General features: G+C 30.6%; 97 protein-coding genes, 1 other RNA gene and 7 pseudogenes. 64 read left to right on the top strand and 41 right to left on the bottom strand.

Annotated elements, in window-relative coordinates; genetic code table 11:
* Positions 1-1,361 (top strand): hypothetical protein (locus ELQ04_RS06960; protein WP_208359025.1); only part of this gene is annotated, 1,361 nt, incomplete at its 5' end.
* Between the two features lie 29 nt (positions 1,362-1,390).
* Here ELQ04_RS06960 and ELQ04_RS06955 read toward each other — a convergent pair.
* Positions 1,391-2,092, bottom strand: a complete 702-nt coding sequence (locus ELQ04_RS06955) for an SIMPL domain-containing protein (RefSeq protein ID WP_002857680.1) — start codon at positions 2,090-2,092, stop codon at positions 1,391-1,393.
* On the bottom strand, positions 2,089-3,291 hold the full coding sequence (locus ELQ04_RS06950; RefSeq protein WP_002938535.1) for a multidrug effflux MFS transporter: 1,203 nt from the start codon (positions 3,289-3,291) through the stop codon (positions 2,089-2,091). Before ELQ04_RS06950 ends, ELQ04_RS06955 begins: the two co-directional genes overlap by 4 nt.
* Positions 3,292-3,393: 102 nt before the next feature.
* Here ELQ04_RS06950 and ELQ04_RS06945 point away from each other — a divergent pair, with 102 nt between their 5' ends.
* Positions 3,394-4,743: a DUF2130 domain-containing protein gene (locus ELQ04_RS06945; protein ID WP_002938534.1), complete on the top strand. Its 1,350-nt coding sequence runs from the start codon at positions 3,394-3,396 to the stop codon at positions 4,741-4,743.
* A 23-nt stretch (positions 4,744-4,766) separates the two neighbouring features.
* Here the strand turns inward: ELQ04_RS06945 and ELQ04_RS06940 are convergent, their stop codons facing one another.
* The 3 genes from ELQ04_RS06940 to typA all read right to left on the bottom strand — a co-directional run bounded on the left by ELQ04_RS06940 (position 4,767) and on the right by typA (position 8,443).
* Positions 4,767-5,810, bottom strand: coding sequence for a c-type cytochrome (locus ELQ04_RS06940; protein ID WP_002860887.1), 1,044 nt, complete (start codon positions 5,808-5,810; stop codon positions 4,767-4,769).
* Between the two features lie 177 nt (positions 5,811-5,987).
* Positions 5,988-6,635, bottom strand: coding sequence for a hypothetical protein (locus tag ELQ04_RS06935; RefSeq protein ID WP_002938724.1), 648 nt, complete (start codon positions 6,633-6,635; stop codon positions 5,988-5,990).
* A complete protein-coding gene (typA, locus tag ELQ04_RS06930) occupies positions 6,635-8,443 on the bottom strand; it encodes a translational GTPase TypA (protein WP_002938725.1) in 1,809 nt (602 codons plus the stop codon). Before typA ends, ELQ04_RS06935 begins: the two co-directional genes overlap by 1 nt.
* A gap of 134 nt (positions 8,444-8,577) precedes the next feature.
* Between typA and ELQ04_RS06925 the strand changes: the two genes are divergently transcribed.
* From ELQ04_RS06925 to ELQ04_RS06910, 4 genes are read left to right on the top strand one after another with little or no spacing between them, the layout of a single operon-like run.
* Positions 8,578-8,901: a hypothetical protein gene (locus ELQ04_RS06925; protein ID WP_002881198.1), complete on the top strand. Its 324-nt coding sequence runs from the start codon at positions 8,578-8,580 to the stop codon at positions 8,899-8,901.
* Between the two features lie 15 nt (positions 8,902-8,916).
* Positions 8,917-10,839 carry a flagellar hook-length control protein FliK gene (locus tag ELQ04_RS06920; RefSeq protein WP_079264688.1) on the top strand — a complete coding sequence of 641 codons (1,923 nt, stop codon included), beginning with the start codon at positions 8,917-8,919 and terminating at the stop codon, positions 10,837-10,839.
* 53 nt (positions 10,840-10,892) lie between these two features.
* Positions 10,893-11,774 carry a flagellar basal body rod modification protein gene (locus ELQ04_RS06915; RefSeq protein ID WP_032595251.1) on the top strand — a complete coding sequence of 294 codons (882 nt, stop codon included), beginning with the start codon at positions 10,893-10,895 and terminating at the stop codon, positions 11,772-11,774.
* A gap of 3 nt (positions 11,775-11,777) precedes the next feature.
* Positions 11,778-13,415: a flagellar hook protein FlgE gene (locus ELQ04_RS06910; protein WP_044778222.1), complete on the top strand. Its 1,638-nt coding sequence runs from the start codon at positions 11,778-11,780 to the stop codon at positions 13,413-13,415.
* Between the two features lie 3 nt (positions 13,416-13,418).
* Here ELQ04_RS06910 and ELQ04_RS06905 read toward each other — a convergent pair.
* A pseudogene (locus ELQ04_RS06905) lies at positions 13,419-15,291 on the bottom strand (flagellar assembly protein A).
* Between the two features lie 2 nt (positions 15,292-15,293).
* Positions 15,294-15,933, bottom strand: a pseudogene (locus ELQ04_RS06900) (bacteriohemerythrin).
* 229 nt (positions 15,934-16,162) lie between these two features.
* On the opposite strand from ELQ04_RS06900, the gene ffs reads away from it, so the two are divergent.
* Positions 16,163-16,260: signal recognition particle sRNA small type (gene ffs / locus ELQ04_RS06895), an RNA gene on the top strand.
* 184 nt (positions 16,261-16,444) lie between these two features.
* A pseudogene (locus ELQ04_RS06890) lies at positions 16,445-18,253 on the top strand (DASS family sodium-coupled anion symporter).
* A gap of 27 nt (positions 18,254-18,280) precedes the next feature.
* Here ELQ04_RS06890 and mnmA read toward each other — a convergent pair.
* The 4 genes from mnmA to ELQ04_RS06870 all read right to left on the bottom strand — a co-directional run bounded on the left by mnmA (position 18,281) and on the right by ELQ04_RS06870 (position 21,408).
* Positions 18,281-19,297, bottom strand: a complete 1,017-nt coding sequence (gene mnmA, locus ELQ04_RS06885; RefSeq protein ID WP_002938465.1) for a tRNA 2-thiouridine(34) synthase MnmA — start codon at positions 19,295-19,297, stop codon at positions 18,281-18,283.
* Positions 19,297-19,902: a TIGR00730 family Rossman fold protein gene (locus ELQ04_RS06880; protein WP_126212014.1), complete on the bottom strand. Its 606-nt coding sequence runs from the start codon at positions 19,900-19,902 to the stop codon at positions 19,297-19,299. The genes mnmA and ELQ04_RS06880 overlap by 1 nt, the downstream gene beginning before the upstream one ends.
* 121 nt (positions 19,903-20,023) lie before the next feature.
* On the bottom strand, positions 20,024-20,800 hold the full coding sequence (locus ELQ04_RS06875; RefSeq protein ID WP_134224481.1) for a hypothetical protein: 777 nt from the start codon (positions 20,798-20,800) through the stop codon (positions 20,024-20,026).
* Positions 20,801-20,820: 20 nt separating this feature from the next.
* On the bottom strand, positions 20,821-21,408 hold the full coding sequence (locus ELQ04_RS06870; protein ID WP_070298899.1) for a hypothetical protein: 588 nt from the start codon (positions 21,406-21,408) through the stop codon (positions 20,821-20,823).
* A gap of 127 nt (positions 21,409-21,535) precedes the next feature.
* Between ELQ04_RS06870 and ELQ04_RS06865 the strand changes: the two genes are divergently transcribed.
* Together ELQ04_RS06865 and ELQ04_RS06860 are read left to right on the top strand one after the other, a co-directional pair.
* The gene (locus ELQ04_RS06865; protein WP_134224480.1) at positions 21,536-22,390 is read left to right on the top strand and encodes a hypothetical protein; all 855 of its coding nucleotides are present in this window, start codon (positions 21,536-21,538) and stop codon (positions 22,388-22,390) included.
* Positions 22,375-22,974, top strand: a complete 600-nt coding sequence (locus tag ELQ04_RS06860; RefSeq protein WP_134224479.1) for a C39 family peptidase — start codon at positions 22,375-22,377, stop codon at positions 22,972-22,974. Before ELQ04_RS06865 ends, ELQ04_RS06860 begins: the two co-directional genes overlap by 16 nt.
* A 42-nt stretch (positions 22,975-23,016) precedes the next feature.
* On the opposite strand, the gene fliY is transcribed toward ELQ04_RS06860, so the two are convergent.
* The 8 genes from fliY to aroQ are packed head-to-tail and all read right to left on the bottom strand — an operon-like array spanning position 23,017 to position 29,261.
* Entirely contained in the window at positions 23,017-23,859 is an 843-nt protein-coding gene (fliY, locus tag ELQ04_RS06855) for a flagellar motor switch protein FliY (protein ID WP_002938454.1), read from the bottom strand.
* Entirely contained in the window at positions 23,856-24,935 is a 1,080-nt protein-coding gene (gene fliM / locus ELQ04_RS06850; RefSeq protein ID WP_002851710.1) for a flagellar motor switch protein FliM, read from the bottom strand. Before fliM ends, fliY begins: the two co-directional genes overlap by 4 nt.
* Positions 24,935-25,627, bottom strand: coding sequence for an RNA polymerase sigma factor FliA (locus ELQ04_RS06845; protein WP_002883199.1), 693 nt, complete (start codon positions 25,625-25,627; stop codon positions 24,935-24,937). Before ELQ04_RS06845 ends, fliM begins: the two co-directional genes overlap by 1 nt.
* Positions 25,608-25,964 carry a hypothetical protein gene (locus ELQ04_RS06840; protein ID WP_002854547.1) on the bottom strand — a complete coding sequence of 119 codons (357 nt, stop codon included), beginning with the start codon at positions 25,962-25,964 and terminating at the stop codon, positions 25,608-25,610. Before ELQ04_RS06840 ends, ELQ04_RS06845 begins: the two co-directional genes overlap by 20 nt.
* Positions 25,965-25,982: 18 nt before the next feature.
* A complete protein-coding gene (gene flhG / locus ELQ04_RS06835) occupies positions 25,983-26,849 on the bottom strand; it encodes a flagella biosynthesis ATPase FlhG (RefSeq protein WP_002854691.1) in 867 nt (288 codons plus the stop codon).
* Positions 26,842-28,296, bottom strand: coding sequence for a flagellar biosynthesis protein FlhF (gene flhF, locus ELQ04_RS06830; protein WP_002854264.1), 1,455 nt, complete (start codon positions 28,294-28,296; stop codon positions 26,842-26,844). The genes flhG and flhF overlap by 8 nt, the downstream gene beginning before the upstream one ends.
* A 9-nt stretch (positions 28,297-28,305) precedes the next feature.
* Positions 28,306-28,779: a 2-amino-4-hydroxy-6-hydroxymethyldihydropteridine diphosphokinase gene (folK, locus tag ELQ04_RS06825; protein WP_002851803.1), complete on the bottom strand. Its 474-nt coding sequence runs from the start codon at positions 28,777-28,779 to the stop codon at positions 28,306-28,308.
* Positions 28,780-28,781: 2 nt separating this feature from the next.
* The gene (gene aroQ / locus ELQ04_RS06820; protein WP_002852001.1) at positions 28,782-29,261 is read right to left on the bottom strand and encodes a type II 3-dehydroquinate dehydratase; all 480 of its coding nucleotides are present in this window, start codon (positions 29,259-29,261) and stop codon (positions 28,782-28,784) included.
* 91 nt (positions 29,262-29,352) lie between these two features.
* Between aroQ and ELQ04_RS06815 the strand changes: the two genes are divergently transcribed.
* The 3 genes from ELQ04_RS06815 (at position 29,353) to ELQ04_RS06805 (ending at position 32,576) form a co-directional block, all read left to right on the top strand.
* The gene (locus tag ELQ04_RS06815; protein ID WP_002938451.1) at positions 29,353-30,582 is read left to right on the top strand and encodes a metal-dependent hydrolase; all 1,230 of its coding nucleotides are present in this window, start codon (positions 29,353-29,355) and stop codon (positions 30,580-30,582) included.
* Complete coding sequence (sppA, locus tag ELQ04_RS06810) at positions 30,570-31,466, top strand: signal peptide peptidase SppA (protein ID WP_002854721.1); 897 nt, start codon at positions 30,570-30,572, stop codon at positions 31,464-31,466. Before ELQ04_RS06815 ends, sppA begins: the two co-directional genes overlap by 13 nt.
* A gap of 78 nt (positions 31,467-31,544) precedes the next feature.
* Entirely contained in the window at positions 31,545-32,576 is a 1,032-nt protein-coding gene (locus ELQ04_RS06805; protein ID WP_002851763.1) for a Cj0069 family protein, read from the top strand.
* Here the strand turns inward: ELQ04_RS06805 and ELQ04_RS06800 are convergent.
* The 10 genes and pseudogenes from ELQ04_RS06800 to cdtA form a co-directional block, all read right to left on the bottom strand.
* Entirely contained in the window at positions 32,573-32,758 is a 186-nt protein-coding gene (locus ELQ04_RS06800) for a hypothetical protein (RefSeq protein WP_002867099.1), read from the bottom strand. The genes ELQ04_RS06805 and ELQ04_RS06800 overlap by 4 nt on opposite strands.
* A 60-nt stretch (positions 32,759-32,818) precedes the next feature.
* Positions 32,819-33,427, bottom strand: coding sequence for a bacteriohemerythrin (locus ELQ04_RS06795; protein WP_002854639.1), 609 nt, complete (start codon positions 33,425-33,427; stop codon positions 32,819-32,821).
* A 2-nt stretch (positions 33,428-33,429) separates the two neighbouring features.
* Positions 33,430-34,077 (bottom strand): annotated as a pseudogene (locus ELQ04_RS08970) (bacteriohemerythrin).
* 178 nt (positions 34,078-34,255) lie between these two features.
* Positions 34,256-34,912 carry a lactate utilization protein C gene (locus ELQ04_RS06780; RefSeq protein ID WP_002865968.1) on the bottom strand — a complete coding sequence of 219 codons (657 nt, stop codon included), beginning with the start codon at positions 34,910-34,912 and terminating at the stop codon, positions 34,256-34,258.
* Positions 34,905-36,344 carry a LutB/LldF family L-lactate oxidation iron-sulfur protein gene (locus ELQ04_RS06775; protein ID WP_002937074.1) on the bottom strand — a complete coding sequence of 480 codons (1,440 nt, stop codon included), beginning with the start codon at positions 36,342-36,344 and terminating at the stop codon, positions 34,905-34,907. Before ELQ04_RS06775 ends, ELQ04_RS06780 begins: the two co-directional genes overlap by 8 nt.
* Complete coding sequence (locus ELQ04_RS06770; protein ID WP_002859761.1) at positions 36,341-37,081, bottom strand: (Fe-S)-binding protein; 741 nt, start codon at positions 37,079-37,081, stop codon at positions 36,341-36,343. Before ELQ04_RS06770 ends, ELQ04_RS06775 begins: the two co-directional genes overlap by 4 nt.
* Positions 37,082-37,200: 119 nt before the next feature.
* Entirely contained in the window at positions 37,201-38,883 is a 1,683-nt protein-coding gene (locus ELQ04_RS06765) for an L-lactate permease (RefSeq protein ID WP_044778225.1), read from the bottom strand.
* Positions 38,884-39,055: 172 nt separating this feature from the next.
* Complete coding sequence (gene cdtC / locus ELQ04_RS06760; RefSeq protein ID WP_002865971.1) at positions 39,056-39,625, bottom strand: cytolethal distending toxin subunit Cj-CdtC; 570 nt, start codon at positions 39,623-39,625, stop codon at positions 39,056-39,058.
* A 10-nt stretch (positions 39,626-39,635) separates the two neighbouring features.
* On the bottom strand, positions 39,636-40,433 hold the full coding sequence (cdtB, locus tag ELQ04_RS06755; protein WP_002937080.1) for a cytolethal distending toxin nuclease subunit Cj-CdtB: 798 nt from the start codon (positions 40,431-40,433) through the stop codon (positions 39,636-39,638).
* Positions 40,430-41,235: pseudogene (gene cdtA, locus ELQ04_RS06750) on the bottom strand (cytolethal distending toxin subunit Cj-CdtA). The gene cdtB and the pseudogene cdtA overlap by 4 nt, the downstream one beginning before the upstream one ends.
* Before the next feature lie 112 nt (positions 41,236-41,347).
* On the opposite strand from cdtA, the gene ELQ04_RS06745 reads away from it, so the two are divergent.
* The 3 genes from ELQ04_RS06745 to cydB are packed head-to-tail and all read left to right on the top strand — an operon-like array spanning position 41,348 to position 44,268.
* Positions 41,348-41,581 (top strand): DUF4492 domain-containing protein, encoded by a 234-nt coding sequence (locus ELQ04_RS06745; protein ID WP_002851632.1) that lies wholly within the window; start codon positions 41,348-41,350, stop codon positions 41,579-41,581.
* Positions 41,582-43,144 (top strand): cytochrome ubiquinol oxidase subunit I, encoded by a 1,563-nt coding sequence (locus ELQ04_RS06740; RefSeq protein WP_002937082.1) that lies wholly within the window; start codon positions 41,582-41,584, stop codon positions 43,142-43,144.
* Entirely contained in the window at positions 43,144-44,268 is a 1,125-nt protein-coding gene (cydB, locus tag ELQ04_RS06735) for a cytochrome d ubiquinol oxidase subunit II (RefSeq protein WP_002937083.1), read from the top strand. Before ELQ04_RS06740 ends, cydB begins: the two co-directional genes overlap by 1 nt.
* A 193-nt stretch (positions 44,269-44,461) precedes the next feature.
* Here the strand turns inward: cydB and ELQ04_RS06730 are convergent, their stop codons facing one another.
* Both ELQ04_RS06730 and ung read right to left on the bottom strand, forming a co-directional pair.
* Positions 44,462-45,157, bottom strand: a complete 696-nt coding sequence (locus ELQ04_RS06730; protein ID WP_002895094.1) for an aspartate/glutamate racemase family protein — start codon at positions 45,155-45,157, stop codon at positions 44,462-44,464.
* Between the two features lie 119 nt (positions 45,158-45,276).
* Complete coding sequence (ung, locus tag ELQ04_RS06725) at positions 45,277-45,972, bottom strand: uracil-DNA glycosylase (protein WP_002907982.1); 696 nt, start codon at positions 45,970-45,972, stop codon at positions 45,277-45,279.
* A gap of 270 nt (positions 45,973-46,242) precedes the next feature.
* Between ung and aspA the strand changes: the two genes are divergently transcribed.
* The 36 genes and pseudogenes from aspA (at position 46,243) to ELQ04_RS06545 (ending at position 75,662) form a co-directional block, all read left to right on the top strand.
* Complete coding sequence (gene aspA / locus ELQ04_RS06720) at positions 46,243-47,649, top strand: aspartate ammonia-lyase (RefSeq protein ID WP_002854440.1); 1,407 nt, start codon at positions 46,243-46,245, stop codon at positions 47,647-47,649.
* A 16-nt stretch (positions 47,650-47,665) separates the two neighbouring features.
* Complete coding sequence (locus tag ELQ04_RS06715; RefSeq protein WP_002857725.1) at positions 47,666-49,003, top strand: anaerobic C4-dicarboxylate transporter; 1,338 nt, start codon at positions 47,666-47,668, stop codon at positions 49,001-49,003.
* 107 nt (positions 49,004-49,110) lie between these two features.
* Positions 49,111-50,472, top strand: coding sequence for a hypothetical protein (locus ELQ04_RS06710; protein WP_044778226.1), 1,362 nt, complete (start codon positions 49,111-49,113; stop codon positions 50,470-50,472).
* A gap of 9 nt (positions 50,473-50,481) precedes the next feature.
* A complete protein-coding gene (locus tag ELQ04_RS06705; protein WP_002894245.1) occupies positions 50,482-50,850 on the top strand; it encodes a YcfL family protein in 369 nt (122 codons plus the stop codon).
* Between the two features lie 23 nt (positions 50,851-50,873).
* On the top strand, positions 50,874-51,497 hold the full coding sequence (gene lpoB / locus ELQ04_RS06700; protein WP_002851945.1) for a penicillin-binding protein activator LpoB: 624 nt from the start codon (positions 50,874-50,876) through the stop codon (positions 51,495-51,497).
* 81 nt (positions 51,498-51,578) lie between these two features.
* Positions 51,579-52,915, top strand: a pseudogene (locus ELQ04_RS06695) (DUF6844 domain-containing protein).
* 9 nt (positions 52,916-52,924) lie between these two features.
* On the top strand, positions 52,925-54,127 hold the full coding sequence (locus ELQ04_RS06690; RefSeq protein WP_002937103.1) for a CsgG/HfaB family protein: 1,203 nt from the start codon (positions 52,925-52,927) through the stop codon (positions 54,125-54,127).
* Positions 54,128-54,285: 158 nt separating this feature from the next.
* Positions 54,286-54,594, top strand: a complete 309-nt coding sequence (gene rplU / locus ELQ04_RS06685; RefSeq protein WP_002778820.1) for a 50S ribosomal protein L21 — start codon at positions 54,286-54,288, stop codon at positions 54,592-54,594.
* A gap of 10 nt (positions 54,595-54,604) precedes the next feature.
* Positions 54,605-54,859 carry a 50S ribosomal protein L27 gene (rpmA, locus tag ELQ04_RS06680; RefSeq protein ID WP_002800974.1) on the top strand — a complete coding sequence of 85 codons (255 nt, stop codon included), beginning with the start codon at positions 54,605-54,607 and terminating at the stop codon, positions 54,857-54,859.
* 106 nt (positions 54,860-54,965) lie between these two features.
* On the top strand, positions 54,966-56,003 hold the full coding sequence (obgE, locus tag ELQ04_RS06675) for a GTPase ObgE (RefSeq protein ID WP_002937106.1): 1,038 nt from the start codon (positions 54,966-54,968) through the stop codon (positions 56,001-56,003).
* A gap of 135 nt (positions 56,004-56,138) precedes the next feature.
* Entirely contained in the window at positions 56,139-56,894 is a 756-nt protein-coding gene (proB, locus tag ELQ04_RS06670) for a glutamate 5-kinase (RefSeq protein ID WP_002937108.1), read from the top strand.
* Positions 56,895-56,967: 73 nt separating this feature from the next.
* Complete coding sequence (fmt, locus tag ELQ04_RS06665) at positions 56,968-57,885, top strand: methionyl-tRNA formyltransferase (RefSeq protein ID WP_002937110.1); 918 nt, start codon at positions 56,968-56,970, stop codon at positions 57,883-57,885.
* A complete protein-coding gene (locus ELQ04_RS06660) occupies positions 57,848-58,501 on the top strand; it encodes a biotin--[acetyl-CoA-carboxylase] ligase (protein WP_002937112.1) in 654 nt (217 codons plus the stop codon). Before fmt ends, ELQ04_RS06660 begins: the two co-directional genes overlap by 38 nt.
* Positions 58,498-59,283, top strand: a complete 786-nt coding sequence (locus tag ELQ04_RS06655) for an AAA family ATPase (protein WP_002851697.1) — start codon at positions 58,498-58,500, stop codon at positions 59,281-59,283. The genes ELQ04_RS06660 and ELQ04_RS06655 overlap by 4 nt, the downstream gene beginning before the upstream one ends.
* 5 nt (positions 59,284-59,288) lie before the next feature.
* Positions 59,289-60,125 (top strand): ParB/RepB/Spo0J family partition protein, encoded by an 837-nt coding sequence (locus tag ELQ04_RS06650; RefSeq protein WP_002937116.1) that lies wholly within the window; start codon positions 59,289-59,291, stop codon positions 60,123-60,125.
* A 60-nt stretch (positions 60,126-60,185) separates the two neighbouring features.
* Positions 60,186-60,611, top strand: coding sequence for a FoF1 ATP synthase subunit B' (locus ELQ04_RS06645; protein ID WP_004316583.1), 426 nt, complete (start codon positions 60,186-60,188; stop codon positions 60,609-60,611).
* Between the two features lie 10 nt (positions 60,612-60,621).
* Entirely contained in the window at positions 60,622-61,134 is a 513-nt protein-coding gene (locus ELQ04_RS06640) for a F0F1 ATP synthase subunit B (protein ID WP_044778228.1), read from the top strand.
* Between the two features lie 2 nt (positions 61,135-61,136).
* Positions 61,137-61,658 carry a F0F1 ATP synthase subunit delta gene (locus ELQ04_RS06635; RefSeq protein ID WP_004316587.1) on the top strand — a complete coding sequence of 174 codons (522 nt, stop codon included), beginning with the start codon at positions 61,137-61,139 and terminating at the stop codon, positions 61,656-61,658.
* Between the two features lie 13 nt (positions 61,659-61,671).
* Positions 61,672-63,177, top strand: a complete 1,506-nt coding sequence (gene atpA, locus ELQ04_RS06630; RefSeq protein WP_002851836.1) for a F0F1 ATP synthase subunit alpha — start codon at positions 61,672-61,674, stop codon at positions 63,175-63,177.
* Between the two features lie 8 nt (positions 63,178-63,185).
* On the top strand, positions 63,186-64,070 hold the full coding sequence (gene atpG, locus ELQ04_RS06625) for an ATP synthase F1 subunit gamma (protein WP_002866727.1): 885 nt from the start codon (positions 63,186-63,188) through the stop codon (positions 64,068-64,070).
* 24 nt (positions 64,071-64,094) lie between these two features.
* Positions 64,095-65,492 (top strand): F0F1 ATP synthase subunit beta, encoded by a 1,398-nt coding sequence (gene atpD, locus ELQ04_RS06620; protein ID WP_002852005.1) that lies wholly within the window; start codon positions 64,095-64,097, stop codon positions 65,490-65,492.
* Between the two features lie 3 nt (positions 65,493-65,495).
* Entirely contained in the window at positions 65,496-65,885 is a 390-nt protein-coding gene (atpC, locus tag ELQ04_RS06615; RefSeq protein WP_002851752.1) for an ATP synthase F1 subunit epsilon, read from the top strand.
* On the top strand, positions 65,885-66,439 hold the full coding sequence (locus ELQ04_RS06610) for a MotA/TolQ/ExbB proton channel family protein (protein ID WP_004316599.1): 555 nt from the start codon (positions 65,885-65,887) through the stop codon (positions 66,437-66,439). Before atpC ends, ELQ04_RS06610 begins: the two co-directional genes overlap by 1 nt.
* Before the next feature lie 8 nt (positions 66,440-66,447).
* Complete coding sequence (locus ELQ04_RS06605; RefSeq protein ID WP_002866730.1) at positions 66,448-66,837, top strand: ExbD/TolR family protein; 390 nt, start codon at positions 66,448-66,450, stop codon at positions 66,835-66,837.
* Positions 66,838-66,839: 2 nt separating this feature from the next.
* Positions 66,840-67,619 (top strand): TonB C-terminal domain-containing protein, encoded by a 780-nt coding sequence (locus tag ELQ04_RS06600; protein ID WP_004316603.1) that lies wholly within the window; start codon positions 66,840-66,842, stop codon positions 67,617-67,619.
* A gap of 9 nt (positions 67,620-67,628) precedes the next feature.
* Positions 67,629-68,837: a Tol-Pal system protein TolB gene (gene tolB, locus ELQ04_RS06595; protein WP_002860943.1), complete on the top strand. Its 1,209-nt coding sequence runs from the start codon at positions 67,629-67,631 to the stop codon at positions 68,835-68,837.
* A gap of 76 nt (positions 68,838-68,913) precedes the next feature.
* Positions 68,914-69,411, top strand: coding sequence for a peptidoglycan-associated lipoprotein Pal (gene pal / locus ELQ04_RS06590; RefSeq protein WP_002851617.1), 498 nt, complete (start codon positions 68,914-68,916; stop codon positions 69,409-69,411).
* A 3-nt stretch (positions 69,412-69,414) separates the two neighbouring features.
* The gene (locus tag ELQ04_RS06585; protein ID WP_002851738.1) at positions 69,415-70,362 is read left to right on the top strand and encodes a tetratricopeptide repeat protein; all 948 of its coding nucleotides are present in this window, start codon (positions 69,415-69,417) and stop codon (positions 70,360-70,362) included.
* Between the two features lie 14 nt (positions 70,363-70,376).
* A complete protein-coding gene (locus tag ELQ04_RS06580) occupies positions 70,377-70,949 on the top strand; it encodes a peptidylprolyl isomerase (RefSeq protein ID WP_002934149.1) in 573 nt (190 codons plus the stop codon).
* A gap of 47 nt (positions 70,950-70,996) precedes the next feature.
* On the top strand, positions 70,997-71,869 hold the full coding sequence (locus ELQ04_RS06575; RefSeq protein ID WP_243832549.1) for an ACP S-malonyltransferase: 873 nt from the start codon (positions 70,997-70,999) through the stop codon (positions 71,867-71,869).
* On the top strand, positions 71,866-72,555 hold the full coding sequence (pfs, locus tag ELQ04_RS06570) for an aminodeoxyfutalosine nucleosidase (RefSeq protein WP_002859787.1): 690 nt from the start codon (positions 71,866-71,868) through the stop codon (positions 72,553-72,555). Before ELQ04_RS06575 ends, pfs begins: the two co-directional genes overlap by 4 nt.
* Positions 72,552-73,313, top strand: a complete 762-nt coding sequence (locus tag ELQ04_RS06565) for an ATP-binding protein (RefSeq protein WP_002873452.1) — start codon at positions 72,552-72,554, stop codon at positions 73,311-73,313. The genes pfs and ELQ04_RS06565 overlap by 4 nt, the downstream gene beginning before the upstream one ends.
* Positions 73,310-73,831 carry a cysteine hydrolase family protein gene (locus ELQ04_RS06560; protein ID WP_044778229.1) on the top strand — a complete coding sequence of 174 codons (522 nt, stop codon included), beginning with the start codon at positions 73,310-73,312 and terminating at the stop codon, positions 73,829-73,831. The genes ELQ04_RS06565 and ELQ04_RS06560 overlap by 4 nt, the downstream gene beginning before the upstream one ends.
* Positions 73,831-74,445, top strand: coding sequence for a recombination protein RecO (recO, locus tag ELQ04_RS06555; protein ID WP_004316610.1), 615 nt, complete (start codon positions 73,831-73,833; stop codon positions 74,443-74,445). The genes ELQ04_RS06560 and recO overlap by 1 nt, the downstream gene beginning before the upstream one ends.
* Complete coding sequence (gene ybeY / locus ELQ04_RS06550) at positions 74,442-74,849, top strand: rRNA maturation RNase YbeY (protein WP_004316612.1); 408 nt, start codon at positions 74,442-74,444, stop codon at positions 74,847-74,849. The genes recO and ybeY overlap by 4 nt, the downstream gene beginning before the upstream one ends.
* A 123-nt stretch (positions 74,850-74,972) precedes the next feature.
* Positions 74,973-75,662, top strand: a complete 690-nt coding sequence (locus ELQ04_RS06545; RefSeq protein WP_002851870.1) for a hypothetical protein — start codon at positions 74,973-74,975, stop codon at positions 75,660-75,662.
* A gap of 24 nt (positions 75,663-75,686) precedes the next feature.
* Here ELQ04_RS06545 and ELQ04_RS06540 read toward each other — a convergent pair whose 3' ends face one another.
* The 7 genes and pseudogenes from ELQ04_RS06540 to bamA form a co-directional block, all read right to left on the bottom strand.
* Positions 75,687-76,613, bottom strand: a complete 927-nt coding sequence (locus ELQ04_RS06540; RefSeq protein WP_004316616.1) for a tRNA-dihydrouridine synthase — start codon at positions 76,611-76,613, stop codon at positions 75,687-75,689.
* Complete coding sequence (locus tag ELQ04_RS06535) at positions 76,610-77,596, bottom strand: hypothetical protein (RefSeq protein ID WP_134224477.1); 987 nt, start codon at positions 77,594-77,596, stop codon at positions 76,610-76,612. The genes ELQ04_RS06540 and ELQ04_RS06535 overlap by 4 nt, the downstream gene beginning before the upstream one ends.
* Positions 77,586-77,948: a molecular chaperone DnaK suppressor DksA gene (dksA, locus tag ELQ04_RS06530; protein ID WP_002851949.1), complete on the bottom strand. Its 363-nt coding sequence runs from the start codon at positions 77,946-77,948 to the stop codon at positions 77,586-77,588. Before dksA ends, ELQ04_RS06535 begins: the two co-directional genes overlap by 11 nt.
* A gap of 11 nt (positions 77,949-77,959) precedes the next feature.
* Positions 77,960-78,409: a 23S rRNA (pseudouridine(1915)-N(3))-methyltransferase RlmH gene (locus ELQ04_RS06525; protein ID WP_002857335.1), complete on the bottom strand. Its 450-nt coding sequence runs from the start codon at positions 78,407-78,409 to the stop codon at positions 77,960-77,962.
* 1 nt (position 78,410) lies between these two features.
* Positions 78,411-79,253 carry an acetyl-CoA carboxylase, carboxyltransferase subunit beta gene (gene accD, locus ELQ04_RS06520; RefSeq protein WP_002857277.1) on the bottom strand — a complete coding sequence of 281 codons (843 nt, stop codon included), beginning with the start codon at positions 79,251-79,253 and terminating at the stop codon, positions 78,411-78,413.
* A gap of 8 nt (positions 79,254-79,261) precedes the next feature.
* Positions 79,262-79,985, bottom strand: a pseudogene (locus ELQ04_RS06515) (inositol monophosphatase family protein).
* Positions 79,985-82,204, bottom strand: coding sequence for an outer membrane protein assembly factor BamA (gene bamA, locus ELQ04_RS06510; RefSeq protein WP_004316622.1), 2,220 nt, complete (start codon positions 82,202-82,204; stop codon positions 79,985-79,987). Before bamA ends, ELQ04_RS06515 begins: the two are co-directional and overlap by 1 nt.
* A gap of 76 nt (positions 82,205-82,280) precedes the next feature.
* Here bamA and ELQ04_RS06505 point away from each other — a divergent pair, with 76 nt between their 5' ends.
* The 11 genes from ELQ04_RS06505 (at position 82,281) to ELQ04_RS06455 (ending at position 93,579) form a co-directional block, all read left to right on the top strand.
* Positions 82,281-83,108 (top strand): prephenate dehydrogenase, encoded by an 828-nt coding sequence (locus tag ELQ04_RS06505; protein ID WP_002860956.1) that lies wholly within the window; start codon positions 82,281-82,283, stop codon positions 83,106-83,108.
* A 79-nt stretch (positions 83,109-83,187) separates the two neighbouring features.
* Complete coding sequence (locus tag ELQ04_RS06500; RefSeq protein ID WP_004316623.1) at positions 83,188-84,561, top strand: M23 family metallopeptidase; 1,374 nt, start codon at positions 83,188-83,190, stop codon at positions 84,559-84,561.
* On the top strand, positions 84,561-85,445 hold the full coding sequence (gene lpxC / locus ELQ04_RS06495) for a UDP-3-O-acyl-N-acetylglucosamine deacetylase (RefSeq protein ID WP_002859351.1): 885 nt from the start codon (positions 84,561-84,563) through the stop codon (positions 85,443-85,445). Before ELQ04_RS06500 ends, lpxC begins: the two co-directional genes overlap by 1 nt.
* A gap of 38 nt (positions 85,446-85,483) precedes the next feature.
* The gene (locus ELQ04_RS06490) at positions 85,484-85,885 is read left to right on the top strand and encodes a tRNA (adenosine(37)-N6)-threonylcarbamoyltransferase complex dimerization subunit type 1 TsaB (RefSeq protein ID WP_002851789.1); all 402 of its coding nucleotides are present in this window, start codon (positions 85,484-85,486) and stop codon (positions 85,883-85,885) included.
* A gap of 8 nt (positions 85,886-85,893) precedes the next feature.
* Positions 85,894-86,772, top strand: a complete 879-nt coding sequence (gene thrB / locus ELQ04_RS06485; RefSeq protein ID WP_002857455.1) for a homoserine kinase — start codon at positions 85,894-85,896, stop codon at positions 86,770-86,772.
* Between the two features lie 24 nt (positions 86,773-86,796).
* A complete protein-coding gene (locus ELQ04_RS06480; protein WP_002882996.1) occupies positions 86,797-87,054 on the top strand; it encodes a YlxR family protein in 258 nt (85 codons plus the stop codon).
* The gene (infB, locus tag ELQ04_RS06475) at positions 87,041-89,656 is read left to right on the top strand and encodes a translation initiation factor IF-2 (RefSeq protein WP_004316627.1); all 2,616 of its coding nucleotides are present in this window, start codon (positions 87,041-87,043) and stop codon (positions 89,654-89,656) included. Before ELQ04_RS06480 ends, infB begins: the two co-directional genes overlap by 14 nt.
* The gene (gene rbfA / locus ELQ04_RS06470; RefSeq protein WP_002778650.1) at positions 89,653-90,015 is read left to right on the top strand and encodes a 30S ribosome-binding factor RbfA; all 363 of its coding nucleotides are present in this window, start codon (positions 89,653-89,655) and stop codon (positions 90,013-90,015) included. The genes infB and rbfA overlap by 4 nt, the downstream gene beginning before the upstream one ends.
* The gene (gene rimP / locus ELQ04_RS06465; RefSeq protein WP_004316629.1) at positions 90,005-90,427 is read left to right on the top strand and encodes a ribosome maturation factor RimP; all 423 of its coding nucleotides are present in this window, start codon (positions 90,005-90,007) and stop codon (positions 90,425-90,427) included. Before rbfA ends, rimP begins: the two co-directional genes overlap by 11 nt.
* Positions 90,428-90,430: 3 nt before the next feature.
* Positions 90,431-92,242, top strand: coding sequence for an AAA family ATPase (locus ELQ04_RS06460; protein WP_004316630.1), 1,812 nt, complete (start codon positions 90,431-90,433; stop codon positions 92,240-92,242).
* A complete protein-coding gene (locus tag ELQ04_RS06455; protein ID WP_044778230.1) occupies positions 92,242-93,579 on the top strand; it encodes an McrC family protein in 1,338 nt (445 codons plus the stop codon). Before ELQ04_RS06460 ends, ELQ04_RS06455 begins: the two co-directional genes overlap by 1 nt.
* Here ELQ04_RS06455 and ELQ04_RS06450 read toward each other — a convergent pair.
* The 3 genes from ELQ04_RS06450 to ELQ04_RS06440 are packed head-to-tail and all read right to left on the bottom strand — an operon-like array spanning position 93,568 to position 96,115.
* Complete coding sequence (locus ELQ04_RS06450) at positions 93,568-94,371, bottom strand: metal ABC transporter permease (protein WP_004316635.1); 804 nt, start codon at positions 94,369-94,371, stop codon at positions 93,568-93,570. The genes ELQ04_RS06455 and ELQ04_RS06450 overlap by 12 nt on opposite strands.
* Complete coding sequence (locus ELQ04_RS06445) at positions 94,364-95,218, bottom strand: metal ABC transporter ATP-binding protein (RefSeq protein WP_004316637.1); 855 nt, start codon at positions 95,216-95,218, stop codon at positions 94,364-94,366. Before ELQ04_RS06445 ends, ELQ04_RS06450 begins: the two co-directional genes overlap by 8 nt.
* Before the next feature lie 12 nt (positions 95,219-95,230).
* Positions 95,231-96,115 (bottom strand): zinc ABC transporter substrate-binding protein, encoded by an 885-nt coding sequence (locus tag ELQ04_RS06440; RefSeq protein ID WP_004316639.1) that lies wholly within the window; start codon positions 96,113-96,115, stop codon positions 95,231-95,233.
* A gap of 182 nt (positions 96,116-96,297) precedes the next feature.
* Here ELQ04_RS06440 and ELQ04_RS06435 point away from each other — a divergent pair.
* Positions 96,298-97,312 (top strand): cache domain-containing protein (locus ELQ04_RS06435; protein ID WP_208359024.1); only part of this gene is annotated, 1,015 nt, incomplete at its 3' end.

Genomic DNA, 97,312 nt, shown 5'->3' with positions numbered 1-97,312 from the left:
AATCAAAAGTCAGTTTTACAATTTCAATTTTTAAAGAAAATGCTAGATTTATAAAAACTGAATTTTTAGCAAAATGTAATAATCATAAAATTATTGAAAATAATTTTAAAGAAGTAAAATTTTGTAATAATGTTACTTTTAGAAGAGCAAAATTTGAATCAAAAGTCAGTTTTACAATTTCAATTTTTAAAGAAAATGCTAGATTTATAAAAACTGAATTTTTAGCAAAATGTAATAATCATAAAATTATTGAAAATAATTTTAGTGAAACTATTTTTTATAATAAAACTAATTTTTATAAAGCAAAAATTGTTTCAAAAATAGATTTTAAGATTTCTCGTTTTAAAGGTGAGATTAGATTTGCTGAAACTAAGTTTTTATCAAAATTAGATAATGAAATTGCAAATAATTTTAGAGAAGTTGTATTTGAAGATAAGGTTTATTTTAATAAAACAAAAATTAATACTCAAATAAATTTTAAAATGGCAAAATTTAAAAATAATGTTGAATTCGTAAATTTACACAACAATGTTAGTTTTAATAATGTTAATTTTAAAGGCATTGTAAATTTTGAAAATTTAAATATTAATACTTTAAATTTTAAAAATGTTATATTTAACAATATAGTTAGTTTTGATAATATTAGTTTTGATAATAATTGTAAGCCAAATTTTGAAAACTGTACTTTTTCTGATCAATTTAATATAGAACATAAATATATAGAATATAAATTTGATGAGATTGAAAAAACACAAGAATATGATAAATTATTAAATTATAGAGATTTATTTAGAAAATTAAAAAGCAATCGTATAGCTCATCATAATCTAATTGACGCTTCAGAATTAAGAGCTCAAGAGCTTTATGCCAGAGAATTAGAATTAAAACATAAAGAAAACAAAAGTTTAAAAGAAAAAATAGAACGATGGCAACTTGTCTTTTATCGCAAGCTTTGTGATCATCATACAGATTTGCTTTTAAATTTAAAATGGTTGGTTGTAGTGATAGGCTTGTTCGCTTTACTGTATTTTGCTTCACGAATGATTCAGGATATTAGCTTGTTAAAAGCTTTAAATCAATACGGAGTATGTTTAAGTATAGTTGGTGTTTTTAATTTGCTTTGTTTGTATTGGTTTGGATGTATAAAAAAATTTGATTTTTTTGTGTATCTTAATTTGATTGTAGTTTTATGGGTGATATGTTATATGCCGAAAATAATTTTTGGAATAGTAAATATTATAGGTGATAAGAGTTATAATGGCTTTGAAAATGCTTTGATTACGATTTATACCATACTTTTAGCTTTAGTCCTTTTCTCGCTCCAAAAAACCGCACGAAAAAATTCCATAGTCCCAAGCTAGGCCTTAAAGCTTAGCTTGAAATTTCATCATCAGTCTTTTAAGTAGTATTCTATAGTAGAAACCACTCTTATGGTTTTGATGTAAGGGGTGTTTTTGTCCCTGTTGCTGATGCTAAATTGTCCTTGAGAAGCCTTTTTTATCTTGCCTAGATGGCTGTTTGAATCTTGTGCGAATTTTATCGCTGCATTTCTAGCATTGAGCGTTGCTTCTTCTATCATTTGTGGTTTTATCTCATTTAGCTTCGTGTAAAGGTATTCTATATCATAATCATCGATTTTTGTTACTATACCAAATTTTGCAAGACTTGAAATTTTTTCTAGTATGCTTTTTCCAAGCTTTACATTTTGAGTATAGATGAGTAAATTCGCAGTGCCTATGTATCGGTATGCAGCTTGAGTGTCGTTACTATAAGGATCGCTTAAACGATCTATGATATTTGGCGAGTTGTAGTTGATCTCATCCTCTTTTACGCCTTGTTCTTTTAAAAATTTGATGATATTTTCTTTATCTTGCTCTAGTTCTTCGTATAAATTTGTAAGATTGTTATTTGATCTTGTGAATTTTATAGGAAGTATCAAAGTATCCGCTTCGACTTCTTTTTGACTTAAACCCTTTACGCTTACACTTCTTTCAAGTGTTTTAAAATCACTTAAAGCCTTGTTAAATCCAAAAGCTAGAATCAAACTTGCCAAAACTATGGCTAAAGCCATAAAGATATTATTTGTTTTCATTTTTTCTCCTTTATTTTGATTAGAAAATATATCATATTTGCAACCAATACGCAAGCACACATTACAAAAGCAAGGATTATCGGTGTATTTGCGTTAATAGCTCCAACCACAAAAGAAATAAGCCCTGCAAAACCAAATTGCACCGTTCCAAGCACCGCAGAAGCAGTTCCGCTATGTTCTTTAAACCTTGCCATAGCCAAAGTCGTGGTATTGGGTGCGATGAAACCAAGCATAGCGATACTTGTAAAAATACTAAGCTCAAAAAGCAAGAAATTTGGGTGAAAAAAAGCATTTACAAGTAAAATCACGGTCGATATAAACATTATCATCAAAGCTTTTGCTAAGATTTTTTCGCTTTCGTATTTTAAAACCAATCTTGCATTGATATTTGCACAGATGACAAAACCTAAAGCATTTGTCCCAAAAAGCAGGGCAAATTTTTGCTCACTTAAGCTAAAAAACTGCGTAAAAACAAAGCTTGATCCTGTGATATAAGCAAACATCGCCGCCAAAGCAAAAGAAGCACATAGTATATAAACTAAAAAGCGTTTATCGCTTAAAACAAATTTGTAGCTTTTCATCGCTTCATGATGGGAAAATTTTTTGTTTTTAAGATGAGGTGCGGATTCTTTTAAACCAAAAAGTATCATCAAAAAAAGCAAAATTCCCAAAGCAAACAAAGTCGCAAAAATACTATGCCATGAAAAATACTCTAGTAAAATTCCCCCAAAAGTTGGCGAAAGCATGGGAGCAAGAGAACTAAAAACCATCATCAAAGCAAAAATCCCTGCAGCTTCTTTGATCTCAAACAAGTCATTGACAATAGCCCTTGCGATAACCACACCTGCACAACCCCCAAGTGCTTCAAAAAATCTCAAAGCGATAAAAGCATAAATATCATCGATAATCACACAAAACAAACTCGAAACGATGAAGAAAAATATCCCTACCAAAGCTGGAATTTTACGCCCAAAAATATCACTTAAAGGCCCATATATAAGCTGTCCTAAAGCAAAAGCGATAAAAAAACTTGCGATACTAAGTTGGGTTAAAAAAGAATTAGTTTGAAAGCTTTGTTTTACATGAGAAAGTGCGGGTAAATACATATCTGTAGAAAGTGGCGCTATGCTTGACATCAAAGCAAGGATAATGATAAGTTTAAATTTGGCAAAGCCGTGAATTTTGGTGTGTTTTTGCATTTGTAATCCTAATTATTCTAAAAGAATGATTTTAACAAGTCAATCTTAGAATAATCTTTGTTTTTCTATGTTAAATTTAGGGAAAAATTCTAAGGAAATTTTATGCAAAATTTAAACCAAAATGAACAAATCAAATGCCCAAGTTGTGGAAGTTTTATCGATATCAGTACTGCTTTATATGCTCAAATTTTAGATAAAGCTAAGCAAGAAATGCTAAAACACAAAAAAGAATTTGATGATGAGGTAAATGCTAAAAGAGCTGAATACACCAAAGCTTTAAATGATTTAAAAACTCAAAAGATAGAACAAGAAAAACTCATAAGCGAGCAAGTAAGCCAAAAGCTTCTTTTGGAAAAGCAAAAATTTGAACAAGAACTTCTTATACAAAAGCAAAATTTCCAAAAAGAATTCAGCGAGAAATTTAACAAAGAGCATGAAAATGAAATGAAAATCATGCAAGAAGAACTCGAGAAAAAAAGCAAAGAGCTTAGCGAGTTTTTAAGCATAAAGGCTGAAAATGAAAGACTCAAAAGAGAGCAAAAAGAAAATGAAGAAAGATTGAAATTTCAAGCCAAAGAAGAGGCTTTTAAAGAATTTAAAGAACAAGAAAACAAAAATTTGGAATTTGAAAGAGAAAAAATGCGTCTTGAATTTCAAAAAAGTACTCAAGAGCAAGATCTTAAATACAAAGAACTAGAAACGAATTTTAAAAGCGTAGCCCAAAAGCTAGAAGACGCACAACGCAGGATAGAACAAGGTTCACAGCAACTCCAAGGCGAAGCAGCTGAACTACTCATAGAAGAATACATACAAAGTGAGTATTTAAGTGATGAAGCAAAAGAAGTGCCAAAGGGCGTAAATGGAGCTGATTGTCTGCATATAGTAAAGGATAATTTTGGAAATATTTGCGGAAGTATTTTGTATGAGAGTAAACGCACTAAAGAATTTAATAAAGAATGGCTTGATAAACTTAAACTAGACAGTATAGCCGCAAAAAGTGATATAGCGGTTTTGATCACAAAAACTATGCCAAAAGATAAAGAAAAAACGCATTTTAAAGAAGGAATTTTGATCTGTACTTTTAATGAATTCAAAGGTGTTTTAGCAGTGCTTAGAGAAAGCATTATAAACGCTTATAAACTCAAAAATGCCCTACAAAACAAAGATGAAAAAAATCACATTTTATACGAATACTTAAATTCTAAGGAATTTAACACGCAAATCACTTTTATACTCAAAACTTACCAAAATATGAAAGAAGAGTTAGAAGCTGAAAAAAGGGCTTTGCAAAATATATGGAAAAAAAGAGAAAGAGCTATAGAAAATCTAAGTTTTAATTCCACTGCCATAGTGAGTTCTTTAAATGCGATATTTAGCGACTTACAAGGTGGAAATTTGATAGGCGAAGAAGGGATTAAAAGTCTTGAAAATTTAGCCAAAGATGAGGATTAATTTTGGGCTTAGCCCAAAATTAATCATTCTCCTGGGAAGTGATTTGGATTTTTCCAAGGTCCGTATTTTACTTTTATGTATTCTTTAGGGTCTAAATTTTGTTGTGGTGAGGCAAAATACTCAGGTTTTAATGATGGGGATTTGCTATAAGCTGTATCAAGTCCTGCACGATTTTCTGTAGTGGTTATAGGCATTCTTACAAAACCTGTATTGACATAAGCTGCTATATCTAGTGCATCTTCATCGCTTAATATAGGATTATCTGCACTCGCACCAAAAGGCATGGCTGATTTTAAAAATCTTGCTAAAAATGGTATCATAGCCATGTGTCCACCATCAGGATAGATAAGTAAAGATGGATATAAATGTCCGCTACCTTGTTCATAATTATCATTTTTTACCCCAAGTCCTCTTTCGCCATGGCAAGCAACGCAATTTTCTTCAAAGAGTTTTTTTCCACGCACAGGGTCAGCTGGGCGATTTGGAAAATTCATCTTAGCGAAAAAATCTCCTTCAAGCTTTACGCCGTCTTTGATGCCATAAGCTTCTTTTAGCCATTTAAAATAAGCTAAAATTGCTTTCATTTCTTTAGAATCATTAGGAAATCTATGAGAGTCAGTTCCGCCCATTCCGCGAATTCTATCTTCAACAGAGATGATTTTCATCGTTTCTATGTCAAGTCTTGGATAATTGTTTAGGACATTTAAAAATGGAATAACATATTTTTTTGTCCCTGGCAAACCATTGCCGTCATTGTCCATGTGACAGGAAATACAATTTACTTCGTTGCTTGTCTTTTTTAGTTTGCTATAGGGCCCTAGAGTGCTTTCTGTCTTGCTTAAAAGCTCTATGCCATAACGGATTAAATCCCCTTGCTTGCCTTTTGGAACATCATTGATGCTTAAATTTTTATTTGGCCATTCTTGCACAGGTCTTTTGGAAAGCTCCTTAAAATACTCTACTCCTTCCTTGTCGCTTAATTCTTCTCCTACTTTGTAATCACTCACGCTTTTAGCACTAAGACTTAAACTAAGACATAAGCCAAGCAATAAAATGTGTTTTTTCATGATTTTCCTCCTTTTTATTTGCAGTTCAAATTGATTTTAATGTATTTTTTCTTAAATATTAAGCATAATAAGAATAATTTAAATAAAATTAAATTTTAAAGTGTTACTAAAAGTAATATATATTTAAAGTATATAATTAATATTAATTAAAATTTTATAATATTAACTTTATATTAATTATTTAAATAATTTATTTTTTATAGAATTTAGATTTTTTTCTAAATCTTTGAAATTGCTTTCTAAATCTTTTTTTATATCTATAAAGAAAGGATTGCTTAAAGTAGCAATAAGATAATGATTTTCTTTAGAAAAGATATGATTTAAAGTGAAATTTTTATCTTGAAGTTTGATATAAATTTGCTCTTCATTTTCAAAGCTAGGATTTTTGTTTGCACTTAAAATTTCGAGCAAAATTCCGCAAAAAAAGCGTTTATTTTCGTCCAAAAACTGAATATCATAAATTTTAAAATCCTTAAATTCAAAACAGTTTTGACTTTTAAATTCTTTCAAATCCTTTGTAAGTTCTAATTTTAAAAAGTCTTTTTGGCTTAAACTTTGCTTTTTAAATTTTGCCCCAAAACGACGCAAAAATAAATTTAAAGCATTAATTTGTAATTCTTTTTGTGCGAGTTTTAGTTTTTTAGCTGTAAAACGAAAGAAAAAAACACCTACAAAAACAGCTAAAATTACTGCGATTAAGGCATCTCTTATAAAAACAAAGGCTAAAAAACCTACAAGTAAGGCTTCGATAATGCTTAGGAATTTTAAGATTCCTAAGCGTTTAAGTATATAAAGTCTATTATTTTCTAAGCTTTTTAAATCCATTAAGATTTTGCTTTTTCCATTCTTTTTCTTTGAGTTGGATCTAAATATCTTTTTCTAACTCTAATATTTTGCGGAGTAACTTCTACTAACTCATCTTCTTCTATCCACTCTAGTGCTCTTTCAAGACTTAATTTTCTAGGTGGAACAAGCTTGATTGCATCATCGCTTCCACTTGCTCTTACATTGGTAAGATTCTTTCCTTTAATAGGATTAACATCTAAATCATTTGGACGAGAGTGCTCACCTATAATCATACCGGTATAAACTTTAGTTTGAGGCTCTATGAAAAGCACTCCACGCTCTTGAAGGTTAAACAAAGAATACCCTAAAGCCACTCCATTTTCCATAGAAATTAACGCTCCATTATTACGCTTTTCAACAGCACCGCTAAAAGGACGGAATTCTAAAAAGCTATGATTCATCACGCCTTCGCCTTTGGTATCAGTTAAAAACTGACTTCTAAAACCTATAAGTCCACGTGCTGGAATTTCAAACTCAAGTCTTGTTTGTCCATCGCCTGTTGGTGCCATGGTTTTCATTTCAGCTTTTCTTTTGCCAAGTTTTTCTATTACCGCACCGCTAAATTCTTCAGGCACATCGATAACTAAATGTTCAAAAGGTTCTGTTTTAACTCCATCTTCAACTTTTACAATAACTTCTGGTCTTCCCATGCAAAACTCAAAACCTTCACGACGCATATTTTCAGCTAAAATAGTGATTTGAAGTTCACCCCTACCACTTACTTTAAATTTACCTTCGCCTGTGCTTTCGTATTTCATAGCAATATTAGTTTTCATTTCAGCTTCTAAACGTTCAGCAATTTTATTTGAAGTTACATGTTTTCCCTCAGTTCCTGCTAATGGTCCATCATTTACAGAAAATACTATGCTTAAAGTCGGCTCTTCAATGTGCAAAGGATCAAGTGGCATAGGATTGTTTGGATCTACAACGCTATCGCCCACATCTAAAGCTTCAAAACCTGCTATAGCTACAATATCTCCACTTCCTGCTTCTTCAATATCCATTTTTTCTAAGCCCATAAAACCAATGAGTTTTGAAATTCTACCATTTACTTTGGTGCCATCAGCTTTTGCAAGCATTACGCTTTGGTTTTTCTTCACAACCCCATTGAAAATTCTAGCAATACCTATTTTACCTACGAAATTATCATACCCTAAAGTGAAAACTTGAAGTTGCAAAGGATTGTCATTTGTACCACTTGGTGCTGGAACGCGTTCAAGTATGGTTTTAAAAAGTGGCTCCATATTATCACTTTCATCGTTTAGATCAAGCTTAGCATAACCATTTTTTGCTGCAGCATAAACTATAGCAAAGTCAAGTTGCTCATCATTTGCATCTAGGGCTACAAAAAGATCAAAAATTTCATTGATCACTCTTTCAGGATCAGCAGCTGGTTTGTCGATTTTGTTGATTACAACTATAGGTTTAAGCCCTAAAGATAAAGCTTTTTTAACTACGAATTTAGTTTGTGGCATAACGCCTTCTTGAGCATCTACTAAAAGCAAAACTCCATCAATCATTTTTAAAACGCGTTCTACTTCTCCGCCAAAATCAGCATGCCCTGGAGTATCTATGATGTTGATTTTTGTACCTTTGTAATTGATCGCTGTGTTTTTTGAAAGTATGGTAATGCCGCGTTCTTTTTCTATATCATTGCTATCCATAACGCGTTCTGAAATTTGTTCTCTTTCACTAAAGGTGCCTGATTGTTTTAACAATTCATCTACCATAGTGGTTTTACCATGGTCAACGTGAGCTATAACTGCTATATTTCTAATATTTTCCAAATTTTCTTCTCCAAAGCTAAATTTTTAAAAGCTTAGATTATACAAAAATTTAACTTAAACTACAAAGTATCAAAACTTGGAACACTTCTTGCTTCAAAAACTTTTGAAATTAAAATTTTAAAAAGGAAGTTAAAATGTCAAAACCATTAAATGAAGAGATTTTTGTTGAATTTAAAAGCGATCTAGCTGAAAGAAAAAATGAAGTTTTGCTTCAAGTTTTAGAACTTTTAGAAACTTTTAGATCAGGTGAAAATGAAAAAATGGTAAGAATTTCAAGTGAGCTTACAGAAATTTTAGAAAATGAAGAAAATTTAGAGAAAATTTTAAATGCTAAAAATTTAGAAGAGCTTTTAAATATCTTAACTGCTTTAAATGAAGATAAGATGATTAAAGTATATGAAGATTCTTATTTGAAAGAAAAATTTCCTAATGTAATGGTAGGTAAATTTTTAAAATAATTTTTTGAAGGAAAAGTGATGTCAAATTTAGCTCCGCAAAATGATGTTTTAAATCTTACGCCGAGTAAAGCTTCTACCACTAGCAGTTCTTTTAGTAAAACAAGTAAAAATAAAGAACATGAAAGTAGTGATAGTAAAAATTCAACTCAAGATGATACAGAGAGTTTTTTAAATTCTTTGCTTAATTCTATCGATGAAACTAATGAATTTTTACCTGATCATATGAAGATCAGTCAAAAAGAAGTTGTTAATGAAGCGATGGATAGACTTCAAAAAGGAGCTTTTGATGAGAGTGATAAGATAAGCATTTTCGAATCTGCTTCTTTTATGCAAATTCTTTCTTTGTTGGATAAACTAAAAACAGATACAGCAGATGTTAAACTAGCAAATCTTTCTACTCAGCTTTCTAGTCTTATTAAAACAGAGGCTAATTTTAATGCTTTAAAAGGTGCATCAAATCTTAGTGAGCTTTTGGACATAGCTAAAGATTTGGGCTTAAATGTAAAAAATATTAAAGTAGATCGTCTTCTTGATCTTAAAGCAACTTTTCCAAATTTAGATAAGGCTGATTTTTTTAAAGGTGCTGTGGATAATGTTTTTAAAGAAATTATCAATAGTAAAATTTCTAATGTAAGTAAAAATTTAAATCACAATTTACAAAATACAACTCATACTACAAGTACTCATTCTACGCAAAAAACAAATTCTAAAGATAGCGGTTCTTTACTTTCTCAAACTTTAAAAAATTTAGATTCTATACTTTCATCTAAAGAGAATAAACATGAAAAAAATAATAAAGTTAAATCAAAAATAGAAGAAGATACCGTAGATGTTAAAAATACTTTAAAAAATATCAAAAATGATGAGCTTGTAAAAAATTTAACAGAAGAGTTAAATATAAAAGATAAAAAAAACCAAGATAATTTAAATAAAGATAACAATCTTAAAGATTTGATTAAAGATGGTACAAAACAAGATAAAAATTCAAATAAAGAGCTAAAAGACAATGCAAGTACTCAGGAGCTTACAAATCTTAAAGATTTAAATAAAGAAAGCAAAGATTTAAACAAAGATTTTAATAAAGATTTTAATAAAGAGTTAAATAAAAATCAAGAAAAAAACAATTTAAATCAAGAAAATATACAAGATCAAAATAAAAATTTAAAGAACAATAATCAAAATTTAAATTTTGATAAAAATTCAAATAAAGAAATTGTCAAAGATACTCAGAATTTAGTTTCAAATTTAACGCAAAAAGATTTTAGTTTAAATAAAGAGCCTAAAAACAACAACAAAGAAAATAAAGATATAAAACAAAATTTCTTTGATCAAAAATTAAATTTTGAAAATTTAAATAAAACTCAAGTAGTTCAAAACAAAGAGAATAATGCAAATTTTAATAACAATACTAATAAAGAAACTTTTACTCAAGAACAAACAAAAATAACGCATAGTGAAAATGTAGATAAAAATAGTTTGGATGAGCTAAATTCTTTAGTCAAAGATTTAAATAAAGTAACGCAAAATAATGCTCGCAATATCACTCCTAAAGAGACTTTGCAGCATTTTTCACAAGATTTGAAAGAGGCTGTAGATCAATATAAAGCACCTATTACTAAGCTCAGTATCACTTTAAATCCTAATAATCTTGGAGAAGTTGAAGTAACTTTGATACAAAGAGGTAATAACCTTCATATTAATTTCAACTCTAATACCAATGCAATGAATTTATTTATCCAAAATCAAACCGAGTTTAAAAATTCTCTTGTAAATATGGGATTTACTGGACTTGAAATGAATTTTAGCGATCAAGGAAAAAGAGAGCAAAATCAAAATCAAGGAAAAAATCGTAGTGGATATGGTTTTAAAGATGCTCTAGATGGAAAAAATGAAAGTGAAAAAGTTAATCTAGAACTTGTTTTAGCGAAGTATTTCTAATATGGAACACTTATTGCTTTTAATTAAAAAAGACTTAATATAAAAAGGATTTTATAATGGCAACAACAAATTGGAATAGTAATCTTAACTGGACTAACACTGCTAACACTACTAACAATAGTACAACTAAAACAGACAATTCATCTAATTCTAATAATAATTCAGGAGTGGTTAGTAACCCTAATGCAACTCTTGATAAAGATGCATTTTTAAAACTTCTTTTGATTGAGCTTCAGCATCAAGATCCAACCGATCCTATGGATAGTGATAAAATGCTTACTCAAACTTCACAGCTTAGCGCACTTGAAATGCAGCAAAATACCAATACAACTATGCAAAAAATGGTTGAAACTATGCAAAAACTTTCTGATTCTTTTAGTACGAGTATGAGTACTTCAGCTTTGGGGGCTATTGGTAAAATGGCAACTGTTTCAGATAATAAAATCAAACTTACAGGCGCAGATGAGCTTATTGCTCTTAAAATGTATTTACCTGAAGATTCTGATGAAAATGGTGTTACGCTAGAAATTTATGATAGTAATAATAAACTTGTTTTCAGTGAAAAAAGCGATGCTAAATCCATTTCTCAAGGTCTATTTACTATGGAGTGGCCAGGAAGAAATAATGATGGGGTTTATGCAGGCGATGGTGAGTACACTGTTAAAATGGTTTATAACAATAAAAATGGCGAAAAAATCACTGCAAATTATGGTACATATCCTATAGAGGGTATTGTATTTAAAGATGGACAAGCTATAGCTAAAATGGCCGGACAAGAAGTGCCTTTTGATGCAATACAAGAAATAACAGATTATAAGCTTAGCTCATCTTCATCTACTGGAGAAAGTGGTTCAAGCGGAGACTCAAATAGTGGTTCAAGTGATGGAGATTCTTCTGGATCTACAGAAGATGGTGATAAAGAGGAAAAGGCATAAACCATGATGAATTCATTTTATAATGGAGTTTCTGGAGTTAAAACTAATAGTTTTGGTATTGATATTTATGCAAATAATATTGCTAATGTTAATACCACTGGTTTTAAATATTCTGATGCTCAGTTTAAGGATATTTTTTATACTACCATAACAACTCAATCAACCAACCCTGCTCAAGGTGGATATGGTGCTGGAGCCGCTTCTTCTAATATTGTTTTCGAGCAAGGTTCTCCTGTTGCAAGTGATGGGGAATTTGATGTAGCGTTGCAAGGAAAAGGATTTTTCGGAGTTTTGGGGGCTGATGGCAATGCTTACTATACTAGAAATGGTTCATTTAGAAGAGATGCTAATGGATATTTAGTGGATTCTTATGGAAATTTTGTTTTAGGAACAATGAATCCTGCTTTTACCGGTATCAACTATAGCGATAGAGTTGCTGGGCTTATGGGGGATTATCTTAACACAGGAACTCCGGTAAATAATGGTTTTACTGTAAATTCAAATAATTCTTTCAGTATAGGCACAACCGCTTCTCAAGGGGCTATTAAAGTACCTGTGAATATGTATTTACCTCCTCAAGTAACTCAAAATGTAAAATGGAGTGGAAGTTTAAATACTAACACAACAACAGAAGTAGTTAAAGTAGATCTTGATCCTAGTAAATTTAACATTACAAAAACTGAAGATGGAAAATATGTAGTTAGCGGTAGTGTTAGCAAAGAAGATGTGTTTAGTGCTAAAGCAGGTGATAGGATTATTTTAAATTTTACTGATGATAATGGGGTAAAAAAAAGTTTTGAGGCAACTTTGGATGAAAATTTTAATTTTAAAAGCAATGAGCTTGATTTAAAAGGCTTGGATGAAAATAGTATCAAGCTTGATACAGCTCAAATTTCAACAGAACAACAAAAGGCTAATAAAGATATTTTAGAGTCCCCTATTTATAATGCAGATGGAAGCAAAAGTACTTTAAGGGTTACACTTGAAAGAGTTTTACCGCAAGAAGGCGATAATATACAATATAAAGCCATTGCACAAATTTATGATTCTAATGGCAATGCCGTAGGCAATCCAACTGAAGGAAATATGGTTTTTGATAAAAATGGTGCTTTGCTTCAAAACAATATTACAAGCATTGCAAATCCAAATGGTGGAACAATTAATATTGATTTAGGCTCTCCTTATGATGCTAACAAACCTGGTTCAGGTTATAGCGGGATTTATATTAAAGAAGGCGTTGAAAAAAATGTAGTTACACAGCAAGATGGTGTAGCTGAAGGATTTTTTGAACAATACAATATATCCGATGATGGAAGTATTGTTGCGCAATTTAGCAATGGTAAAAACGCCATAGTTGGAAAGCTTGCTTTATATAATTTTATCAATGAGCAAGGATTGGCTGCTATGGGAGATAATATTTTTGCAGCAACGGCAAATAGCGGTGATGCAAGTTTTATTATGAAAGATGGTCAAGTTGTTAATACAGCCAAATTTAAAGGCGGATTCTTAGAACAATCAAATGTTGATTTAAGCACAGAGCTTTCAAACCTTATCGTAACTCAAAAAGCCTTTGATGCAAGCTCAAAAAGTATCACTACAAGTGATCAGATGATACAAAAAGCCATTAATATGAAAAGATAATTTTTAGGAATTATCTTTTTCTAATTTTTCAAAAATAATTTTAATTTCTTCTATGTCATTTTCGTTATAATTATGGCTTGATTTAATATAACTTACTTGCTGTCCTTTTTCAAGATATAAAACCTTTTCATAGTCTTTTAAATTTATATGATGTTTTAATTCAAGGTCGGTGTTTGTTTTAGGATAAAATTTTAAAAAATTATCCTCTCCGATATTTTCGGCTTTTATGTATATTTTTACATTGTAAACCATTTCATTTAAGAAATTTAATTTCGCATCAATTTGATATTTTAATTTTATAAGTTTTTTATACGAAATGCTAAGATGATTGTATTTTTTTATGATATCGTGATAAAGATTTGAAAATTTCATTTCTATGGCACTAGGATTTTTAGTCTTTTGAAGTTTGATGATTTTGATTTGATTTTTGATTAGATAATCATAATAATTTTGCATTTTGCTTATGGTGTCATCAAGCTTACTTTTTATTTTAAGGCTTAGATTTTTAAGATTTTCGCATTCTGTATCTGAGTTGTTTTCAATAGAAACTAGTGGCGAAACTACGATATTGTTTTTAAATTTTATATTGTTTGTTATGATTAGATTTTTTCTTGGATATAAAGTATTATCTGTTAGTAAATTGCAAATATAAATATTTTCTGCTTCTATTTTTCCACCCATGCAGTTTTCAACAAATACATTTTTAGCTATAATTGTCCCATTTTCTAAATTTTTTATATATACAGTGTCAGCTTGCAAAGTTCCTTTGTGTGTTGTAATAAAAATATCTTGTGCAAAAATTTCGCTTTTTGCATGAGTTAAGCCTTTGATGCTGATATTTTTTCCATAAAGTTTTGTTGCTCCAATACTCCCATTTACTTTTATATTTGAAGCTTGAACATTTACAATACCTGATTTAATAGCATCATCACTTATATCAAAATTAGTGATTTCTAAGTTTATATTTTCATCGGTATTTGTTTTGATTGAACCAGTTGTTTTAAGCCCTATTTGTGATAATTTTAAATTATTTGCAATACAATATCCTGTATGTTCTTTGTTTAAAAATCCATAATTGGCGCTAAAATATTTAATTCTATCTTCTAATTCTTCTGTATAAATGCTTTCATCTTTTATGATAAAAGGATTATCAAGAAAGGCTATTGGATTTAAATGAAGTATCTCTCCTCTTAAATTTCGTCCTTCTTTTCCAAGAATTCTATAAATGTATTCAAAAAGTAGTTCATTTTTTTCAATAGGTTTGCAGTAACTTCCTTCATCATAGTTAATATTTTCGTCAAAACATTCTTCGTTAACATCTCTATGATAAATAATTTCATCACTTTTATGTTCAATCTTATCTACACCTTTGGCAATTTCAACCTCTATTTCTTTAATAGATGGATTTTTTTGTATTGATAAGATAAAATCATCAATCTTGTCAAATAAATTTTTATCAAGTCTTAAGATTAAAAATTTTTGCTTGATCATTATTTTGTAGATATTTTGCAAAATATCAAATTTTAAATTAGGGTAATATTTAAAATTTTCTGTAAGGTTGATACTGGCTTTTAGATGGGTTAGGTTGGAGTTGGATCTAAGTTTGATTGTAAAAGGAAAATTTTGGGTTTTTGGATAAATTTCTATAAGAAATTTTTGTATTATGGTATTGTAGTTTTTTACAAAAAAATCATCCGCATAAAATAAGTCAAAATCCTTTCTTTCATAAGCTTTTGTTTTCGCTGGTTTTACACTAGAACACAGAAGTTTAAAATCTATAACCCTAAAATCAAGAATTTGTTCTGTGTTTGCTTGTTCGTGATTTAAACTTTCAAAAGGATTGAAAGTTTCTTAAAGTTTTTATTTCATAGCTCATTGTTACACTCCTATACTTTCAAGGATATGGTTTAATTTTTCATAATTTTGATTTAGATCAAAATGATCCAAATGTACTAAAATTTGTCCACATTTTTCACATTTTAAAGTATTTTCTTTGTTAGCAAGCTCTTGATGTATAGTCTGTGGAACTGCATGGATACGTAAAGAACAATTGTAAATATAATCATGAGTTTTTTCAGCTCTTAGGTCTTGTTTAATTGATTTTAGTTTTATATATTGTTCTAAGGTATAATGGATTTCTTGAAGGTGTAGGGCTTTTTTTGTAAAATTAGCTATCCATAATATCTTCATTAGCAAAATGATCTAAAATCCAATCTTTGGTTAATATGGAAAGTTCTTGAGACATTTTTACAATATTATCTGAATACTCTAAAAGCTCTTTAGTTTTTTCTATTAATATTTGATGAGATTTTTTATGTTCTTCAATCAAAGGAAAATCGATACTTTCCATAAATTTTTCTTCATCTTTAAAATGAATTTTGATGTATTGAAATAGTTTTGCAAGAATTTGTTTTAGATCATCTTTATACTGTGTATTGTTTTCTTGAATTTTGAGAGCTAAATCATTTGCAAGATTGGTAATTTCAAAAATTAGTTCGTGTTGTTTGTCTAATTGCATATTTTTAATGCTAAAATCTCTACTTCATTTAACTTCCATATTTTTTTCCTTTATTGTAATAATAATTACCCTTTATAATTGTCTTTTTTGGAAAATAAAAAAATAATTTTACAAATGAATTTTAAAAATTTATATAAAATATAGCTAATTTGTTACTTATTTATACATGTGTGTTTTAGTTTTTAACTCAAGGCTTTTTAAGGCTAGTATGTTATAATATGATTGCCTTTTCTTAGACCTGTGCAATGCTATTTTTAAGCACCGCTTCAGGGTGGGAACACAGCAGAGCACTTGATTTTAGTGTGTGCCGCAGTTATCTGGGGAAAGGTTTTCTTCGTTTAAAATTTTCCTCCATTTTTTAGACTGTTGTTTTTATAAAGTAAAAATTATGTATATTTGTAATAATAAATTAAAAATTTATTTAAAAATTATAATTTTAAGATTTATTAAAATATTAGTTAACTAGAATTTAAGTATTATAAATTACATTACCAATATCAAAGGATAAACAATGGATAGAAAGAAAATTTCCTTGTTGGTGCTGTGCATTTTAATTGCAGCTGTATTTTGGCTTATACCTACTCCTGTAGGTTTGGAAAATAATTCTTGGCATTTTCTTGGGCTTTTTATTGCTGTGATTATGGCAGTGATTTTACAAGTAATGCCTTTGGGGGCTGTTTGTATGATAGCTATTGCCATAGTAGCTCTTAGTGGCATTACCACTACTCAAAGTTCTGTGCGTGCTACGCATATAAAAACTCTTGAGGGAATTGTTTTAAGAGATAATTCTAATATTTATAAAACAACTATGGATGAGGCAGTTGAAGCCGCTACTTTGCAGGCTTTAATCAATGCTAATATAAGTAGAAATTTAAAAGCAAAAGTTGATGAAATTTTAAAATCAAGCACAGATGTAAATTATCAAATTGAAAATCTAAGTAAAATTTACACCAAAGCTACTTCAAAAACTTCTACGCAACAACTTATTGATGAGACCAAAATTTCAGCTTTAAATACTTTAGCACTTGATTTTTTATCTCAAAACAGTATAGATGAAAAGGTAAATACTGCTATATCAAATTTAAAATCTAAAACGGGTATAAAAGACGCTTTAAGTGGTTTTTAAAATTCTCTTATTTGGCTTATAGTTATTTCTATTATCGTGGCTCGTGGAGTTATTAAAACAGGACTTGGAGAGCGTTTGGCTTATCATTTTATCAGTATTTTTGGTAAAAAAACATTAGGTATTGCTTATTCTATAGCTTTTTGTGAAACCATTTTAGCTCCAGTTACTCCTTCAAATACTGCAAGAGCAGGGGCTATCATAAATCCTATAGTTCAAGCTATTGCAAGAAGTTTTAAATCCACTCCTGAAGATGGAACGCAAAATAAAATAGGCACTTATCTTTCTTTGGTAAATTATCAAGCTAATCCTATTTCATCAGCTATGTTTATTACAGCTACAGCTCCAAATCCTTTGGTGGTTGATCTTATAGCACAAGCTACAAATTTAGAAGTGCATTTAACTTGGGGACAATGGGCTTTAGGGATGTTTTTACCCGGTATAGCTGCTATGCTTTTGATGCCTTTGGTGCTTTATTTTCTTTCTCCGCCAGAAATTAAATCTACGCCCAATGCTTCCGCTTTTGCTAAAGATAAATTAAAAGAACTTGGAAAAATGAAAAATAGTGAAAAAATCATGCTCAGTGTTTTTGTCTTGCTTTTGCTTTTATGGGCTGGAGCTTTGGGCTTGTTTTTTGGAATTTCTCTTGATGCGACTAGTGTGGCTTTACTTGGGTTGTCTTTAGTGTTGATTAGTGGAGTTTTAACTTTTGGGGAAGTTTTAGCTGAAAAAGCTGCTTGGAATACTTTAGTATGGTTTTCAGCTCTTGTAATGATGGCAACTTTACTTGGTAAACTTGGTGTTACTCAGTTTTTAGCCGAAGCTTTAGGCGAATTTGCTTCTGCTATGGGACTTGGGGAAATTTCTATTATGATATTTTTAAGCCTTGCTTTTTTATATACACACTATTTCTTTGCTTCCACTACAGCTCATATATCAGCAATGTTTTTTGTTTTTTATAGTGCAGGGCTTGCTTTAGGAGCACCACCACTTCTTTATGCTTTTATTATGATAGCTTCAGGTAATGTTATGATGGCATTAACTCACTATGCAACAGGAACAGCTCCTGTTATTTTTGGAACAGGCTATGTAACTCTTAAAAAATGGTGGAGTATAGGTTTTGTGATTTCCATAGTTGATATAGTAGTGATGATAGCTGTTGGGCTTTTTTGGTGGAAAATTTTAGGATTTTATTAATAATTTCTAGGAATTAATTCCTAGAAATTATTCTATAAAACCGCTTGCTATGACTTTATCATAATCATAAAAGACTGCCATTTGTCCGCTAGCAAGTCCATAAACAGGATTTTTTAGAGTGATTTTTGCACTTTTATCTTCATAAATTTCTACCTTACAAGGTGTAGATTTTGAGCGATAGCGGATTTTTACTTCGCAATCAAGCTCTTTAGCGTCTATAAAAAGATTGATATTTTTTAGGTTAAATTCACTGATTTTAAGTTCTTCTTTGGTTCCTACGATGATTTGATTTTGCTTAGGATTGATTTTTAAAACAAAATGTGGCTCATGCGCCCCACGCACTTCAAAGCCTCTTCTTTTGCCTATGGTATAGTGCATATAGCCCTCATGTTTGCCTACCACTTTTCCGCTACTATCTAATACTTCTCCAGGAATTTTTGTATCCATAAACTGATCTAAAACTTGCACATAAGTATCTTCAACAAAGCAAATTTCAGAACTTTCCTTTTGAGTGGCAAAAGATTTTAAAACCTCTATAGTGGAAGCAAATTTTTTCACATCTTCTTTTTTCATCTCACCTAGCGGAAAAATAAGATATTTTAAAGCTTCTTTATCTGCACTAGCTAAAAAATAGCTTTGATCTTTACTTTCATCTACTGCGGTTTTTATTAAGTTGTTTTCAAGTCTTGCATAATGTCCTGTGGCAAGTTTTTCGCAACCTAAACTTTTAGCAAATTCTAAAAGTTTTCCAAGTTTGATAAAACGGTTACATAAAGCACAAGGATTTGGCGTTTTGCCTTCTTTATAAGTATCCACAAAAGGCATATAAACCTTATTTTTAAAATCTTCTTGTAAGTCTAAAATATGATAAGGAATTTGCAAAAAATTTGCAACTTTTTCTACTTTTTTGATATTTTCTTCATGGTAATTTGGTTTGCCATGAAGCTTCATATAACAACCTATAACTTCATGACCTAAATTTTTAAGTTTATAAGCAGTAACTGTGCTATCAACACCACCGCTCATAGCGACTAGAATTTTCATTAAATTTCCTTTAAAGTATTAATTATAAAATCCAAGTCGTCAGTGATTTTATACTTTAACTCATCTCCTTTAGAAATCACTTCAAGTTTGAGTAAAGAATTTCTGACGAACTCATCAAAACCTCGCCAAAATTCACTCCCAAACAAAATAATAGGAACATCTTTTTTAAATTCTAATTGTTTTAATGTAAGAATTTCACACAATTCATCAAGTGTTCCAAAGCCGCCTGGGAAAATCACAAAAGCTAGACTCTTTTCAATAAGAGCCATTTTGCGTATGGCTAAGCTCTCAAAGGTTATATTGTATTCCACAAAATCATTTAGCTTTTGCTCATGAGGTAAAAGTATATTAAAGCCTACTGATTTTATAGAATTTGCATTGTTTTTGCATTCAAATGCACCTGCATTGGCTGCGCGCATAATGCCACCACCTCCACCGCTAATAACACAAAAGCCATTTTCTACACATAAATTGGCTAATTTTTTGGCTTGCGCAAAATAAAAATTATCTTCTTTTAATCTTGCAGAACCAAAAAAAGTTACGGCATTTTTTAGGTTTGGTATGTTAGCAAATTTTTCTAAATCTTGGCTTATTTTTTCATTCATTTTTCAACCTTTAGTTAAAATAAATTCCATTCTAGCTAAAAATTTATAATAAGTTCTTTATTGTATAAGTTTTTAATAGGTTTATTTTATTAAGATTAGGAATTTAAAGACTTTTAAATCCTTAAACCTTAATATCTATACTTTTTGGTGCAGAATTTGAAGAAAGGATTTGATTAAATTCCCCTGCATCATCATCACTAAATTTCATACCAAAAAGAAGTTCTAATTCTTTAGCCTTATTAAAACTATTTTCTAAAAGCTTTTTTAAGAATTCGCTGCTTATATTATTATCTTTATAAGTTTCTTTGTTTTTGCTTTCGCCTTGAATGGCTTTGAAGGGTTTTTCATCTGGGTTTTGACCATTTTCGTTGCTTTCTTGGGTAGAATTTGAGCTTTGTTGTTTATTTAAAAACCTATCTATCTCTTCTTGAGTAAGTGGTTTAACATCAAGTGCGTCAATAAATCGTTTTTTTCTTTCATCTTTTTCAGCAACCCATATTCTTGCGAATTCACTCGCACTTGTAAGAGTTTTTAGAAGATTGGCTTCGCGTATTCTGGCAATCTTATCTCTTGGAATAAATTCAATATTATCAATGTCATACGCTCCGTTAAGAATTTCCCATTCCTCTTCAGTTAATTTATCTTTTCGCATTCGCTCAAGCAAGGAATTTTCAACTTCTTTAACATCTGGGTCTCCATTATAGCCGTATTTGTTCGCATATTCTTCACTAAGCATTTCTCCAAAATATTTTTGCACAAAATCTTCCCAATAAGCATCTTCTTCACTTTTTGGCTCATCTTTTTTAGTATAAGTATATTCATTATTTTCATCTTTTTTAATGCTTAAAGCATTATTTGGATAATTGATATTAGGATAGTGAGAATTAAGACTTATCATAAAAATCCTTTTTTAAAATACTAAAATAACCTTGGATTCCAACCACCCATAGCATCTTCTATCACGCTCTTATATTGATGGGCGAATTCTCTTATAATTCTATTGTTATTTAACATAGGAGAGGAATTATACTGATAGATTTGTCCATTATTTACATTATAAACAGCAACCCCATAAGTAAATAAAACATAAGGCTGTCCTAAATTTGAATATTTAATTTGTCTTTTTACCTTATATACAGGACGATAATCAGCAGGGGAATTCGCACTGACTTGCAACCAAGCAAATAATCTGTCTCTACTAGGATTTTGACATTTATCTTCTCCTGCACCGCACAAACCTTTGTTAAGATTTTCGAGTTCATATTGCGTAAAATCTACAATAGCATAAACTTCTGAGGTTAAATTGCGTCTGTCTTTAAAAATTTTATAATCCCCAAAAACATACCCACCCTTAACTTGTTTCATCTCATCTAAATTAAGAGCTTTAACCCCTTGAGAATTATCACTTAAAGCACCATTACTAACTTTAGCTAAAAAATCCCCAGCAAAAGCAGAACTAGCTAACAAAGAACCTAAAATCAATGAACTTGCTAATTTTTTAAACATAATTTCTCTTATTTAATTATTTTTACTCTTTATTTGAATAATATCACAAATTATATATTAAAATCAAATTTTTTATTTGGAACATTCATTGCTTTTAAAAAAATTGAAAATATTTAAAAAGGCAACAATGAAAAAGATTTATTTAGCATTTATGGTTTTAGTTAATTGTGTTTTTGCTAGTGATGAACTAAATATAGACAGTTTATTTAAAAAGCAAATAGGCTTAAGAAGCATTACAAGCTTTTCTTTGCTTAGCACAGGAAATGCAAACTCGTATTCTCTTTATCCTAATATAACAATAGGCGGAGATCCTACAATTTGGAATGATACAAAGCAGGTGTTTTTAACTCAAACTTTCATTTATACCATAACACCTAAGTTTGACATACTTATTTCAGGGGGTGGAAGCTATGCAAGGCAGGAATATACAAACTTTTTTACAAATGAGTATTCTAGTAAAAACAGAATAGGTTTTGATAGTTTATGGCTAGGTTTTATTTATACAGGCGATAGCATTGCAGATTTAATTCCACAAATTACCTTTCAAACTGCAGTCGTTCAAAGAGAAAAAGCAATCAATCAAACCAAAAACTTTTATCTAAAATCACAAAGCTTACAAGCTAGTCTAAGGGGATATAGCGACCCTGTTGTATATAGCATTTATACCGGCTTTGGTTATAACCAATCAAGAAAATTTAAAACCCTTAAAATAGAGTATGGAAATAGTATTTATGTGGGCGGGGATTTATCTATTATTCTAAGCCCTAAGATTACTTTAGATTTGGGAGCAGAGCAAAGATTTCAAACCGAGCAAAAAATTAATGGTTGTCAAAATTTTGAAGTGCGTTCTATTCCAACTTTAAGTTTAGGTTCTACTTATAGCATTAATTCAGATACCGCAGTTTCTGTTAATGCTAGTTTTGGAGGAAGCTCTGCTTCTCCTGATAGCATATTTGGGATAAGCTTATGGAGAAAATTCTAAAAATTTTATTATTTTTACTCATTCTTGCTTTGAGTGCAAAAGCCGAATGGGTAGTTAAGTCTTATCAAGAAATTAAAAACGAAAGAGTAATAAGACAAACTTATGAAGAGTCTTGTGGAGCTTCATCTTTAGCAACTTTACTTAATATACTTGATGATCAAAAAAAGTTTGATGAACTTGAACTTTTAAAGATTATGAGTGGACAAGAACTTTATACGGATATGGTAAGCTTTGCAGATTTAAACGATGCAGTTAAAAAACTGGGCTTTCAAAGCAATTCATATCAAATCAATAGAGAAAACTTGGATAAACTTGTAAATATTCCAATACTTGTAAAAATTGAAGATGATCCACGCTTTCCACATTTTGTTATAATTATCAATCATAAAGGAAATTATTTGCAAATACTTGATCCAAGCCATGGAGAATATATAAGTTCTAAAAGTCAATTTTTTAGTATTTGGGATAGATATAATAAAGGTGGTTATGCTTTAATTGTTGCTCCTAAAAAAGAGCTAAAACCTTTTAAGTTAAATACTCCAAAATCTTTACATTTTGATTTCAGCCCTTTTAGTTTGTTTTAGTTTTAATTTATTTATTATTCTTAATTTGCAGGCTAAAACTTTTTATCTTAGTTGTTCTAATCTTTCTTTTTTAGAACCAATTTCTGTAATTTGAACGCCGAAGTTACCATCGACAATTACTACCTCGCCATAAGCAATTCTTTTATCCCCAATTAAAATTTCAAGTGGATCATTTGCGAGTTGATTGAGTTCTACCACAGAACCTATATCCATAGTTAAAACATCTTTTAAAAGCATTTTTTTATTACCTATACGTACACGAACGGGTAAACGTACATCCATGATGAGATTGATATTTTTAAGTTCTTCGCTAAGCATGATTGTTTTTTCTTCAGTATTGTGATTAGAATCAGTACTTGCACCACCTGTTTCAGCTGGTTTTCCACTTAAAATGTCATAGAGTGTTTGATCTATAGCCAAAGAAACCTGTTCTTCTAAATCATTTATTTTTACATCATATAAAAATAACTTTTTAAAGTCTTTAAAATCTACACTTTCAGGCACAAATTCACAAGATTCTATACTAAAATCCATTTTTGGAATGTCTTTTTGAGCTCCTAAGGTTGTAGAAAATGCTGAAACGATGTTTTGGATGGCTTCTTTAGCAGCATCCATTTCATCAGGACCTAGGTTATCGTTTTTAGATATTTCTTCTTCACCCATCATCCATTCGCCAATAGCACTCATCAACACAGCACCAGCTAAAATTCCTATTTTTCCTCCATTTGCTATATTAAATATAGCATATACTAAAGGTGCTTTTAAAGTATCGCTTGCATTGACATCAAATTCTTTATATTCGCTAAATTCAGCACTTTTTCCTGTTAAACCTTCAATAGTACTGATACATTCATTTGTAAACATTTTTAAAAAATCATTGATCATATTTCTTCATCCTCCTCTTCAGGCTCATCATAAACACTGGCTTTAGCTTTACGCTCTTCTTCGTATTTTTCCAAAATTTCTTTAATTTCATCTTTATCTGTGCGTATAAGTTCTAAAATTTTAATAGATTTTCTAAAACGATGCAATCCAATTTGTGCTAAGAAAACATCTTTTTTATCGATACTTACTATAGCTTTATCATCTGCTTCTCTATCAAGTCTTAAAATATCACCTTGTTTGAGTTCTAAAAATTCATGAACATTAATTAAAGTTTTTCCTAAAATTGCTTCATATACTACTTCAGCACGACCGATTAAAGTTTTAAGCTCTTTGTTACGTGATTTTTTGGCTGAAGTTTCACCCATCATAATGTCGCGGTTTGCCAAACGGCTTAATATACTTTCTAAATGCACTACAGGATAGCAGATATTTACCATACCGCTTGAATTTCCTATGATGATTTCCATTACTACCATGATCACAATCTCATTTTGAGATACGATTTGCACAACATTTGGACTTGATTCTTTAGCTTCTATACTAGGATAAATTTCAGTTACAGTAGCCCAGCTTTCTTTAAGTCTTTGCATAATGATACGCAAAATAGAATCAAGCAAATTAAGCTCAATATCCGTAAGCTCACGCGAAGCTTCATAGCTATCGCCTTGACCACCTAAAAGCCTGTCTATCATAGGAAAAGCTATGCTTGGATTGATTTCTAAAACACAGTTTCCATCTAAAGGTTTGATAGAAAAAACGTTAAAACTTGTTGGGCTTGGCAAAGACATTAAAAACTCTCCATAAGTCATCTGATCAACTGAATGAAGTTTAGTTTCAACAATACTTCTCATCATCGATGAAATTTGAGAGGCTAAATTTCTTGCCAATTTATCATGTATGCCTTTAATCGTCCTAAGTTGTTCTTTTGAAACTCTGTTTGGGCGCTTAAAATCGTATACAACGATATTTCTTTCATCTTTTTCATCTTTTGAATTTGAGGCTATGGGTGTGTCGGTGTTATCATCGACAACTTCAAGTAGAGCATCAATTTCTTCTTGGGAAAGTATCTCAGCCATTACACTAGCCTTTCTCTAAGTTTTTTAAGAAGTTTTTTGTGAATTTGTGAAATTCTGCTTTCACTGATTTGTAAAATTTCACTGATTTCTTTTAGGCTTAATTCTTCATAATAATAAAGCTGAATAATTAACTGATCGCGCTCTTTAAGATCATCTAGCACTTCGTGAATTTTTTCTAAAAGTTCTTCTTTTTCAATTTTTTCTAAAGTATTGTCTTCGTTATAAAGTTCGATTTGCTCATCGATGGGCAGGGTATAGCTAATAGCATGAGCTGTTCTTACCTCTTTGATTTTTTCTACATCTAAATCAAGTTTTTTGGCTAGATACTCATCATCAGGTTCGCATTCATTCTCAAGGAAATATTCATCCATGATTGCATCAATATCTTTAATAATTTTGCGATTATTGCGACTCATTACATCAAGACTTCTAAGATAATCAAGCATAGAGCCATTAACTCTTTTTCTTGCAAAACCCCAGAAGTTATCATTTTGTTCTTTATCGTAACGGCGTGAAAGTTTTATCATTTCTTCAACGCCTATGCTAATAAGATCATTAACATCTATGCTTGAAGGCAAGCGTTCTTTTAGTCTAAAAGCCATAGCACGTAGAGCTGGCATGTAAGAAAGCACAAGCTCATCTTGCTCTTTCTTTAGCATTTGTGCATAAGCTTTAGGCGGCTCTTTTAGCATTTCTTCGTCTTTCTTTGGATTCATTTTTCTTTAGCTCTTCTCTTTCTTCATTGAGCTTTTCTAAAATTATATCCATTTTCTTTTCACGAATAACTAAATCGTTGATAATATTATTGCTAGTTTTTTCATAATCGTGTTTATTAAAGATTCTGCCACTAATTTTCTTTACATCTATAAAATTCATAATAGCAATATGAACAAAAACATAAAACATAAAAGTAATAAAACAAGTAAAAATCAGTATATCAAAGGCTTCATCTATACTAATAATGCTAAATGCAAGTCCTATAAAAAATCCACAAACAGTGAAAAATGCTACGTAATTTTCTGGCCTCATAATCTCTTCTCTTTATTGCTAAAATCTTTCAATAATTTTTCTAAAAAAACTTGAAAAACTACGATTTGAAACATTATCAAGCACTTTCCGTTCCAATCTATATAAAAGCTTGGAAGCTAGGGCTTTAAGCTCATCACTTGAGGCTGTGTTTTCATCGCTAAATAAAGTTCTTTTTTTAATACTACCACTTACATCTTTAGAAGCGCTTAAATGACCTAAGAATTCTAAATTTAAAGGATTTTTAATGTTTGCATCTGCAACTTTTTTAATATTTTCAAAAACTTTTAAAGCTTCATTTTCATTTTTTACAACATTAAAGAGCATTAGTAAATTTTCTTTTGTCTTAGAAGTTGTTTTTATGGTTGCATACGCATCAGTGATTGCTGCAGGATCAGGAACAGTTACTACTATAACTTCATCAGCCATTTCTAAAAAATTTAAAATATTTCCACCAATACCCGCGCCTGTGTCGATAATAAGAAAATCAAGCTCATCTAAAATACTTGCTTGATTTAAAAATCTCTCGTAAATATTTTTATCATTATATTTTAAAATCTCATCTCCACTTTCGCCTGGGATGAGCCATAAATTTGGCTTAACTTCTATTAAAATATCTTCCAAAGAACATTCTCCGCGTAAAACATGCAAGAGATTTTTTTGTATGCGTACATTTAAAATGACATCCAAATTTGCCAAGCCAATATCAGCATCAAAAAGTCCAACTTTATAGCCATTATTTGCTAAAACATTGGCTAGATTTGCGCTAATCGTACTTTTTCCAACGCCACCTTTTCCACTTGTAATGGCTATAAAATGAGTATTTTGGGATTTTTTGGTTCCATTTTGACTCATGAGATTGCGAAGTTTATTTGCTTGGTTATTCATTATTTTTTCCTTTGTTAAACCCTTCTAAAATACAATGAACTAGAAAATCACTATTGGCTACTTCTAAATCATCTGGCACTTCTTGTCCTGTAGAGAAAAAGCTTAGAGGAATATTTGTTTCATAAATAAGAGAGAAGATATTTCCAAAAACCTTTGTTTCATCAAATTTAGTAATAATCAAAGTATCAATATTTAAGAATGAAAAATTTTTATAAATTTCCATTAAATCTTCATGTTTGGTGTTTGCAGAAACCACTAAATTTACATCAATTTCTGCATTTGAGTGCATTAAAAATTCTTTAGTTTTAGCAAGTTTGCTTTGATCGTATTGTGAATTTCCTATAGTATCAACTAAAATTACTTCGCAATTATTTAAGCTTTTTATCGCTTCATCTAAATCCTTTGGTTCTATGCTATCAATAATAGGAAGTTTCATCATTTTTGCATACTGAAAAAGTTGCTCCACCGCACCGATTCTATAAGTATCAAGCGTAATAATACCTGTTTTATAACGCTTATCTCCATAAGCATAGCGAAAAGCTAACTTAGCTAATGTTGTTGTTTTTCCGACTCCTGTTGGGCCTACTAGCATCATGATTTTTTGTTTTTTTATATCGCTTTCAACACGACAAGGCAAGATATTTCTTAAAAGTGAGTGAAAATATCTTTGAACCGCATCTTTGTTGGTTTTCATAGCAGCTGGCATATTTTCTATAGTTGCTTTCATAATCGCTTCTAGATGATTTTCAAGCATTCCACTTTCTTTGGCTTGTTTATAAATACTTGCAAATTCAGGGGGTATCATAAGATTTTTTCTAGCTTCAGCTTTATCGTCCCACATCATATCTGCAAGAAGATCTATTTTATCGTTAAGCTTGTTGATTTGTTTTTCAAATTGCTTTTCAAAATTTTCTATTTTTTTATTATAATTTGGATTAGGGGTGTAATTTTCTAAAGGTGTGTTTGTGACTTTAGAAATTTCATTGCTAACTTCACTTAGTTTTTCTTTAAAATCATCAAAGCCTAGAGTCTTATTTTGATGAGGGTTGATTTTGTTTTGTGGAAAATCTTGATAGGTTTTTTTAGTTAAGTCATTGTTTTTTACAGTGTTTAAATTTGTATTTAAGCGAGTGTTTGAGAAATCCAAGACTACATCTTCATCTTCTTGAGGGATTTGAGATCTAATTTTTTCTTCTGCAAGAGAGGTAGAAGATGGTTTTGGCGAGCTTTTTTTTGCAGGTAAAGATTTTCCTTGTTTTTTTAAGTGTTCTTCATAGTCGCTTTCTTCTATGGCTACCATAACCTCATAAAGCGCACTGCGATTTAAGGTTTTAGGACGAATTTGTTTATTTGTTATAATTAAAGCTTTATCTCCGTAATCTTCTTTTACTTTGGGTATAATTTGTTCTGTATCTTCAACAGTAAAAGTATGTATAAGTTGTCCCATTTATATTCCTTATATCATGCCTAAAGGCAAAATTACACTCACTCTTTCTTTAGCCCCTTTATGAGGCACCTCACACCACTTATCACGCTTGACTTTTTGTGAAAAGTATAAAAGATCTAAATCAAGCGTTCTAGGAGCGTTTTTGAAAGTTCTCTTGCGTTTAAATTTTACTTCATAATAAAGTAAAACTTTCAAAAGTGCTCGTGCATGCAAATTAGTTTGTATCAACATAACAGCATTGGTAAAATCTTTTTGTTCTTTAAAACCAAAGGCTTCATTTATCAACATAGGAGATGTGGATAAAATTTTAAATCTTTTATCATCCATCATTACTCGAAAAAGCATATCAAATCTTTTTTTTTCGGGCTCTATATTGCTTCCTAAGCCTATAAGAGCTAAATATTTAAAAGATCGTATATTTTGACTAAAAAAAGGAAAAAAACGACTTTTTTCAAAGTGTTTTACTCCTTGAATTTTTAGCATTATTATTTATTCGTTTGTTGTGCTTGTTGCATCGCACGCAAATTTTTTATTTGTTCGCAAATTTGAATTATACCCATTAAAGCCAAGTGATAGCCAAAAGGACCAAAACCAACAATAGTTCCAGAACATACAGGTGCTATAAGACTTTTTTGACGAAATTCTTCTCTACGATAAACATTGCTAATATGTACTTCAATTGTAGGCAAAGCTACTGCTGCAATAGCATCGCGAATAGCTACTGAAGTATGAGTATAACCTGCTGCATTGATAATAATTCCATCAACTGTTCCAAGGCATTCTTGAATTTTATCTACGATTTCACCTTCAAAATTACTTTGGAAAAAGTCAAGTTCTACATTGTTTTGCGATGCTGCAAGTTTCATTTGCTCATGAATTTCTTCCATTTTCATAGCACCATAAATTCCCACTTCTCTTACGCCAAGCATATTAACATTTGGGCCTTGGATAATCATTATTTTCATGGATTTAACCTTAAAAATTTATTTTTTAACCTTTTATTATAACATTTTAAAAATAAATTTTTGCTACAATGTAATTTTTGAAAGGAAAATCGTGTTTATAGCTGCTGCAAGATATCTTTTTTTATGCGATGAAGATTTTACAATACTAGAAAATCAAGCCTTTGTTTTTGAAGATAAAATTTTAGAATTGGGCGAATTGGATAATTTAAGAAAAAAATATCCCAAGGCTAAAATCATCAAAACACCTAAAAATTCGGTTATTTTACCTGCTTTTATAAATCCTCACACACACTTAGAATTTAGTGCAAATTCAACAACTTTACATTTTGGAGAATTTTTAATTTGGCTTAAAAGTGTTATAAATTCTCGTTCTATGTTAAATGCACAGGCCAAAGAAGAATTAATACTTCAAAGCATTAAAAAAATGCAAAAAAGCGGTATAGGCACTATAGGTGAAATTTCAAGTTTTGGGAGTGATTTAGATTCTTGTTTAAAGGCTAGTCAAAAGGGTATGCGTATAGTATTTTTTAATGAAATTTTGGGTACAAATGAAAATCAAGTTGAAGATAAAAAACAAGAATTTTTAAAAAGATTTGAAAATTCTTTGAAATTTAAAAATGATTTTTTTATCCCAGCAATTTCGATTCATTCTCCTTATTCAACTCATCCTAGTTTGGCTTATTTTGCTCTTGATTTAGCTAAAAAGCAAAATTTACTAGTTAGCACGCATTTTTTAGAAAGCAAGGCTGAAAATATCTGGCTTAGAGAGTCTAAAGGGGGGGTTAAAAAATGGCTTGAAAATTTCACACTTCATCCTAAGCCTCTTTATGCACCAAAGGATTTTGCTAAACTCTTTAAAGGAGTAAGGACTCTTTTTACGCATTGTGTTTATCTAAAAGAATATGAATGGTTGGATAAAAATTTACATTCTATTACACATTGTGCATTTTCAAATCGCCTTTTAAGTCAAAAAAGCTTAGATTTAAAAACAGCTTTAAAAAGTGGATTGAATATCCATTTAGGAACCGATGGACTTAGCTCAAATATTTCATTGTCCTTACTTGATGAAATGCGCGCGAATTTGCTTATACATAAGAATTTTGATTTATTAGAGTTAGCCTCTAAGCTTTTGCAAATGGCAACGCTTTATCCTGCAAGGGCTTTAAATTTAAATTTAGGAGAGCTTAAAAAAGGTAAAATTGCTGATTTTAGCGTATTTGAGCTAGGAGAATGTGATAAAAAGCAAGCTCCTTTGCAGTTTATTTTAAATGCTAAGGAAGTGGATAAATTATTTATAAAAGGAAAAGAATGCAAATTTTAAAATCATTTTTTAAGGCTTTAGGATGCGGTATAAAATTTATCAATACTTATTTTAAAACCTTTGTTTTATTGTTGATTGTTATATGGATTTTAATGCCTAGTGCAAATTCAAGCTCCAATCTTGCAAATTTAGAACGCATTGATTTAAAGGGTGAAATTTTTGATAGCTCTGCGGTTTTGGAAAAAATTATCAATGCTAAAAATGATAGCAATATTAAAGGAGTGCTTTTTGTTGTAGACTCTCCTGGTGGAGCTTTTGCTCCTAGTATGGAACTAGCTCTAGCTATAAAGGATTTAAAAATTAAAAAGCCTGTGCTTGTTTATGCAAGCGGAACTATGGCAAGTGGAAGTTATTTAGCAGGAGTTGGAGCAAATAAAATTTTAGCCAATCCAGCAAGTTTTATAGGCTCTATCGGTGTGATTATGCAAGGAGCTGATTTAAGCGGATTGGCTAATAAACTCGGTATTAAAGAACAAACTATTCAAGCAGGTGAATTTAAAAGTGCTGGAACTTTTGCAAGAGCTTGGAATGAGAATGAAAGAAATTTTTTACAGGGTTTAATAGATCAAAGTTATGATCTTTTTACAGGTTTTGTTGCCAAGGAAAGAGCGCTAGATCTTAATAAAAAAGATCAATGGGCAAATGCAAGAGTATTTTTAGCTGCCAAAGCTAAGGAGCTTGGTCTTATAGATGAGCTTAGTAATTATGAAAATGCTAAAAAGGAGCTTGAAAAACTTGCTAATGTTTCAAATCCTGTTTGGAAAGAAGAAGATAAGATTGATAAATTTCTTAATCGCCTAGAAGGACAAACATCAAGCTTGATAAGTAAAAGCTTAATCGAAATCGCTTATAAGACTAATAGCAGTTTTATAAACGCTAGATAAAATATATAAATATTTTTATTTAATTTTTGTAATATTTTTATGCAATAATTATTTATATCTTAGATAAGGAGTAAAATAATGAAAAAAAATATTGTTTTTTTCGAAGTTAAAGGTGGGAGTGATAAAGGTGAAGATGGTTATAGAAAAGATACCATGCCTATGGTAAATGCCTTAAAAGCTAAGGGTTGGAATGCTGAGGTGATTTTTTTTGAAGTGGGTAAAAAAGATGAAATTTACAAATATGTGAAAGAAAATTTTGATGGTTATGTTTCTCGCATCAATCCTGGCAATCTTAAAGAAGAAAATGAGTATTTTGATATGTTAAGAAAACTTTGTGCCGATAAGCTTGTAGGTATGCCTCATCCTGATGCTATGATAGGTTATGGCGCTAAAGATGCACTTACAAAATTAGCAGATACTGATCTTGTTCCAAGCGATACTTATGCTTACTATGATATTAAGACTTTTAAAGAAAATTTTCCAAAAAGTTTGGCTAAAGGTGAAAGGGTTTTAAAACAAAATCGTGGCTCTACAGGAGAGGGAATTTGGCGTGTGAGTGTAGAGGGTAATGTTAGTGGAGATAGTTTGCCTTTAAACACAAAAATCAAATGCACAGAAGCTAAGGATAATCATGTAGAACATAGAGAGCTTGGGGAATTTATGGATTTTTGTGAGCAATATATCATAGGTGATAATGGTATGCTTGTGGATATGACTTTTTTACCGCGCATTAAAGAAGGTGAAATCAGACTTTTAATGCTTTATAACACCCCTGTAAATGTAGTGCATAAAAAACCAGCTGAAGATGCTGATGCTTTTTCTGCTACGCTTTTTAGTGGGGCAAAATATCGCTATGATAAGCCAGAAGATTGGAAAACTTTGGTGGATATGTTTTTAGGCGAGCTTCCTAAGGTAAGGGAAAAATTAGGCAATTACGACTTACCATTGATTTGGACGGCTGATTTTATTTTAGATACTGATGAAAAGGGCAATGATAAATATGTTTTAGGCGAGATTAATTGTTCTTGTGTAGGCTTTACTTCCCATTTAGAACTTGCTGATGAAGTAGCTTCAAATATTATTAATATTGTAAGTAAAACTAAGGCTTAGTCTTTAAGTTTAATGTCCATTTTATTATTGCAAAATGGACATTCTTTTTCTATTGTTTTTAAGTTTGAGCTATATTCTATCGGGAAAAAATTTTCACAAAATGAGCATTTTGTATCTTTGGTTAGTATAGGATAGGAATAGTCAAATTTATCCAAAATAAAATATTTTATTTTTTTATCCATTAAATTTCCTTCTTTGTCTAACTTATACTTTATTTATTATTTTAACGCATAAATAGTTAATTAGAAATTTTCTGAATATTTTTTATAAAACTGTATGGCTTCTTTACATTTTTTACATTTAAATTTTACACCCTTAAGTTGAATTTTTTGATGAATTCCAAAAGGTACATCATGCATTTGTCCTACGCATTCACATGTATAAAGATAAACTGCATTTTCATCATCTTTTTCTTCTTTAACTTCTTCAAAGCTTACTTCTCCATCATCTTCAGAAGCCAAAGAAGATCTTCTGTATTGTTCAACCTTCATATCTTCATAAAGTATATGTTCTAAAAGCCATTTTTTAGAAACTGTGTAAAGCTTCTCTTTTAAATCATTAGTGGACTTTATATTTTTAATAAGATCTATCATGGATTGAATGATTTCTTTATGAATTCTTTTATGTTCTTCTAAGTCAGGATATCCTATAAGTTTCATGTATTTTTCTTCATCATTAAAATGATCTTTCATGTAGTTAAAAAATTCAGCCAATAAAGCTTTTACATCATCCTTGTAAACAGGTTTATCAAACATAAACTCTACTTTACCTGCAAGTTCAAAAAGTTTTTTGTGCTGTTCATCTATTTTTGCATTATGAACGCTATAGCTATCATCCCATTTTGGAAACATTTTTAATCCTTTAACTCACTTTTAACGTAGAATAAATTTTTTTGACATTTTTTACATCTTAATTGTTTTTTATGACAGAGAATGTCAAGGTGTTCTGTATATGAAAGTATGTGATTTGTTCTACAAGGGCAAGATATAGATAAATTCATATTCTTTATGTTTTACCTGTTTGGCGGTAGGGGTTGTTGGAGTGTTTTCGTATAATATTTCTTCATTGATTTTTTCAAGCTCTTCTTCTTGTTTGCTTAAAATTTGATCCGAAAGCCAATTTCCTATCATAACATCATGATGTAATATATGTTCTAAAAGCCACTCTGACATTATAGTATAAAGTTTTTCTTTTAAATCATTAGTGGTTTTTATGTTTTGTATAAGATAAGACATATCATGAATGATATTTTATGCATGATTTTGTGTTCATTTAAATAAGGATAATGAATTTCTTGCATATAATCTTCTTCATTACTAAAATGTTCTTTCATATAGTTAAAAAGTTCTGTTAAAATTTCTTTGAGTTCTTCTCGTTTTACAAATTTATAAACAGCACTTTCAACCTTGCCTGCAAGTTCAAAAAGTTTTTGGTGTTGAATGTCAATCATTGTATCATGAATACTGTATTTTTCATTCCAAGTTGGAATTAATTTATCCAAAAGCACCTTCTTTAATTTTTGTATTTAAAATTAATTTAATATATTTGAGTGAAATATTACATTATACTTTATTAAAATATTATTAATTAGAAATTATTTATTTTATTTATATTTGTATAATATAAAAAGTATATATAATTAATATTAAAAATTAAGACTTACTGATTCTAGTATAGAATCAGTAAATAATAATATGTGCAATTTGTGGCCCATGAACACCAAAAACAGTGATAAGTTCTATATCTGCTGTTCTTGAAGGCCCTGCTATAAATAAGATATTAGTAGGTAAAATTTCATTTTCTTTTTTTACTAAATTTAAAGCTTCGCTAAGACTTTTAACAACATTTTCTTTTTTAAGTAATACTACGCAAAGTTTAGGTGCAAGGCTTAGCATTCTAGGTTGAGTTTTACTTGAAGGTATAAGTGCAACTCCATGAGAGCTTACCCCTGCTCTTGCGTGAATGATGGAAAAATCACTATGAAAAACTTCAGATCTTAGATTTTCGATTTCTTTATCAAAGCAAATCTTCTTTTCTGCCTTGATTTGTTCTAAATCTAAATTTAAATCCGCCCCATAAATCATACTTTTAAAGCCATATTTTGCGACAATTTCATTGATTTTTTCTTCTAAGGTATCTTTAGTCGCATTTTCAACGATGTATTTGTTATCGCTCATTTTTTGCTTCATTTCTGTAAGCATATCTTGGGTGGTTTGGATATGTTCTACAGGATCTATACTTTCAATACGCGTAAAGTCTGTTTCTTTGTAAGCTTTTTTAAGATGTTCTAAAATACTTGCTTTACTTTTGCTTGAAATTTCATCGATTTTACTCATAGCTTACTCCTTCTAGTTTTTGCACTTCTTTATAAAGATCCATTTTAATTTGAGGTAATTCTTTAAAAGCGTACCATTTTTTAATCACAGGCAAAACACTTGCAAAATTTTGCACTGCCCAGTTGAAATAATGTGCTTTTGAAAGTGAAAAATGCCATTTATCGCCATTGGTTGCGATATTTTTAAATTGTTTAAAAGCAAAGGCTTCTAGGGCATTGTGATGAACATTATTTGCTCCTAAAGGTGGATTTTTACCTTGTCCTATTTTATCGCATCTTAACTTGCGAATAAGATCAGCTAAAGGAATTTGCACTGGACAAACTTCAGAACAACGCCCACAAAGTGAACAGAAATTTAAAATATCTCCTGTATGATCTATACCAAAAATATTAGGACTGATTACTTCTCCTATAGGTCCTGGATAAGTGGTTTGATAGGCATGTCCGCCGATTTGATCATAAACAGGGCAAAAATTCATACAAGCCCCACATCGAATACAACGCAAAGCCTCATAATAATCCTCATGAGCTAACATTTTAGAGCGATTGTGATCAAATAAAATCACATGTACTTCTTTAGGGCCATCTAAATCCCCATTTTTTCTAGGGCCTGTAATGATATTGTTATAAGTTGGTATAAATTGTCCTGTGGCTGAAGGAGTGAGCAAAGAAACCATAGTAGCCGCATCTTCAAAGCTTTCCATGACTTTTTCTATGCCGCAAAGTGCGATATGAATATCAGGTGCTGTAGTGCACATTCTACCGTTTCCTTCATTTTCTATAAGCCAAAAAGCTCCTTCTTTTGACATGGCAAAATTGACCCCACTAAGTCCAAGTTTTAAGCCTTCAAAATCTTTTCTTAAATGCTCTCTAGCTACCGCATTTAAACTTTCAGGTTCATCGTTTTCTAAATTTGCTCCTAATTTTTCTTTGAAAATTTCTCCGATTTCATGACGGTTTCTATGTATAGCAGGTACAACTATATGTAAAGGAGGCTCTTCGTTAAGTTGTAAAATAAGCTCTCCAAGATCGGTTTCTATAGCTTTTAACCCTTTTTTTTCTAGGTAGTGATTTAGGCCTATTTCTTCGCTTGCCATAGATTTACCTTTTAAAAGCTTGGTAATATTTTTTTCTTTCATGATTTCATAGACGATTTCACAGGCATCTTCATCACTACTTGCCCAATGCACTTTAATGCCATTTTTTGTAGCATTTTTTTCAAATTCTAAAAGCCTTTCTTCTAAACTCATTAAGGCATTGTTTTTAGCTTGTTTAGCTTTAGCTCTTAAACCCTGCCAGTCTTTAAATCTAGCATCAATAACATTGAGTCTATTTTTTTGTAAAGTATGCATGGCAGTCATTAAATTTTCTTGCATTTGTTTGTCATTGAGTTTAATTTGAACGATTTGTTCGTGAGGAATTTTTTGACTCATAGTCTTTCTCCTTCCAAGCGTTTGAGTAAAAAGTCATATAAGTGTATGCCTTTTATATCTAAACCCATTCTTTTCATTGTACCATCTATATTTAAAAGACAACCTCCATCGCCACTGATGAGATATTTTGCACCACTATTTTGTATATCTTTAATTTTACTTCTTACCATAGCATTTGAAATTTCAGGCTCTTTTACTGAAAAAGTTCCGCCAAAACCACAACATTCTTCTTCGTATTGAAGTTCTACTAATTCTACATTTTTTAGTTTTTTGATAAGATTTTTGCTCGCTTGTATGCTTTTTTGCACTCTTAAAGCATGGCAATTAGAATGCCAAGTTACTTTTATAGGTGCACCTTTATCTTCATAATCTACTTTTAAAACTTCATCAAGGTATTGTGAAAGTTCTATAACCCTAGAGCTAAAATCTTTGACTTTAGAAAATTCAGGTCTGTTTTTAAAAAGTTCTTTATAGTCATGACTCATCATACCCGCACAAGAACCACTTGGCACAACGATGGGATAATCTTTATCAAATAAATCTACATTATATAAAGCAATCTCACGACTTTCATCGAAATAACCTGAGTTAAAAGAAGGTTGAGCACAACAGGTTTGATTTTTCTTAAAAATCACTTCAATACCTTCACGCCTTAAAAGTTTTATTGCATTTAAAACGCTTTGTTGCATAGCAGCAGTTCCTAAGCATGTGGCGTAAAAATACACCTTTTTCATCATCTCTCCTTTTGGGATAATTTAGGATAAATATTATAATCCTGTAAAAATAAAAGCAAAGTAAAATTTCCAACAAATATTCTAAAAACGAATATTTGTTGAAATAAAACTTAAATTTTTAATTATTTTACTATAACTTCAGGGATGATTCCTTGTAAGAAAAAAGCTATAATGCAAGTCCAAATTCCTATTAAAACAATAAAAGCTACAGAATATTTTAATGTGAATTTGAAAAGATCAGATTCTTTTCCTACAAGTCCAACCGCCGCGCAAGCTATAGCAATGCTTTGCGGACTGATCATCTTTCCAACGACTCCACCTACTGAATTAGCCGCTAAAAATAAAGCTTCACTAATACCTAGTTTTTGAGCGCTTACTTGTTGCAAGGTTCCAAAAAGTAAATTAGCACTTGTATCAGAGCCTGTTAAAAATACCCCTATCCAACCAATGATTGGTGAAAAGAAAGAAAAAGCATTACCTGTGTGTGCAAAAGCAAGCCCTAAGGTAGTGCTCATACCGCTATTTTTAGAAATAAAAGCAAAAGCCACAACCAAACCTATGGTGATACAAGGTATGGCCATTTCTTTTAAAGTAGCCCAAAAGCATTCTGCTGCATCTTCGGCTTTGATTTTTAAAATAGCTATAGTCAAAAAAGCTGCAAGTAAAATCGCCGTTCCTGCTTGAGCTACGGTTTTTCCATTGATCAAATCTACACCTAAGGCCAAAGATAAAGGTTTAGCTTCTCCTATGCCTGTGATAGAAGGACTTAAAATTCCAGCTGTGATATTGCTAAATTGTAAAGTAATACTTGTATAGCTTAAAATTCCGTCCTTATCAAAGAGAGCTTTAAACCAAGGTTGTGTCCAAATGATAATGCAAACAATGAGTAAAATAAAAGGCGACCAAGCTTTTAGAATTTGATTAAAGTTTAGTGTGTTATCTTGAGTGAAATTGCTTTCATTGTCAAATCTAAAAATATTTTTTGGTTTCCAAAATTTTAAAAATATAGTTGTAACCGCTAAAGAAACTACAGCTGAAATAATATCAGGCAATTCTGCTCCTAAGTGATTTGAGCTTAAAAATTGAGTAGTTGTAAAACTTAGCGCCGCAACTAAAATAGCTGGAAAAGTTTCTTTAACGCCTTTAAATCCATCCATTAAAAAAACTATGAAAAAAGGTATAGTAAGGCTTAAAGGAACTAGCATTCTACCTACCATGGCAGAAACTGAATGCTGTTCTATGCCGACAAGATTTGCCATAGCAATAATAGGAATTCCTACCGCACCAAAAGCAACAGGAGCAGTATTTGCGATAAGACAAAGCCCTGCAGCTTGCAAAGGACGCAAGCCAAGTCCTACTAAAAGTGCAGCAGTTATAGCCACAGGACCACCAAAACCTATAGCACCCTCTAAAAATGAACCAAAACAAAAACCTATTAAAATCACTTGAATTCTATGATCTGGAGTAATACTCATCACGCTTTTTTTAATGATTTCAAAAGAACCTGACTTGATAGAAAGTTTGTAAAGAAAGATTGCCGCGATGATAATCCAAGCTATAGGCCACATACCATTTGTAAAGCCTTGAATAAAACTTGCACCCACTAAATTCCAAGGCATTTTATAGGCAAATAAAGCTACCAAAGTAGCAAGTATAACAGTTAAAAAACCTGCTTGATAGCCTTTAAGTTTTAAAACAACCAAACAAACTAAAAAACATAGTATAGGTAAAAATGCTACTAAAGCACTTAGCCAAATGTTTGAAAAAGGGTCATAAACTTGTTGCCATGTTAAAATTTGCTCCAATTTTTCTTCCTTGATAATTATTTATGTATAAATTTATTGTAACAAAAAATTAAATTAAAATAAAAAAATTATAGAGTAAAGTAAATTACATTGTATTGTTATTAATTATTTTGTGTATTTTAGTAACATCATAAATATTAAATAAATATAAAAATAGAACAAGATAAAAATCTTATTCTAAAGGGGTAGCAGCTGTTAAAGGTGGGGTTATAATCATTAGTTCATTTACTTCAGCAAAAAAATTAGGATCTAGGGTGCAAGGGGCTATTCCAAAGCGTTTTTGTATAGGAATATTTGGATTAAAAAAAGTTACTATACATTCATCAGATTCCAAAACTAAAGAACGAATTTGCACAGCTGAAGTTGTTGTTGGCATTATAGAAAATACAGTTTCTAATTTACCATCTTTTAGATCATCTTGACAAGATTTTGCTCCAAAGGTTCCATCTTCTAAGATAGCCAAACAAAGATCGCTTTCCTTTGGATTTGTAAATTGCACATAACCAAAAGGAAGTTCATCAGCTAATTTATCTTTTTGTTTTAACTCATCGCTTAAAACAATTTCTTTAATATTCCAATTTTGATCAATAGGATCTTTTGAGGTATCCCTAAAGGCACTTAAAAAAATTCCTGTTTCTAAGCTTCTTATAGAAACCATTTCGGTAAAATCTTTCAAATCTCCAGTAGGAGTTGCAAAGGCTAAAGTTATAAACATAAAAAACAAAGTAATAATTTTTTTCATATTAAATGTCCTAAAATTTTCTAAAATTTACTGGAAAATGATCCGAAACTATATGAGATCTTAAACTTGCAAGCATTAAAATCGCAGCTAAAAGCGGTGGAGTATAGGTTTGTTGTCTATTTGAATTTCCTGTAATTGCATAATCAAGAGTCCCTCCGCTTGCTTGAGTTGCACTAGTTGGAAAAACCACTCTAATTCTATTTGCTAATTCTCTATCCACTGTACTTGTTATAGTAGAAGGATCACGGTTAAAATCCCCTGCTATCATCCAGTTAACTTGAGGCATATTTGCAAAATGTGCATCTACAGCTGTGATAATTGCTCCTACATCTGTTCCTCCATTGGCTAAAGCATGGATATTGAAAAAAGCATCATTTCCATTGCGAATTCCTATAATAGGTCTTGAAACTGTAGTAGGTGGAGGTAAAACAATCACTTCTTCAGCTTGCATTCTTGAAACTATAGCTAAATTTACACGATTAGTTCCTACATCAACGCGAGAATAATAAATAAAAACCCTATCAGGCCTTGAAAGAGTTCCCAAATTCCACTCATATTCATCAATAGGTGTTCCACCTTGTTGCACATGGCGTCCTGTTGGAGTGGCTGTTCTTGGTAAAGTTCCTGCTTCTTGTATCATTAAGATATCTAAGGGGTTTGCTCCACTTACAAGTTGTCTTACGCTAACACTCCATTTGCTTTCTGTGGCTGCGGATGAGCCTTGCAAATTCCAAGTGCCAACATTAAAATTTTCTAAATTTGCAAAAGCAAGGTTAAAAGATAAAAATAAACATATAATTTTTTTCATCGTACCTCTCCTTGGCGATATAAAGGTTTTGCGGTAAAAGGCGGAGTAGTTAAAAACCATTGTTGATCAAAATTATCTTTTTTTGCACACTCTACGGTAAAAATTTTAAAAACCTTGTGAAAATCACCATAAAGATTTGTAATAGGTGCTTGTATGCATTTTCCATTTCCTAAATTTTTAATTTGAACCGCTGTATTGCTCATAGGGATAAGTTTCCACATTTGTGCGTGATTGCTTGCATCGCAAGGATAATGGACAATTCTATTGCCATAAGCATTAAGACAAGTATTGGTTTTGGCATTTTTAATCATTGCAAAATCATTAGGATAAAGCAAAAGTTGCCAAACTCTAGCATCGCCAAATCCTTTACTATCGATTAAAGTATAGCCCCAAATCCAATTTCCTTGTGCTAAAGCCCAAACCGTTAAAGCTGCTCCGCTAGGGCCTAAAATGGTTAAAAAATCAGAAACCGCAGGGCGATTTTCAAAAATTAAAACATCATTAAAAGCTTCTCTTTAAAGCGAGGATTGATCCCATTTACTGCATTATTGTTGGCACTATTGCTTGTTCTAGTTAAAGGTGGGGTAATAGGAGTAATAGGTACTAAATCAGCACCGCTAATTAAACTTGGAATTTCTTGATTGGTAGGAAAAGTAGGTTCAAGCCCTAGTTTTAAAGGATCAGTATCTTCAAATTCTCCAAATGAACGCCCCAAAGGATTTACATTTTCAAATTTAGAAGAACATGCATAAAGAAAAAAAGTCATAAAACAACATAAAATAAAAACTATAATTTTTTGCATTAAAAACCTTGATATGTATTTAAATTTTTAAGAAAATAATAACATAAATTTCATTATAATTTTCCGCTTTTTAAAAATGTTTTATTTTGTTGTTTTTAAAGGTAGAATTTACATGTATCTTAAACACTTATATTTTAGTATCTCTCAAATTTTTAATTTTTACAAAGAAGGTTTTAAAAATTTAACTCTTGGAAAGACCCTTTGGAAAATTATCTTTATCAAACTTTTTGTTATGTTTGTGATTTTAAAACTTTTTGTTTTTGATGTAAATTTTAATTCTATTTTTAAAAGCGACAAAGAAAAAAGCACTTTTGTACTCAAAAATCTTACACTCGAAGGAAAATAAATGAACGAACTTAGTAGCGTTGATTGGTCAAGAGCGCAGTTTGCCTTAACTGCACTTTATCATTTTTTGTTTGTGCCTTTAACCTTAGGCTTGTCTTTTATGATTGCTATCATGGAAACCATCTATGTAAAAACTAAAAATGAAAGATGGAAAAAAATCACCAAATTTTGGCTTTCATTATTTGCCATAAATTTTGCTATCGGTGTAGCTACAGGCATTATAATGGAATTTGAATTTGGAACAAACTGGGCAAATTATAGCTGGTTTGTGGGCGATATTTTTGGCGCACCTTTGGCGGTTGAAGGTATTATGGCATTTTTCTTAGAGGCTACTTTTTTTGCAGTTATGTTTTTTGGCTGGGATAAAGTAAGTAAGGGTTTTCATTTACTTTCAACTTGGTGTGTGGCTATAGGAAGCAATCTTTCTGCTTTTTGGATTTTAGTGGCAAATGGTTGGATGCAATATCCTGTAGGAATGAGCTTTAACCCTGATACAGCAAGAAATGAAATGCAAAACTTTTTTGAAGTAGCACTTTCTCCTGTGGCTATTTCAAAATTTTTACATACCATAGGCAGTGGTTATGTGATTTCAGCTTTATTTGTAATGGGAATTTCAGCTTGGTTTATGTTAAAAGGACGCCATATTATCGAGGCTAAAAAAAGCTTAGTTGTAGGAGCTAGTTTTGGTTTGGTTTGTTCAATCTTTTTATTTTTCAGTGGAGATGAAAGTGCTTATCGTGTAACTCAAACTCAACCTATGAAACTTGCAGCTATGGAAGGGGTTTATCAAGGTGAACATCGTGCAGGGCTTGTGCCTTTTGGAATTTTAAATCCTAAAAAAACCATAGATAATAACGAAAGTGTGTTTTTATTTGACATTACTATACCTTACGCTCTTTCTATATTAGGAAACCGTGATCCAAATTCTTTTGTTCCAGGAATTGAAGATTTGATCTATGGAAATGAAAGCAAAGGTATAGAACCTATGCAGAATCGTATCGATAGAGGAAAAATCGCTATACAAGCTCTAAAAGACTATAAACTTGCTAAAGAAAACAATGATACAATAGCTATGGCAAATCACAAATCCATTTTAGAAACTCATTTTAAAGATTTTGGTTATGGATATTTAGAAAAACCAAGTGATACTATTCCGCCTGTGGCTTTAGCTTTTTATAGCTTTCACATCATGGTTGCTTTAGGAAGTTTTTTCTTTTTGCTTTTCATCGTTACACTTTATCTTACTATGGCAAATGATATTGAGAAATTTAGAAAAGTACTTTGGGTGTGTTTGTTATCCATTCCATTGGGTTATATCGCCGCTGAAGCAGGCTGGATTGTTGCTGAAGTAGGCAGACAACCTTGGGCAATTCAAGACTTACTTCCCGTACATATCGCAGCAACACAACTTGGAAAAGTCAATATTCAAATTTCATTTTGGATTTTTGCAGTACTTTTTACAGCCTTATTGATTGCAGAAGTTAAAATCATACTTACTCAGATTAAAAAAGGTTTTGACGCACATGCAGGACATACTCCACTTATGGGCAAAGGAGAAAAATAATGTTTTTTGGTTTAGAACTTGAAGGTTTGCAAATTTATTGGTGGTTGATTTTAAGTTTGCTCGGCGGACTTTTGGTTTTTATGTTTTTTGTCCAAGGTGGACAGACTTTAATCGATGAGCTTAGCAAGGATGAGCTTGAAAAAACCATGCTAGTCAATTCTTTAGGACGTAAATGGGAGCTTGGCTTTACAACTCTCGTACTTTTTGGCGGAGCAGCTTTTGCAGCTTTTCCGCTTTTTTATAGTACAAGTTTTGGCGGGGCTTATTGGGCTTGGCTTTGTATTTTATTTTGTTTTATTTTACAAGCTGTGGCTTATGAGTATCGTAAAAAAGAAAATAATGTTTATGGCTCTAAAACCTATGAAATTTTTCTTAAAATCAATGGCTATTTAGGGGTATTTTTAATCGGAGTTGCAGTAAGTAGCTTTTTTAGCGGTTCTGAATTTATCTTAAATGAGCATAATTTCGTTTCTTGGCAAAATCCTTTGCATGGCTTAGAGCTTTTACTCAATCCTTTTAATTATCTCTTAGGCTTAGCTTTAGTATTTTTAGCAAGGCTTTTAGGTGCAGCGTATTTTATGAATAATATCAATGATGAAAATATCAAAATAAGAGCTATGAAAAAACTCATGGTCAATAGCATTTTATTTTTACCTTTTTTCTTAGGTTTTTTAGCGTGGATTTTCTTAAAAGATGGTTTTAGCATAGATGCAAATGGCATTGTAAGCATGAGTGCGAATTTGTATTTATATAATTTTTTAAATCAAATGATTTTTGCTATCTTGCTTGTTATCGGTGTGATTTTAGTGCTTTTAGGTATGGTTCAAGGAGCAAAAGGTTGCTCTAAAGCTATTTTTACCCTAGGACTTGGAACGGTTTTAACGGTTTTTGCTTTATTATCAAGCATTGGTTTAGGTCAAAGTGCTTTTTACCCATCTTTAAATGATTTGCAAAGTTCTTTAACTTTAAAAAATGCAAGTTCAAGCTATTATACTCTAAGCGTCATGGCTTATGTATCTTTACTTGTGCCTTTTGTTTTAGCTTATATTATCTATGTTTGGAATGCAATGGATAAAGTAAAAATCACACGCGAAGAAATCGCAAACGATGATCACGCATATTAAGGAGAAAAAATGTTACATGCTTTGTTTTTATTGGCTTGGCCTTTAGTAATTTATCTAAGCTATAAATTTATAATGCTAAATATCAATCAATTAGAAAAAGATAGCAAACTATAAAGCAAGATAAGATTTAAACCGATATAAGTATAAATCTTTTCAAAATATTGCAATTTGCCCATTTTTGGGCATCTTTTAATCATAAATCTTTTAAAGCTTCATTGGCAGCATCAAGGGCGTGAATAAGGCTTGTATCAAAAATTTTGATATTTGTATCATTTTTGGATATTAATAAACCAATTTCAGTGCAAGCTAAAAGTACTCCCTTTGCCCCTTTTTCTTGTAGTTTATTTATAATATTTAAATATTTTTCTTTAGAATCTTGCTTGATTTCACCTTTGCAAAGCTCATTAAAAATAATATCATTAACGATTTTTATATCTTCATCACTAGGAGTAATAACGCTAATATTTTCTTCAATCAGTATTTTTTTATAAAAATCCTGCGTCATTGTGTATTTAGTACCCAATAAACCAATTTTTTGTATGTTTTCTTGTTTTAAAGCCTTAGCAGAACTTTTTGCAATATGCAAAATAGGGATATTTATATTTTGTTGAATTTCATCAAAAACCTTATGCATAGTATTAGTTGCAATTATTATAAAATTAGCCCCTGCAAGTTCTAATTTTTTAGCACATTGAGTCAAAATTTGTGCAGCTTCTTGCCATTTATCTTGGCTTTGTAAATTTTCTATTTCTTCAAAATTAACACTGTAAAGTAAAATTTTTGCAGAATTTAAAGATTTTAATTTATCATTTATAGCTTGATTTATTGTTTTATAATAAGTAATAGTGCTTTCAAAACTCATTCCGCCTATAATACCAATGGTTTTCATTTTTCTCCTTAAGAATTAATTTTTGAGTTATTTTATTACAATATATTTCATAGAAATATGATTTATTTTTAAATAAATAAATATATTTTAATATTTTTATTAAAATTTAAAATAATTTTTTAAACTATTTTCCAATCTATAGGAATTTTATCAACTTTTTTTAAAAATTCATTAGCCTTTGAAAAATGCTTACAACCTAAAAATCCTGTTCTAGCTAAAGGGCTTGGGTGGGCTGCTTTTAAAATCAAATGCTTAGTATTATCAATCAAAATCTCCTTGCTTTTTGCGTAATTTCCCCAAAGCATAAAAACAAGTCCTGATTTTTCATTGCTTAATTTATGTATTATAGCATCACTAAATTCTTGCCAACCCCACGAACTATGGCTAGCTGCTTTATTTGCTTCAACGCTAAGAATAGAATTTAAGAGCAAAACTCCTTGTTTTGCCCAAGAGCTTAAATCTCCGCTTTTTGCTGGAGTGATGTTTAAATCATTTTGCAATTCTTTAAAAACATTATTAAGACTTGGTGGGATTTTTACATTTTTTGGAACCGAAAAACTAAGCCCCATTGCTTGATTTGGTTGATGATAAGGATCTTGTCCTAGGATAATAATTTTAATTTCTTTTAAAGGACATAAATTAAAAGCATTAAAGATTAAATTTGCAGGTGGATAAATAATTATATTTTGATTAATCGCATTTAGGTATTGTTTTTTGATTTCTAGAAAATATTTTTTTTGAAATTCGTCTCTTAAAAATTCTTTCCAGTCATCATTTATTTTAATCTTATCTATGTTTATTGTAATTTCTTCCATATTATCCCTAATTATTTAAATTATTAAAAATTTTATTCTAACAAAAAAGCTTGCAAAAATATATTAATTTTTTTTGAAGTAAATAAAATTTTTTATATTAATAAAAATTAAATATAAAGACATAATAGGATATAAAAATACTTAATTTATTGTATTTGAAAGTAGTTTTCTTATTAACCAATTATTAACTAAAAATGCAATATCATTATTTTATGATTTAAATCAAAAATTTTTGATTTTAAATTAAAATACTTTTATGAAAGGTTCAACATGGGAACAAGAAAAGAACATGATTTTATTGGGGAATTAGAAATCTCTGATGAGGTTTATTATGGAGTGCAAACTTTTAGAGCTGTTGAAAATTTTGATATTTCTCATGATAGATTAAAAGATTTTCCTCGCTTTGTTAGAGCTTTAGCTAGAGTAAAAAAAGCTGCAGCTATGGCAAATCATGAATTAGGTCTTTTGGATAAAAATATCCAAGATGCGATTATTAAAGCGTGCGATAAAATTTTAGAAGGCGGGTATTATGATCAATTTGTAGTAGATATGATCCAAGGAGGTGCTGGAACAAGTACAAATATGAATGCTAATGAAGTTATAGCGAACATAGGACTTGAACTTATGGGTCATAAAAAAGGTGAATACCAATATCTCCATCCAAATGATCATGTTAATTTAAGCCAAAGTACTAATGATGCTTATCCTACAGCTTTACACCTTGCCTTGCATGATTATTTAAGTGATTTGGCAAAAGCTATGGAACATCTAAAAAAAGCTTATGAGAGAAAAGCTGAAGAATTTAAAGATGTTCTTAAAATGGGTAGAACCCAACTGCAAGATGCTGTACCTATGACTTTAGGTCGTGAATTTAAAACTTTTGCCGTAATGATAGGTGAAGATATACAAAGAGTATTAGAAGCTAGAAAATTGATTTTAGAGATCAATTTGGGTGGAACTGCTATTGGAACGGGAATTAATTCTCATCCTGATTATCCGAAGGTTGTAGAAAGAAAAATAAGAGAAGTGACAGGTTTTGAATATACTGTGGCTGAGGATTTGATCGAGGCGACTCAAGATACGGGAGCTTATGTACAAATTTCAGGTGTTTTAAAACGTGTTGCAACAAAACTTTCTAAAGTATGTAATGACTTAAGACTTTTAAGCAGTGGTCCAAAATGTGGTCTTAATGAGATTAATCTTCCAAAAATGCAACCAGGTAGTTCTATCATGCCAGGTAAGGTAAATCCTGTTATTCCTGAAGTAGTTAATCAAGTTTGTTATTTTGTTATTGGAGCAGATGTAACTGTAACTTTTGCTTGTGAGGGTGGACAATTACAACTTAATGTTTTTGAACCAGTTGCAGCGTATAGTTTATTTAATTCTATTGTAATGCTAGAAAAAGCAATGTATACTTTAGCTGATAAATGTATAGATGGTATTACTGCAAATGAAAAAATTTGTTCAGACTTCGTCTATAATTCAGTAGGTATAGTAACAGCTTTAAATCCTTATATTGGCTATGAAAATTCAGCTTCTATAGCTAAAGAGGCAATGAACACTGGAAAAAGAGTGGCTGATATTGCGCTTGAAAGAGGGCTTTTAAGTAAAGAACAAATTGATGAAATTTTAACTCCATCAAATATGCTAAATCCTCACATGGAAGCTAAAAAATAGCATTTTAGGATTTAATATGGATATAATGATAATTTTGCAAGTAATCGTCCTTCTTGGGGCGATTTTTATCGGTATTCGCCTAGGCGGTATTGCTATAGGTTATGCTGGAGGATTAGGTGTAGTTATACTAGGACTTGTTTTAGGTATGAAACCTGGTAATATTCCTTGGGATGTTATTTTAATTATTGCTGCAGCTATTGCAGCAATTTCTGCTATGCAACAAGCAGGTGGACTTGATTATATGGTAAGGGTGACAGAAAAAATTTTAAGATCAAGCCCTAAATTTATAAATTATTTAGCTCCAGCTTGTGGGTGGTTGCTTACAATCTTAGCAGGAACAGGAAATGCAGTATTTTCTTTAATGCCTGTTGTAGTTGATGTTGCAAAATCTCAAAATATAAAACCTAGTGTTCCACTTTCATTAATGGTTGTTTCTTCGCAAATTGGAATCACTGCTTCTCCTGTGAGTGCAGCTGTGGTTTATATGAGCGGCGTTTTAGAGCCACTTGGATGGAATTATCCAACTTTAATTGGAATTTGGATCAGTACAACTTTTATAGCTTGTATGCTTACAGCTTTTATAGTGAGTTTAATCACTCCTATGGATTTAAGCAAAGATAGCGTTTATCAAGAACGCTTAAAAGCAGGACTTGTTAAAGATGCAGGAGCTATTTTACATGGTGAAGATAAACCAGGTGCTAAACTTTCAGTAGGAATTTTCTTGATCACTGTTTTGGCAGTTGTGCTTTATGCAACCGCAATTTCAAGCAATATTAAATGGATTGATCCTGTTGTGGTTCCAAGAGATGCAGCTATTATGAGCTTTTTACTTACTGCAGCAACTTTGATCACTTGGCTTTGTAAAGTTGAACCAGGTAAAATTCTTGATACCAGTGTATTTAAAAGTGGTATGACTGCTTGTGTTTGCGTTTTTGGTGTAGCATGGCTTGGAAATACTTTTGTTGCAGGACACGAAGCTTCTATTAAAGAAGTAGCAGGCGACTGGGTTAAACAAACCCCTGCTATGTTAGCAGTTGCATTTTTCTTTGCAAGTATGCTTTTATATTCTCAAGCAGCAACCGCAAAGGCCATTGTACCTGTAATTATCACCGCTTTAGGAATTTCAGCAGCAAATCCGCATGATTCTTATATGCTTGTAGCTTGTTTTGCAGCAGTTTCGGCACTTTTTGTGCTTCCAACTTATCCAACTTTACTTGGTGCTGTGCAAATGGATGATACAGGAACGACTAGAATTGGTAAATTTATATTTAATCACTCTTTCTTTATACCAGGAGTTTTAGCTATTGCAATTGCTGTAGCATTAGGCTTTGTATTAGCTCCTATGCTTATTTAAATCAAACCCTAGGTTTTTCTCTCCTGGGGTTAAAATTTTTTCATTAGTTTTTAAGTATATACTACGCTATAATATTCATTTTTAATTTTCTTTAAGAAAGAAATTTAATGAAGATAAAAGTTGGGTTGATTTTTTCAGGTATTGTTTGCCTTTTTTTAACAGCTTGTGTTAATCAGGTTAAACAAAATACAACATTTGAAAATGCTTTAACACAAAAATATTGTGGTGATGATTTTTTCAATCAAAATTTAGAAAAAATTAAAAAAAATGATGATGTCATTTATACAGGATTAAATGCAGGTTTGATTGCTAGAAATTGTGGTGATTTTAACAAAAGTAATGTATTTTTTGATGCTGCGGAAGAATCTTATAAATATGATGTGGATTTAGAAAATGTAGGCTCTAAAGCAGCTAAATTTGTTGGTACAACCTTGCTTAATGATACTATAGTTGATTATGATGGTTCTTTATATGAAAGAATTATGGTTAATATATATAAAGCTCTAAACTATATGGAAGAAGATGATTATGAAAATGCAAGAGTTGAGTTTAATCGTGCTTTAATGCGTCAAGATAAAGCAAAAGAATATTTTGCTAAAGAAATTGAAAAAAATCGTGCTGATTTAGATAAGGCAAAAGAAGATAAAAATTATGATAAAAATATGAATGAAAACTCAAAAGTTATAGAAGAGCAATATGACAACTTATTTAAAGAATTTGATACAACAAAAAATTTCATAAATCCTTATGCGACTTATCTTGCTTCAATATTTTTCTTTATGGATAAAGATTATAGAAAAGCTGCAGATTTATTTAGAGAAGTAGCTATTATTTATCCAAAAAACAAAACTATCAAAAAAGAGGCTAAAATTTTTAAAGAATATGCCACAAAAATAAAAGTCAAAAAAGCTAAAAAATATGTTTTTGTAGTTTATGAAAATGGATTTGGTGTAGTTAAGGATGAATTTGCTTTAACCTTACCTTTTATAGTGGATAAAAAAATTATTAGCACAAATATTGCTTTGCAAACCTTGAAAAAAAGGGAAGCTTCTTTTGCAAATTTAAATATAAATAATCAAAATACAAATGATTTTGTAGATTTAGACAATATTGTCGCTACTGAATTTAAAATAAATATGCCTGCAATGATTGCTAAAGCCTTAGCTCAAACTATAATTAAAACCACTTTAAATGTAGCTGTTGCAAATAATGACTCTACAGGTGGATGGCTAAGTCTTGCAACAGCAGTAGCAACTGCTGCAACCAACAAAGCTGATGTGCGTTCTTGGAGAGGTTTACCAAAAAGTATTGCCATAGCAACAATAGAAAACGACGGAAATTTAGAAATCAAAGATCCACAAGGCAATATTTTGTTTCAAAAATCATTGGATAAAAATAAAAATGCTCTTGTGATAGTGCGTTCTTTTGCTCCGTATTTACCTGCAAGTGTTGCTATCATGGAAAAATAAGGCTAAAAGATGAAAAAAAATATTTTATTTATTTTAATGTTTTTACTTAGTGCTTGTGCACCAAGTTATCAAATAAATTCAAATCAAAATACTGTAATTTTAGGTTCAAATTTACCAAAAAGTTTAGTAAAACAATTTCAAAAGCGTATAAATAGCAATGGTTATTTAGAATTTGAAGTGATTTTACGCAGTACTTTTGCTAAAGATGTAATTTATAAAGTGGATTGGTTAGATAAAGATGGTTTTGCGCTAAGAGATGTTTTAAATGAGGACTATCAAGCCCTTAGAATTCCAGCAGGACAAGAGGTGATTCTTCGTAAACTTGCATCTGATATAAGAGCGAAGGATTTTAGATTAGAAATTAAAGCAAAAAATTAATCTCATTTTAGGAAGGATAAATCATGAAAAAAACAAAAATTTTAGGAACAGCTCTTATTGGAGCTTTGCTTTTTAGTGGTTGTGCGCAAACAGCTTATACAGATGGAAAGGCAAGTCAAGTGAAAAAAGGCGATGCTTTAACCTTGGGTCTTGATAGACAAGATTTTGAAAGTGCAGCTGAAACTATGATAAATAGTATGTTAAGCGATCCTGCTTTTGCAAATATTAAACCAGGTACAAGAAAGGTTATTGCTATTGGTAGGGTTGTGAATGATACCCCGCAAAGAATCGATACTGAAAAACTTACCGCAAAAATCACTTCTGCATTAAGAAAATCAGGTAAATTTGTTCTAACTTCAGCAGTTGCTGCAGGCGGAGCACTTGATAGCATGAGTGAAGATGTAAGAGAATTAAGAGATAATGATGAGTTTAATCAAAAAACCATAGCAAAAAAAGGGACATTGGTATCGCCTGATTTTTCTCTTGCGGGTAAAATTAGACAAGATAATGTAAAACTTAGCAATGGTAAAACTCAAGTTGAATACTTTTTCTTACTAAGACTTACTGATTTAACATCAGGTTTAGTTTATTGGGAAGATGAGCAAACTATTGATAAAACTGGTTCTAGTAAATCAGTTACTTGGTAAAATAAAAATTAATTTATGAATAAAATTTTTAGCTCAAGTGTTTAGCTTGAGCTTTTTTTATGATTTTTAAAAGGATATGAAATGAAAAAAATATTATTTATCGGCTCTTTAGTTATGGCAAGTTTACTTTATGCACAAGGTTCCCAGCCTGTAGAAATTACACAACAAGATATAAATACTCAAAATGAAATGTCTGATGCAAGTACTAAGGATATTACCCCAAAATCAATTGAAGATTTTTTTGAAGAATTTGCGGATAATTTCGGTATAGAATATGGTATAACCAAAGATGGAAAAACTTTTTATACAGGAAAAAGTACTGTTGCTGTAAATGATACTGATCCACAATTTGCACAAGCTTTACAAAATGCTTATCAAAAAGCAATGTTAAATTTGCAAAGTGAATTTATAAGAGATGCTTTTGGAAGAATTGCTACAAGCAGGATTCAAAATTATGAAGCAGATAATTCTACTAATGCTAAGGAATTTGATGAATTGCCAAAAGGTGATAAGGTTGATCAAATTTTAAATAAACTTACACAATTAGCTGGTGCTCAGCTTGATAAGGCGTTAAAAGATTTAGGTATAGATACAAATTCTTTAAGCGAAGACAGAAAAAAGACTTTATTAAAGCAAGAATTTCTTAATAAAACTATGACAAATGCCATAGGTTCTATGAGTGGACTTGTTCCTGTGCAAACTATAGTTACACAAAGAAGAGGTGAGTATGATGTAGGTGTTATTGCTGTTATTTCCAATAAAACTCGCCAATTAGCAAAAGATATGGCACTAGCAAGACAGAGTGCTATTAAGGGTAAAGGCAAGGCAATAAGTGAGTATCTGCCAAAAGATACAAAAGGCTTTTTAAATGAATATGGAATTCGCTTAGTTTATGATGAAAATGGTGCGCCTATTATTTTAAGTTATGGAAACTGGGGTTATGTAGCAGATCCTAGCAATGCTAAAAAAACAAATATTTTAGAAGATAGAGCCAAAGAAACAGCACTTACTATGGCTGATGCTGCTATTATAGAGTTTATTAATACAAATTTAAGTCTTAAAGATGAAAGAACAACTGGTGATACTTACGAGGAAATCATCAAACAAAGTATTAATGTTAATGATAGTTCCACTCAAGAACAAACTCAAAACATAACAAATATTATTGATAAAGTAAATAGTAAAATAAAAGCAAGCGCAAGCGGTAAAATTCGTGGTATTCGTACTCTTAAAAAATGGAGCTATACAAGTGAAAATGGTATTGAACATGTAGGGCTGTGAGATTTTATTCTTATGAAAATTTAGCTAACACAAATGAGGCTTTAAATTTAAAGTCAAATGTAACAAAAAATGAAGCTAAAAAATCTTCTAGCATACAAAGAAGCTCTAATGTTGTAAATAGTATGGATGATTTTTAAAGGTAAAAGATGAAAATAATTAAAATTCTTTTTTTAGGCTTATTTTTAAGCCTAAGTCTTAATGCTAAAGTTATAACCACAACTTCAACAAAATCAAGCACAGGCGAAGGCACAGGCTTGACTAGGGAAGATGCAATAAACAATGCCATTATAGAAGCTATAGGAAAAATGAGTGGAGTAAGCATCAATTCTCTTAAGAAATCTAACACTAGCGTTTCAACTGATAATTCAGGTTCAAATATACAAGATAATTACAGCGAGCAAATTTCAAAAGCCACCAAAGGTAGAGCTGATACTTATGAAATCAATAGTGTTGAACAAGATGCAAATGGTAAATATACAGCCAATGTAACGATTTTTAAAACCACAACAACAAAAAAGTATCAAGCTCCAGGTTTAAGCGCAGATAATAGAAGAAGTATTACTGTTTTTGATTCTACTCCAGATGCTGCAAAAAGAGGTATAGGCTCAGCTTTGCAACAAAAAATCATTTCTGATTTATTGCAAAGTCGTAAATTTAATGTTTTGGACCGTGATTCTAGTGGCTATTATGAAATGGAAAAAGCTTTAATCAAAAGTGGCGACGCAGCTAGTGATGAAGTTTATAAACTTAAAAATGTGTTAGCAACAGATTATATTTTATTGTTTTCTATTTCAGGACTTGAAGGTAAACAAAAAACAAGCAATTTAACAGGAAAAAGCAAAACTGAAATTGAAGTTATTGTAGATTATCGTGTGCTTTTATTTGCTATAAGACAAATTAAATTTTCTAATACTTTAAGTATGAAAGTCAATCTTAAAGACAATAGTCTTAGTGCCAATGAAGCTGCACTTAAACAAATTGCAAACCGCATTTCAGGAGATATTTTAAATGCAATTTATCCTTTAAAGGTTGCAGCTGTTGAAAACAATGAAGTGGTATTTTCTCAAAGCTTAAATCAAGGTGATGTTTATGAATGTTTTGTTCTTGGCAAGGCTATAAAAGATACTTATACAAAAGAAAATACAGGAAGAGTAGAAAGCAAAACAGGAAGTATTGAAATCACTCGCACAAGCCCTAAACTTTCTTATGCAAAAATCACAGAAGGTAGTGTAAAAGTGGGCGATATTTGTAGACCTTTAATTGGTAGCAATAGTGGAAATGGCTACACTATAGGTCGTGATGCAAATTATCAAACCCAAGAAGGCGGCGGAGTAAATCTGGGATTTTAAATTTTTAGAGTTTGATTTTTCTCAAACTCTAAATCCTTTCTTAAATTCATCAAAAATTAAAGAAAAATTTTGTAAAATCGAAATTTTATTAAACCACTAAAGCTTTTAAATCCGTTATTGCGGTGCTTTATGGTACTACCAATTTATAAGGAAAAGCAATGTATGCTATTATCAAACACAGCGGAAAGCAATACAAAGTAAGTGTTGGCGATGAGCTAAAACTAGATCACTTTGAAGCTGAAAGCAAAGCAAGTATTGAAGTAAGCGAAGTTCTTGCTATCAATGATAAAGAATTAAAGGTAGGTGCGCCTTTCGTAGCAGGTGCAAAAGTTGTTTTGGAAGTGATCAATCACGGAAAAGATAAAAAAGTTGTGATTTACAAAAAAAGACGCAGAAAAGATTCTAAACTCAAACGCGGTTTTAGAAGACAATTTACTCGCGTTGTAGTAAAAGATATCAAAGCTTAAGGAGTAAAGAATGGCACACAAGAAAGGTCAAGGTTCAACTCAAAATAACCGCGATTCTATAGGTCGTCGTTTAGGTGTTAAAAAATTTGGTGGCGAGTTTGTTAGAGCTGGAAATATCATCATCCGCCAAAGAGGAACTGCAACTCATGCAGGTAACAATGTAGGTATGGGAAAAGATCATACTATCTTTGCTTTGATTGATGGTTTTGTAAAATTCGAAAGAAAAGACAAAGACAGAAAAAAAGTTTCTGTATATCCTGCATAAGTTTTTAGGACGCTTTTTAGCGTCTTGAAAACTTTAAATTTATAAATTTAACTTCTTTTATTTACTCAAATTTAGCTTTATAAATTTAAAGTCAAAGGCAATTTAAATGTTTATTGATAGTGTTAAAATTACTTTAGCTTCAGGCGATGGTGGTAAAGGTGCTGTAAGTTTTCGCCGTGAAAAACATGTTCCACTTGGTGGCCCTGATGGGGGAGATGGTGGAAATGGTGGCGATATTATTTTTGTATGTGATAATAATACCCACACTCTTGTAAATTTCAAAGGCAAAAGAGAATTACGCGCACAAAATGGTGCTGGTGGAATGGGACGCAATAAAAATGGCAAAAAAGGTGAAAATTTAGAACTTATAGTACCCGAAGGAACGCAAGTTATCGATGCACAAACTAATGAAATTTTACTCGATCTTACCAAAGAAGGACAAAGAGAGCTTTTTTTAAAAGGTGGAAAAGGCGGACTTGGCAACACTCATTTTAAACACGCCACCAATCAACGTCCTGATTACGCACAACCTGGTATAAAAGGAGAAAGTCGCTTAGTCAGACTTGAGCTTAAACTTATCGCCGATGTAGGACTTGTAGGTTTTCCAAATGTAGGAAAATCTACCCTTATAAGCGTTGTTTCAAATGCAAAACCTGAAATTGCAAATTATGAATTTACTACCCTTACTCCAAAACTTGGACTTGTGGATGTAGATGAGTATAATTCCTTTGTAATGGCTGATATTCCAGGGATTATTGAAGGAGCAAGTGGGGGCAAAGGCTTAGGACTTGCTTTTTTAAAGCACATAGAAAGAACGAGCTTTTTGCTTTTTGTACTAGATCCTATGAGAGAAATGCCTTTAAAAGAACAATTTATAGTACTAAGAAAAGAACTTGAAAAATTTTCCAATGAACTTTTTGGGCGTAAATTTGGCATCATGATTTCAAAAAGTGATAGTGTTAATTTAGGAGAAGAATTTGCCGAGCAAATTACTTTAAACATTAACGAGTTAGAAAATTATCTCAAAGAAATAAATAACCCACAAAGCTTTTTAATCAAAGTCTCAAGCCTTGAAAAAACAGGACTTAAAGAACTTAAATTCATGCTTTTAGAAGAAATTAAAACTTTAAGAAATAACAAATAAAAATTTTAACAATCTAGGAAGTGTTTTATATTAAAAATTTCAAACACTCCCTACTTTTTCAAAAAAGTAAAAATTAAATAACTGGTTTATATGAAATTTTGGCTAAAATTATAAAAATTTTTTCAAGGAACAAGCATGAAAAGAATAGTTGTTAAAGTGGGATCTCATGTGATTAGCGAAGAAAATACTTTAAGTTTTGAGCGTCTTAAAAATTTAGTCGCATTTTTAGCTAAACTCATGGAAAAATATGAAGTGATTTTAGTAACTTCAGCGGCTATTTCAGCAGGACACACCAAACTAGATATCGATAGAAAAAACCTCATTAATAAACAAGTTTTAGCCGCTATTGGACAACCTTTTTTAATCAGTGTTTATAATGAACTTTTAACCAAATTTAACAAACTAGGCGGACAAATTTTACTTACAGGTAAGGATTTTGACTCTAGAAAAGCTACTAAACACGCAAAAAATGCTATCGATATGATGATAAATTTAGGAATTTTGCCTATTATCAATGAAAATGACGCTACAGCTATAGAAGAAATTGTCTTTGGTGATAATGATAGCTTAAGTGCTTATGCTACGCATTTTTTTGATGCGGATTTGCTTGTGATTTTAAGTGATATTGATGGATTTTACGATAAAAATCCTAGTGAATTTAGCGATGCAAAGCGTTTAGAAAAAATCACCCATATCAAAGAAGAATGGCTACAAGCAACCATAAAAACAGGTAGTGAGCACGGAACAGGTGGTATAGTAACCAAACTTAAGGCAGCTAAATTTTTACTTGAACACAATAAAAAAATGTTTTTAGCAAGTGGCTTTAATCTAAATGTAATTGAAACCTTTTTTCTTGAAAATAAACAAATAGGCGGAACTTTGTTTGAGTGATTAATTTATTAAATTCTCTTTTAAAATCAAATAAGTTATAATTAAAACTTTTAATTTCACACAAAGCGAAAAAATGAAAAAAATTATTTTTATGGGTACTCCATCTTATGCAACTTGTATTTTAAAAGCACTAGTAGAAAATGAAAATTTTAAACTCGTAGCACTTTTTACCCAGCCTGATAAAGCCGTAGGTAGAAAGCAAATTTTAACTCCAAGTGATACTAAGGCTTTTTTAAGTCAAAATTATCCTAGTATTCCTATTTTTACTCCAAGTTCTTTAAAAGATGAAAATATTATAAGAGAGATTAAGGATTTAAATCCTGATTTTATCGTGGTTGCTGCCTATGGAAAAATTTTACCTAAAGCCATTTTGGATTTAGCACCTTGTGTGAATTTACACGCTTCTTTACTTCCAAAATACCGTGGTGCCAGTCCGATCCAAAGTGCGATTTTAAACAAAGATGAAAAAAGTGGAGTTTGCACCATGCTGATGGAAGAAGGGCTTGACACAGGTGCTATACTTGAAAGCTTAGAATGTGATATAAAAGATAAAAATTCAAGTGAAGTTTTTGAACTTTTAGCAGATTTGGCCGCTAAGCTCATCCTCTCTACTCTTTTAAATTTCGATAAAATCACCCCTAAAAAACAAGAGGAAAGTCTAGCAACACTTTGTAGAAAAATCAAAAAAGAAGATGGGCTTATAAATTTGCAAAATGCAAGAGAACTTTATCAAAAATATCTAGCTTTTACCCCTTGGCCTGGAGTTTTCTTGGAAAATGGACTTAAATTCTTAGAGCTTGAACTTGTGGATGAATTAAAACAAAATGCTAAGATGGGTGAAATTTTAGAATTAGAAAAAGAAAGTTTTTTGCTTGCTTGCAAACAAGGAATTTTGCGTATTAAAAAACTTCAAGAAAGTGGAAAAAAAGCTCTTGATGGCAGGACTTATTTAAATGGAAAAAGGCTTAAAAGTGAAGATAGTTTGTGTTGAAAGTATAGATTCAACTCATCTTTTTTTATGCGAGCAAATACGCAATGGAAAGATTGATGGAAATTTTGCTATTTATGCTTTAGAACAAACAAATGGAGTTGGAAGTAAGGAAAATTCTTGGCAAAGCTCTAAAGGAAATTTACATCTTTCTTTTTGTATTAAAGAAGAAGATTTGCCAAAAGATTTGCCTTTGGCTTCTGTAAGTATTTATTTTGCTTATTTACTTAAAGAACTTTTACAAGAAAAAGGTTCTAAAATTTGGCTTAAATGGCCTAATGATTTATATTTAGATGATAAAAAAGCTGGAGGAGTTATAAGTGCTAAAATTTCAAATTTTATCATAGGCGGTATGGGTTTAAATCTCAAATTTTCACCCCAAAATACAGCTTTATGTGATATAGAAATTTCGCTTAAAGATTTAGTGAGTGAGTTTTTGCAAAAAGTAGAAAAAAAAATTTTATGGAAGAATATTTTTAGCAAGTATATGTTAGAATTTGAAAAATCAAGAAAATTTAGCGTCCATCATGAAGGTAAAGTTTTTTCACTTGAAAATTCTTTTTTGTATGAAGATGGTTCAATTTTACTAGGCGATAAAAGGGTGTATAGTTTAAGATGAGCGAAATTATTACAATAGCAAATCAAAAAGGTGGGGTAGGAAAGACTACAACAGCAGTAAATTTAGCTGCTTCTTTGGCTGTGGCTGAAAAAAAGGTACTTTTGATTGATGTTGATCCACAAGCTAATGCGACTACAGGGCTTGGTTTTAATCGTAATAATTATGAGTATAATATTTACCATGTTTTTATAGGAAGAAAAAAGCTTTCAGATATTATTTTAAAAACAGAATTGCCACAACTTCATTTAGCTCCTTCAAATATAGGTCTTGTAGGTATAGAACAAGAGCTTGCTAAAGGTGAAAATAATGAGAAAAAAATGTTACTTAAGAATCAAATTCAAGAAGTGATTGATGAGTATGATTTTATTATTATTGATTCTCCACCTGCCCTTGGAAGTATTACTATAAATGCTTTTGCAGCAAGCGATAGCGTAATTATCCCTATACAGTGTGAATTTTATGCACTTGAGGGTGTAGCTATGGTTTTAAATACAATTAAAATTATCAAAAAAACTATTAATTCTAAACTCAGGGTTCGTGGATTTTTACCGACAATGTATAGCTCTCAAAATAATCTTTCTAAAGATGTTGTAGATGATTTGAAGCAAAATTTTAAAAAACAACTTTTTACTATTAATGGAAATGAAGATGACTTTATTGTGATCCCTCGCAATGTAAAGCTTGCAGAAAGTCCAAGTTTTGGAAAGCCTATAATTCTTTATGATATTAAATCACCAGGTTCTGTTGCTTATCAAAATTTGGCGTATTCTATATTAGGATAATTATAATGGGGTTAAATAAAGATAGGGGTTTAAGTAGTTTAATCAGTGATATGGATACTGTTTACAGTAAAGAATTGGGTTTTGATAAAAATCAAAGCACTATGATAGAAATTGATCAAATTTCACCTAATCCATTTCAGCCAAGAAAGAATTTTGATCAAGAAGCTTTAGATGAGCTTGCTAATTCTATCAAAGAATTTGGACTTATTCAGCCTATTATTGTATTTAAAAAAAATAATAAATTTATTTTAGTTGCTGGAGAACGTCGCTTAAGAGCAGTGAAAGCATTAGGAAAAAAAGAAATTCTAGCTTTTATTGCTGATATTGATGAGAATAAGCTTAGAGAATTGGCTCTTATTGAAAATATACAAAGAGAGAATTTAAACCCTATTGAGCTTGCTAATTCTTATAAGGATTTGATGCAAGTTCATAAAATTACTCAAGAGAATTTAGCAGAACTTATTCATAAGTCTCGTACTCAAATAACAAATACTTTAAGACTTTTGAATTTAGATATTAGAACTCAAGAGTTGATTGCTTCTGGAAAAATTTCTCAGGGTCATGCTAAAGTTTTGGTTGGTTTAGATCAAAAAGATGAAAAAATGTTGGTTGATAGCATAATAGGTCAAAAACTTAATGTTAGAGATACTGAAAAAATAGTTAAAAAAATAAAAAATAATGAAAGCTTACCTAATCAAGAATTTGAAGATGAAATAAAAAAATTAAAACAAATACTAAATCACTTTGGATTTGACTGCAAAAATAAAAATAATGATTTTGTAATTCATTTAGAAAATATTGATAAAATTAAAAAATTAATCAAAATGCTTGAAAAGCTTTAACTAAAATATTAGCTTTTTTATGGTAAAATAGTCTTTCGAAAATTCTAATCAAGGAGAATTATGTTTGAAGATATGCATCCTTCCATAATGCTTGCTACTATGGCTATTTTTTTAGCTATGATAGTTATTTTAAATAGTATGTTATATAAGCCACTTTTAAAATTTATGGATGAAAGAAATGATTCTATAAAAAATGATGAGAATAAGGTAAAAGAAAATTCTCAAGAAGTTTTAGGTGTAAATGATGAATTAGAGGCCATTCATATTAATACCAGAGAAGAAATTCAAAAAATTAAACAAAGTGCTATAGCTGCTGCTAAAGAAGAAGCGGAGCAAATTCTTAGAAGCAAGAAAGAAGAATTAGAAAGAAAAATGGCCAGTTTTTATGCAGATTTAGCTGTTCAAAAACAAGAATTACAAGAACATTTAAACATACATTTACCTGAGCTTAAGCAAGCTTTGCAAAATAACATAAAGAGAATTTAAGAGGAGAGAAATGAGTAAGTTATTATTTATTATATTTTTGCTACCTTTATATGCTTTTGGTGCATCAAATGGTAGTGGAGAATATGATATTATTCCAAGGACTATTAATTTTCTAATTTTTGTGGCTATATTGTATTATTTTGTTGCAACTCCATTTAAAAATTTTTATAAAAATCGTATTGTAAAAATTTCTTCTAAACTTGATGAAATTCAAAAAAAACTTTTAGAAAGTAAAGCTAAGAAATTAGATACGATGAAAAAACTTGAAGAAGCTAAAGCAAATGCCACTGCTGCTTTAGTTACAGCAAAAAAAGAAGCTGAAATTTTAGTTCAAAATATCAAGAAAGAGACTCAAGACGAGTTAGATTTACTTCAAAAACATTTTGAGGAACAGAAAGATTATGAATTTAGAAAAATGGAAAAAGAATTGGTATCAAATATTTTAAATGAAATTTTTTCTGATCCAAATATGACATTAAAACAAAGTGAAATAATAGAACTTATGATGAAGAAGGTATCTTAAATATGGAAAATATAATTGCAAGAAGATATGCAAAAGCGATAGCTTCAAGATCTGATATAAATGAATTTTATCAGAATTTGTGTATTTTAAATTCTGCTTTTGTTTTGCCAAAATTTAAAAATATTATAGAATCTAATGAGATTAAAAAAGAAAGAAAAATGGAATTTCTTGATTCTTTTTTTGATATTAAAAATTCTAGTTTTCAAAATTTTTTAAGACTTTTGATTAAAAATTCAAGATTAGAATGCATTCCTCAAATAGTTAAAGAACTTGAAAGACAGAAAGCTTTTAAAGAAAATATTTTTGTTGGTATTGTGTATTCTAAAGAAAAATTAAGTCAAGAAAATCTTAAAGATCTTGAAGTAAAACTTAACAAAAAATTTGACGCAAATATTAAATTAAACAATAAAATCAGTCAAGATGATAGTGTTAAAATAGAATTAGAAGAATTAGGTTATGAACTTTCTTTTTCTATGAAAGCTCTTCAAAATAAGCTAAATGAATATATATTGAAAATTATCTAAGGAGAAAAAGTAAATGAAATTTAAAGCTGATGAGATCAGTTCAATAATCAAAGAAAGAATTGAAAATTTTGATTTAAATCTTGAAATTGAAGAAACAGGAAAGATTATTTCTGTAGCTGATGGTGTTGCTAAGGTATATGGACTTAAGAATATTATGGCTGGAGAAATGGTAGAATTTGAAAATGGTGATAAAGGAATGGCCTTAAACCTTGAAGAGTCGAGTGTAGGTATTGTTATACTTGGAAAAGGAGAAGGTTTAAAAGAAGGTGCTTCTGTAAAAAGACTTAAGAAATTACTTAAAGTTCCAGTAGGTGAGGCTTTGATTGGCCGTGTTGTAAATGCTTTAGGTGAGCCAATTGATGCTAAAGGTGTGATCAATGCTAATGAATATCGTTTTGTTGAAGAAAAAGCAAAAGGTATTATGGCGAGAAAAAGTGTTCATGAGCCTTTACATACAGGAATTAAAGCTATTGATGCGCTTGTGCCAATTGGTCGTGGTCAAAGAGAGCTTATCATAGGTGATAGACAAACAGGTAAAACTACTGTTGCTGTTGATACTATTATATCTCAAAGAGGCCAAGGAGTTATCTGTATATATGTTGCAATTGGTCAAAAGCAAAGTACAGTGGCACAAGTGGTTAAAAGACTAGAAGAACATGGTGCTATGGAATATACTATTGTTGTAAATGCCGGTGCTTCAGATCCTGCGGCTTTACAGTACTTAGCTCCATATACTGGTGTAACCATGGGTGAATTTTTTAGAGACAACGCAAAACATGCTTTAATTGTTTATGATGATTTGAGCAAGCATGCTGTAGCTTATCGCGAAATGTCTTTGATTTTACGTCGTCCTCCAGGTCGTGAAGCTTATCCAGGCGATGTTTTTTACCTTCATTCAAGATTGCTTGAAAGAGCAAGCAAGCTAAATGATGAATTAGGTGCTGGTTCTTTGACGGCATTGCCGATAATTGAAACACAAGCAGGAGATGTTTCTGCTTATATTCCAACTAATGTTATTTCAATTACAGATGGACAAATTTTCTTAGAAACTGATTTATTTAATTCAGGAATTCGTCCTGCAATTAATGTTGGTTTATCAGTATCTCGTGTAGGTGGGGCTGCTCAAATTAAAGCTACAAAACAAGTTTCAGGCACATTAAGACTTGACCTTGCTCAATATAGAGAGCTCCAAGCTTTTGCACAATTTGCTAGTGATTTAGATGAGGCAAGTAGAAAACAACTTGAACGTGGACAAAGAATGGTTGAACTCTTAAAACAACCACCTTATTCTCCGCTTAGCGTTGAAAAACAAGTAGTTTTAATTTTTGCAGGAACCAAAGGTTTCTTAGATGATATTGCTGTTTCTAGAATTAAAGAATTTGAAGATGGAATTTATCCTTTTATTGAGGCCAAACATCCAGATATTTTTGAGCAAATTCGCTCTAAAAAAGCTTTAGATTCTGATTTGGAAGAAAAACTAGCTAAAGCCATTAATGAGTTTAAAGCAAATCATTTATAAGGTCTTTTATGTCTAATTTAAAAGAAATTAAAAGAAAAATTAAAAGTGTTCATAACACTCAAAAGACTACAAATGCTATGAAGTTAGTTTCTACTGCTAAGTTAAAAAAAGCAGAAGAAGCAGCTAAAAGATCAAAAATTTATGCGCAAAAAATCGATGAAATTTTAAGTGAAATTTCATTTCAGATCAATAAAATTGTTCACAATGAAGATGATGTGCGTTTATCTTTGTTTCATAAAAAAGAACAAATTAAAACTGTAGATTTAATATTTATCACTGCAGATAAAGGCTTATGCGGTGGTTTTAATATTAAGACTTTAAAAGCAGTAAGTGAAATGCTAAAAGAATATGAAGCAAAAAATATTAATATTCGTCTTAGAGCTATAGGTAAAACTGGGATTGAATATTTTAATTTTCAAAAAATAGAATTGTTAGAGAAATATTTCCATCTTAGTTCTAGTCCTGACTATGAGAAAGCATGTGAAGTAATTCATGCTGCTGTAGATGATTTTTTAAATGGAAATACAGATGAAGTGATTTTAGTTCATAATGGTTATAAAAATATGATTACCCAAGAACTTAAAATTAATCATCTTATTCCAGTTGAACCAAAGAGTATTGAACAGACTCATAATTCTCTTTTAGAGCTTGAACCAGAAGGAACTGAGCTTTTAGAAGATTTAATGAAAACATATTTCGAGTATAATATGTATTATGCATTAATCGATTCTTTGGCGGCAGAGCATAGTGCAAGAATGCAAGCTATGGATAATGCAACTAATAACGCAAAGGCAAGAGTGAAACAACTAAATTTAGCTTATAATAAAGCAAGACAAGAATCTATTACCACTGAGCTTATAGAAATTATCAGTGGTGTTGAATCAATGAAATAGTAAATTTTAAGGAGAAGATAAATAATGCAAGGATTTATTTCACAGGTATTAGGTCCGGTTGTTGATGTAGATTTTAACGACTATTTACCTCAAATTAATGAAGCAATTGTTGTAAATTTTGAAAGCGAAGGAAAAAAACATAAACTTGTTTTAGAAGTAGCAGCTCATTTAGGAGATAATAGAGTTAGAACTATTGCTATGGATATGACAGATGGTTTGGTAAGGGGCTTAAAAGCTGAGGCTTTAGGTGCTCCTATCAGTGTTCCTGTTGGTGAGAAAGTTTTAGGAAGAATTTTCAATGTTACTGGAGATTTGATCGATGAAGGTGAAGAAATTTCTTTTGATAAAAAATGGGCAATTCATAGAGATCCACCAGCTTTTGAAGATCAAAGCACAAAAAGTGAGATTTTTGAAACAGGGATTAAAGTTGTAGATTTACTTGCTCCTTATGCAAAAGGTGGTAAAGTAGGTCTTTTTGGTGGTGCAGGTGTTGGTAAAACTGTTATTATTATGGAGCTTATTCACAATGTTGCATTTAAGCATAGTGGCTATTCTGTATTTGCAGGCGTAGGTGAGAGAACTCGTGAAGGAAATGACCTTTATAATGAAATGAAAGAAAGCAATGTTTTAGACAAAGTTGCTCTATGTTATGGACAAATGAATGAACCACCAGGGGCAAGAAATCGTATTGCTTTAACAGGTTTAACAATGGCTGAGTATTTTAGAGATGAAATGGGTCTTGATGTGCTTATGTTTATTGATAATATCTTTAGATTTTCACAATCAGGTTCTGAAATGTCAGCACTTTTAGGAAGAATTCCATCAGCTGTGGGTTATCAACCAACCTTAGCAAGTGAAATGGGTAAATTCCAAGAAAGAATTACTTCAACTAAAAAAGGCTCAATCACTTCAGTTCAAGCTGTTTACGTTCCAGCTGATGACTTAACCGACCCAGCTCCAGCAACTGTTTTTGCTCACTTAGATGCTACAACGGTTTTAAATAGAGCTATTGCTGAAAAGGGTATTTATCCTGCAGTTGACCCACTTGACTCAACTTCAAGAATGCTTGACCCAAATATCATTGGAGAAGAACATTATAAAGTTGCTCGTGGTGTTCAATCAGTGCTTCAAAAATACAAAGATTTACAAGATATCATCGCCATTTTAGGTATGGATGAGCTTAGCGAAGAGGATAAACTTGTAGTTGAAAGAGCAAGAAAGATTGAAAAATTCTTATCACAACCATTTTTCGTTGCAGAAGTTTTCACAGGTAGCCCAGGAAAATATATAAGCCTTGAAGATACAATAGCAGGATTTAAGGGAATTTTAGAAGGTAAATATGATCATTTACCAGAAAATGCTTTCTATATGGTTGGAAATATAGATGAAGCTATTGCAAAAGCGGATAAATTAAAAGGTTAATTTATGAACGATTTGATTAATTTCGAGATAGTTACGCCTTTGGGTGTAATCTATCAAGGAGAAGTAAAATCTGTTACTTTACCGGGTAGTGAAGGAGAATTTGGCGTGCTTAAAGGACATGCTGCTTTGGTTTCTTCTTTAAAATCTGGAGTAATTGATATTGAAAAAGCTGATTTAAACCATGAATTAATTGCTATTGATGCTGGACATGCAAAGGTAGATGAAGATAAGATTTGCGTGTTAGCAAAGGGTGCGGTTTGGGTTTGTGGAAGTGATGAAAGTGAGATTGAAAAAAATCTTGCTCAAGCAAAAGATTTGATTAAATCTATGAGTTCTGATAATGCAGCTTTAGCAGCAACTTTTTCAAAACTTGATAATGCAAGGATGCATTAATGAATTTTGAAGCTATATTTCATTTTTTCAATGGTTCAAGTATTATTACTTATATAGTTTTATTATGGCTTTCTTTATATTTTATTTTAGCATTTAGTATTTTGTTTGCTAGATTGACTTATTTGGCTACATGGAGAAATAAGGAAAAAGAAAGTTTAGAAACTTTGCTCTTGGGTGAGAAGGATTTAAGTCGTACTGATTCGATTTTAAGAAAATGCAATGATACAACTTCAAATCATTTAGAAATCTATAAAAATTTAGCAAGTCGCCGCGCTTCTGCTGGACTTACTTGGCTTAGTATTATTGCTTCAACTTCACCTTTTATAGGTCTTTTTGGGACGGTTATTTCTATACTTGAAACTTTTGGTGGGCTTGGAACTCAAAATTCTTTAAGTATCATAGCTCCTAAAATCAGCGAGGCTTTAGTTGCTACAGGTTGTGGTATTTTAGTAGCAATTCCTGCTTATACATTTCATCTCATCATTAAAAGAAAAGCTTTTGAACTTTTAAGCATTATTGATAGCGAGATTAAAGTTATAAGTTCGAGTAAATAAGGTTAAAAATGCCATTTGATGATGAAAAACCTGAACTTAATATCACACCTTTAGTAGATATTATGCTTGTATTGCTTGCGATTTTAATGGTAACAGCTCCAAGCATTACTTATGAAGAAAAAATTAATCTTCCACAAGGTAGTCAAAAAAATACTAGCGCTCCAACTGTTAAGAGTTTAATTATTAGTATTAATGCAAAAAAAGAAATTTTTTTAAATCAAGAAAAATACGATTTTATAAGTTTTGCTGACAATCTTGCTCAAAGAAAAGCACAATTTAATACCGAAGATCCGGTTTTTATACGCGCTGATAAAAGCTTAAAATATGACGATGTTATTTCAGTCTTAAGAAGTGTAAAAAATTTAGGATTTAATAAAGTTGCTTTACAGACTGAATAATCATGAAAAATTATGGTTTGAGTAATTTAAATTCGTTTTTACTTGCTTTAGCAATATATATTAGTATAGTAATTCTTGTTTTTTTTAGACTTGTAAGCGAGGTTGAACCTGCTATACAATATACCGATATAAAAGATAGTTTTGTAGATATTGAACTTGCTGAACCATCAAAACAAGTTATTACTCAAAGCAACACTCCTAAAAAAATACAAAAACCAACAGAGCAAGTTGATATAGAAAAGCTTTTTGCTCAGACTACAAATAAAACAGTCAAAACAGAAGATATTGACCAAAAGGCAAGTAATTTTAATGAGCTTTTTGGAAATATCAAAGAAATACAAGAAGAAAAGACTACAAAAATTCAATCAAGTGCTAAATCAGGAGCTTCTAGCGCCCCAAAACCTCAAGCTTCCGAACTTGTAAAACAACTTAATGATAGTTTACTTCAAGAAGAAAGTTCAACGCAAGGAGAAAGCACAAAGGCGCAAAAGATTGGAATTTATGATGAATTTTTAGGGAAAGTTGTGCGTATTATCACTCAAAGATGGACTCAGTATTATCCAAATAGTGAAAAAATTTCTGTTAAGGTAAAAATTTTTATTGATGAAAATGGAAAATTTGGCTATACTTCAGTTGAAAAAAGTGGGAATCCTTTATATGATGCTAAAGTGGCTGAATTTTTAGAAAGTCAAAAAGGTAAATTTATTACTTATCCTCCGCAAAATAAAAATATAAGCATTACCATGAATTTAAGAGATGAAGCAAAAGTTAAAAATGATTAGGAGAACAAAATGAAAAAAATTGTAGCAATTTTTTTAGTCTTTTTAGGAAGTCTTTGGGCAGAAGATCCAGTGATTGATGTTGTTAATTCTGGTGTAGTTTTACCAAAGATTATCGTTAAAGATAATTCAAATTTAAGTGATGAGAATTTAAAGAAAAGCTTTTATAATATCATTGTGAACGATTTGAAAGTAAGTTCAAACTTTGAAGTTGTTGCTAATGCAACTGAGACAAGTAATTATACTTTTGAATACGCTTTAAATAAAAATGGTAACACTTTGAGTTTAAATGTAAAAATAAAAGCTGGCGGTTCTGATAAGTCAGAGCAAACTTATACTTTAAATGGTTTAGAGCAATATCCATTTTTGGCACATAAAAGCGTCAAAGCTTCTGTAAATGCGTTAGGACTTGCACCTGTTGATTGGATGGATCATAAAATTTTGATCGCGAGAAATTCTAGCTCTAAAAAAAGTCAAATTATTATGGCTGATTATACTTTAACTTATCAAAAAGTTATTGTTGATGGTGGGCTTAATTTATTTCCAAAATGGGGAAATAAAGAACAAACTCTATTTTATTATACAGCTTATGATCATGATAAGCCAACTTTATACCGTTATGATTTAAATACCAATAAAGCTAGTAAAATTTTATCAAGCGGCGGTATGGTTGTAGCAAGTGATGTGAGTGTAGATGGAAGTAAACTACTTGTTACCATGGCTCCAAAAGATCAGCCTGATGTTTATTTATATGACTTAAATACCAAAAATCTAACACAATTAACTAATTATTCTGGTATTGATGTTAATGGAAATTTTATTGGCTCAGATGATAGTAAAGTGGTATTTGTAAGCGATCGTTTGGGATATCCTAATATTTTTATGCAAGATTTAAATAGTAATAGTGCTGAACAAGTTGTTTTTCATGGTAGAAACAATTCGGCTGTTTCGACTTATAAAGATTTTTTGGTTTATTCAAGTCGTGAACCAAATCAAGCAGGTGTTTTTAATATTTATTTGATGTCAATTAATAGTGATTATATTCGTCAACTTACAGCAAATGGAAAAAATTTATTTCCAAGATTTTCTAGTGACGGTGGAAGTATAGTATTTATCAAATATTTAGGTGCGCAAAGTGCTTTAGGTGTTATTCGTGTAAATGCAAATAAGACTTTTTATTTTCCTCTTAGGGTTGGAAAAATTCAATCAATTGATTGGTAAAAATTTCAATTTTAGGTTAAAATTAATTAAAAATTAGATATAATAGTAAGAATTTATTAACTTTGAAAGGTCGTAAATGAAAAAAATTCTTTTTACTTCAATTGCAGCTCTTGCAGTTGTTATTAGTGGTTGTAGCACAAAAAGCACTAGCGTAAGCGGTGATAGTAGTGTTGATTCAAATCGTGGTTCAGGTGGAAGTGATGGTTGGGATATTGATTCAAAAATTTCTCAACTTAATGATACTTTAAATAAAGTATATTTTGATTTTGATAAATTCAACATTCGTCCTGATATGCAAAATGTTGTAAGCACAAATGCTAATATCTTTAACACTGAAGTAAGCGGTGTAAGTATTACTGTTGAAGGAAACTGCGATGAGTGGGGAACTGATGAATATAACCAAGCTCTAGGTTTAAAAAGAGCAAAAGCTGTAAAAGAAGCTTTAATCGCCAAAGGTGTAAATGCTGATAGAATTGCTGTTAAAAGCTATGGAGAAACAAATCCTGTGTGCACTGAAAAAACTAAAGCTTGCGATGCGCAAAACAGACGTGCTGAATTTAAATTATCAAGATAATTAATGAAAAAAATATTCACAGTAGCTCTTCTTGGAGCTACTTTACTTTATGCAGAAAGTTCAGCTTTTGGTGCAGGAGATATAACAAGCAATTCTTCTTATGGTTTAACTTCAAATGAAAAATTATTTAAAGAAAAGTTAGATAATTTAAATAATGAAAATATACAAACAAATGCTAGAATTAATGAAATTAACGAAAGAATCGAGGGTTTACAAAGCACTTTAGAAGGTATAAATTCTCAATATGCTAAATCAAATTCTAGATTAAGTCAAGTTGAAGAGAATAATCAAAATATTGAAAATAATTTTACTAGTGAAATTCAAAAATTAAAGGCTTATGTTGAAGAAAGTAGAAAAATTCAAGAAGCTAATAATAAGCAAGTAAAAAAAGTTTTAGCCGAACTTAGTTCTTTAGTAGATGCCATTAATGCAAATTATGTTTCTAAAAACGAATTAAATGATGCAAATTTAAGCGTTAAAACTATTACACCTAGTGTTGTTGTTTCAACTACAGATTCAAATAGTACCATTGAAAACAATAATACTCAAAATACCCAAGATGATAAAGCAAAACAAATTGATGAATCTTGGAAAAAGAAAAAAAATAATGAAATTTTAGAATTAGCGATAAAAGATGTTGATAAAAATGCTTTTGAAGATTCCAAAGCAAAATTAAATTTTCTCATAACAAAGCAGTATAAACCTGCAAGAGCAAATTTTTGGTTAGGGGAGATCGAGTATAAACAAAAAAATTATAACAATGCTATTGTTTATTATAAAAAAAGTTCTTCTTTGAGTACAAAAGGGGATTATTTCCCAAAACTTTTATATCATACTGCCATTTCATTGGATAAAACAGGTGATACAAAAACAGCAAATGGTTTTTATAAAGCTTTAAAAACTAATTATCCAAATTCACCCGAAGCAAAAGCTTCACCTAATAGAAAATAAATTAAGGAGATAAAATGGCTATAGAAAAAAATAGTGTAGTTTCAATGTTTTATGAGTTAAAAGACGCAAATACAAATGAAGTTTTAGAATCAAATTTATATTCTCAACCTATTTCTTTTATTTTGGGCAAAGGTCAGATTTTAGAAAGCTTAGAAGAAGAAGTGATGAAGCTTGATTGTCCTAGCAATGCTGATGTGGTAATTAAAAAAGAAAAAGGTTTAGGCGAATACGATGAAAATGCCGTTCAAACTTTACCAAAAGAGCAATTTGCAGGTATTGATTTAAAAGTAGGTATGGAGCTTTTTGGCGAAGGTGAAAATGGCGAAACCGTTCGTGTAACTGTAAAAGAGATTGGCGAAAATGATGTCACAATTGATTATAATCATCCTTATGCGGGTCGTGATTTGCTTTTTTCTTTAAATATCGTAGATGCTAGAGCTGCAAGTGAAGATGAAATTCTTACAGGTATTATCGCAGGAAGTCATAGTTGTGGTTGTGGAAGCGGACATGGGCACGATCATCATCACGGACACGGACACGGTGGCGGCGGTTGCTGTGGCGGTGGCGGCGGTTGCGGTTGTCATTAATGAATGCTGCGTTTATATTTCCAGGTCAAGGCTCACAAAGTCTTGGCATGGGAAAAGATTTTTATGAAAACTCTATAAAAGCCAAAGAACTCCTTCAAAACGCAAGTGATTTTTGTAAGATTGATTTTAAACATTTGCTTTTTGAAGAAAACGAAAAACTCAATCAAAGTGAATTTACTCAACCCGCCATCGTTTTAAATTCCTTAATGACTTATAGTGTTTTACTTGAAAAAAAACCTGATTTAAGTTCGAAATTTGCTTTAGGGCATTCTTTGGGAGAATTTTCAGCCTTAGCTGTCAATGGTGCTTTTGATTTTTTAGAGGCTCTTTCTTTGGTCAATAAAAGAGGGCTTTTTATGCAAGAAGATTGTGCAAAAGTTGAAGCAGGTATGATGGTGGTTTTGGGGCTTGATGATGAAAAGGTTGAAGAGCTTTGTCAAAAAGCACAAAAAGAAAACAAGCAAATTTTCGCTGCAAATTATAACTGCGATGGACAAATCGTTGTAGCAGGTTTAAAACCTGATTTAGCAAGTTATGAAAGTGTATTTAAAGAAGCAGGAGCTAAAAGAGCTATGCTTTTAAATATGAGCGTGGCAAGTCATTGTCCTCTTTTGGAAAATGCTTCAGCTAAGCTTTGTGTGGAGCTTGAAAAGGTGTTAAAACCAAATTTTAAAGCCGTAATTTCTAATGCAAATGCCAAAATTTATACAAGCAAAGAAGAAGCCCTTGAACTTTTAAAAGCACAACTTATCTCTCCTGTGCTTTATAAACAAAGCATTAAGGTATGTGAAAATGAAGTAGATTATTTCATAGAATTTGGCGCAAGTGTGCTTAAGGGTTTGAATAAAAAAATCACTTCAAAAGAAACTTATGCTTTAACAAATATGAATGATATTGATGAATTTTTAAAGGTTATATGATGAAAATAGCAATTTTAGGAGCTATGAGTGAAGAAATCACTCCTTTACTTGAAACACTTAAAGACTATACGAAAATAGAACACGCTAACAATACTTATTATTTTGCAAAGTATAAAAATCATGAACTTGTTTTAGCGTATTCTAAAATTGGCAAGGTAAATTCTACTCTTAGTGCTAGTGTGATGATAGAAAAATTTGGCGCACAAGCTTTGCTTTTTACAGGAGTTGCAGGTGCTTTTAATCCTGAACTTGAAATTGGCGATTTGCTTTATGCAACAAAATTAGCTCAATACGATCTTGATATTACTGCTTTTGGACATCCTTTGGGTTTTGTTCCAGGTAATGAAATTTTTATCAAAACCGATGAGAAATTAAACAATCTTGCTTTAGAAGTTGCTAAGGAATTAAATATCAAACTGCGTGCAGGCATTATTGCAACGGGTGATGAGTTTATTTGTGATGAAGCAAAAAAAGCAAAAATTAGAGAAATTTTCAATGCGGATGCTTGTGAAATGGAAGGCGCAAGCGTGGCTTTGGTTTGTGATGCTTTAAAGGTGCCTTGTTTTATCTTAAGAGCTATGAGTGATAAAGCAGGGGAAAAGGCTGAATTTGATTTTGATGAGTTTGTGATCAATTCAGCTAAAATTTCAGCCAATTTTGTGCTTAAAATGTGCGAGAAATTATGATAAATCTTAGCAAAAAACTCATACGCCAAGTTGCACAAGCTAATGCTAAATTTGGACTTATTAAAGATGGAGATAGGGTTCTTTTAGGGCTTAGTGGCGGGAAAGATTCTTTGGCTTTAGCCCATCTTTTAAATCGTATGCAAGCTCACGCTCCTTTTAAATTTGAACTTGAAGCGGTAACTTTGAGTTATGGTATGGGCGAGGATTATTCTCATCTTCATGCACATTGTGAAGAACACGGCATTAAACATAGCGTGCTTGATTCAAATATTTATGAAGTTTCAGGCGATACCATAAGAGAAAATTCAAGTTTTTGTAGTTATTTTTCGAGAATGCGTCGTGGAGCTTTATATACTTACGCTCTTGAAAAAGGTTTTAACAAGCTTGCTATAGCTCATCATTTAGATGATGCAGCAGAAAGCTTTTTTATGAATTTTATTCATAATGGAGCTTTAAGAACCTTAGCGCCTATTTATCAAAGCAAACGCGGTATAACTGTGATACGCCCTTTGATTTTTGTGCGAGAAAGACAGCTTAGGGATAATGCTACGCAAAATGAACTTAGCGTGATAGGAAATGAATTTTGTCCTGGTATGAAACTCAGCGAAAAAAATGTGAAATTTCCACACGCTAGAGAAGAAGCTAAACAGCTTTTAGCAAATTTAGAAAAAGATCATCCTAAGCTTTTTACAAGCTTAAAAACTGCTTTTACAAATTTACACACAGAAAGTTTTTGGCTAGAAAGGACAAAAATATGAAAAAAGCTTTTGTTTTAGTGGATTATCAAAATGATTTTATTGATGGAAGTTTAGGTTTTGATAAGGCTTTAAAAATCAAAGAAAATATTCTTAAAGTCTTAAATCAAATCGATTTTAATAACACGCATTTGCTTTTAACCTATGATACGCATGATGAGTATTATCTACAAAGTAAAGAAGGTTTAAATTTACCTGTAAAACATTGTATTAAAGAGAGTTTGGGTTGGCAAATGCCAAAGGAATTTGAACCTTTTTTACAAAAAGCTCATAAAATTTTTTATAAAAATACTTTTGGTAGCTTAGAATTAGCTAATTTCATACAAAAAAGTGATTATGAAGAACTTCATTTTGCAGGGCTTGTTTCTCATATTTGTGTGTTTTGTAATATCATTTTAGCTTTTGGTGCTAAGCCTAATGCAAGGATAATTTTACACCAAAATTTAAGTGCAAGTTTTGATGAAAATTTAGAAAAATCCGCTTTTGATATACTTAGGGCTTATGGTATTGAAATTGTTTAATGCAAGGTTTTATACTTCATACTCAAAAAGTTAAAGATGAGGATTTGATCGTTTATATTTTAAGTCCTAAAATGCTTATCAAGGCTTATCGTTTTTATGGACTTAGACATTCTAGTATTTTAAGCGGCTATAAAATCGACTTTGCTTTAGATGAAAATCCCAGCTTTTTGCCAAGACTTAAAGATGTTTTGCATTTGGGTTTTGTATGGATTATGGATCGTGAAAAAATGCTGATTTGGCAAGAGTTTATCCGTCTTTTATATAGGCATTTAAAAGATGTGGAAGAGCTTGATGGTTTTTATTTTGATTTACTTGATGAGTGTGTGAAAAGGTTTGAAAAACAAAATCCAAAGCGTGTTATTGTTGATGCTTATTTAAAAATTTTGGAATTTGAAGGAAGATTGCATAAGGATTTTTTTTGTTTTGCCTGTGATGAGAAAATCCAAAATTCCATTACACTGCTAAGGGCTTTTTTACCTTCGCATCCTCAATGTGCTTTAGGATTCGAGTTTGAAGAGAAAAAACTAAAACAATTTTATAGCAGTAAAAATTGTGCGATTTTTGATGATGAAGAAATAGAAAATTTATATCATTTGATTAAGGAAGGTTTATGATATTAAGTGATGAAAAATGTGATTTTTTAGAATCTATAGCAAGTTTTTTAAGTCCTAAAGATGTGGAGCTTGTCTTTGTGGATAGTAAAGAAATGCAAGAAATTAACTTAGAGCAAAGAAAACAAGATAAAACTACTGATGTACTTTCTTTTCCGCTTGAAAATATCGATGAGAGTTTGCCTTTGGGTTCTGTTGTGATCAATGTGGATTTGGCAAAAGAAAAGGCTAAAGAGTTAGGGCATAGCTATGAAGAAGAAATAAGCTTGCTTTTTATCCATGCTATACTTCATTTGTTAGGCTTTGATCATGAAAATGATAATGGAGAAATGAGAGAAAAAGAGAAAGAACTTATAGAGCATTTTAATTTACCTAAAAGTTTGATTGTAAGGACTTTGGAAGATTAAGTAAGATTTTTTTCAAGGGCTAGAAGACTTGCGCTTTATATTTTAAATATATGAGTAAAAATATTAAAAAAAATCATTTTTGCCGATTTACTTTAGAATAAAATTTATTCCAAGGTGATAAAGATGATAGTATTTCCTCTAAGCTCTTTTAATAGATATTTTGGAAACAATCCTTTGCAAACACTTACCAAAATAAGAGATGAAAGTATTGAAAATGGAAATCCCGAGCTTACAAAAAAACAAAGAGAAGAATTAGGTAATGATTTGATAGATTTGTATAAGATTTCTAAAAAATTCAGCGATAAAATAGAATTAGTCGAGGGTTCAATAGAAGATAAGCTTAGAAACAATGAATTACCAGAATCAGAAGTTAAAAATTTATTTCAATGGATGGATGAAAATGCTAAACACCCTCGTTGGATGCATATTGATGGCGTGAGTTATGATGAAGCTTATGTTAAAATTTTTCACACAAGCAAAAGTATAGATGAATTTAAAGAAAAATATCTTGAGCTTCAAAAAAAATATTTTGTTGATTTTAACAATATTGATTCATCGCAGAAAAAACTGCAAGAAACTTCAGAAGAAGACAAAAAAGCTTTCAAACCTATACAAGTAGAAAGTAAAAGCGAAACCTACAAAGATGATAATAAAATGAATGAGCTTTTAAGAAAACTACTAGAAACTAAATTTGGCACAAGCGATGAGCTAGAAATTCTTTTTGGTATGAATTTTAGCAATGATAATGCAGGGGAATTTAATAAAATTCTTTCTCAAAACACTTCAGCAAAAATTATAGATATTAAGGCTTAAGATTTTTTAAATTATAAAAATCAATCAAGTTAAACTAAAAAATTCTTCTATTTTTTTTCGCATTTCTTCGACATTGTCGATACGATTAACGGTATCTCTAAAGGCTGAAGCGTCTTTATGCCCTTTAGAATACTCGTGTAAATGCTTGCGAAATATACTTACGCCTTGATCTTTGTAGTGTTTTATCATTTCATCAAAATGAGTGAGTATGATTTCTTTTTTGAGTTTTTCATCTACACTTTTACCGCTTTTGATTTCATAAAATACCCAAGGATTTCCTACGCTTGCACGCCCTATCATGAGTCCATCACATTTTGTGATTTTATAAACTTCTTTAGCGTTTTGTGTGTTAATATCGCCATTTGCAATCACAGGAATTTTCACGCTCGCTTTAGCACTAGCAATGGATCCATAATCGGCTTTTCCGCTATAAAGCTGTTTTCTTGTGCGTCCGTGGATACTTATAAAATCCACCCCCAAGCTTTCACAAATTTTAGCCATTTTTTCAGGATATTTTTCATTAAATCCTAGTCGAAATTTCACACTTGTAAGGCTTTTTTTATTGTTTTCTTTAATCACTCCTACAAGATTTTTAAAAAGCTCTAAATTTTCTAGCAAAGCACTGCCAGCACATTGTTTAACAACTTTATTTACAGGGCAACCGCAATTAAAATCGATCCCATCTACAAAATCCATTTCATTTAGCATTTGCACTGCTTTTTTTAGCACTTCTTTATCCCCACCTGCAATTTGGACTATATAGGGATTTTCTAATTCAGCTCTTTCTAGCATATGTAAAGTTTTAGAACTTTCATAAACTAAGGCATTAGAACTTATCATTTCACTTATGGTAATATCAGCACCAAATTTTTTTACTACATTACGAAAAGGCAGATCTGAAAAACCTGCCATAGGGGCTAAAAACAGGGGTTTTTTGCTAAAATCTATCATTGTATGAGTTGATTTAGATCGATTTTGATATTTTTTTCACGCAAGGCTAAAAAGGCTTTAAAATCATTAAATTTTTTATCATCATTGTGAATTTGTTCTCTTAACTCATCTAAAAGTCCAAATTCAGCCAAAAGATATAAATATGCTCTTAAAGCTTCGCTTTTTTCATTTTTAATTTTGTTAAAAATTCCTAAAATAGCATCAGGATTTAAAAGTTTAGTACTTAGTTTTGCTGCATTAAGATAGTCTTTTTCGCTTAATATGTTGTGTGAAAGTAAAACTTCATATTCTGCTACACTAAGTTCTAAATTTCCTTCTTTAAAACGCTTGATAAGTGTGAGAACTTCAGAAGGCTTTTTAGGGATTTTTACATTTTTAATTTGCTCATAACTAGCTTTTTCTATAAGAGTGTTAAAAGCAATTTCTTCAAATTCATCTTTGATTTCATTAAGGTTTTTAAGTTTGCTATAGGCATAATTTGCATCGTTTTTGAGATGATTTTTTTCATTTTGCAAATATAAAACATTGTTATTTTCGAGTTTAAATTTGCTAAGGTTAAAAAATTCGTTTTTATTTAAACCATCAATAAGATCTAAAATTTCATTGATTTTATTTGAGTGTGGAATTTTTTCATGTGTTTTTATGGTTTTAAAAAGTTGTGCCACAGCTCTAAATTCTTTCGTTTGAAAAGTGGTTTTAAGATCTTTTTCAAGGAGTAAATCTTGAGTATAAGATTCAAATTTAGCTGCATCTTTAAAAAAATGCTTAAATTTTAAATAACGCAAAAATCCATAAAATGTTATGTGTAAAACGGCTAAAATCATATAAATAAATAAAGGAATAACAAGCCATATCATAATAGGTAATTCAAAGGTATAAGTGCTGATATTTAGAGTATAGCTTCCTAGTTCTAGATACCAAGCAAAGGCAAAAATAAGTGCTATATAAATAAAACTTGCAAGTAAGAAGAGTTTAATTTTCATGTTTTTTTCCTTGTTCTGCAATTTGACGGCAAGTGATACAATATCTTGCGTGAGGTTTGACTTTTAGTCTTTGAGAGTCGATTTCATCATCGCAAGATTCGCAAATTCCATAAGTGCCGTTTTTGATTTTATCTAAAGAATCTTCGATTTCTATGAGTTCTTCTTTGAGATTGGTACTGATAGCAAAGTCAATTTGAGAGCCTGTTTCTATGACAGAAAAATCTACACTATCACTTGGGACGCTATTGTGAAGAGCTTCGATTTCATTCGAATTGCTTTGCAAATTTTCTAAGATGGCTTTTTTTCTTTCTTCTAAAATATTTTTGAAATTTTGTATTTCATTTTTTTTCATTTTAAAACTTTCTATTTGTGATAAGGGTGATTGTTGTTGATGCAAAATGCACGATAAATTTGTTCTAAAAGTAAGGTTTTAACAAATTGATGTGCTAAAGTAAGTTTGCTTAATGATAGTCTAAAATCCAAACTTTGATTAAATTCTTCTCTTAAACCATAAGCACCGCCTATAAAAAAACTTAATTCATTTTTATCTTGGATGAGTTTTGCAAATTCTATACTTGTAAGATCTTTCCCTTTTTCATCAAGAGCGATACAATAGCCTTTTTTATAAGGCATAAAAGCTTCTTCATAGCTTTTTTTTGCTTCTATGGCATTTAAATTTTGAGCTAAGGCTATTTTTTTATTAAAAACATTTATTTCTTTTAAAGTGGCGTATTTGGAGATGAGTTTAGAGTATTTCTCACTCCAAGTTTTAAATTCATCACTTTTTTGAATACAAAAGATATTAACTTGCAAATTATTTTCCACTAAAAAATTTTAGTACATCGCTAAGATATTGTTTTTGTTCTCCTCTTTCAACTATGGCATCTATAAGTCCATGTTCTAACAAGAACTCTGCTTTTTGGAAACCTTCAGGTAAATCTGCTCCTATGGTTTGTTTGATAACTCTTGCACCAGCAAAACCTACTAAAGCTTCAGGTTCAGCGATGATTAAATCTCCAAGCCAAGCAAAAGAAGCACTTACCCCACCCATAGTAGGATCAGTTAAAATACTAATATAAGGAAGTTTTTCTTTGCTAAGAAGTTTAAGTGCGGCACTAGTTTTGCTCATTTGCATCAAAGAATAAGTGCTTTCTTGCATTCTAGCTCCACCGCTTGCACTTACGATGACAAGAGGGGTTTTACTTGTGATGGCTCTTTGTATAGCTCTAACGATTTTTTCTCCTTCAACAGAACCTAAAGATCCGCCCATAAAAGAAAAATCAAATACAACAAGTTGGGTTTTTAAACCATTGATTTCACATTCTCCACTGATGACAGAACTTTTTCTACCTGTTTTACTTTCACCTTCGCTAAGGCGTTTTTTATAGGATTTGCTATCAACAAATTTTAAAGGATCTATAGCTTCTAAATTTGCATCATACTCAATAAAACTGCCTTCATCGCTTAAAAGTTTAATACGTTCATCAGCTGAAATTCTCATGTGATAATTACATTTAGGACAAACATTAAAACAAGATTCTATTTCTTTATAATACATCAAAGCATGACAACTTTGGCATTTTACCCAGTGATTTGGAGCTTCTTTAATACTAGGTTGTTGTCTTCTTATTTTTGAAAAAATATCTGCAAAATTCATATATTCACCTAATTATTTTTTAAAAATTCCAAGATTATATCAAAAATTTTCTTGTCTTGGCTTAGGAGAAGGAAATTTTCATTTTTTTTCTATATATAAATTTTGATGAATTGTTAAAGCAGCTACTGTATCAAAAATTCGTGTTTTTCCAAGAATTAATACAAAACTAAAATACGAAGCATAAGCGAGACTTAAGGCTGTTGCACCCAAAGAGCGAAATTTTAATTGATTTTTTGTTAAAAAATCGAGAAGTTCTGGATAAAGTGAAATTTTTTCAACTATACCTATTTTAGAAAATAGATTAGGTGTTAAGGGTGAGTATTTTGGATCGGAAAGATTAGATTTAAAAGCTTGATTGTTATTAAAAGCAAAAATTTCTTGACTGACAAGATTGCAAACAAAAGCGCTTTTTGTCTGATCTTTTTCCATGAGAGCTACAGAAGTTCCATAAAATGGTATTTTAGAAACAAAATTTGAACTTCCATCCAAAGGATCAAGAATCATTTGTTTTGGGCTAGCTTTTCCGATCAATCCGCTTTCTTCAGAAAAAATTTGTCCAAAACAACTAAGATATTTTATGAAAATTTGTTCACATTTTAAGTCAAGCTCATAGCCTTGATTTTTATCATAGCCTAATTTAGAGCAAAGTTTAAGATCATTTTGTGGGATATTGTTTAGATACTTGCGTATTTGCAAATTTGCATTCAAGCAAGCATCTAAAAATTCTTTCATTAAAAGCGTGTTCCAAGATTAAATTCAAAACTATTAGTATCATCACCTTTTTTATCATTAAGAGGTTTGGCAAATACAAGCTGTAAAGGCCCAATTGGTGTAATCCATTCAATGCCTATACCTGTACTCATTCTTTTTATTTCATCTAAATTTTTACGCCCTATCATACCATAATCAAAAAACACGCTACCACGAAGTTTGATTCTATCAATCAAAGGAAAACTAAGTTCTACAGAATTGGCAAAAGCTATGGTTCCACCTACTTCATCTCCCCATTGGTTTTTAGGACTTACTGTTCTGCTTTCAAAACCGCGTATCGATCTAATACCACCTAAATAAATTCTTTGGTTAATTGGTAAATAGCCTTCATCCCATACTTTATAAAAACTCGCTTTATAGCGATAAATAAGATCATATCCTATATAGTCTTGTAAACCTTGATAAAAGTTAAATTTAGAGCTTGATGAAATAAATTCTTGATCTCCGCCAAGTCCAGCGTATTCTAAACTAGTTGAAGCAATGATACCTGATCGTGGCAGATAATAATCATCTGTATTGTTAAAGGTGATTGCTGGAGTTATAGAGCTTTTAATACTTTTGCCAAGTTCATATCCTGTTCTTAAAAGAGTTGGACTTAAGTGATATATATCGCTTTGTTCAAGATTATAAGTTAAGCTTACATTATAGTATCTTGCAAATTGGCGTCCAACTGTTATATCAAAGCCGTAATTTTTTTCTGAATAATTATCCCATTCATAGTCATTTGAATAAAGTGTTCCACCCAGACTATATTGACTATCAAGAACGCGTGGATTTATGAGACTAATCCTTCCTGATAAGGTATCATCGCTTTTATCTACGCTTACAGAGCTTTTTATTCCTGAACCAAAGATATTTGTATCTGATAAAGAAGCGTTAAGCAAAATACCATCGCTTGATCCATAGCCAATGCCTCCAGAAATAGCTCCTGTAGAAGCTTCTTTAACATCAACAATCAAATCAATATGTGTATCATCAACTTTTTCTTCTTTGATATTTACATCGTCAAAATAAGAAGTTCTTTTTAAAGCATTTTTTGACTCGCTTAAGTCTGTTCTATTGTATAAATTACCTTCTGTTATATATAATTCTCGGCGTATGACGCGATCTACAGTACGTGAATTTCCTGAAATAATAACATTTCTTATATAAACTTTATCATGAGGGATTACTTTAAATACAACGGTGGCTTCTTGAGTTTGATCATTTTTTTGAATATCAGGATAGACTTCTACAAACGCATAACCCAAATCAGCACTTTGTGTTTCTATGGTTTTAACATCTTTTCTAATGTCTTCGATATTGATAGTTGTGCCAGCGCTTGATCTTAAATCTTTTACGGTTTGTGCATTTTGCTTATCATCAAATAAAGGATTTTCTATGCTTATACTTTTAATTTTATAAGGCTTTCCTTCTTTGATAAAATAAGTCAAATTTGCTTGATAAGTATCTGTGTAGGTTTTAAGATAAGGCGAGGATACTTGAACATCTAAATATCCTTTTTTCATATATTCATCAGCAATTCTTGAACTATCGTTACTAAGTTCAAAAACTTTTAATTTTCCATCATTGCGTCCCCACATCCATCCCATAAATTCTTTTTCTTTGTTAACAACAGCAGGTTCTATATCAGAATATGAAAATTTCTTGGCTCCACTTAAATGAACATTATCAATAATGATATTTTCGCCACGATTTACTATAAATTCAAGCTCTAGTCCATCGGTATTTTCTAAAGTCTTTTTTTTGTATTCTACAATAGTATCAAAATAACTTTTTGCTTCATAATAAGCTTTAATGCGTTCAATAGCTTCTTTTATACTTCCTTCATCAAGTAGTGTGCCTCTTTTAATCCCTAAAATACTTTCAACTTGTTTTCTATCATTTGAAGCTATACCTGTGATAGTAACCTTTGCTATAGTTGGTTTTTCGGTAACTATAATTTCCAAAATTCCATTGTTGTTTTCTACTGCAATATTTTCGAAATAATTTTGTTTATAAAGATTAAGAATAGCAGTGTTGATTTTTGCAGGATTTATTTCCTCGCCTATTTTAAGCCCCGTGATATTTATAGCGCTTGTGTTCGATAAATGATTTAATCCGATAAATTTAATATCTTTAATGGTTGCTGCATTGGCTATAGCAACTAAAGCACAAATACTAATAAGATGTTTTTTCATTGATTTTTTACCTAAAGCTTTATTAAAAGCTGTATAATAGCAAAAAAAATTTAACAAAAAAACTAAGGTAGAAAGTATGAAAATAGCAATTATAGGGCTTGGGCTTATGGGTGGATCTTTAGGGCTTTGTTTGAAAGAAAATAAGCTTATTTCTTGTGTTTATGGTATGGATTTAAGTAAAGAAAATGAAAAAGATGCCCTGCGATTAGGTCTTATTCATGAGCTTATAGAATTTAAAGATTTAGCTTTATGTGATATGATTTTTGTCGCAACTCCTGTTAATGCTATTATAGAAATTTTGCAAAAGTTAGTTGATTTGCCTTCTAATGTAACAATTATAGAGCTTGGAAGTACAAAAAGAAAAATTATAGAAAGTTTGCCTAAGAATTTAATCAAACAAACTCTTTTTGCTCATCCTATGACAGGAACTGAAAATTCAGGTCCAAAAGCGGCTTTTAAAGAGCTTTATAAAGATGCAGTTTGTGTTCTTTGCGATAGTGAAATAGCTGATGATTTGCATCAAAAAAGAGCAGTAGAAATTTTTTCTCATTTAGGGATGAAAATTGTTTTTATGGATAGTAAAGCCCATGATCATCATGCTGCTATTATTTCTCATTTGCCTCATGTTATAAGTTTTTCTTTGGCAAATTTTGTAATGAAAGAAGAGGATAAAAGAAATATTGTTCATTTAGCTGGAGGATCTTTTAAAGGTATGAGCAGAATTGCCAAATCATCGCCACAAATGTGGGAAAGTATTTTTTTACAAAATAAAGATAACTTATTAAGTTCTATTGATTTTTTTCAACAAGAATTAGAGAGATGTAAACAAATGATACAATTAGACAAAAATGATGAATTAAGAGAATGGATGAAACAGGCTAATACTCTAAGAGAAATTTTATAAATTTGCTAGATATTTACTGAAAATATAATAGAATTTATACTAAAAACAACAAAAACATTGAAAATTTTTAAGGAAGGTTATGGCAAAAAGAAAAGGCAAAACTTATTTATCTGTTTTAATTTTAGTTTTAATAGCAATTTTGATTTTTTTTATTTCAAGATTAAGTATTTTTGAAAAAAATCCTCCTCAAATTTTAATGCCAGATGTTGTATATACTGATCTTAAAAAACCTATTTTAGTGCATGTTAAAGATGATGAAAGTTCTATCAAAAATGTACAAATTATATTGCATAAAGACGACAATACTAGTGCAATGGTTATAGCAGATGAAAAGATTTCTAATTTAAAAGATATTACCTTACAAGTTGCTTTGCCAAAATTTGGTTATAAAGAAAATGTAAAATCTTTTGTTTTGGAGGTGATAGCTAAAGATTCTAGTTTTTGGAATTTTTTTAGTGGCAATGAAGCAAGAAAACAAATTGCGGTATTAGTAGATAATACGGCTCCAAAAATCAATATCATAAGCAATTCTTACCAAATCGAGCAAGGCGGTGCTGGGGCAGTTGTTTTTAAGGCCGATGATGCTAATTTAGATAAGGTGTATATAGAAACAAATAAAGGTAAAATCTTTAAAGTTACACCTTATGTAAAAGAAGGGTATTATGCGGCTTTGATTGCTTGGGATGCAAGAGATGAGGAATTTCGCGCATTTGTTATCGCTACGGATAAAGCGGGAAATATTTCAAAAGAACGTATAAGGTATTATTTTGTTAATCGTAAATATCGTGTTTCAAATATTAATTTAACGGATAAATTTTTAGATGGAAAGATTGAGAATTTAGCTAATCAATACGCTCCAAAAGATAATAATCTCAATCGTTATGAAAAATTTAAGTTTGTCAATGAAACTTTAAGAAATAGCAATGAAGAACTTATCCATGAAATCACTTCAAAAGTATCTGAGGAAAAAATTGATAATTTTGATTTGAATTTATTTTTACCTCTTAAAAATGGTATGAAAGTAGCGGATTTTGCTGATCATAGGTATTATTCTTATAATGGGCAATTTGTGAGTGATTCTTATCATATGGGGCTTGATCTAGCAAGCGTAGCACAAGCTCCTATCATAAGTAATAACGCAGGCAAGGTTGTTTTTGCTGCTGAAAATGGAATTTATGGTTTAAATTTAATTGTTTATCATGGTTTTGGAGTATATAGTCTTTATGGGCACTGTTCTTCTAAAAATGTTGATTTAGATGAAATGATTAATAAACAAAGTATTATAGGCAAAACAGGAACAAGTGGTTTAGCCTTAGGTGATCATTTGCATTTTGGAGTTTTGGTTCAAGGAGTTGAAACGCGTCCTGAACAATGGCAAGATAAAAAATGGATAGAAAATAATATTTACAATGTTTTAAATGATGGTAAAAAGATAATTTTAGGAAAAAATTAATGAAACAATTAACTTTAGCAAAAACTGTCAAAGGCGTAGGTATAGGACTTCATAAGGGTGAACCCATAGAAATTACTTTAGAGCCTTTAGAAGCAAATAGTGGTATAGTATTTTTTAGAAGCGATCTTAATGCAAGCTATAAGGCAAGTCCTGAAAATGTGATCAATACTCAAATGGCAACTGTTTTAGGAGATGATCGTGGATTTATTTCTACAATAGAGCATTTAATGAGTGCGATTAATGCTTATGGAATCGATAATGTACGCATTGTTTTAAATGCAAATGAAGCTCCTGTTATGGATGGATCAAGTATTAGTTTTTGTATGATGCTTGATGAAGCAGGGGTAAAAGAACTTGATGCGCCTAAAAAAATTATGGTAATTAAAAAGCCTATAGAAGTAAGAGATGGTAATAAATTTGTGCGTTTAACTCCTACTAAAGAACCCCGTATTAATTACACAATTAAATTTGACAATGCTGTTATAGGTGAACAAAGTTACAATTTTGAATTCAGCAAAAAAAATTATATAGAAAACATAGCAAGAGCTAGAACTTTTGGTTTTTTAAAAGATGTTCAAGCTCTTAGGAGTATGAATTTAGCACTAGGTGGAAGTTTAGAAAATACTATAGTGGTAGATGAAAATCGTATTTTAAATCCTGAGGGTTTGCGTTTCAAAGATGAGTTTGTAAGACATAAAATTTTAGATGCAATTGGAGATTTAACCTTACTTGGATATCGTGTTTTTGGAGATTATACTTCATATGCTGGGAGTCATCATTTAAATCATTTACTTACTAAAGAAGTTTTAAAAGATAAAGATGCTTATGAAATTGTAAGCCTTGAAAAAACCACCCAAAAAGCTTATGAAAAGGTATTTGCATAAAAACCTCTCTTTTGCTTAATGCTTTATCTAAGCCTTTAATGATCGGAATTTATCAAGATGATAAACTTATAAAAACTTATAAAAGTGAAGAAAAAGCAAGTGAATTTTTACCAAAAATTTTAGATGAATTGCTTAAAGAATATGATTTTACAAGTTTAATCTATGCTAATGGTCCAGGTTCTTATATGGGGATTAAAATTTCTTATGTAAGTTTGAGTACTTTAAGTATAGTAAAAAATATTCCTTTATTTGCGGTAAGTGCTTTTGAATTAAATGGCTATAAACCCATAAGTGCAAATAAAAATTTTTGTTTTGTATATAAGGAAGGTGAAATTTGTTTAGAGCAAAATATCCCAGCAGAGTTTTTTTTACCAAAAAATTTACAAGAGCTTAAACTAAATAATGATAATCTTCCCTTTTATTTTTTAGATGCAATTTAGGATGAAATTTGAAAATTTTAGTTCCCGCTACGAGTGCGAATTTAGGGCCAGGTTTTGATTGTTTAGGACTTAGTTTAAAGCTTTTTAATGAAACTCAAATCCAAAAATCAGGTGTTTTTAGCATTAGTATTGGAGGTGAGGGCAGTGATAATATTTTTCTTAAAAAAAACAATATATTTGTAAATATTTTTTATGAAATTTATGAAAAACTAAGTGGAAAAAAAGATAATTTTCGTTTTATTTTTCAAAATAACATTCCTCTTTCAAGAGGGTTAGGAAGCTCTTCAGCTGTGATTGTTGGAGCTATTGCCAGTGCTTATTATATGAGTGGATTTAAGGTAGAAAAAGAACGTATTTTAGATGAAGCTTTAATTTATGAAAACCATCCAGATAATATCGCTCCAGCTACTCTTGGTGGTTTTGTGTGTTCTTTGGTTGAAAAAAATAAAGTTTATAGCATCAAAAAAGAGATTGATAAAGATTTAGCTGCTGTGGTTGTGATCCCAAATTTGGCAATGAGCACGGAACAATCACGCCAAGCTTTGGCTAAAAATTTAAGTTTTAATGATGCGGTTTTCAACCTTTCTCATGCTTCATTTTTAACCGCTTGTTTTTTGGAGAAAAAATATGAATTTTTAAAATTTGCAAGTCAAGATAAGCTTCATGAAATCAATCGTATGAAAAACTTACCTGAGCTTTTTGAAGTACAAAAATTTGCTTTAGAAAATAAAGCTTTAATGAGCACACTTTCAGGTTCGGGATCGAGCTTTTTTTCTTTAGCTTTCAAAGATGATGCTTTAGCTTTGGCAAAGAAAATGCAAACAAAATTTAAAGATTTTCGTGTGCAATATTTAGAATTTGATGATAATGGCTTTGAAATTTGCTAAAAAATATAAAAAAAAGATATAATTTTGAAAAAACATATACCAATTAGAATGTGCATAGTGTGTAAAAACCGCTTTGAGCAAAATATGTTATTTAGATTTAAAGTTGTTTTAGGAGATATTGCGCCTAAAGCAGAACATGGAAGAAGTGGATATTTATGTCAAAATTGTATTGAGAAAGAAGATAAAATCTTACAAAAAGCATTTTCTAAAATATGTAAAAATTTAAATACTAAAATTACTCAGCAAGGACTTAAGGAGATATTTTTAAATGGCAAAGATTAGAATTCATGAAATCGCAAAAGAATTAGGTTATGATAGTAAGGAAATTATTGAAAAGGCAAATGAATTAGGACTTGGAATTAAAACAGCATCAAATGCTGTAGAACCCGAGATTGCGGCAGCTATTTATGAGTATATACAAACAAGAGAAATTCCAGAAGCTTTTAAGAAAAATATCAAAACTCCTACGGCAAAAAAGCCTAAAAAAGAAAATATAAAAGAACAAGAAAAGCTAAATGAATCTGAAAAAAAAGAACCTAAAAAAGAAGAAAAGCTTAAACAAGAAGTTAAAAAAGAAGAATTAAAAGTTGAAAAAGAAAATGCAAAAGAGGAAGAAAAACAAGAAATTATTGATGCTCATAAGCCACAAAGCCTTGCTAGTGCAACTTTAGCCAAAAGACGCGGACTTGTTATTGTTAAAAAGAAAAAAGACGAAGAAGAAATTCAAGTTAAAAAAGAAGAAGTAAAAAATTCAAATGATATATCTATCAATAATGAAGAGCGCTTAAGTTTAAAAACTATGTTTTCAAATGCTGATGAGAGTTTAAAGAAAAAGAAAAAAGAAAAAAAATCTATTGCTGCGAGTAAAAAAGAAAGTACCGAAAAAATGAATTTTTTAGATGAACATGATTTTGGTGATATTTCTTTAGATGATGAAGATGAGGTAGTGTTACCTGATTTTAGTGTAAAAGAACAAGAAAAACCACAAAATATCAATAAAAAACAACCTAATTTTATAAGACAAGCTGTTGGAAATTCTGCGGGTTTTGGGCTTGAAGGTGGAATTCAAAGAAGAAGTCGCAAAAAACCACCTAAAAAGATTGAAAAAAAGGAAGTAGAAGAAGTAAGTAGTGTTTCTATTTCTAAAGAAATTCGTGTGTATGAATTCGCAGATAAGATAGGAAAAAGCACTAGTGAAGTGATTTCAAAACTTTTCATGCTTGGAATGATGACAACAAAAAATGATTTCTTAGATGAAGATGCGATTGAAATTTTGGCTGCTGAATTTGGTATAGAGATCAATATCATTAACGAGGCTGATGAGTTTGATTATGTAAAAGACTATGAAGAAGAGACTGATGAAAAAGATTTAGTGACTAGAGCACCTGTGATTACCATCATGGGGCATGTTGATCATGGTAAAACTTCTTTGTTAGATTATATCAGAAAATCACGCGTTGCAAGTGGAGAAGCAGGGGGTATTACCCAACACGTGGGTGCTTATATGGTAGAAAAAAACGGGCGTAAAATTACTTTTATCGATACTCCAGGTCACGAAGCTTTTACTGCTATGCGTGCAAGGGGTGCAAGTATCACTGATATTGTAATCATCGTTGTGGCCGCAGATGATGGGGTAAAACCACAAACTAAAGAAGCGATAAATCATGCTAAGGCAGCAGGTGTGCCTATTATTATCGCTATTAACAAAATGGATAAAGAAGCGGCAAATCCTGATATGGTAAAAACTCAACTCGCAGAAATGGAAATCATGCCAGTAGAATGGGGCGGATCTTATGAATTTGTAGGGGTTTCGGCTAAAACAGGAATGGGGATTGAAGATTTGCTTGAAATTGTGCTTTTACAAGCTGATATTTTAGAACTTAAAGCCAATCCAAAAAGTTTTGCTAAAGCAAGCATTATAGAAAGTTCTGTGCAAAAAGGGCGTGGTGCGGTAGCTACTATCATCGTGCAAAATGGAACACTTACTGTAGGAAGTACTGTGGTTGCAGGCGAGGCTTATGGAAAAGTGCGTGCGATGAGTGATGATCAAGGTAAGGCTTTAAAAGAAATCAAACCAGGCGAATGTGGGGTTATCGTAGGGCTTAGCGAAGTAGCAGATGCAGGTGAAATTTTAATCGCAGTAAAAACCGATAAAGAAGCAAGAGAATACGCTAATAAACGCCACGAATACAATCGCCAAAAAGAACTTAGTAAATCTACTAAAGTTAGCATTGATGAGCTTGGAGCTAAGATTAAAGAAGGCAATCTAAAAGCCTTGCCTGTTATTTTAAAAGCTGATGTGCAAGGATCTTTAGAAGCCTTAAAAGCAAGTTTAGAAAAACTTAGAAATGATGAGATTAAAGTGAATATCATTCATAGTGGGGTAGGAGGAATCACGCAAAGTGATATAGAGCTTGCAAGTGCGAGTGAAAACTCTATAGTACTAGGTTTTAACATACGCCCAACAGGAGAAGTTAAAGAGCGTGCTAAAGATAAAGGCGTAGAAATTAAAACTTATAATGTGATTTATAATCTTTTAGATGATGTAAAAGCCTTGCTTGGTGGTATGATGAGCCCGATTATTTCTGAAGAGCAATTAGGACAAGCAGAGATTAGACAAGTGATCAATGTACCAAAAATCGGACAAATCGCAGGTTGTATGGTAACTGAAGGGGTGATTAACCGTGGAGCTAAAATTCGCCTTATCCGTGATGGAGTTGTGGTTTATGAAGGAAATGTAAGCTCGCTTAAACGCTTTAAAGATGATGCTAAAGAAGTGGCAAAAGGCTATGAGTGTGGCGTAGGTATAGAAGGGTGTGATGATATGAGAGTGGGTGATTATATAGAAAGCTATAAAGAAGTAGAGGAACAAGCAAGTCTATGAATCCAAGTGAGATTAAAAAACTACGCACTGAAAGTATCTTAAAAGAGCTGATCCCTGAAGCTTTAGCAAATTTAGATGATGAAAATTTGAAAAATTTGTGTGTAGTGGATGTAGAGTGTAAAAAAGGCAGATACGATGCTTTTGTGTATCTTGATAAGATGTTTTTTAATGTTCATGAGCAAGAAAAAATTTTATCTTCTTTAAAAAAGGCAAGTAGAGCTTTACAAAATTACTGCATGAGTGAGCAGGGCTGGTATAGGTGTCCGAATTTTCATTTTAAATTTGATGATAGGCTTGAGTATCAAAACCATATGGATGCACTTTTTGAAAAAATAAAAAAGGATAAAAATGAATCTTGAAGCCCTTTGTAAAGAAGCAGGACTTAGTTTTTATGATGATGAGCTAGTAAGTGAAAATGGCAGAAAAATTTATAGAATTTATGTGCAAAAAGAAGGCGGGGTAAATCTTGATGGTTGTGCAAGGCTTAGTGAAATTTTATCGCCTATTTTTGATGTAGAACCACCTGTAAATGGGGAGTATTTTTTAGAAGTATCTTCACCAGGACTTGAAAGAAAACTGAGTAAGATAGAACACTTTGCTAAAAGTATAGGTGAACTTGTGAAGATCACAACCAATGAAAAAGAAAAATTTGAAGCAAAAATCATTGCTGTAGATGATGAAAATATCACTTTAGAAATTTTAGAAAATAAAGAAAAAACTACTATAAATTTTAATGATATAAAAAAAGCTAGAACCTTTGTGGAGTGGTAAGAAATGGAAATTATCTTTAATCAAGATGAAAAAGATAATTTTATTTCAGCAATAAATTTTCTTATTCATGAAGTTGAAGCTTGTATCCAAAGAAATGTTTTAACACAACACGGTAAAGTAAGTGTTAAAGGAACTTCTCAAAAAGATATTAATATTAAGCTAGATTTTTTAAAAAAATATAATTATTCTTATAAAATTGGTCTAGGTAATGCAGGTGGATTTTTAAATGAGGATAGTTGGATTATTTTTGTTAGAAATGATTTGCTTGCAAGTAATTTGATCAACGGTGAAAAATTAACTGCAACAAAAGGTATTTATATTTTTATAGCTTTTTCAGGATATTTTTCAGATGATAAACATATACAATTGAGTTTTGGTTTTCCTCAAGGAGACATGAATTTATCGAGGTGTAGTGCCATTGATCAAATGGATAGGAGTGGAAAATTACGGTATTTTGATTTTAAGTACAAAAATCTTGAAAAAGAAGCAAATCAAATTGTAAAAGATTTTCAAGATATGATTAATTATTTTAATATTTTTGACAAAAATGATTTTAAATTAAGAGCTGAATTTTCTACTTTTATACCCTTAAATCAAATTCTTTATGGACCTCCGGGTACAGGAAAAACTTATCATACTATAGATAAAGCTTTGGAAATTTTTGGCGAAAATTTAGAAAGTAGAGATGACAAAAAAGCAAAATTTGATGAGTATGTAAGAAAGGGACAAATAGTATTTACTACTTTTCATCAAAGCTATGGATATGAAGAATTTGTAGAAGGCATAAAGCCTCGCATAGATAGTGAAGAAAATTCTAAAGAAATAGAATATGAAATAAAAGATGGAATTTTTAAAGATTTTTGTGATAAGGCTCTTGTTGTAAAACAAAATTTTAATTTTAATCAAATTAAGGATGATTTTTTAGATCATTGTAGAGAAAAAAAATCAATAATATATAAAAATAAAGAATATAAATTTGAAGAACCAAATAATTTAATTACTGGAAATTTAAAAATCCATATTAATTATATCAGAGATATGATAGAGCAGATTGGTTTGTCTTATAGTAATTTATCTGATACTGAAATAGAAGGATATATAAGGTTGAAAATTGATAGCGGTGATAATATTATAAATAATTATAAGATTATTTTAGATTATTTTTATTATAAATATATCAATTTTTCTTTTGTATTTATTATAGATGAAATCAATCGTGGTAATATAAGTAAGATTTTTGGTGAGCTTATAACCTTGATAGAACCTAGTAAAAGGATAGGTGAAAAAGAAGAGTTAAAAGTGACTTTGCCTTATAGCGGTGAAAAATTTGGAGTGCCTAAAAATGTTTATATCATAGGCACTATGAATACAGCCGATAGAAGCATAACTTCTCTTGATACAGCTTTAAGAAGAAGATTTGAATTTGTAGAGATGATGCCTGATGTGAGCAAATTATCTATGGATTGCGAAGGTATTGATTTGCAAGAATTATTAAAAGCTATAAACACTCGTATAGAATATTTACTAGATAGAGAAAAAACCATAGGTCATGCATTTTTTGTAAGTGTTGAAAATTTAGAAGATTTAAAAAAAGTTTTTCAAAATAAAATCATCCCACTTTTGCAAGAGTATTTTTACAATGACTATGCTTTGATTGACGCAGTTTTAAATAAAAATGGTATGTTGGAAATTAGTGTTGAAAATAAAGATTATTTAAAAAATATGACAGAATTTATAGAAAGTGATAAGGTTGTTTATAAATTTAGTAATAGTAATAATTGGAGTAAAGATACTTTTATAAAAATATATGAATAATGAAAACAAGTAACACTTTTTCTATCATTGAACACCAAGCTTTTTCTAAAGAAGATTTAAAAGAAATTTTCAAAGAAAAGGCCGAAGGGTTTTATAAAGAGCTAGAAGACTTTGCAAAAAATAATGAAAATCTTCTAGGCTTTAAAAATAAAAATACCTTAAAAGCTAAAAATTATGTCGGCATTATACAGACTAAAAGCGGGGTTTTGGAGATCTTGCCAAAATGCACGAATTTAGATAGCTATAAAAAAGAAGATAGCTTTTCAAATCACGATAAAGAAAAACTAAAAAGATACTATGAATTAGACAATATTTCTAAAAATAATGATTTTTATGAAAAAGATTTTAAATTTAATCCTAAAAATCTTTTGATAAATATGTTAAAAACCTTAAAAAACTCTCCCTTTAAAAAATCGCAAATTTCATCTTTGCAAAGTTCTAAAATTCCTTTATTTGAAGTGTTTATCACTATGTTTTTAGATGAATTTGATAGCGTGTATAAAAAAGGCTTGATGAGATCTTATCTAAGTTGCGAAGAAAATAGGGCTTTTTTGAAGGGAAAATTACTATTTAACGAACATATCAAGCAAAATTTGATACACAAAGAAAGATTTTTTACAAGCAATGATGAGTTTGTTTTAGATATAGCACCCAATCGTTTGATAAAATCAACGCTAAATTTTTTAAAATCCAAAACAAGTTTGAATAAATTTAGACTTATAAAAGCCATGCAAATGCTTGATGAGGTAGAATTTTCTAAAAATTATGAAAAAGATTTTAGTTATAAAATTTCAAGACATTTTGATTATTATGAAAACTTGCTTTTGTGGTGTAAAATTTTCTTAAAAAATGAAAGTTTTATGCCTTATCATGGTAAAAATGAAGCTTTTGCTTTGCTTTTTCCTATGGAGAAAATTTTTGAAGATTATGTAGCTTATATGCTAAAAAAAGTAAATCCAACTCAAGATATTAAAGTTCAAAACAGTAGAAAGTATTTAATCTCAAAAAATGATGAAAATTGTTTCATATTAAAGCCTGATTTATATATAGAAAATAAAATGATTCTAGATACAAAATGGAAAATTCCAAATGATAGCGAAGATGAGAAAAAACAGGGTATAGCACAAAGCGATTTGTATCAAATGTTTGCTTATGCTTGCAAATTTAAAATTTATGATATTAAACTTGTGTATCCTTTATGTGAAAAAACTCAAGATTTACAAAGAAAAATCGCAGAAAAATTTTTTGTTTTTAAGGCAAGCGAACATTTGTATTTTAAAGAACAAGGGCAAAAAGATATAAAAGTGCAAGTGTGTTTTGCACCTTTACCTTTTTAAAAATTTGCCTATCAAATGTACTAAAAAACCAAAACAAGCTACAGTTATGATGCAAGCACCGCTTGAGAGGTTAAGATAATAGCTAAGTATAAGTCCTAAAACACAAAAAATCATACTTAAAAAACTTGCCAAAATCATGATAAAGCCAAGTCTTTTAGTAAAATTTTCAGCAATAAAGCTTGGGATGCTAAGTAAAGCCATAACCAAAATAAGCCCTACAAGGCGTATAGAAATAACTATACAAAAAGCCATAAGGGCGATTAAAAGATAATGAAAAAAACTTGTATTGATACCACGAACTTTTGCAAATTCCGCATCAAAGCTTAATGCTTCAAATTGTCTATAAAATAAAAAGATCAAAAGTACCACCACGCTATCAACCAAAGCCATAAGCCATAAATCTTGTGTTCCTACAGCCAAAATGCTCCCAAAAAGATAAGCCATTAAATCTGTGTTATAACTAGGGCTTAAATCGATTAAAATAATCCCAACAGCCATTCCAAAAGCCCAGATTACAGCGATAATACTATCACTTCTGTGTTTATAGTGTTTAGCTAAAAAAGCTACTAAAAAAGCCAAAAATAAAGTAAATATTCCCGTGCTTAATAAAATAGGTAAAGAAAAATAAAAAGCTATACCTATACCACCAAAAGCCCCATGTGTTATACCTCCAGCCATAGAAAAAAGGCGATTTATCATCACCAAAGTACCTATGATCCCACAAGCTATACTGACTAAAATCGCTCCTAGTAAAGCGTTTTGAAAAAAGGTGAAATTTAAAATTTCAAGCATTATTTTCCTTTGAAAATTTTAAACAAAAATTTTCTTTTTTAAATTCTGTTTTTTTCAAATTTCTTCTTGTAAATTCTTGTTCGCATAGTTTTTTACTATCGCAATTTTCTTCATCGCAAAAACAAGTATTTAAACTCATTTCTACATCACAAAAATGAGAGTGGTTTTCGTATAAGTGTTTTAAAAATGAACTTTTTTCTTTTTCTTTAGTGTTGGTATGCAAGAAAAGTTCTTTGTTTAAATGTGCAATTTTATCGCTATAAGCTAATACAAGGTTGATATCGTGACAAATGAGTAAAATTCCCATACCTTTTTGGTGCAAGGAGCTTAGAAGTTCAAAAATTTGTATAGCAGACTTGTTATCAACGCTTGCGGTAGGTTCATCTAAAATAAGCATCTTACATTCACTAGCTAAGGCTCTTGCGATAAAAACACGTTGTCTTTGTCCTCCACTTAGAGAATCAATGGTTTTGTTCCAAAATTTTTCCATTCCTACGCTTTTTAAAGCTTGCATAGCTTTTTCTTTATCTTTTTTCCCATAAAAACCAAAAATTTTTTTACTTACAAGTCCCATAAGAACGATTTCAAGTACTCTTGGACAAAAATTAGGATTGGCTAGAGTGTGTTGAGGAACATAGCCTATTTCTTTTCTTTGAAAAGCTTTGAAGTGGATTTCATTTTTGGATTTTAAAAGTCCTAGGATAAGTTTTACAAGTGTTGATTTTCCTGCACCATTTGGACCTATGATAGAGAGAAAGTCTTTATTGTCGTAGCTAAGATTGATGTTTTTTAAGATGGTTTCATTATCATAAGCGTAGTTTAGATTGGAAATTTCAAAAAAAAGCATCAAAAAGCCTGATTATAAATTATGAGAAAAGGCATCAGCGGTTTTTAAAAGCTCATTTTCCCAATCATAAGACAAATGATCTATTTTGTAAATTTTTGCATCACATTCTTTGGCAAGTGTTTTTGCTGCATTTTCAGGGAAACCGTTTTGAACAAAAATGACTTTTAAATTTTTATTTTTCATTAGAGTGATAAGGTTTTGTAAATCTTTGCTTTTTGGTTCCTTACCTAAAATTTCTACAGGAATTTGCGTAAGATTATAGCGTTTTGCAAAATATGTCCAAGAAGGATGGTAAACTATAAATTCTCTATTTTTTAATTTTTCTAATTTTGAGTCAATTTGTAAATTTAAACTATTCAATTCTGCTAAAAATTTATCTAAATTTTGTTTATATAAATTTTTATTTTGTGGATATTTTTGAATCAAGGCGTCATAAATATTTAAAGCCATAGTTTGGACTAAAATAGGATCTAGCCAAGTATGAGGATCAAAATGCTCATGTTCCTCATGTTCATGAGAGTGTTTGTGTGTATCATGAATTTTAATCAAAGCTATGTTTTTTTGCATATTTACAACTTGAAGTTTTGGAAAATTTTGTTTAAATTTATCCGTAAAAACTTTTTCAAATTCTAAGCCTATGGTGAAATAAATATCACTTTTTTCAAGTTTTTTCATAGTACTTGGTTTAAATTCAAAATTATGCTCATTGCTATTTGGAGGCAAAATAACATTGACATCTAGGGTATTTGCAGCTATTTTTTTAACAAAAAATGCTTGAGGTGCTATACTGACACTAACTAAATTACTGCTAGTATTTTGTTCTTGCTCTAAATTTTTAGCTTGTATGAAAGTGAAAAATATTCCTAAAAATAGAATAAATAATATATTGTTTTTCAAGATATTTCCTTAATAATCTAAATTTATTTCAAATTATAACGATATTAAACTTAATTTATGGAATTTTTGAAATAATATTACTTTAAATAAATTAAGCAAAAATTTAAATTTTTTAATTTATAATTTTAAAAAACTATAATTCCTACAAAAAATATATTTTAGAAAGGATTACTTAAATTAATATGAAAAGCATAAAATTAAAGGTTGCACTGTTTGCAAATTTGATTGCGGTAGCGTGTTTAATTTTTTTGGGTGTTATAACATTTATGTTTGTCAAGCAAGAAATTTTTCATGAAGTTATTAAAGCTGAAACAAACTATGTTAAAACAGCTAAGAATTCTATGGAGTCTTTTAAAAAAAGAAATTCTTTAGCTCTTGAAACTTTGGCTAAAAATATTTTAAAGCATCCTGTAGAACAATTAGATAGTCAAGATGCTTTAATGCGTTATATTGGAAAAAGTTTAAAGGATTTTAGAGATATTGGAAGATTTTTAGCAGTTTATATTGCTCAGCCAAATGGAGATCTTGTTGTAAGCGATCCAGACTCTGATGCTAAGAAAATAGATTTTGGAATTTATGGCAAAGCTGATAATTATGATGCTAGAACAAGAGAATATTATATAGAAGCAGTAAAAGCTAATGGAATTTACATAACTTCATCATATATAGATGTAACTACAAATTTACTTTGCTTTACATATTCTATTCCTCTTTATAAAGATGGTAAATTTATAGGGGTTTTAGCTATAGATGTTCTTGTGACAGATTTACAAGCTGAATTTGAAAAATTACCAGGTCAAACTTTTGTATTTGATGAAGAAAATAAGGTTTTTGTTTCTACAGACAAAACTCTTTTGCAACAAAGTTATGATATTAGTACTATTGCAAATCTTGCTAAAACTAAAGAGGATCTTAAACTTTTTGAATATATAAGACCAACAGATGGTAGTGAAAGATTTGCTGTATGTACAAAAGTTTCTGGAGTTTATACTGCTTGTGTTGAAGATTCAATAGAAGAAATAGAAGCTCCAGTGTTTAAAATTGCGTTTACACAAATTACGATTGTTATTTTTACAAGTATTATTAGCGTAATCCTCCTTTATTTCATCGTATCAAAATACCTCTCTCCACTTACAACTATTCAAACAGGTTTAAATTCATTCTTTGATTTTATCAATCATAAAACAAAAAATATTT

The sequence above is a fragment of the Campylobacter sp. CH278 genome (assembly GCF_004378845.1).
In the GTDB taxonomy this organism is placed as follows: Bacteria; Campylobacterota; Campylobacteria; order Campylobacterales; family Campylobacteraceae; genus Campylobacter_D; species Campylobacter_D jejuni.
Note: the sequence above shows the minus strand (reverse complement) of the source record. Positions and strands in the feature narration are given on the sequence as shown.

Bases quoted from the DNA above. Each gene is read 5' to 3' on its own strand.
- ELQ04_RS06585 (WP_002851738.1), top strand. From the start codon at position 69,415: ATGAAAAAAATATTCACAGTAGCTCTTCTTGGAGCTACTTTACTTTAT.
- proB (WP_002937108.1), top strand. From the start codon at position 56,139: ATGAAAAGAATAGTTGTTAAAGTGGGATCTCATGTGATTAGCGAAGAA.
- ELQ04_RS06660 (WP_002937112.1), top strand. From the start codon at position 57,848: ATGGAAAAAGGCTTAAAAGTGAAGATAGTTTGTGTTGAAAGTATAGAT.
- aroQ (WP_002852001.1), bottom strand. From the start codon at position 29,261: ATGAAAATAATGATTATCCAAGGCCCAAATGTTAATATGCTTGGCGTA.
- fliM (WP_002851710.1), bottom strand. From the start codon at position 24,935: ATGGCTGAGATACTTTCCCAAGAAGAAATTGATGCTCTACTTGAAGTT.
- accD (WP_002857277.1), bottom strand. From the start codon at position 79,253: ATGAATTTTGCAGATATTTTTTCAAAAATAAGAAGACAACAACCTAGT.
- obgE (WP_002937106.1), top strand. From the start codon at position 54,966: ATGTTTATTGATAGTGTTAAAATTACTTTAGCTTCAGGCGATGGTGGT.
- ELQ04_RS06575 (WP_243832549.1), top strand. From the start codon at position 70,997: ATGGGAAAAGATTTTTATGAAAACTCTATAAAAGCCAAAGAACTCCTT.
- ELQ04_RS06460 (WP_004316630.1), top strand. From the start codon at position 90,431: ATGGAAATTATCTTTAATCAAGATGAAAAAGATAATTTTATTTCAGCA.
- sppA (WP_002854721.1), top strand. From the start codon at position 30,570: ATGCAAATTTTAAAATCATTTTTTAAGGCTTTAGGATGCGGTATAAAA.
- fliY (WP_002938454.1), bottom strand. From the start codon at position 23,859: ATGATCAATGATTTTTTAAAAATGTTTACAAATGAATGTATCAGTACT.
- ELQ04_RS06875 (WP_134224481.1), bottom strand. From the start codon at position 20,800: ATGATAAGTCTTAATTCTCACTATCCTAATATCAATTATCCAAATAAT.
- recO (WP_004316610.1), top strand. From the start codon at position 73,831: ATGCAAGGTTTTATACTTCATACTCAAAAAGTTAAAGATGAGGATTTG.
- fmt (WP_002937110.1), top strand. From the start codon at position 56,968: ATGAAAAAAATTATTTTTATGGGTACTCCATCTTATGCAACTTGTATT.
- ung (WP_002907982.1), bottom strand. From the start codon at position 45,972: ATGGAAGAAATTACAATAAACATAGATAAGATTAAAATAAATGATGAC.
- ELQ04_RS06955 (WP_002857680.1), bottom strand. From the start codon at position 2,092: ATGAAAACAAATAATATCTTTATGGCTTTAGCCATAGTTTTGGCAAGT.
- ELQ04_RS06745 (WP_002851632.1), top strand. From the start codon at position 41,348: ATGTATCTTAAACACTTATATTTTAGTATCTCTCAAATTTTTAATTTT.
- pfs (WP_002859787.1), top strand. From the start codon at position 71,866: ATGATGAAAATAGCAATTTTAGGAGCTATGAGTGAAGAAATCACTCCT.
- ELQ04_RS06775 (WP_002937074.1), bottom strand. From the start codon at position 36,344: ATGAGTCAAAAAATTCCTCACGAACAAATCGTTCAAATTAAACTCAAT.
- ELQ04_RS06800 (WP_002867099.1), bottom strand. From the start codon at position 32,758: ATGGATAAAAAAATAAAATATTTTATTTTGGATAAATTTGACTATTCC.
- ELQ04_RS06645 (WP_004316583.1), top strand. From the start codon at position 60,186: ATGTTTGAAGATATGCATCCTTCCATAATGCTTGCTACTATGGCTATT.
- cdtC (WP_002865971.1), bottom strand. From the start codon at position 39,625: ATGAAAAAAATTATTACTTTGTTTTTTATGTTTATAACTTTAGCCTTT.
- ELQ04_RS06945 (WP_002938534.1), top strand. From the start codon at position 3,394: ATGCAAAATTTAAACCAAAATGAACAAATCAAATGCCCAAGTTGTGGA.
- ELQ04_RS06610 (WP_004316599.1), top strand. From the start codon at position 65,885: ATGAATTTTGAAGCTATATTTCATTTTTTCAATGGTTCAAGTATTATT.
- ELQ04_RS06710 (WP_044778226.1), top strand. From the start codon at position 49,111: ATGAAGATAAAAGTTGGGTTGATTTTTTCAGGTATTGTTTGCCTTTTT.
- atpC (WP_002851752.1), top strand. From the start codon at position 65,496: ATGAACGATTTGATTAATTTCGAGATAGTTACGCCTTTGGGTGTAATC.
- atpG (WP_002866727.1), top strand. From the start codon at position 63,186: ATGTCTAATTTAAAAGAAATTAAAAGAAAAATTAAAAGTGTTCATAAC.
- ELQ04_RS06490 (WP_002851789.1), top strand. From the start codon at position 85,484: ATGATCGGAATTTATCAAGATGATAAACTTATAAAAACTTATAAAAGT.
- folK (WP_002851803.1), bottom strand. From the start codon at position 28,779: ATGCTAAAAATTCAAGGAGTAAAACACTTTGAAAAAAGTCGTTTTTTT.
- ELQ04_RS06560 (WP_044778229.1), top strand. From the start codon at position 73,310: ATGAAAAAAGCTTTTGTTTTAGTGGATTATCAAAATGATTTTATTGAT.
- ELQ04_RS06635 (WP_004316587.1), top strand. From the start codon at position 61,137: ATGGAAAATATAATTGCAAGAAGATATGCAAAAGCGATAGCTTCAAGA.
- ELQ04_RS06650 (WP_002937116.1), top strand. From the start codon at position 59,289: ATGGGGTTAAATAAAGATAGGGGTTTAAGTAGTTTAATCAGTGATATG.
- ELQ04_RS06925 (WP_002881198.1), top strand. From the start codon at position 8,578: ATGTCAAAACCATTAAATGAAGAGATTTTTGTTGAATTTAAAAGCGAT.
- ELQ04_RS06795 (WP_002854639.1), bottom strand. From the start codon at position 33,427: ATGTTTCCAAAATGGGATGATAGCTATAGCGTTCATAATGCAAAAATA.
- infB (WP_004316627.1), top strand. From the start codon at position 87,041: ATGGCAAAGATTAGAATTCATGAAATCGCAAAAGAATTAGGTTATGAT.
- atpA (WP_002851836.1), top strand. From the start codon at position 61,672: ATGAAATTTAAAGCTGATGAGATCAGTTCAATAATCAAAGAAAGAATT.
- lpxC (WP_002859351.1), top strand. From the start codon at position 84,561: ATGAAACAATTAACTTTAGCAAAAACTGTCAAAGGCGTAGGTATAGGA.
- flhF (WP_002854264.1), bottom strand. From the start codon at position 28,296: ATGGGACAACTTATACATACTTTTACTGTTGAAGATACAGAACAAATT.
- ELQ04_RS06840 (WP_002854547.1), bottom strand. From the start codon at position 25,964: ATGAGGCCAGAAAATTACGTAGCATTTTTCACTGTTTGTGGATTTTTT.
- rbfA (WP_002778650.1), top strand. From the start codon at position 89,653: ATGAATCCAAGTGAGATTAAAAAACTACGCACTGAAAGTATCTTAAAA.
- ELQ04_RS06605 (WP_002866730.1), top strand. From the start codon at position 66,448: ATGCCATTTGATGATGAAAAACCTGAACTTAATATCACACCTTTAGTA.
- ELQ04_RS06845 (WP_002883199.1), bottom strand. From the start codon at position 25,627: ATGCTAAAAGAGCCGCCTAAAGCTTATGCACAAATGCTAAAGAAAGAG.
- ELQ04_RS06445 (WP_004316637.1), bottom strand. From the start codon at position 95,218: ATGCTTTTTTTTGAAATTTCCAATCTAAACTACGCTTATGATAATGAA.
- ybeY (WP_004316612.1), top strand. From the start codon at position 74,442: ATGATATTAAGTGATGAAAAATGTGATTTTTTAGAATCTATAGCAAGT.
- ELQ04_RS06715 (WP_002857725.1), top strand. From the start codon at position 47,666: ATGGATATAATGATAATTTTGCAAGTAATCGTCCTTCTTGGGGCGATT.
- ELQ04_RS06540 (WP_004316616.1), bottom strand. From the start codon at position 76,613: ATGATAGATTTTAGCAAAAAACCCCTGTTTTTAGCCCCTATGGCAGGT.
- ELQ04_RS06535 (WP_134224477.1), bottom strand. From the start codon at position 77,596: ATGAAAATTAAACTCTTCTTACTTGCAAGTTTTATTTATATAGCACTT.
- aspA (WP_002854440.1), top strand. From the start codon at position 46,243: ATGGGAACAAGAAAAGAACATGATTTTATTGGGGAATTAGAAATCTCT.
- flhG (WP_002854691.1), bottom strand. From the start codon at position 26,849: ATGAATAACCAAGCAAATAAACTTCGCAATCTCATGAGTCAAAATGGA.
- ELQ04_RS06870 (WP_070298899.1), bottom strand. From the start codon at position 21,408: ATGTTTAAAAAATTAGCAAGTTCATTGATTTTAGGTTCTTTGTTAGCT.
- rpmA (WP_002800974.1), top strand. From the start codon at position 54,605: ATGGCACACAAGAAAGGTCAAGGTTCAACTCAAAATAACCGCGATTCT.
- ELQ04_RS06740 (WP_002937082.1), top strand. From the start codon at position 41,582: ATGAACGAACTTAGTAGCGTTGATTGGTCAAGAGCGCAGTTTGCCTTA.
- atpD (WP_002852005.1), top strand. From the start codon at position 64,095: ATGCAAGGATTTATTTCACAGGTATTAGGTCCGGTTGTTGATGTAGAT.
- ELQ04_RS06860 (WP_134224479.1), top strand. From the start codon at position 22,375: ATGGAGAAAATTCTAAAAATTTTATTATTTTTACTCATTCTTGCTTTG.
- ELQ04_RS06545 (WP_002851870.1), top strand. From the start codon at position 74,973: ATGATAGTATTTCCTCTAAGCTCTTTTAATAGATATTTTGGAAACAAT.
- ELQ04_RS06655 (WP_002851697.1), top strand. From the start codon at position 58,498: ATGAGCGAAATTATTACAATAGCAAATCAAAAAGGTGGGGTAGGAAAG.
- ELQ04_RS06865 (WP_134224480.1), top strand. From the start codon at position 21,536: ATGAAAAAGATTTATTTAGCATTTATGGTTTTAGTTAATTGTGTTTTT.
- ELQ04_RS06935 (WP_002938724.1), bottom strand. From the start codon at position 6,635: ATGGATTTAAAAAGCTTAGAAAATAATAGACTTTATATACTTAAACGC.
- ELQ04_RS06500 (WP_004316623.1), top strand. From the start codon at position 83,188: ATGGCAAAAAGAAAAGGCAAAACTTATTTATCTGTTTTAATTTTAGTT.
- dksA (WP_002851949.1), bottom strand. From the start codon at position 77,948: ATGAAAAAAAATGAAATACAAAATTTCAAAAATATTTTAGAAGAAAGA.
- ELQ04_RS06600 (WP_004316603.1), top strand. From the start codon at position 66,840: ATGAAAAATTATGGTTTGAGTAATTTAAATTCGTTTTTACTTGCTTTA.
- ELQ04_RS06805 (WP_002851763.1), top strand. From the start codon at position 31,545: ATGAAAAAAAATATTGTTTTTTTCGAAGTTAAAGGTGGGAGTGATAAA.
- ELQ04_RS06705 (WP_002894245.1), top strand. From the start codon at position 50,482: ATGAAAAAAAATATTTTATTTATTTTAATGTTTTTACTTAGTGCTTGT.
- ELQ04_RS06940 (WP_002860887.1), bottom strand. From the start codon at position 5,810: ATGAAAAAACACATTTTATTGCTTGGCTTATGTCTTAGTTTAAGTCTT.
- lpoB (WP_002851945.1), top strand. From the start codon at position 50,874: ATGAAAAAAACAAAAATTTTAGGAACAGCTCTTATTGGAGCTTTGCTT.
- ELQ04_RS06450 (WP_004316635.1), bottom strand. From the start codon at position 94,371: ATGCTTGAAATTTTAAATTTCACCTTTTTTCAAAACGCTTTACTAGGA.
- ELQ04_RS06730 (WP_002895094.1), bottom strand. From the start codon at position 45,157: ATGAAAACCATTGGTATTATAGGCGGAATGAGTTTTGAAAGCACTATT.
- rimP (WP_004316629.1), top strand. From the start codon at position 90,005: ATGAATCTTGAAGCCCTTTGTAAAGAAGCAGGACTTAGTTTTTATGAT.
- ELQ04_RS06565 (WP_002873452.1), top strand. From the start codon at position 72,552: ATGATAAATCTTAGCAAAAAACTCATACGCCAAGTTGCACAAGCTAAT.
- ELQ04_RS06950 (WP_002938535.1), bottom strand. From the start codon at position 3,291: ATGCAAAAACACACCAAAATTCACGGCTTTGCCAAATTTAAACTTATC.
- ELQ04_RS06910 (WP_044778222.1), top strand. From the start codon at position 11,778: ATGATGAATTCATTTTATAATGGAGTTTCTGGAGTTAAAACTAATAGT.
- bamA (WP_004316622.1), bottom strand. From the start codon at position 82,204: ATGAAAAAACATCTTATTAGTATTTGTGCTTTAGTTGCTATAGCCAAT.
- cdtB (WP_002937080.1), bottom strand. From the start codon at position 40,433: ATGAAAAAAATTATATGTTTATTTTTATCTTTTAACCTTGCTTTTGCA.
- ELQ04_RS06690 (WP_002937103.1), top strand. From the start codon at position 52,925: ATGAAAATAATTAAAATTCTTTTTTTAGGCTTATTTTTAAGCCTAAGT.
- ELQ04_RS06580 (WP_002934149.1), top strand. From the start codon at position 70,377: ATGGCTATAGAAAAAAATAGTGTAGTTTCAATGTTTTATGAGTTAAAA.
- rplU (WP_002778820.1), top strand. From the start codon at position 54,286: ATGTATGCTATTATCAAACACAGCGGAAAGCAATACAAAGTAAGTGTT.
- ELQ04_RS06880 (WP_126212014.1), bottom strand. From the start codon at position 19,902: ATGAATGAAAAAATAAGCCAAGATTTAGAAAAATTTGCTAACATACCA.
- ELQ04_RS06505 (WP_002860956.1), top strand. From the start codon at position 82,281: ATGAAAATAGCAATTATAGGGCTTGGGCTTATGGGTGGATCTTTAGGG.
- ELQ04_RS06780 (WP_002865968.1), bottom strand. From the start codon at position 34,912: ATGAGTAAAATCGATGAAATTTCAAGCAAAAGTAAAGCAAGTATTTTA.
- ELQ04_RS06640 (WP_044778228.1), top strand. From the start codon at position 60,622: ATGAGTAAGTTATTATTTATTATATTTTTGCTACCTTTATATGCTTTT.
- tolB (WP_002860943.1), top strand. From the start codon at position 67,629: ATGAAAAAAATTGTAGCAATTTTTTTAGTCTTTTTAGGAAGTCTTTGG.
- mnmA (WP_002938465.1), bottom strand. From the start codon at position 19,297: ATGAAAATTCTAGTCGCTATGAGCGGTGGTGTTGATAGCACAGTTACT.
- ELQ04_RS06770 (WP_002859761.1), bottom strand. From the start codon at position 37,081: ATGATGAAAAAGGTGTATTTTTACGCCACATGCTTAGGAACTGCTGCT.
- pal (WP_002851617.1), top strand. From the start codon at position 68,914: ATGAAAAAAATTCTTTTTACTTCAATTGCAGCTCTTGCAGTTGTTATT.
- cydB (WP_002937083.1), top strand. From the start codon at position 43,144: ATGTTTTTTGGTTTAGAACTTGAAGGTTTGCAAATTTATTGGTGGTTG.
- ELQ04_RS06455 (WP_044778230.1), top strand. From the start codon at position 92,242: ATGAAAACAAGTAACACTTTTTCTATCATTGAACACCAAGCTTTTTCT.